This window comes from Caballeronia temeraria (assembly GCF_001544795.2).
Classification (GTDB): Bacteria; Pseudomonadota; Gammaproteobacteria; order Burkholderiales; family Burkholderiaceae; genus Caballeronia; species Caballeronia temeraria.
On the sequence record NZ_FCOI02000002.1, the window covers coordinates 114,607 to 227,646 of the forward strand.

General features: G+C 63.1%; 110 protein-coding genes and 3 tRNA genes (2 of these 113 cut by a window edge). 64 read left to right on the top strand and 49 right to left on the bottom strand.

Annotation, left to right across the window (positions count from 1 at the left end):
• The 11 genes from gshA to AWB76_RS03025 form a co-directional block, all read right to left on the bottom strand.
• Positions 1-134 carry the 5' end (the start) of a glutamate--cysteine ligase gene (gshA, locus tag AWB76_RS02975; protein ID WP_061158645.1) on the bottom strand. Its footprint begins 1,486 nt before the window's first position, so the window shows 134 of its 1,620 coding nt (coding positions 1-134); its start codon is at positions 132-134; its stop codon lies off the left edge, out of view.
• Between the two features lie 227 nt (positions 135-361).
• Complete coding sequence (gene ada / locus AWB76_RS02980; protein ID WP_061158646.1) at positions 362-1,444, bottom strand: bifunctional DNA-binding transcriptional regulator/O6-methylguanine-DNA methyltransferase Ada; 1,083 nt, start codon at positions 1,442-1,444, stop codon at positions 362-364.
• Between the two features lie 321 nt (positions 1,445-1,765).
• Positions 1,766-3,115, bottom strand: a complete 1,350-nt coding sequence (gene hslU, locus AWB76_RS02985) for an ATP-dependent protease ATPase subunit HslU (RefSeq protein ID WP_061158647.1) — start codon at positions 3,113-3,115, stop codon at positions 1,766-1,768.
• A gap of 12 nt (positions 3,116-3,127) precedes the next feature.
• Positions 3,128-3,664 (bottom strand): ATP-dependent protease subunit HslV, encoded by a 537-nt coding sequence (gene hslV, locus AWB76_RS02990; protein WP_061158648.1) that lies wholly within the window; start codon positions 3,662-3,664, stop codon positions 3,128-3,130.
• A gap of 368 nt (positions 3,665-4,032) precedes the next feature.
• The gene (gene dksA / locus AWB76_RS02995; protein ID WP_061122132.1) at positions 4,033-4,449 is read right to left on the bottom strand and encodes an RNA polymerase-binding protein DksA; all 417 of its coding nucleotides are present in this window, start codon (positions 4,447-4,449) and stop codon (positions 4,033-4,035) included.
• A gap of 567 nt (positions 4,450-5,016) precedes the next feature.
• Positions 5,017-6,102, bottom strand: coding sequence for a CobW family GTP-binding protein (locus AWB76_RS03000; protein ID WP_061158649.1), 1,086 nt, complete (start codon positions 6,100-6,102; stop codon positions 5,017-5,019).
• A 110-nt stretch (positions 6,103-6,212) separates the two neighbouring features.
• Complete coding sequence (locus AWB76_RS03005) at positions 6,213-7,412, bottom strand: class I SAM-dependent rRNA methyltransferase (protein WP_061158650.1); 1,200 nt, start codon at positions 7,410-7,412, stop codon at positions 6,213-6,215.
• A gap of 36 nt (positions 7,413-7,448) precedes the next feature.
• Entirely contained in the window at positions 7,449-8,375 is a 927-nt protein-coding gene (xerC, locus tag AWB76_RS03010) for a tyrosine recombinase XerC (RefSeq protein WP_061158651.1), read from the bottom strand.
• 2 nt (positions 8,376-8,377) lie between these two features.
• The gene (locus AWB76_RS03015; protein WP_061158652.1) at positions 8,378-9,097 is read right to left on the bottom strand and encodes a DUF484 family protein; all 720 of its coding nucleotides are present in this window, start codon (positions 9,095-9,097) and stop codon (positions 8,378-8,380) included.
• A gap of 16 nt (positions 9,098-9,113) precedes the next feature.
• A complete protein-coding gene (dapF, locus tag AWB76_RS03020) occupies positions 9,114-9,986 on the bottom strand; it encodes a diaminopimelate epimerase (protein WP_061158653.1) in 873 nt (290 codons plus the stop codon).
• A gap of 63 nt (positions 9,987-10,049) precedes the next feature.
• Positions 10,050-11,018 carry a lipid A biosynthesis lauroyl acyltransferase gene (locus tag AWB76_RS03025; RefSeq protein ID WP_445343863.1) on the bottom strand — a complete coding sequence of 323 codons (969 nt, stop codon included), beginning with the start codon at positions 11,016-11,018 and terminating at the stop codon, positions 10,050-10,052.
• A 196-nt stretch (positions 11,019-11,214) separates the two neighbouring features.
• Here AWB76_RS03025 and metK point away from each other — a divergent pair, with 196 nt between their 5' ends.
• A complete protein-coding gene (gene metK / locus AWB76_RS03030) occupies positions 11,215-12,402 on the top strand; it encodes a methionine adenosyltransferase (RefSeq protein ID WP_061158655.1) in 1,188 nt (395 codons plus the stop codon).
• A gap of 127 nt (positions 12,403-12,529) precedes the next feature.
• Positions 12,530-13,645, top strand: coding sequence for an alkene reductase (locus tag AWB76_RS03035; RefSeq protein WP_061158656.1), 1,116 nt, complete (start codon positions 12,530-12,532; stop codon positions 13,643-13,645).
• A 10-nt stretch (positions 13,646-13,655) separates the two neighbouring features.
• On the opposite strand, the gene AWB76_RS03040 is transcribed toward AWB76_RS03035, so the two are convergent.
• Positions 13,656-13,937, bottom strand: a complete 282-nt coding sequence (locus AWB76_RS03040) for a hypothetical protein (protein WP_061158988.1) — start codon at positions 13,935-13,937, stop codon at positions 13,656-13,658.
• Positions 13,938-14,324: 387 nt separating this feature from the next.
• Here AWB76_RS03040 and AWB76_RS03045 point away from each other — a divergent pair, with 387 nt between their 5' ends.
• A complete protein-coding gene (locus AWB76_RS03045) occupies positions 14,325-15,101 on the top strand; it encodes a phytanoyl-CoA dioxygenase family protein (protein WP_061158657.1) in 777 nt (258 codons plus the stop codon).
• Between the two features lie 2 nt (positions 15,102-15,103).
• Here AWB76_RS03045 and AWB76_RS03050 read toward each other — a convergent pair whose 3' ends face one another.
• Positions 15,104-15,307: a DUF3185 family protein gene (locus tag AWB76_RS03050; RefSeq protein WP_061158658.1), complete on the bottom strand. Its 204-nt coding sequence runs from the start codon at positions 15,305-15,307 to the stop codon at positions 15,104-15,106.
• A 70-nt stretch (positions 15,308-15,377) separates the two neighbouring features.
• Entirely contained in the window at positions 15,378-16,175 is a 798-nt protein-coding gene (locus tag AWB76_RS03055) for a mechanosensitive ion channel family protein (protein WP_061158659.1), read from the bottom strand.
• A gap of 235 nt (positions 16,176-16,410) precedes the next feature.
• Here AWB76_RS03055 and mgrA point away from each other — a divergent pair, with 235 nt between their 5' ends.
• From mgrA to AWB76_RS03115, 12 genes are all read left to right on the top strand, one after another.
• Positions 16,411-17,454, top strand: a complete 1,044-nt coding sequence (gene mgrA / locus AWB76_RS03060; protein ID WP_061158660.1) for an L-glyceraldehyde 3-phosphate reductase — start codon at positions 16,411-16,413, stop codon at positions 17,452-17,454.
• 463 nt (positions 17,455-17,917) lie between these two features.
• Complete coding sequence (locus tag AWB76_RS03065; protein WP_061158661.1) at positions 17,918-18,688, top strand: ferredoxin--NADP reductase; 771 nt, start codon at positions 17,918-17,920, stop codon at positions 18,686-18,688.
• Positions 18,689-19,022: 334 nt separating this feature from the next.
• Positions 19,023-19,895, top strand: a complete 873-nt coding sequence (locus AWB76_RS03070) for a sensor histidine kinase (protein ID WP_061158662.1) — start codon at positions 19,023-19,025, stop codon at positions 19,893-19,895.
• A gap of 11 nt (positions 19,896-19,906) precedes the next feature.
• Positions 19,907-20,560 carry a response regulator transcription factor RqpR gene (gene rqpR / locus AWB76_RS03075; protein WP_061158663.1) on the top strand — a complete coding sequence of 218 codons (654 nt, stop codon included), beginning with the start codon at positions 19,907-19,909 and terminating at the stop codon, positions 20,558-20,560.
• A gap of 156 nt (positions 20,561-20,716) precedes the next feature.
• A complete protein-coding gene (gene bcaP, locus AWB76_RS03080; RefSeq protein ID WP_061158664.1) occupies positions 20,717-22,165 on the top strand; it encodes a branched-chain amino acid transporter BcaP in 1,449 nt (482 codons plus the stop codon).
• A 226-nt stretch (positions 22,166-22,391) separates the two neighbouring features.
• On the top strand, positions 22,392-22,868 hold the full coding sequence (locus AWB76_RS03085; protein WP_061158665.1) for a (2Fe-2S)-binding protein: 477 nt from the start codon (positions 22,392-22,394) through the stop codon (positions 22,866-22,868).
• A gap of 55 nt (positions 22,869-22,923) precedes the next feature.
• Positions 22,924-25,305 (top strand): xanthine dehydrogenase family protein molybdopterin-binding subunit, encoded by a 2,382-nt coding sequence (locus AWB76_RS03090; protein WP_061158666.1) that lies wholly within the window; start codon positions 22,924-22,926, stop codon positions 25,303-25,305.
• Positions 25,306-25,317: 12 nt separating this feature from the next.
• Complete coding sequence (locus AWB76_RS03095) at positions 25,318-26,118, top strand: FAD binding domain-containing protein (RefSeq protein WP_061158667.1); 801 nt, start codon at positions 25,318-25,320, stop codon at positions 26,116-26,118.
• A gap of 6 nt (positions 26,119-26,124) precedes the next feature.
• On the top strand, positions 26,125-27,021 hold the full coding sequence (locus tag AWB76_RS03100; RefSeq protein ID WP_061158668.1) for an AAA family ATPase: 897 nt from the start codon (positions 26,125-26,127) through the stop codon (positions 27,019-27,021).
• Entirely contained in the window at positions 27,000-28,208 is a 1,209-nt protein-coding gene (locus tag AWB76_RS03105) for a vWA domain-containing protein (protein WP_244173201.1), read from the top strand. The genes AWB76_RS03100 and AWB76_RS03105 overlap by 22 nt, the downstream gene beginning before the upstream one ends.
• Positions 28,199-28,750 carry an SRPBCC family protein gene (locus AWB76_RS03110; RefSeq protein WP_061158670.1) on the top strand — a complete coding sequence of 184 codons (552 nt, stop codon included), beginning with the start codon at positions 28,199-28,201 and terminating at the stop codon, positions 28,748-28,750. The genes AWB76_RS03105 and AWB76_RS03110 overlap by 10 nt, the downstream gene beginning before the upstream one ends.
• Positions 28,723-29,742 carry an XdhC family protein gene (locus tag AWB76_RS03115; RefSeq protein ID WP_061158671.1) on the top strand — a complete coding sequence of 340 codons (1,020 nt, stop codon included), beginning with the start codon at positions 28,723-28,725 and terminating at the stop codon, positions 29,740-29,742. The genes AWB76_RS03110 and AWB76_RS03115 overlap by 28 nt, the downstream gene beginning before the upstream one ends.
• Before the next feature lie 48 nt (positions 29,743-29,790).
• Here AWB76_RS03115 and AWB76_RS03120 read toward each other — a convergent pair whose 3' ends face one another.
• The 3 genes from AWB76_RS03120 to AWB76_RS03130 all read right to left on the bottom strand — a co-directional run bounded on the left by AWB76_RS03120 (position 29,791) and on the right by AWB76_RS03130 (position 31,971).
• Entirely contained in the window at positions 29,791-30,516 is a 726-nt protein-coding gene (locus tag AWB76_RS03120) for a PepSY-associated TM helix domain-containing protein (protein ID WP_061158672.1), read from the bottom strand.
• A 176-nt stretch (positions 30,517-30,692) separates the two neighbouring features.
• Entirely contained in the window at positions 30,693-31,724 is a 1,032-nt protein-coding gene (locus AWB76_RS03125; protein WP_061158673.1) for a serine/threonine protein kinase, read from the bottom strand.
• Positions 31,725-31,758: 34 nt separating this feature from the next.
• Entirely contained in the window at positions 31,759-31,971 is a 213-nt protein-coding gene (locus AWB76_RS03130) for a hypothetical protein (RefSeq protein ID WP_014192763.1), read from the bottom strand.
• A 322-nt stretch (positions 31,972-32,293) separates the two neighbouring features.
• Here AWB76_RS03130 and AWB76_RS03135 point away from each other — a divergent pair, with 322 nt between their 5' ends.
• A complete protein-coding gene (locus AWB76_RS03135) occupies positions 32,294-33,541 on the top strand; it encodes an MFS transporter (protein WP_061158674.1) in 1,248 nt (415 codons plus the stop codon).
• 207 nt (positions 33,542-33,748) lie between these two features.
• Positions 33,749-33,934 carry a hypothetical protein gene (locus tag AWB76_RS03140; protein WP_008352305.1) on the top strand — a complete coding sequence of 62 codons (186 nt, stop codon included), beginning with the start codon at positions 33,749-33,751 and terminating at the stop codon, positions 33,932-33,934.
• 36 nt (positions 33,935-33,970) lie between these two features.
• Here the strand turns inward: AWB76_RS03140 and AWB76_RS03145 are convergent, their stop codons facing one another.
• On the bottom strand, positions 33,971-34,675 hold the full coding sequence (locus tag AWB76_RS03145) for a dienelactone hydrolase family protein (RefSeq protein ID WP_061158675.1): 705 nt from the start codon (positions 34,673-34,675) through the stop codon (positions 33,971-33,973).
• A gap of 544 nt (positions 34,676-35,219) precedes the next feature.
• On the opposite strand from AWB76_RS03145, the gene AWB76_RS03150 reads away from it, so the two are divergent.
• Entirely contained in the window at positions 35,220-36,365 is a 1,146-nt protein-coding gene (locus tag AWB76_RS03150) for a branched-chain amino acid ABC transporter substrate-binding protein (protein ID WP_008352302.1), read from the top strand.
• Positions 36,366-36,426: 61 nt separating this feature from the next.
• On the opposite strand, the gene AWB76_RS03155 is transcribed toward AWB76_RS03150, so the two are convergent.
• Positions 36,427-37,650, bottom strand: a complete 1,224-nt coding sequence (locus AWB76_RS03155; RefSeq protein WP_061158989.1) for an MFS transporter — start codon at positions 37,648-37,650, stop codon at positions 36,427-36,429.
• 155 nt (positions 37,651-37,805) lie between these two features.
• Here AWB76_RS03155 and AWB76_RS03160 point away from each other — a divergent pair, with 155 nt between their 5' ends.
• The gene (locus AWB76_RS03160; RefSeq protein ID WP_061158676.1) at positions 37,806-38,477 is read left to right on the top strand and encodes a HugZ family pyridoxamine 5'-phosphate oxidase; all 672 of its coding nucleotides are present in this window, start codon (positions 37,806-37,808) and stop codon (positions 38,475-38,477) included.
• A gap of 347 nt (positions 38,478-38,824) precedes the next feature.
• Positions 38,825-39,127 carry an H-NS histone family protein gene (locus AWB76_RS03165; protein WP_061158677.1) on the top strand — a complete coding sequence of 101 codons (303 nt, stop codon included), beginning with the start codon at positions 38,825-38,827 and terminating at the stop codon, positions 39,125-39,127.
• A gap of 663 nt (positions 39,128-39,790) precedes the next feature.
• On the opposite strand, the gene AWB76_RS03170 is transcribed toward AWB76_RS03165, so the two are convergent.
• The 3 genes from AWB76_RS03170 to AWB76_RS03180 all read right to left on the bottom strand — a co-directional run bounded on the left by AWB76_RS03170 (position 39,791) and on the right by AWB76_RS03180 (position 41,622).
• On the bottom strand, positions 39,791-40,249 hold the full coding sequence (locus AWB76_RS03170) for an Lrp/AsnC family transcriptional regulator (protein ID WP_008352298.1): 459 nt from the start codon (positions 40,247-40,249) through the stop codon (positions 39,791-39,793).
• Between the two features lie 105 nt (positions 40,250-40,354).
• On the bottom strand, positions 40,355-40,981 hold the full coding sequence (locus AWB76_RS03175; protein WP_061158678.1) for a 3'-5' exonuclease family protein: 627 nt from the start codon (positions 40,979-40,981) through the stop codon (positions 40,355-40,357).
• A complete protein-coding gene (locus AWB76_RS03180; RefSeq protein WP_061158679.1) occupies positions 40,978-41,622 on the bottom strand; it encodes an MBL fold metallo-hydrolase in 645 nt (214 codons plus the stop codon). The genes AWB76_RS03175 and AWB76_RS03180 overlap by 4 nt, the downstream gene beginning before the upstream one ends.
• Positions 41,623-42,287: 665 nt before the next feature.
• Between AWB76_RS03180 and AWB76_RS03185 the strand changes: the two genes are divergently transcribed.
• Positions 42,288-42,896, top strand: coding sequence for a septal ring lytic transglycosylase RlpA family protein (locus tag AWB76_RS03185; RefSeq protein WP_061158680.1), 609 nt, complete (start codon positions 42,288-42,290; stop codon positions 42,894-42,896).
• 54 nt (positions 42,897-42,950) lie between these two features.
• Here AWB76_RS03185 and rsmI read toward each other — a convergent pair whose 3' ends face one another.
• The gene (gene rsmI / locus AWB76_RS03190; RefSeq protein ID WP_061158990.1) at positions 42,951-43,841 is read right to left on the bottom strand and encodes a 16S rRNA (cytidine(1402)-2'-O)-methyltransferase; all 891 of its coding nucleotides are present in this window, start codon (positions 43,839-43,841) and stop codon (positions 42,951-42,953) included.
• 41 nt (positions 43,842-43,882) lie between these two features.
• Here rsmI and AWB76_RS03195 point away from each other — a divergent pair, with 41 nt between their 5' ends.
• From AWB76_RS03195 to AWB76_RS03220, 6 genes are all read left to right on the top strand, one after another.
• A complete protein-coding gene (locus tag AWB76_RS03195) occupies positions 43,883-44,275 on the top strand; it encodes a YraN family protein (protein ID WP_082864344.1) in 393 nt (130 codons plus the stop codon).
• 102 nt (positions 44,276-44,377) lie between these two features.
• On the top strand, positions 44,378-44,965 hold the full coding sequence (locus AWB76_RS03200; protein ID WP_061158682.1) for a phosphoheptose isomerase: 588 nt from the start codon (positions 44,378-44,380) through the stop codon (positions 44,963-44,965).
• 23 nt (positions 44,966-44,988) lie between these two features.
• The gene (locus AWB76_RS03205) at positions 44,989-45,786 is read left to right on the top strand and encodes a BON domain-containing protein (protein WP_061158683.1); all 798 of its coding nucleotides are present in this window, start codon (positions 44,989-44,991) and stop codon (positions 45,784-45,786) included.
• Positions 45,783-46,145, top strand: coding sequence for a c-type cytochrome (locus tag AWB76_RS03210; RefSeq protein ID WP_061158684.1), 363 nt, complete (start codon positions 45,783-45,785; stop codon positions 46,143-46,145). Before AWB76_RS03205 ends, AWB76_RS03210 begins: the two co-directional genes overlap by 4 nt.
• A 67-nt stretch (positions 46,146-46,212) precedes the next feature.
• Positions 46,213-46,288: transfer RNA gene (locus tag AWB76_RS03215), tRNA-Ala, on the top strand.
• A 117-nt stretch (positions 46,289-46,405) separates the two neighbouring features.
• Positions 46,406-46,813, top strand: coding sequence for a VOC family protein (locus AWB76_RS03220; RefSeq protein ID WP_061158685.1), 408 nt, complete (start codon positions 46,406-46,408; stop codon positions 46,811-46,813).
• A gap of 3 nt (positions 46,814-46,816) precedes the next feature.
• Here AWB76_RS03220 and AWB76_RS03225 read toward each other — a convergent pair whose 3' ends face one another.
• Together AWB76_RS03225 and sap1 are read right to left on the bottom strand one after the other, a co-directional pair.
• Complete coding sequence (locus AWB76_RS03225; RefSeq protein WP_061158686.1) at positions 46,817-47,368, bottom strand: YaeQ family protein; 552 nt, start codon at positions 47,366-47,368, stop codon at positions 46,817-46,819.
• A 246-nt stretch (positions 47,369-47,614) separates the two neighbouring features.
• The gene (gene sap1 / locus AWB76_RS03230) at positions 47,615-47,959 is read right to left on the bottom strand and encodes a surface attachment protein Sap1 (protein ID WP_061158687.1); all 345 of its coding nucleotides are present in this window, start codon (positions 47,957-47,959) and stop codon (positions 47,615-47,617) included.
• 402 nt (positions 47,960-48,361) lie between these two features.
• On the opposite strand from sap1, the gene AWB76_RS03235 reads away from it, so the two are divergent.
• Together AWB76_RS03235 and AWB76_RS03240 are read left to right on the top strand one after the other, a co-directional pair.
• The gene (locus AWB76_RS03235) at positions 48,362-48,988 is read left to right on the top strand and encodes a LysE family translocator (protein ID WP_061158688.1); all 627 of its coding nucleotides are present in this window, start codon (positions 48,362-48,364) and stop codon (positions 48,986-48,988) included.
• Positions 48,985-49,455, top strand: a complete 471-nt coding sequence (locus tag AWB76_RS03240; protein WP_061158991.1) for an SgcJ/EcaC family oxidoreductase — start codon at positions 48,985-48,987, stop codon at positions 49,453-49,455. The genes AWB76_RS03235 and AWB76_RS03240 overlap by 4 nt, the downstream gene beginning before the upstream one ends.
• A 12-nt stretch (positions 49,456-49,467) precedes the next feature.
• Here AWB76_RS03240 and mnmE read toward each other — a convergent pair whose 3' ends face one another.
• Positions 49,468-50,856 (bottom strand): tRNA uridine-5-carboxymethylaminomethyl(34) synthesis GTPase MnmE, encoded by a 1,389-nt coding sequence (gene mnmE, locus AWB76_RS03245; protein WP_061158689.1) that lies wholly within the window; start codon positions 50,854-50,856, stop codon positions 49,468-49,470.
• A 312-nt stretch (positions 50,857-51,168) separates the two neighbouring features.
• On the opposite strand from mnmE, the gene AWB76_RS03250 reads away from it, so the two are divergent.
• On the top strand, positions 51,169-51,585 hold the full coding sequence (locus AWB76_RS03250; protein WP_061158690.1) for a hypothetical protein: 417 nt from the start codon (positions 51,169-51,171) through the stop codon (positions 51,583-51,585).
• A 233-nt stretch (positions 51,586-51,818) separates the two neighbouring features.
• Here AWB76_RS03250 and yidC read toward each other — a convergent pair whose 3' ends face one another.
• The 4 genes from yidC to rpmH all read right to left on the bottom strand — a co-directional run bounded on the left by yidC (position 51,819) and on the right by rpmH (position 54,545).
• Entirely contained in the window at positions 51,819-53,489 is a 1,671-nt protein-coding gene (gene yidC / locus AWB76_RS03255; RefSeq protein ID WP_061158691.1) for a membrane protein insertase YidC, read from the bottom strand.
• Positions 53,490-53,497: 8 nt separating this feature from the next.
• Complete coding sequence (yidD, locus tag AWB76_RS03260; RefSeq protein WP_061158992.1) at positions 53,498-53,803, bottom strand: membrane protein insertion efficiency factor YidD; 306 nt, start codon at positions 53,801-53,803, stop codon at positions 53,498-53,500.
• A 59-nt stretch (positions 53,804-53,862) separates the two neighbouring features.
• Positions 53,863-54,339 carry a ribonuclease P protein component gene (rnpA, locus tag AWB76_RS03265; RefSeq protein ID WP_061158993.1) on the bottom strand — a complete coding sequence of 159 codons (477 nt, stop codon included), beginning with the start codon at positions 54,337-54,339 and terminating at the stop codon, positions 53,863-53,865.
• Between the two features lie 71 nt (positions 54,340-54,410).
• Complete coding sequence (rpmH, locus tag AWB76_RS38870) at positions 54,411-54,545, bottom strand: 50S ribosomal protein L34 (protein WP_006998755.1); 135 nt, start codon at positions 54,543-54,545, stop codon at positions 54,411-54,413.
• Between the two features lie 406 nt (positions 54,546-54,951).
• On the opposite strand from rpmH, the gene dnaA reads away from it, so the two are divergent.
• The 3 genes from dnaA (at position 54,952) to gyrB (ending at position 60,520) form a co-directional block, all read left to right on the top strand.
• Entirely contained in the window at positions 54,952-56,532 is a 1,581-nt protein-coding gene (gene dnaA, locus AWB76_RS03270; RefSeq protein WP_061158692.1) for a chromosomal replication initiator protein DnaA, read from the top strand.
• A 265-nt stretch (positions 56,533-56,797) separates the two neighbouring features.
• Positions 56,798-57,901 (top strand): DNA polymerase III subunit beta, encoded by a 1,104-nt coding sequence (gene dnaN / locus AWB76_RS03275; protein WP_061158693.1) that lies wholly within the window; start codon positions 56,798-56,800, stop codon positions 57,899-57,901.
• A gap of 135 nt (positions 57,902-58,036) precedes the next feature.
• A complete protein-coding gene (gene gyrB, locus AWB76_RS03280; RefSeq protein WP_061158994.1) occupies positions 58,037-60,520 on the top strand; it encodes a DNA topoisomerase (ATP-hydrolyzing) subunit B in 2,484 nt (827 codons plus the stop codon).
• Between the two features lie 62 nt (positions 60,521-60,582).
• Here the strand turns inward: gyrB and AWB76_RS03285 are convergent, their stop codons facing one another.
• On the bottom strand, positions 60,583-61,455 hold the full coding sequence (locus AWB76_RS03285) for an AraC family transcriptional regulator (protein WP_061158995.1): 873 nt from the start codon (positions 61,453-61,455) through the stop codon (positions 60,583-60,585).
• A gap of 157 nt (positions 61,456-61,612) precedes the next feature.
• Here AWB76_RS03285 and AWB76_RS03290 point away from each other — a divergent pair, with 157 nt between their 5' ends.
• Positions 61,613-61,807 (top strand): hypothetical protein, encoded by a 195-nt coding sequence (locus tag AWB76_RS03290; RefSeq protein ID WP_061158694.1) that lies wholly within the window; start codon positions 61,613-61,615, stop codon positions 61,805-61,807.
• Positions 61,808-61,812: 5 nt separating this feature from the next.
• Positions 61,813-63,195 carry an ATP-dependent RNA helicase DbpA gene (gene dbpA, locus AWB76_RS03295; protein ID WP_061158695.1) on the top strand — a complete coding sequence of 461 codons (1,383 nt, stop codon included), beginning with the start codon at positions 61,813-61,815 and terminating at the stop codon, positions 63,193-63,195.
• A 6-nt stretch (positions 63,196-63,201) separates the two neighbouring features.
• Here dbpA and AWB76_RS03300 read toward each other — a convergent pair whose 3' ends face one another.
• Positions 63,202-64,575, bottom strand: a complete 1,374-nt coding sequence (locus tag AWB76_RS03300; RefSeq protein WP_061158996.1) for an MFS transporter — start codon at positions 64,573-64,575, stop codon at positions 63,202-63,204.
• Positions 64,576-64,772: 197 nt separating this feature from the next.
• On the opposite strand from AWB76_RS03300, the gene AWB76_RS03305 reads away from it, so the two are divergent.
• Positions 64,773-65,159 carry a DUF488 domain-containing protein gene (locus AWB76_RS03305; RefSeq protein ID WP_061158696.1) on the top strand — a complete coding sequence of 129 codons (387 nt, stop codon included), beginning with the start codon at positions 64,773-64,775 and terminating at the stop codon, positions 65,157-65,159.
• 176 nt (positions 65,160-65,335) lie between these two features.
• Positions 65,336-67,132 carry a GmrSD restriction endonuclease domain-containing protein gene (locus AWB76_RS03310; protein ID WP_061158697.1) on the top strand — a complete coding sequence of 599 codons (1,797 nt, stop codon included), beginning with the start codon at positions 65,336-65,338 and terminating at the stop codon, positions 67,130-67,132.
• 181 nt (positions 67,133-67,313) lie between these two features.
• Here the strand turns inward: AWB76_RS03310 and AWB76_RS03315 are convergent.
• Positions 67,314-67,389, bottom strand: a tRNA-Lys gene (locus tag AWB76_RS03315).
• Positions 67,390-67,548: 159 nt separating this feature from the next.
• On the opposite strand from AWB76_RS03315, the gene AWB76_RS03320 reads away from it, so the two are divergent.
• The 3 genes from AWB76_RS03320 to AWB76_RS03330 are packed head-to-tail and all read left to right on the top strand — an operon-like array spanning position 67,549 to position 69,313.
• Complete coding sequence (locus AWB76_RS03320) at positions 67,549-67,956, top strand: PaaI family thioesterase (protein ID WP_061158698.1); 408 nt, start codon at positions 67,549-67,551, stop codon at positions 67,954-67,956.
• A complete protein-coding gene (locus tag AWB76_RS03325) occupies positions 67,957-68,826 on the top strand; it encodes a patatin-like phospholipase family protein (RefSeq protein WP_061158699.1) in 870 nt (289 codons plus the stop codon). It abuts the gene before it with no gap.
• A 10-nt stretch (positions 68,827-68,836) separates the two neighbouring features.
• A complete protein-coding gene (locus AWB76_RS03330; protein WP_061158700.1) occupies positions 68,837-69,313 on the top strand; it encodes an OsmC family protein in 477 nt (158 codons plus the stop codon).
• Between the two features lie 12 nt (positions 69,314-69,325).
• On the opposite strand, the gene AWB76_RS03335 is transcribed toward AWB76_RS03330, so the two are convergent.
• Complete coding sequence (locus AWB76_RS03335) at positions 69,326-70,342, bottom strand: D-2-hydroxyacid dehydrogenase family protein (RefSeq protein ID WP_061158701.1); 1,017 nt, start codon at positions 70,340-70,342, stop codon at positions 69,326-69,328.
• A 486-nt stretch (positions 70,343-70,828) separates the two neighbouring features.
• Here AWB76_RS03335 and AWB76_RS03340 point away from each other — a divergent pair, with 486 nt between their 5' ends.
• Both AWB76_RS03340 and gvmR read left to right on the top strand, forming a co-directional pair.
• On the top strand, positions 70,829-72,700 hold the full coding sequence (locus AWB76_RS03340) for a phosphoenolpyruvate carboxykinase (GTP) (protein ID WP_061158702.1): 1,872 nt from the start codon (positions 70,829-70,831) through the stop codon (positions 72,698-72,700).
• A gap of 339 nt (positions 72,701-73,039) precedes the next feature.
• Entirely contained in the window at positions 73,040-74,119 is a 1,080-nt protein-coding gene (gene gvmR, locus AWB76_RS03345; RefSeq protein ID WP_061158703.1) for a transcriptional regulator GvmR, read from the top strand.
• Between the two features lie 79 nt (positions 74,120-74,198).
• Here gvmR and AWB76_RS03350 read toward each other — a convergent pair whose 3' ends face one another.
• From AWB76_RS03350 to dprA, 3 genes are all read right to left on the bottom strand, one after another.
• Positions 74,199-76,844 (bottom strand): DNA topoisomerase III, encoded by a 2,646-nt coding sequence (locus tag AWB76_RS03350; RefSeq protein WP_061158704.1) that lies wholly within the window; start codon positions 76,842-76,844, stop codon positions 74,199-74,201.
• Positions 76,845-77,014: 170 nt separating this feature from the next.
• On the bottom strand, positions 77,015-77,392 hold the full coding sequence (locus AWB76_RS03355) for a thioredoxin family protein (protein WP_061158705.1): 378 nt from the start codon (positions 77,390-77,392) through the stop codon (positions 77,015-77,017).
• A gap of 74 nt (positions 77,393-77,466) precedes the next feature.
• Positions 77,467-78,672 carry a DNA-processing protein DprA gene (gene dprA / locus AWB76_RS03360; protein WP_061158706.1) on the bottom strand — a complete coding sequence of 402 codons (1,206 nt, stop codon included), beginning with the start codon at positions 78,670-78,672 and terminating at the stop codon, positions 77,467-77,469.
• Positions 78,673-78,873: 201 nt separating this feature from the next.
• Between dprA and def the strand changes: the two genes are divergently transcribed.
• The 9 genes from def to AWB76_RS03405 all read left to right on the top strand — a co-directional run bounded on the left by def (position 78,874) and on the right by AWB76_RS03405 (position 87,561).
• On the top strand, positions 78,874-79,377 hold the full coding sequence (gene def, locus AWB76_RS03365) for a peptide deformylase (RefSeq protein WP_008352192.1): 504 nt from the start codon (positions 78,874-78,876) through the stop codon (positions 79,375-79,377).
• Between the two features lie 3 nt (positions 79,378-79,380).
• On the top strand, positions 79,381-80,349 hold the full coding sequence (gene fmt / locus AWB76_RS03370) for a methionyl-tRNA formyltransferase (protein ID WP_061158707.1): 969 nt from the start codon (positions 79,381-79,383) through the stop codon (positions 80,347-80,349).
• Positions 80,350-80,417: 68 nt separating this feature from the next.
• Positions 80,418-81,065, top strand: coding sequence for a LysE family translocator (locus AWB76_RS03375; RefSeq protein WP_061158708.1), 648 nt, complete (start codon positions 80,418-80,420; stop codon positions 81,063-81,065).
• A gap of 142 nt (positions 81,066-81,207) precedes the next feature.
• Entirely contained in the window at positions 81,208-82,062 is an 855-nt protein-coding gene (gene htpX / locus AWB76_RS03380) for a zinc metalloprotease HtpX (RefSeq protein ID WP_061158709.1), read from the top strand.
• A 152-nt stretch (positions 82,063-82,214) separates the two neighbouring features.
• A complete protein-coding gene (rsmB, locus tag AWB76_RS03385; protein ID WP_061158710.1) occupies positions 82,215-83,633 on the top strand; it encodes a 16S rRNA (cytosine(967)-C(5))-methyltransferase RsmB in 1,419 nt (472 codons plus the stop codon).
• The gene (locus AWB76_RS03390; RefSeq protein WP_061158711.1) at positions 83,630-84,226 is read left to right on the top strand and encodes a DUF4390 domain-containing protein; all 597 of its coding nucleotides are present in this window, start codon (positions 83,630-83,632) and stop codon (positions 84,224-84,226) included. The genes rsmB and AWB76_RS03390 overlap by 4 nt, the downstream gene beginning before the upstream one ends.
• A 22-nt stretch (positions 84,227-84,248) precedes the next feature.
• Positions 84,249-86,678 (top strand): sensor histidine kinase, encoded by a 2,430-nt coding sequence (locus tag AWB76_RS03395; RefSeq protein WP_061158712.1) that lies wholly within the window; start codon positions 84,249-84,251, stop codon positions 86,676-86,678.
• Positions 86,679-87,392 (top strand): response regulator transcription factor EsaR, encoded by a 714-nt coding sequence (esaR, locus tag AWB76_RS03400; protein WP_061158713.1) that lies wholly within the window; start codon positions 86,679-86,681, stop codon positions 87,390-87,392.
• Positions 87,393-87,485: 93 nt separating this feature from the next.
• Positions 87,486-87,561: transfer RNA gene (locus AWB76_RS03405), tRNA-Phe, on the top strand.
• A gap of 115 nt (positions 87,562-87,676) precedes the next feature.
• On the opposite strand, the gene AWB76_RS03410 is transcribed toward AWB76_RS03405, so the two are convergent.
• Positions 87,677-88,696, bottom strand: coding sequence for a hypothetical protein (locus tag AWB76_RS03410; RefSeq protein WP_061158997.1), 1,020 nt, complete (start codon positions 88,694-88,696; stop codon positions 87,677-87,679).
• A gap of 806 nt (positions 88,697-89,502) precedes the next feature.
• Here AWB76_RS03410 and queC point away from each other — a divergent pair.
• From queC to AWB76_RS03435, 5 genes are all read left to right on the top strand, one after another.
• Positions 89,503-90,237, top strand: a complete 735-nt coding sequence (gene queC / locus AWB76_RS03415; RefSeq protein ID WP_061158714.1) for a 7-cyano-7-deazaguanine synthase QueC — start codon at positions 89,503-89,505, stop codon at positions 90,235-90,237.
• A 28-nt stretch (positions 90,238-90,265) separates the two neighbouring features.
• On the top strand, positions 90,266-90,898 hold the full coding sequence (queE, locus tag AWB76_RS03420) for a 7-carboxy-7-deazaguanine synthase (protein WP_061158715.1): 633 nt from the start codon (positions 90,266-90,268) through the stop codon (positions 90,896-90,898).
• Positions 90,899-90,903: 5 nt separating this feature from the next.
• Complete coding sequence (gene queD / locus AWB76_RS03425) at positions 90,904-91,350, top strand: 6-carboxytetrahydropterin synthase QueD (protein ID WP_061158716.1); 447 nt, start codon at positions 90,904-90,906, stop codon at positions 91,348-91,350.
• A 180-nt stretch (positions 91,351-91,530) separates the two neighbouring features.
• Complete coding sequence (locus tag AWB76_RS03430; protein WP_061158717.1) at positions 91,531-92,313, top strand: HpcH/HpaI aldolase family protein; 783 nt, start codon at positions 91,531-91,533, stop codon at positions 92,311-92,313.
• The gene (locus tag AWB76_RS03435; RefSeq protein ID WP_061158718.1) at positions 92,310-92,978 is read left to right on the top strand and encodes a tetratricopeptide repeat protein; all 669 of its coding nucleotides are present in this window, start codon (positions 92,310-92,312) and stop codon (positions 92,976-92,978) included. Before AWB76_RS03430 ends, AWB76_RS03435 begins: the two co-directional genes overlap by 4 nt.
• Positions 92,979-93,047: 69 nt before the next feature.
• Here AWB76_RS03435 and rodA read toward each other — a convergent pair whose 3' ends face one another.
• The 5 genes from rodA to AWB76_RS03460 all read right to left on the bottom strand — a co-directional run bounded on the left by rodA (position 93,048) and on the right by AWB76_RS03460 (position 99,468).
• Positions 93,048-94,196 (bottom strand): rod shape-determining protein RodA, encoded by a 1,149-nt coding sequence (rodA, locus tag AWB76_RS03440; protein ID WP_061158998.1) that lies wholly within the window; start codon positions 94,194-94,196, stop codon positions 93,048-93,050.
• Positions 94,197-94,218: 22 nt separating this feature from the next.
• Entirely contained in the window at positions 94,219-96,501 is a 2,283-nt protein-coding gene (gene mrdA / locus AWB76_RS03445) for a penicillin-binding protein 2 (protein WP_061158719.1), read from the bottom strand.
• Between the two features lie 82 nt (positions 96,502-96,583).
• Positions 96,584-97,096: a rod shape-determining protein MreD gene (gene mreD / locus AWB76_RS03450; RefSeq protein WP_061158720.1), complete on the bottom strand. Its 513-nt coding sequence runs from the start codon at positions 97,094-97,096 to the stop codon at positions 96,584-96,586.
• On the bottom strand, positions 97,093-98,226 hold the full coding sequence (gene mreC, locus AWB76_RS03455; protein ID WP_061158721.1) for a rod shape-determining protein MreC: 1,134 nt from the start codon (positions 98,224-98,226) through the stop codon (positions 97,093-97,095). The genes mreD and mreC overlap by 4 nt, the downstream gene beginning before the upstream one ends.
• Positions 98,227-98,424: 198 nt before the next feature.
• A complete protein-coding gene (locus tag AWB76_RS03460) occupies positions 98,425-99,468 on the bottom strand; it encodes a rod shape-determining protein (protein ID WP_004189550.1) in 1,044 nt (347 codons plus the stop codon).
• 376 nt (positions 99,469-99,844) lie between these two features.
• Here AWB76_RS03460 and gatC point away from each other — a divergent pair, with 376 nt between their 5' ends.
• The 5 genes from gatC to AWB76_RS03485 all read left to right on the top strand — a co-directional run bounded on the left by gatC (position 99,845) and on the right by AWB76_RS03485 (position 104,910).
• Complete coding sequence (gatC, locus tag AWB76_RS03465; protein ID WP_035509719.1) at positions 99,845-100,144, top strand: Asp-tRNA(Asn)/Glu-tRNA(Gln) amidotransferase subunit GatC; 300 nt, start codon at positions 99,845-99,847, stop codon at positions 100,142-100,144.
• A gap of 54 nt (positions 100,145-100,198) precedes the next feature.
• The gene (gene gatA / locus AWB76_RS03470; RefSeq protein WP_061158722.1) at positions 100,199-101,695 is read left to right on the top strand and encodes an Asp-tRNA(Asn)/Glu-tRNA(Gln) amidotransferase subunit GatA; all 1,497 of its coding nucleotides are present in this window, start codon (positions 100,199-100,201) and stop codon (positions 101,693-101,695) included.
• Between the two features lie 2 nt (positions 101,696-101,697).
• Positions 101,698-103,167, top strand: a complete 1,470-nt coding sequence (gene gatB / locus AWB76_RS03475) for an Asp-tRNA(Asn)/Glu-tRNA(Gln) amidotransferase subunit GatB (protein WP_061158723.1) — start codon at positions 101,698-101,700, stop codon at positions 103,165-103,167.
• Between the two features lie 96 nt (positions 103,168-103,263).
• Positions 103,264-104,103 (top strand): PPK2 family polyphosphate kinase, encoded by an 840-nt coding sequence (locus tag AWB76_RS03480; protein ID WP_061158724.1) that lies wholly within the window; start codon positions 103,264-103,266, stop codon positions 104,101-104,103.
• A gap of 21 nt (positions 104,104-104,124) precedes the next feature.
• Positions 104,125-104,910 (top strand): exodeoxyribonuclease III, encoded by a 786-nt coding sequence (locus tag AWB76_RS03485; RefSeq protein ID WP_061158725.1) that lies wholly within the window; start codon positions 104,125-104,127, stop codon positions 104,908-104,910.
• A 1-nt stretch (position 104,911) separates the two neighbouring features.
• Here the strand turns inward: AWB76_RS03485 and AWB76_RS03490 are convergent, their stop codons facing one another.
• The 6 genes from AWB76_RS03490 to argB all read right to left on the bottom strand — a co-directional run bounded on the left by AWB76_RS03490 (position 104,912) and on the right by argB (position 110,828).
• Positions 104,912-105,826 carry a M48 family metallopeptidase gene (locus AWB76_RS03490; RefSeq protein ID WP_061158726.1) on the bottom strand — a complete coding sequence of 305 codons (915 nt, stop codon included), beginning with the start codon at positions 105,824-105,826 and terminating at the stop codon, positions 104,912-104,914.
• Complete coding sequence (locus AWB76_RS03495; protein WP_061158727.1) at positions 105,823-107,109, bottom strand: AmpG family muropeptide MFS transporter; 1,287 nt, start codon at positions 107,107-107,109, stop codon at positions 105,823-105,825. Before AWB76_RS03495 ends, AWB76_RS03490 begins: the two co-directional genes overlap by 4 nt.
• A 45-nt stretch (positions 107,110-107,154) precedes the next feature.
• The gene (gene metW, locus AWB76_RS03500) at positions 107,155-107,763 is read right to left on the bottom strand and encodes a methionine biosynthesis protein MetW (RefSeq protein WP_061158728.1); all 609 of its coding nucleotides are present in this window, start codon (positions 107,761-107,763) and stop codon (positions 107,155-107,157) included.
• The gene (metX, locus tag AWB76_RS03505) at positions 107,760-108,905 is read right to left on the bottom strand and encodes a homoserine O-succinyltransferase MetX (RefSeq protein WP_061158729.1); all 1,146 of its coding nucleotides are present in this window, start codon (positions 108,903-108,905) and stop codon (positions 107,760-107,762) included. Before metX ends, metW begins: the two co-directional genes overlap by 4 nt.
• A 227-nt stretch (positions 108,906-109,132) precedes the next feature.
• On the bottom strand, positions 109,133-109,879 hold the full coding sequence (locus tag AWB76_RS03510) for a pyrimidine 5'-nucleotidase (protein WP_061158730.1): 747 nt from the start codon (positions 109,877-109,879) through the stop codon (positions 109,133-109,135).
• A gap of 49 nt (positions 109,880-109,928) precedes the next feature.
• On the bottom strand, positions 109,929-110,828 hold the full coding sequence (gene argB, locus AWB76_RS03515) for an acetylglutamate kinase (RefSeq protein WP_061158731.1): 900 nt from the start codon (positions 110,826-110,828) through the stop codon (positions 109,929-109,931).
• Positions 110,829-110,891: 63 nt separating this feature from the next.
• Between argB and AWB76_RS03520 the strand changes: the two genes are divergently transcribed.
• From AWB76_RS03520 to AWB76_RS03530, 3 genes are all read left to right on the top strand, one after another.
• Positions 110,892-111,194, top strand: coding sequence for a cysteine-rich CWC family protein (locus tag AWB76_RS03520; protein ID WP_341845279.1), 303 nt, complete (start codon positions 110,892-110,894; stop codon positions 111,192-111,194).
• Between the two features lie 109 nt (positions 111,195-111,303).
• Positions 111,304-112,602 carry an ATP-binding protein gene (locus tag AWB76_RS03525; RefSeq protein ID WP_061158732.1) on the top strand — a complete coding sequence of 433 codons (1,299 nt, stop codon included), beginning with the start codon at positions 111,304-111,306 and terminating at the stop codon, positions 112,600-112,602.
• 45 nt (positions 112,603-112,647) lie between these two features.
• On the top strand, positions 112,648-113,040 hold the 5' portion of the coding sequence (locus AWB76_RS03530) for a response regulator transcription factor (RefSeq protein WP_061158733.1). 150 nt of this gene lie beyond the right edge of the window; only the first 393 of its 543 coding nucleotides appear in the window; it begins with the start codon at positions 112,648-112,650; its stop codon lies beyond the right edge, outside the window.

Consider the following 113,040-nt stretch of genomic DNA (forward strand, 5'->3'; position numbering starts at 1 on the left):
GTCACGCGCAAGCTTTCTTTTTCGATGCCGCGCAAGCCTTGACGCAACGCGCCGGCATGCGGGCCGGACGCGAGCGCGGCAAGCCTGCGCTCGAATGCGCCGGCTTTGGAGTGAGCGGAATTATTGTTTGCCATTGAAGCGTTCTGCGAGGAGCGCGAGCGCATGCGCCCGGTCGTATTTTTAGGGTAGCGGGCACTTTAACATCTCGGTGTAAGGCGTGCTTGAGCCCAGGCCCGGCAAGGGATTGCGGGTTTTTCGGGCGATTCGCGGAACGTGCGGCGGCGCGCTTTGGAGCCGTGTGAAGCGGCTCGCGAGGGGATCGAAGCGCTCGCGCGTCATGCCGACGGCGAGCGCCCGTGCTTCATGCGACCTTGCCGGTCTTGCTGCGCGTGCGCTCGGTGTCGAGCAGCGACTCCTTGCGCGGTATGCCCCAGCGATAACCCGCGATCGCGCCGTCCTTGCCGATCACGCGATGGCACGGAATCGCGAGCGCCACCGGATTCGATGCGCACGCATTCGCCACCGCCCGCACCGCGCGCGGCGAGCCGAGCGATTCGGCGATTTCCGTGTAGCTGCGCGTCTGCCCGTACGGGATGCTGCGCAACGCGTCCCACACGCGCCGCTGAAATGCCGTCGCGCCGATATCGAGCGGCAAGTCGAAGCGCTCGCGCGTGCCTTGCAGATACGCGCGAATCTGCGCGACGAACGGCTCCATCTTCGCGGCATCCTCCATTCGGTCGGCTTGCGCGAAATCGGCGGCGAGTTGATCGATTAGCGTGTGCGCATCGTCGCCGAATGCGATCTTGCAGACGCCCTTGTCGGTTGCCGCGACGAGCACGGCGCCGAGCGGCGTCGCGGCAGTCGTGTAACGCACGGTCAGCCCCGCGCCCTGACGCTTGTACGCGGACGGCGTCATGCCGAGTTCCGCGGGCACGGCTTCGTACATGCGCGAGGGCGAGCCGAAACCGGCGTCGTGCGTGGCGCGCGTGACGTTGCGGCCGCGCTGCAACGCGTCGCGCAGCACGCCCGCGCGCTGCGCAGCCTGATACTGCCGCGGCGAAATGCCGACGATGCGCGAGAACAGCCGCTGCAAATGGAACGGGCTGACGTGTACGGCCTCGCTCAATTGCGCGAGCGTCATGCGTTGCTGCGGATCGGCGTCGAGCACCTTGCACGCGCGTTCGACGATCGCGAGTTCGCGCGGCAGGCTCGTCGGCTGGCAGCGCTTGCATGCGCGATATCCGGCTTGTTCGGCGGCGTCGGTCGTCGGAAAGAATTCGACGTTCTCGCGACGCGGCGCCCGCGACGCGCACGACGGCCGGCAAAACACGCCAGTCGTGCGCACGGCGAAGAAGAAAGCGCCATCGGCGTGCTCGTCGCGATCGACGACGGCTTGCCAGCGGCTTTCATCGGAAGAAAAGAGTGTGTCGGTTGCGGTTTTCATGACGACCTCGGTGGCTCTTGGGTACGTGACCACTGTAGAGCCGTCCAGACGAGGTTACGCGCCGTTTCTTGCGGTGTCATCGGCGGGAGGAATCCGAAAAGTGACGCGCAGATACCACAAAAGGACGCTATAGGGGTTTTTACCGAAATTTCTATTGCGTCGCATCAAGCGGCTGTGTATGATTGGAACTGTCTCCTCCATGTCTCCTCCTGATATGGATTCAACCCGCCCACATAGGCGGGTTTTTTTTCGTCCGTTCCAAACGCAGCGCACACAAAAAACCGGGCCGCAGCCCGGTTTCTCATGACGATTCCGCCGCCGTTACAGCACGTAGCGCGACAAATCTTCGTCCTGTGCCACATCGCCGAGCGCGCGATCCACATACGCCGCGTCGATGCGCACCGGCTGGCCGGCGTGATTGCCCGCCGCGAACGACACTTCTTCCAGCAGCTTTTCGATCACCGTGTACAGCCGCCGCGCACCGATGTTCTCGGTCTTCTCGTTCACCGAATATGCGATTTCCGCGAGACGCCGGATGCCGTCTTCGGCGAAATCGAGCTCGACGTCTTCCGTCGCGAGCAGCGCCTTGTACTGTTTGACGAGACTCGCATCGGTCGAATTCAGGATCGATTCGAAGTCGCCGACCGAGAGCGAATCCAGCTCGACGCGAATCGGAAAACGCCCTTGCAACTCGGGAATCAGATCGCTCGGCTTGGCGAGATGGAACGCGCCGCTCGCGATGAACAGGATGTGATCGGTCTTGATCATCCCGTACTTCGTGTTGATGGTCGTGCCTTCGACGAGCGGCAGCAGATCGCGCTGCACGCCCGCGCGCGACACTTCGGCGCCGCCGGTCTCGCTGCGCGACGCGATCTTGTCGATTTCATCGAGGAACACGATGCCGTTCTGCTCGACGTTCTGCACCGCGCGGCTCTTGACCTCTTCGTCGTTGAGCATCTTGCCGGCTTCTTCGTCGGTGAGCAGCTTGAGCGCTTCCTTGACCTTCACCTTGCGGCGCGTCTTCTTGCCGCCGCCGATATTCGCGAACATCGAACGGATCTGCTCGGTCATGTCCTCCATGCCCGGCGGCCCCATGATGTCCATGCCGACTTGCGGCATTTCCACGTCCAGCTCGATTTCCTTGTCGTCGAGCGCGCCTTCGCGCAGCCGCTTGCGGAAGGTCTGGCGCGTGGCGTTGTCGCCGCCTTCGCTGTTCGACTCGATCGCGTTCGATGCGCCGAATCCGACCGGCCGCGCCGTCGGCAGAAGAATGTCGAGGATGCGGTCTTCGGCGCGATCTTCGGCCTTCGTGCGCACCTTCTTCATCTCGGATTCGCGCGTCTGCTTCACGGAAATCTCGATCAGATCGCGCACGATGCTGTCTACGTCGCGGCCGACGTAACCGACTTCGGTGAACTTGGTCGCTTCGATCTTGATGAACGGCGCGTCCGCGAGCTTGGCCAGCCGCCGCGCGATTTCGGTCTTGCCGACGCCCGTCGGCCCGATCATCAGGATGTTCTTCGGCGTGATTTCCTGGCGCAGCGGCTCGGCGACCTGCTGACGGCGCCAGCGGTTGCGCAGCGCGACGGCAACCGCCTTCTTCGCGCGCCCCTGGCCGATGATGTGCTTGTCGAGTTCGGAGACGATTTCGGAGGGAGTCATGGTGGTCATCGCTAAAGTCCTTTATTCGATCGTCTCGATGACGCGATTGTGATTGGTGTAGATGCACATGTCGCCGGCGATGGTCAGCGCCTTTTCGACGACTTCGCGCGGCGAAAGATCCGTGTTCTCGACGAGCGCCTGCGCCGCCGCCTGCGCGTAAGCGCCGCCCGAGCCGATTGCCGCGATGCCGTGCTCCGGATCGAGCACGTCGCCATTGCCGGTAATGACGAGCGTGGTGTCCTTGTCGGCGGTGATCAGCATGGCTTCGAGGCGTCGCAGCATGCGGTCGGTGCGCCAGTCCTTCGCCAGCTCGACCGCGGCGCGCGTCAGATTGCCCTGATGCTTCTCGAGCTTCGCTTCGAAGCGGTCGAGCAGCGAGAACGCGTCGGCCGTGCCGCCGGCGAAGCCGACCAGCACCTTGCCGCCATAGATGCGGCGCACTTTCTTCGCGCCCCCTTTCATGACGATATTGCCGAGCGTCACCTGACCATCGCCGCCCAGCGCGACCTTGCCGTCGCGGCGCACGGAGACGATGGTCGTGCCGTGAAATTGTTCCATGTGCGTTCCTTGTGAAAACAGAAGGACGCGGGGCGGCCCCGTAATGTGGCCATAGCCGCCGCGCAGTCGAGAATTCGATGGAGTGCACGGCGCGGGGTTCCGTCCGGGCGTTGAGCCTCGGGTGGACGGCGCCGCGCTCGCGCCTGCCGCGATGAAGCTTTTGCGGCGCGCGTCGAGTTCATTTTAGGGCGGCGGTGGATTTATCAAGGCGCGCGACTTCGACGCTCGCCGCTTTTTACCTGCCGCAAAGCAAAAAAGGCACCCCTGCCTGGGTGCCTTTTCCTGATGTGACTGCATGCGCGCAACTTTTGCGGCGGCGTCTTCCCCGTGGCGGGCGGACCCGCGACGATCGCCTGCCGGCAGCAATTTCAGTCGCCGAACAGCTTCTGGCGCAGTTCGCGGCGTTCCTGAGCTTCGAGCGAGAGCGTAGCCGTCGGGCGCGCGAGCAGACGCGGAATGCCGATCGGTTCGCCGGTCTCTTCGCACCAGCCGTAATCGCCGGACTCGATGCGCGCGAGCGACTGCTGCACCTTCTTCAGAAGCTTGCGTTCGCGGTCACGCGTGCGCAGTTCCAGTGCATGTTCTTCCTCGATGGTCGCGCGGTCCGCCGGGTCCGGCACGATCACCGTTTCGCGCAGATTTTCGGTGGTCTGGCCGGCATTCTTCAGAATGTCCGCCTGCAACTGTTCGAGCCGGTTCTTGAAGAAGGCGAGTTGCTCCTCGTTCATGTAGTCCTTCTCGCTCATCTTCAGGATTTCGGCTTCGGTCAAGAGTTTCGTTGTCATCAGCTTGCTTCTTCAATGTAGGGCGATGTCTTCGCACCGCCCGCACTTGCGTTACCCGCATGCAACGTGTGGTGCGCCTGGGGCTGCGCGACGCGTCGATGCGGGGCCGAACTCCTCTGGAAACCGATATTGGATGATGCTCCGGAAGGCCCGGCCGCATTTGCATGGCCCGGCATGTCCGGCCCCGGTGCTTTGACTTGATTTGCCTTCCCCCGGCAAATCGAGGCATCGTCCCGACGGGACATCCCTTCTCCAATGTCCGCTGGCCGAGCGCCTGAAAGACGCGCATTCAGCGAAACTGCCCTTCTCCAGTGGGGCTGTATTGTAACTGAACCGCAATTTCCGGCTAAACCTACGGAAAACCCTGTCGATTCGTGCCGGAATTTCAAAAATATAACGCCTGGACGTGCAAAAAGCGATGACGGTTCGTGGGCGCGACTACATACGCACATCGAAAGTCGAACAAGAAAAACGCCGCACACGAGCCATTCGCGGCGGCGTTCTGCTTCGATGCCTCTTTTTTCGCCCCCGCGGGATTCGCACGATCCAAGCGAGATGCGTGCCGGATTACTTCACGAGGCAGGCGTCGAGTCCGTCGGTGATCAGATCCTTCGGCAGCTCGATGCCGATGAACACCATCTTGCTGTTCTTCTTCTCGATCGGCATCCACTTGCCGGCGAGGTCGCTGCCCATCATCTGGTGCACGCCCTGGAACACGACCTTGCGATCGACGCCCTTCATATAGAGCACGCCCTTGTAGCGCAACAGGCGCTCGCCATAGATCTGCAGAATGCCGCCGAGGAAGTCTTCGAGGCGGTTCGGATCGAACGGCTTGTCGCTGCGATACACGAACGACTTGATCTTGTCGTCGTGGTGCGCGTGATGATGGTGGTCATGCCCGTGCTCGTGATCGTGGCTGTGATCGTGACCGCAGGTCGAATGATCGTGGTCGTCGCCGTGGCCGTGATCATGCGCGTGATCGTGGTCATGATCGTGATCGTCTTCCGCGAGGAAGTCCGGATCGATCTCGAGCTTCGAATTCAGGTTGAAGCCGCGCAGATCGAAGATTTCCTTGATGTCGGCGTCGCCGAAATTCACGACCTTGATCGCCGCGCGCGGGTTCATGTGCATCAGGCGATGCTTCAGCGCTTCGAGATCGTCCGCCGAGACGAGATCGGACTTCGTGACGAACAGGCGATCCGCGAAGCCGACCTGACGCTGCACCACTTCGTGCTGGTCGAGCTGCGCGTTCGCGTGCTTCGCGTCGACGAGCGTGATGATCGCGTCGAGCAGGAATTCGTCGGCGACGGTGTTATCCATGAAGAACGTCTGCGCGACCGGGCCGGGATTCGCGAGGCCGGTGGTTTCGATCACGACGCGGTCGAATTCGAGCGTGCCCGCCTTCTTGCGATTCGCGAGGTCTTCGAGAGCGCGCGCGAGGTCGCCACGGATCGTGCAGCAGATGCAGCCGTTGCTCATCTGGATGATCTGCTCGTTCGTTTCCTGCACGAGAATTTCGTTGTCGATGTTCTCTTCGCCGAACTCGTTCTCGATCACGGCGATCTTCATGCCGTGCTTCTCGTTCAGGATGCGCTTGAGCAGCGTGGTTTTGCCGCTGCCGAGAAAGCCGGTCAGGATGGTTACGGGAATCATGGTGTCGCCTTTTAAGTTCGGGGAACGCGCTGAGTCGAATATTGAAACATATTTGCGGAGCCGACGCTTCGTGCGTCCTTCGCCCGCGATTCGGCCTTAACTGGGGCCGATCACGCGATTTGCAACAGCAGCCCTTTCAGATACTCGCCTTCCGGGAACGCCGTCAGCAGCGGATGATCGACGCCCGCGCCGAGACGCTTCAGGATGCGCGCATCGACGCGCGCGTCGGCGGCGGCGCTCGCGACGATCTTCTGGAACAGGTCCGAATCGATCGCGCCGGAGCACGAATACGTGAAGAGCAGCCCGCCCGGACGCAGCAGCTTGAAGCCGCTCAGGTTGATGTCCTTGTACGCGCGCGCGGCGCGATCGACGGTTTCCTTCGACGGCGCGAACTTCGGCGGATCGAGCACGATCAGGTCGAAGCGCTGGCCTTCGTCGTAGAGACGGCGCAGCGTCTTGAAGGCATCGGCGTCGAGCCATTCGGCCTTTGCCGCGTCGAAGCCGTTCGCCGTCACGTTTTCGCGCGCGAGCGCGAGCGCTTCGCCCGACGAATCCACCGAGACCACGCGCGTCGCGCCGCCTTTCAGCGCGGCCAGCGAAAAGCCGCCCGTGTAGCAGAAGCAGTTGAGCACGTCGCGATCTTGCGCGTTCTGCGCGACGAGCACGCGGTTGTCGCGCTGATCGACATAAAAGCCGGTCTTGTGGCCGTTGCGCACATCGACGTGATAACGCACGCCGCATTCGTTCGTGATGAGCGTCTCGGGCGGCGCGTCGCCGGCGAGCACGCCGGTCGTCTGTTCGAGCCCTTCCTTCTGGCGGATCGACACGTCCGAGCGCTCGTAGACGTTCGGGCACGCGGTCGCCTCGACGAGCGCCTGCACGATGGCCTCTTTCCACGCCTCGACGCCCGTCGCCATGAACTGGCAGACGAGCTGCGCGTGTTTGCCGTCGTCCGCGACGTAGTAATCGACGATAAGGCCCGGCAATCCGTCCGCCTCGCCGAAGACGAGGCGCGTCGCGCCGGTGTCCTTGACCATCGTGCGCCGGTGCGCGACCGCGCGCTGCACGCGGCGCTTGAAGAACGCGTGATCGATGGGCTCGCTTTCGTCGAACGTCCAGACGCGCGCGCGAATCTGCGAACTCGGGCTGTACGACGCGCGCGCGAGAAAGCGGCCGTCCGCCGCACGCACGACGACGGTCGCGCCCGGCGCTGGATTGCCGTCGATGCGCGCGATGGCGTTCGCGTAAATCCACGGATGGCGGCGGACGAGCGATCTGTCCTTCGCCGGTTTGAGCGTGATGGTGTTCATTGCAATCCGGAGGCGGCGCGCGAGGCGCCCGCCGAGTTAATCGCGCTTTTTCGCGCGCGGGTGCGCCGCATCGTAGACGCGGGCGAGATGCTGAAAATCGAGCGACGTGTACACCTGCGTCGCCGTGATGTTCGCGTGGCCGAGCAGTTCCTGCACCGCGCGCAGATCGCCGCTCGATTGCAGCACGTGCGTGGCGAACGAATGCCGCAGCACGTGCGGATGCACGTTCGACGGAATGCCCGCGAGCAGCGCGAGCCGCTTCACGCGTTCGCGCACGACGCCGGGCGACATGCGATTGCCGCGCACCGAAAGAAAGAGCGCGTGCGGATCGAGCTTGACGAATTCGCCGCGCACGTCGATCCACGCGCGCAGCGCTTCGATCGCCTTGCTGCCGACCGGCACCGAGCGCCGCCGATTGCCCTTGCCGAGCACGGTCACTTCCTGTTGCACGAGATCGAGCCAGCCCGCCGAACGATAACCGTCCTGCTCGACGAAGCGCACATCCAGCCCGACGAGTTCCGCGAGCCGCAGCCCCGACGAGTAGAACAGTTCGAGGATCGCGTGATCGCGCAGCGCTTCGGTCGTGTCCGCTTGCGGCGCGTCCATGAGCCTCGCGGCGTCATCGACGGAAAGCGCCTTCGGCAGCGTCTTTTCGCGCTTGGGCGCGCGCACCGCCGCGACGGGATTCGCGGGCATCTCGACGCGCTCGGCGAGCCATCGATAGAACGCGCGCCACGCCGACAGCCGATGCCCGATCGAACGCGACGACAGCCCGCCCGCGTGCGCCCGCACGACCGCGCCGCGAATATCGGCGGACGTGAGCGTTTCGAGCGGACGATCCTTGGCGAGCGCGCGCAACTCGCTCAATTCATGCGTGTAGCCGCGCAGCGTGTGCTCGGAGAGATGCCGCTGATGGTCGAGCATCGCGAGATAGTCGGCGATCACATCGGCGGCGGCGTTCATGTTCAGTGCGGCAGCAGGCGCGACAGCGCGGCGCTCGCGAGCGCGCCGATCTGCGTGAGGAAGTCCGTCGCCATGCCGTCGTGAAAGCGGCGCGGATCGGGCGAGCCCATCACGAGCAGTCCGAAGCTCGGTGCGTCCGGGCCGGCTTGCGGATCGCGCAGCGCGATGAGCGACACGGATTCGATCGTGCGATCGATGTCGGACGGGCCGTCGCTCGGCGCGACCGTCGCCGATGCCGAGTTCGCCGCGCCCAGCCACTGCGCGGCAGCGAAGCCGGTGTTCACGCCGCAGTACGGCGTCGCGAGGCTGCTCGTGAAAATGCGCACTTCCTCGCCGACCTGACGCGCGAAATCGGCCTGCCGATACGCTTCGTCGATATCCCACACGCGCAGCGCGGCGTGGGGCACGTCGAAGACTTCGCACAGCCCTTTGCTGATGGTCGTGGGCAACGCGTACGGATCGCGCTGCGAGATCACGCGCACGGTCCAGCGGTTGAACTTGGACGAGATGCTGTCGTTCTCGTGGCCGTAGCGCAGCAGTTCGGCCAGACGCCGCTCGAGCTGCTTGTTCTTGTCGCGCAGCATTTCCATCTGGCGTTCCTGCAACGACACGGCCGCTTTGCCGTGCGGATTCGAAAGCCGGATGGTGCCGAGCAATTCCGCGTGCTCGACAAAGAAATCGGGGTTGTCGAGCAGATAGTCGGCGACTTCGCGTGGATTCATTGGTGACGTATATGCGTTAAACGATGCGGTCGAGCTCGATCTCGCCTTCGAAAACCGTGGCGGCGGGTCCGGCCATGAAGAGCGCGGCGGCTTCGTTGCTTGCGCCGTCCCAGCGGATCGTGAGCGTGCCGCCGTGCGTTTCGACGCGCACGGGCGAATCGAGCCGGCCGCGACGGATGCCCGCGGCCACCGCCGCGCACGCGCCCGTGCCGCACGCGAGCGTTTCGCCCGCGCCGCGCTCGTAGACGCGCAGTTTCACCGAATGACGATCGACGATCTGCATGAAGCCCGCGTTGACGCGCTTCGGAAAGCGCGCGTGACGCTCGACGACCGGACCTTCGGTCAGGACCGGATACGCCTCGACGTCATCGACGATCTGGACCGCGTGCGGATTGCCCATCGACACAACGGAAATCCAGCGCGTTTCGCCGTTCACGTCGAGCGGCCAGAGCGTGTCGTTGCCTTCCTTGCGGCCTTCGAGCGCCTGCGCGTCGAAGGGAACCTGCGGCGGATCGAATACCGGCGTGCTCATGTCGACGACGACTTCGCCGTTTTCCTGCATCGTCAGCGTGATGATGCCGTTTTGCACCTGCACGCGCACCGTCGATGCGTCCGTCAGACGCCGGTCGCGCACGAACTTCACGAAGCAGCGCGCGCCATTGCCGCAATGCTCGACTTCGCCGCCATCGCAATTGAAGATGCGGTACTTGAAGTCGACGCCGCCGATCGTCGGCTTTTCCACGAGCAGCAACTGATCCGCGCCCACGCCGAAATGGCGGTTCGCAAGCGCGCGCACTTGCTCGCCCGAGAGATCGAGCGCCTGCGTATAGCCGTCGAGCACGACGAAGTCATTGCCCGCGCCTTGCATCTTGGTGAATTTCAGTTTCATGGCCGCTATTGTATGTGAGCCGCGCTGCCGCGTTTCGCGCCGTCCAGGCGTTGATTTCAGGCCTCAATAAAAACCCGGCTCGCCCGGCGGCCGCGTCTTGAAGCGCTTGTGCACCCAATAATATTGCTCCGGCATGTGCGGAATCTGCTCTTCCAGAAACGCGTTCATGCGGCGCGCGTCGGCTTCGTCATCGCCGGTGGGGTAATTGTCCCAAGGCTCGAAAATCTTCAGCCGATAACCCTTGTAGTCCGGCAAGACCTCGCCGATGAACGGCACGACCTGCGCCTTGCCCGTCTTCGCCAGCCGGCCGACTGCGGTCAGCGTGCACGTCGGGATGCCGAAAAACGGCACGAAGGTGGAATTGCGCATGCCGTAATCCATGTCCGCGCCGAGCATCACGGGCTTGCGATCGCGCAGCCAGCGCAGCACGATGCGCGCGCTGTCGGCGCGGCTCGCCATGTCGGCGCCGAAGCGGGCGCGCTGCGCCTTCGCCAGTGCCTCGATCTGCGGATTCGAAAACGGCTGATACAGCGATCCGCATTGCCGGTGCAGCGAGTAGTTCAGGAAGATCGAACCCGCTTCGATGCCGACGAAATGCAGGCCGAGAAAGAGCGTGGGCGGAAGATCGGGATCGGTGAGATCGACGGCGCTGTCGACCTGAATCAGCTTTTCGAGCTTCTTCGCGGAGCCGAACCATTGCACGCTGCGCTCCACGTAGCTGCGGATCGCGTGACGGAAATGCTTCTGCGCGATGTCCTCGCGTTTTTCCTCGGACCACTCGGGAAAGCAGAGCTTCAGGTTCGTATGGACGATGCGCTTGCGGCGGCTCGGGATCTGATAGAGCAGCCAGCCGAGCCCGTCGCCGAAACGCGCAGTGATGCCGTACGGAATGAGCGCCAGGAATTTGAGGAAACCGATGGCGAGCGCCACGCCGATGCGGCCTAGCATGACGAACTCCGGCGAGCGGGCAAAAGCGGCGAACCGGACGAACGGGACGAAAAGGGCGGGACCAAGGAAGCCAAAAGGGTCAATTCTGTGAAATCAGGGGAAGCCGGTATAATAGAACCTTCGCCGAGTTAATGGACAACTTGCGGGGCGAAGCGGGCCGAAGGCTTCCGAAGTTTCAGGAGGCCGCCGGTCCGGAAAAACATCCGCTAAAGCGTCGCCGCTTCAGACTCCAGACGAAGACGGCTACGTGATCATCAACCGTACTCTTGGAGTCTGAAGCGTGTCGAACGACTATCTCTTTACTTCCGAATCCGTTTCCGAAGGCCACCCGGACAAGGTTGCCGACCAAATCTCCGACGCCATCCTCGACGCCATCCTGTCGCAGGACAAATATTCGCGCGTCGCAGCGGAAACGCTCTGCAACACCGGTCTCGTCGTCCTCGCGGGCGAAATCACGACTAACGCCAACGTCGATTACATCCAGGTCGCGCGCGACACCATCAAGCGCATCGGCTATGACAACACCGACTTCGGCATCGACTATCGCGGCTGCGCGGTGCTCGTCGCTTACGACAAGCAATCGCCGGATATCGCGCAAGGCGTCAACAAGGCGCACGACGACAACCTCGATCAAGGCGCGGGCGACCAGGGCCTGATGTTCGGCTACGCGTGCGACGAAACGCCCGAACTGATGCCGCTGCCGATCCACCTGTCGCATCGCCTCGTCGAGCGTCAGGCGGATCTGCGCCGCGACGGCCGTCTGCCCTGGCTGCGTCCGGACGCGAAGTCGCAGGTCACCGTGCGTTACGTCGACGGCCGCGCGCATTCCATCGACACCGTCGTGCTGTCCACGCAACATTCGCCGGACATCGACCTCGCGCAACTGCGCGAAGCGGTGATCGAAGAAGTCATCAAGCCGACGCTGCCGAAGGAACTCATCAAGGGCGACATCAAGTTCCTGGTGAACCCGACGGGCCGTTTCGTCATCGGCGGTCCGCAGGGCGACTGCGGTCTGACGGGCCGCAAGATCATCGTCGATACGTACGGCGGCGCGGCGCCGCACGGCGGCGGCGCGTTCTCGGGCAAGGATCCGTCGAAGGTCGACCGCTCGGCGGCTTACGCGGGCCGTTATGTCGCGAAGAACATCGTCGCGGCGGGTCTCGCTTCGCGCGCGCTGATTCAGGTTTCGTACGCAATCGGCGTCGCGCGTCCGACTTCGGTGATGGTGAACACGTTCGGCACGGGCCGCGTGTCGGATGCCGAAATCACGAAGCTCGTTCAGGAGCACTTCGATCTGCGTCCGAAGGGCATCATCCAGATGCTCGATCTGCTGCGCCCGATCTACGAGAAGACGGCCGCTTACGGTCACTTCGGCCGCGAAGAGCCGGAATTCTCGTGGGAAGCCACGGACAAGGCGCTTGTCCTCGCGGAAGCCGCCGGCACCGAGCCGGTCGCCAGCGTGGCATAACGCCGCCGAGGCATCGAGCAGGACGAAAACCGGCAAGCATCGCGCTTGCCGGTTTTTTTTTGCGCCTCGCGCGGCGCGTTTCTTGCGATGACATCGGGTGGCAAACCCGATCATCCACGGAGCCGCCATGCCGTTCGATACGCTTCTCTCTCCTGTCACCATCGGCGGTCTCGAACTGCCGAATCGCGTCGTGATGGCGCCGCTCACGCGCAATCGCGCATCGCAGCCCGGCGACGTGCCCACCGAAATGAACGCCCGCTATTACGCGCAGCGCGCGGGCGCGGGGCTCATCGTCAGCGAGGCGACGCAGATTTCGCCGCAAGGTCAGGGCTATTTCGCGACGCCGGGCATCTACTCCGATCCGCAGGAAGCCGGTTGGAGAGCGGTCGTGGGCGCGGTTCACGCTCGGCACGGGCGCATCGCGTCGCAGTTGTGGCATGTGGGGCGCGTGTCGCATCGCTCGCTTCAGGAAGGCGGTGCGCCGCCCGTCGCGCCGTCCGCGATCCGCGCGCGCGACACGCAAGTGTTCGTGAAACACGATGACGGCTCTTACGGCATGACCGATGCCGACGACCCGCGCGCGCTCGAAACCGACGAGCTGCCGGGCATCGTGCTGCAATTCGTCGATGCCGCGCATCGCGCGAAACGGGCCGATTTCGACATGATCGAAGTGCACGCGGCCAACGGCTATCTGCTGCATCAGTTCATGGCGACGGGCACCAATCACCGCACCGACGATTACGGCGGCGGCATTGAGAATCGCGTGCGGCTCGTCATCGATGTGCTGGAGGCCGTGGCCGGCGTGATGGGCGCGAATCGCGTGGGCATCCGCATTTCGCCGAACTTCACGGGCTTCGATCTGCAGGACGACGAAGGCGAGGCGTCATCGCTGCATCTGGCGCGCGAGCTGAAGCGCATTGGCATTGCGTATCTGCATCTGGCGGAGGGCGACTGGGCCGGCGGCGCGCCGCTCTCGGAAGGCTATCGGCGCGCGCTGCGCGAGGCCTACGACGGCGCGATCATCGTCTGCGGCGAATACACGGCGGAAGAGGCGAACGCGCGCATCGAACGAGGCGAAGCCGATGCCGTGGCCTTTGGTCGCGCGTTTCTTGCGAATCCGGATCTGGTCGAGCGCTTCAGGACCGCAGCGCCGCTCAACACGCCCGACGAGGCCACGTTCTACGGCGGCGGAGAAAAAGGCTACACGGACTATCCGGCGCTCGACGAGTCCACGCCGGACTGAGTCGAGCGATTCAGCGCGCCGCGAACGCGTACCAGCCGGCGCTGCTCGCCGACACGCGGCGCGGACGGCGGCTCGTCAGTGCGGCGGCCTTCGGCTTGGGCGCCGGCGCGCGCAACTGCACCGGACGGCGCAACAGCGCGCGCAACGATACCCGCCGCGAAGCCGCACGGACACGCAGATTGAAGAAGAAACCGCGGAACCACGACCGGATACCGTCGACAGGATGCACGTTCTTCAGTTGCTCGGCGAGCAATTGCGTGCGGGTGGAGTGATGGCGCAATGCGCGGATCATGCCGCGGCGCGCAGGACGCGCGGCTCGCGAGGCGGCGCGAGTCAATCCGATAGCGATTCGGTGGTTCATGTCGGCGGGAAAAGGTCGATTTGCGTGGAGGCAGACTCGACGATAGTCGTCTCAAAAATGGAGTTCAACGATTCGATTCAAACGCGTTTGCGAAGTTGCACCGAATTGATGCGGCTCAATGTACAGGACGCGTATTACCCGGGTAAGTCCGCGTTTTCCCTGCCGTTTTATGAAGCGGCTGCTTATAAATCCCCGCGGATGCGTTGCCGCACGGGCCTTCCCGCGTCGCCGGATTTACAATCCCCGTATTCGCCCCAATTCCGGATATAGCGTCGACGGCATGAATAAAATCGAAAGCCGTTGGAGGCAAGAACTGAAATGTCTGATCAACACCCGCTGAAATCGAAGAAAGAACAGGTGCACGAGCTGCGTGAAAAGGGCTACGTGATCGTGAAAGGGCTGGTCTCGAAGGAGCGACGCGACGCGATGCGCGAAGTCGCGCGCCAGCAGCTCGCCGAGGCCGCCGCGCCGGTGGAGTTCGAGGCCGATCTGAAATATCCCGGCGCGCCGGATTCGAAAGACGCGCCTGGCGGACATACCGTGCGCCGCCTGCTCGACGCCTATGCGCGGCATCCGCTCTTCGCGGAATTCGCGACATCGCCGGATGTGCGCGGCTGGATGGAGCTGTATTTCGGCGAGACGCCGTTTCTGTCGCGCGCGCATCACAACTGCATGATGACCAAGCATCCGGCGTACGGCAGTCTGACCGGCTGGCATCGCGACGTGCGCTACTGGGCATTCGAACGCGACGACCTCGTGTCCGCGTGGGTTGCGCTCGGCAACGAAACGGTGGAGAACGGCGCGCTGTGGTTCGTGCCGACATCGCACAAACTGCCGTTCACGTCGGATCATTTCGACGACGCGAAATTCTTCCGCTCCGATCTGCCCGAGAACGCCGCGTTGATCCGCACGGCGGTGTCGCCCGCGCTGGAACCGGGCGATGTCGTGTTTTTCCACTGCAACACGCTGCATTCGGCGGGCAAGAACCTCACCGACCAGGTGAAGTTCTCGCTCGTGTTCACGTATCGCGGCGCGAGCAACGCGGCGCTGCCCGGCACGCGTTCGGCATCGAAGCCGGAAGTGCCGCTCGTCTGACGTCAGCGTTTCGACGGAATCGCGAGACCGATCAGCCCCGCGAGCAACGCGACGATCCCGCCCGCGATCAGCCAGATGGTCTTGTTCGTGGGCGAGCCGGTGAAAAAGCGCGCGACGTCGTTGGAAAGCGAATGAAACGACTGGCCGCCGAAGTACAGCAGCACGACGCCGCCGACAAGCAATGCAACGGAAATCGCCCGGGTCATAGGGTGGTCTCGTAGATGGAAAGGCGCGACAGGTTAGCGGCTCCGCGCGAGCGCGTCCACCCGGCTGCGCTCATGCGGCTTGCGCCTGCTCCCGCGTATACGGCTGAATCTTGCGCAGCAGATCGGCCATGACGTGTTGATGATCGCCGCGGCTCGTCCACGCGCCGAGGTTGTATTTGACGCCCGTGTCGGTGTAATCGGTCACTGCGACCCACGGCGCCGACGGGCCGTCCTGCACGATGCGCGCATCTTCGCTCATCAGATTGCGCAGTTCCGCGAGCACGTGCTCGACTTTCAGCCCGTGTTGCGCCTGAAAATTGATGACCACGCGACGGCGATCGTTCGCGCTGTAATTCGTGATGGCGTTCGCCCAGATGAGGCTGTTCGGCACGAACATGACGATGCCGTCGGCTTTCGTGAGGCGCGTCGTGAAGAGTCCGATCTCGTTGACCGTGCCGGCCGTCGTCCCTACGCCTTCGATGTAGTCGCCCACGCGAAACGGCCGCAGCAGCAACAGCATCAGGCCGGCCGCGATATTTTGCAGCGTGCCCTGTAGCGCCAGGCCGATGGCGAGGCCGGCCGCGCCGAGCACCGTCAGGATGCTGGCCGCCGCGATGCCGAACTTGCCGAGCGCCGCGACGATCGCGACCACGCGGATCGCCCACAACGCGAGACTGGCGAGCACGGGCGTGAGCGTGGCGTCGACGTTGGTGCGGGCGAGCGTGCGGCGCAGCGCGTTCGCGACGGCGTTCGAAATCCACCAGCCGATGGCGAGAATCAGGATCGCCAAAAGAATGTCGATGCCGTAGGTCACGGCGATCGCGGTGAAGGAATCGTAGGCGGGGCGCAGTCTATCGATCGAGTCCATTGGTGCAAGTTCTCTAAACGGAAATCTGCTTTTGTCCGGGATCGCGCTGGATCGTTCCCCTTACTATCCGTTCAGCCGATGCCGAATAGCGGGACGACGGCGTGCGCCGTGCGCGCGAAGCCCCGATTGGCTTACCATTGACGCCCTTGGCGGCGCGCGCGGCCGCGCATCACGCGCGTTTGCCCGCCGTTCATCGCAGCACGTTCAATTCGCAATCCGCAGAGGAATTCACGTCATGGCCTATGAAGCAGCGTCCGAGCGTTACACGCAGATGCAATACCGCACGTGCGGCAAAAGCGGGCTGAAGCTGCCCGCGCTATCGCTGGGTTTGTGGCACAACTTCGGCGATACCACGCCGATCTCCACGCAACGCGACATCCTGCGCACCGCGTTCGATCTCGGCATCACCCATTTCGATCTGGCGAACAACTACGGCCCGCCGTACGGCAGCGCTGAAACCAACTTCGGCCGCATCTTCAAGGACGACTTCCGGCCGTACCGCGACGAATTACTGATTTCGTCGAAAGCCGGCTGGGACATGTGGCCGGGGCCGTACGGCCAGGGCGGCGGCTCGCGCAAATACGTGCTCGCGAGCCTCGACCAGAGCCTGAAGCGCATGGGTCTCGATTACGTCGATATTTTCTATTCACATCGTTTCGACGCCGACACGCCGCTCGAAGAGACCGCCGGCGCGCTCGCGACCGCCGTGCATTCGGGCAAGGCGCTGTATGTCGGCATCTCGTCGTATTCGTCGGCGAAAACGCGCGAAATGGCCAGGCTGCTCGCCGAGCACAAGGTGCCGCTGCTCATCCATCAGCCGTCGTACAACATGCTGAACCGATGGATCGAAGAAGATCTGCTCGACACGCTCGACGATGTCGGCGCGGGCAGCATCGCGTTTACGCCGCTCGCGCAAGGTCTGCTGACGAGCAAATATCTCAACGGCGTGCCGCAGGACGCGCGCGTCAACAAACCGGGCGGCGGCTCGCTCAAGCAGGAGCATCTGAGCGATGCCAACATCGCGCACGTGCGCAAGCTCAACGACCTCGCGCAGAAGCGCGGCCAGAGCCTCGCGCAGATGGCGCTCGCGTGGGCGCTGCGCGGCGGGCGCGTGACGTCGGTGCTGATCGGCGCGAGCCGCGCGGAACAGGTCACGGAGAACGTCGGCGCGCTCAAGAATCTCGAGTTCACGAAGGAAGAGCTCGCGGAAATCGATCAGCACGCGCAGGAAGGCGGCATCAACCTGTGGGAAAAACCGTCGACGGATCAGCGCATCTGACACCCGTCCGAGCCCTTCGCCAGAAGGGATTTTCGGGATAAGCGCGGCATCCGTTGCTATCATGCGGGCTCGGTGGCTTGTCGGCGGCCATCGGGCCGCGCAGCCAGCCGTAAGCGCACTTCTCCAGCACGCGCGTTCGCCCACGAGGCGCACGCGCGCGCCTTTGCCGCCGTGTCGACGTTCGGACCGCGAAACGACTATCGGGTTAAAATAGCCGATTGCGCCGGGCTGTCTGGTTTTTTGCGCGAAGTTCACGCGTGGCGCGGCGTGAATCGCTGTCCTCGAATCGCGGGTTTCGGATCAATCGGCGACTTTCACCATTCGATCGTCCTGTTCGGGCAGCACAGCGCCCTTGTTAGCGCGCTTTTTTTCGATGCCAGCCCGGGGTGGCGCAGTCCGCCATTCAGCCGCGAGCGTCAGAGCGTCACCGCTTTCGCACAGTTAGAGCACAGTTCAAGAAGCCATGAGCAACCTTAATTCTCAAACCGTTCTGAGCGTCCATCACTGGACCGACACGCTTTTCAGTTTCACCTGCACCCGCGACAGCTCGTTCCGCTTCGAGAACGGCCAGTTCACGATGGTAGGTCTCGAAGTCGACGGCAAGCCGCTCCTGCGCGCATACAGCCTCGCGAGCGCGAACTACGAAGAGCATCTCGAATTTCTGAGCATCAAGGTTCCGGACGGTCCGCTCACGTCGCGCCTGCAACATCTGAAAGTGGGCGATTCCGTGCTGATCGGCAAGAAGCCGACGGGCACGCTCGTCGCCGACAACCTGCTGCCCGGCAAGACGCTGTGGCTGCTGTCGACGGGCACGGGCCTCGCGCCGTTCATGTCGATCATCAAGGACCCGGACGTCTACGACCGCTACGAGAAGATCGTGCTGACGCACACCTGCCGTTTCGTCGACGAACTCGCGTACAAGGACTTCATCACCGAGCACTTGCCGGCGCATGAGCATATCGGCGAGATCGTGTCGGAGAAGCTCGTGTATTACCCGACCGTCACGCGCGAGGAATTCGCGAACCGCGGCCGCATCACTGACCTGATCGAGACGAAGAAGCTGTTCGCGGATCTTTCGGTCGAGCCGTTCTCGGTCGAAAACGACCGCGTCATGCTTTGCGGCAGCCCGCACATGCTGCGCGACACGCGCGAACTGCTCGACTCGATGGGCTTCCAGGAAGGCAGCAACAATCATCCTGGCCACTACGTCGTGGAAAAGGCGTTCGTCGGCTGATCGATTCAGCGCGGCCTTCGCAAAGACCGGAGCTTCGTGCTCCGGTTTTTTTTCGCCCCGCGAAAAACGTTGCGCTGTTACAAATTGCCCGATGTCAGTAGGTGTTTTTCCTACGCATTATGTGCAGCGAACTTGGCAAACGACATGAAGTTCTTCCGTTCGAGCCTTGTGCGACATGGATTTATCATATTTTTGAGATATGATGTGTTTACTTGAGATGGCGTACGCGACCGCGTAAGTCCGCCACGCATGTTACAGAGTGTAAATTCAGTTACGCCGCTCGTGAGATCGCCCGAGGACGTAGCTCCAGTTGCGCTCAAAGCGAGGATAGTGAATGAACCCGTCGGCCACGATCACGCTCGATGAGAGCCCGATTCGCCGCGCCCCGCTGCGCGGGGTTCCGTCACCGGCGCCGGAATGTTCCGGTGCGTCGTTTGCCTCACCCTATTCCGCGCTGATCGACGCCAAGCTCAAGGGCGACCGTCAGATTCAGCGTCTTGCCGCCCGCGTCCAGGAACTCGCCGCGCTGCTCGCCGTCACGGAAGAGCGCGCGCGCCAGGCGCTCGCGCAGGATTTGCACGACGCGAGCGGCGCGGCGCTCACGGTCGCCAATATCGCCCTCGCGCGCGCCGAACACTGGCTGCCCGCCGATGTCCCCGCCGCGCTCGGCGACGCATTGCATCAGGCGCGCGCGGCGCTCGCCGATGTCTGCGAGACGAGTCACCGGATCGTCGAAGGCTTGCAGACGCCGACTTTCGACGGCAGCTTCGCCGGCACGCTCGCCGACTGGATCGCGGGCTTCGGCGCGCGCACGACCATTCCCGTCGATTTCTCCTGTCCCGCCGATGCGCGGCTGGATCGCATGTCGCACGACATGTCGCTCGCGCTCTTTCGCGTGATGCAGGAAGCGCTCGGCAACGTCGCGCGTCACGCGCACGCCGCGCGCGCGCACGTGTCCGTCACGCTCGACGGACACGGCGTGACCCTGCTCGTGGAAGACGACGGCGTCGGCATCAGCGCGGCGGCGCGCCGCAAGACCGGACGCTTCGGCCTGTCCGGCATGCGCGCGCGCTGCGAGGCGCTCGGCGGCACTCTGCGCGTCGCGGCGGCCAAGCCCGCCGGAACCGGCGTGCGCGCGCGCCTGCCGTGGGCCGCGGCGCGTCCGGGTCTTTTCGCGATCAGCATGCCGCACATGTTCAGCGCCTGAGGCGGCCCGCGATGCTCAGAATTCTTCTCGCCGACGATCACGCCATCGTGCGCCGCGGGGTCGCGCAATTGCTGCTGGAGCGCGGCGTCGCGTCGGAGGTATCGGAGGCCGAAACTGGCATGCAGGCGCTCGCGCTCGCCGCGCGCCGTCCGCCCGATGTCGCGATGCTCGATATCTCGCTCCCCGACGTCAACGGCATCGACGTGCTGAAGCGTCTCAAGCGCGAAAGCCCGCGTCTGCCGGTGCTGATGTTCTCGATGTATCGCGAGGATCAATACGCGGTGCGCGCGCTGAAGGCGGGCGCGTCGGGCTATCTGTCGAAAACGGCGGACCCCGGACTGATGATCGGCGCGATTCAGCAGGTCGCCGCGGGCCGGAAATACGTGAGTCAGGAAATGGCCGAAGCGCTCGCGACTTACGTTTCGCTCGACACGGAGCGTTTGCCGCACGAAAAACTGTCCGACCGCGAATACCAGACGCTGTGCATGCTCGCGTCGGGAAAGCGGCTGACGGATATCGCAATTGCGTTATCGCTTTCGGTGAAAACCGTCAGTGTTTATCGCGCGCGGTTGTTGGAGAAGATGAAGCTCGCCAACAACGCCGAGCTGACTTTCTATGTGATGAGCAACCGTCTGGTCGATATGAATCCGGCGATCGCTGGTTAGTATTTATCTTGTGTGAGATAAAAACGTCGATTCGTCATAAATTGCTGCAAGAGTGCGTTGCATGCCCACATGATGGGCAATCCTTGATTCTCCGATAAAATGGCGGGTTTTCCCGCAGCAGGGGCGCCCGCACGCGCCAGAAGGAGACTCATCGCAATGTCGTTGTTCCGCAAGAAAAACATCGAGCACATGCTGGCCGGCGCGCACAGCACGTCGCTCAAGAAGACGCTCGGCGCTCTCGATCTGACGTTCCTCGGGATCGGCGCCATCATCGGCACGGGCATTTTCGTGCTGACCGGCACCGGCGCCGTGCAGGCCGGCCCGGCGCTCATGATTTCGTTCATCGTCGCGGCGATCGCGTGTTGCTTCGCCGCCCTCGCCTACGCCGAATTCTCGTCGACGATTCCCGTCGCCGGCTCCATCTACACGTACTCGTACGCCACGCTCGGCGAACTGGCCGCGTGGATCATCGGCTGGGATCTGATGCTCGAATACGGGCTCGCGACGTCCGCCGTCTCGGTCGGCTGGTCGGGCTATCTGCAATCGCTGCTGTCCGGCTTCGGCATTTCGTTGCCGGCCGCGCTGTCCGCCGCGCCCGGCGCTTTGCCCGGTCACACCACGTTCTTCAACCTGCCCGCGTTCCTCGTGATGATGGCGATCACGTGGCTGCTTTCGGTCGGCGTGAAGGAATCCACGCGCCTGAACAACATCATGGTCGCGATCAAGGTGACCATCGTGCTGCTCGTGATCGCGGTCGGCGTGTTCCACGTCAAGCCGGCGAACTGGCATCCGTTCATGCCGAACGGCTGGTCCGGCGTCTTCGGCGCGGCGGCGGTGATGTTCTTCGCGTTCATCGGCTTCGATTCGGTGTCGTCGGCGGCGGAAGAAGTGAAGAATCCGAAGCGCGATCTGCCGATCGGCATCATCTCGTCGCTCGCGGTGTGCGCGGTGCTGTACGTGGCGGTCGCGGCGGTCGTGACCGGCATCGTGCCGGCGGCGCAGTTCGCGAACAATCCGCATCCGGTCTCGTTCGCGTTGCAGATGGCCGGTCAGAACTGGGTCGCGGGCTTCATCGATCTGGGCGCGGTGCTCGGCATGCTCACCGTGATCCTCGTGATGAGCTACGGCCAGACGCGCATCATCTACGCGATGTCGCGTGACGGCCTGCTGCCCGCGCGGCTTTCGAAGGTGCATCCGCGCTACTCGACGCCCTTTCTCACGACGTGGATCGTCGGCATTTTCTTCGGCCTCATCGGTGCGCTCGTGCCGCTCAACGTGCTCGCCGAGCTGATCAACATCGGCACGCTCGCTGCGTTCTCGATGGTGTCCATCGCCGTGCTGATCCTGCGCCGCACGCATCCGGACCTGCCGCGCGCGTTCCGCTGCCCGGGCGTGCCCGTCGTGCCGGTTCTGGCGGTGGCGTCGTGCCTGTTCCTGATGATCAATCTTCAGCGGATGACGTGGATTGCGTTCGCGGTGTGGCTCGTGATCGGCCTCGCGATCTACTTCGCGTATTCGCGCCGCCATTCGGTGCTCGGACGCGCGCCGCTCGAAGCGGCATCGGCTGTCAATGTGCAGAAAGAGCGTGAGACCGTGACGCACTGAAGCAACTGTCGTTGCACGCAAAAGCGCCGCCCGATAGGCGGCGCTTTGCTTTTGCAGCCGCGATGCCGTGAATATGGGACGGACGTTCGCGCCGATAGCGAGGCCCGCCGATTTGTGTTTTACTCATTGTCACAAATCACATAACACCAAATCCGGCTGAACGCTCACGGCGGCAGATGGCAGGTGCGTGGCGTGAAGCTGGTTCCATCCCCTAGGAGACAGTGAAATGGCGCTTAGTATCAGCCTGACGGTCAACGGGAAACCCGTGACCGCCACCGTCGAACCGCATGTCCTGCTCGTCCAGTTTCTCCGCGATCAACTCAGACTCACCGGCACGCATATCGGCTGCGACACCGCGCAGTGCGGCGCGTGCACCGTTCATCTCGACGGCCGCGCGATCAAGTCGTGCAACATCCTCGCCGCGCAGGCGGACGGCATGGAAGTGACGACCATCGAAGGCATGGCGAAGGACGGCCAGCTTCATCCGATGCAGGCAGCGTTCAAGGAATGCCACGGCTTGCAGTGCGGCTTCTGCACGCCGGGCATGGTGATGAGTGCGAGCGCGCTCGCCGCGCAATCGCCCGATCTGTCCGAAGAAGACGTGCGCGAGCAGCTCGACGGCAATCTGTGCCGCTGCACGGGCTATCACAACATCGTCAAAGCGGTGCTCGAAGGCGCGCAGGCGATGAAGTCCGGCGCCTGATCCCGCGCCACACTCCCTCCGAATCGATGAATCGCGCCTTGAACAGGAGACCGCGATGAATGCCCCTGAGCAACAGAAATTGATCGGCGCTGGTGTGAAGCGCAAGGAAGACTATCGTTTCCTGACGGGCGCGGGCCAGTACACCGACGACGTCGTCATGCCGCAGCAGAGCTACGGCGTGTTTCTGCGTTCGCCGCACGCGCACGCGAAGATCACGCGCATCGATACCGCGGCGGCGATGAAGTCGCCTGGCGTGATCGGCATTTTCACCGGCAAGGATATGGCGGGCGAGAACGTCGGCGGACTGCCGTGCGGCTGGCTCATCCACAGCACCGACGGCTCGCCGATGCACGAGCCGCCGCATCCCGTCATCGCGCACGACAAGGTGCTGCACGTGGGCGATCAGGTCGCGCTCGTCGTCGCGGAATCGGTGAAGGAGGCGAAGGACGCGCTCGAACTCATCGAAGTCGATTACGCCGAACTGCCCGCGACCGTCGATACGGGGAGCGCTTCCGACGCCGGCCAGCCGCTCGTGCACGACAGCGTGCCGAACAACGTCTGCTACAACTGGGGCCACGGCGACAAGGCCGCGACCGACGCCGCCTTCGCGCAGGCCGCGCACGTGACGACGCTCGATATCGTCAATCAACGTCTCGTGCCGAACGCGATCGAGCCGCGCGCCGTCAACGCGAGCTATTCGAAGCACGACGAGAGTTACACGGTCTATGTCGCGAATCAGAATCCGCACGTCGAGCGGCTGCTGATGGCGGCGTTCGTGCTGTCGCTGCCGGAATCGAAGCTGCGCGTGATCGCGCCCGACGTGGGCGGCGGCTTCGGCTCGAAGATCTTTCTGTATCCGGAAGATGTCGCGCTGACGTGGGCCTCGAAGAAAGTCGGGCGTCCGATCAAATGGACGGCCGAGCGCTCCGAAGCCTTCCTCTCCGACGCGCACGGCCGCGATCATGTGACCAAGGCCGAGCTCGCGCTCGACAAGGACGGCAAGTTCACCGGCATGCGCGTGCATACGACGGCGAACATGGGCGCGTATCTGTCGACGTTCGCATCGTCGATTCCGACCGTGCTCTACGCGACGCTGCTCGCCGGCCAGTACACGACGCCCGCGATCTACGCCGAAGTCAAAGCCGTGTTCACGAACACGGTGCCCGTCGATGCGTACCGCGGCGCGGGCCGTCCGGAAGCGACGTATGTCGTCGAGCGGCTCGTGGAAACGGCGGCGCGCGAGCTGAACATCGATCCGGTCGAGTTGCGCCGGCGCAATTTCATCCGCGAGTTCCCGTATGCGACGCCGGTCGGCCTCACGTACGACATTGGCGATTACGACGCGTGCCTGAATCGCGCGCTGGAACTGGCGGACGTCGCGGGCTTCGCGAAGCGTCGCGAGGAATCGAAGCAGAAGGGCAAGCTGCGCGGCATCGGCTATTCGTGCTACATCGAGGCGTGCGGACTCGCGCCGTCGAATGTGGCGGGGGCGCTCGGCGCGCGCGCGGGTCTCTTCGAAGCGGGCGAAGTGCGCGTGCATCCGACCGGCTCCGTCACCGTCTTCACCGGCTCGCACAGTCACGGGCAGGGACACGAAACGACCTTCGCGCAAGTGGTCGCGGACCGGTTGGGCATCTCGATCGAGAACGTCGAAATCATTCATGGCGATACCGGGCGCATTCCGTTCGGCATGGGCACGTATGGCTCGCGGTCGATTTCGGTCGGCGGCTCCGCGATCATGAAGGCGCTCGATAAAGTCGAAGCGAAGGCGAAGAAAATCGCCGCGCATCTGCTCGAAGCGGCGGTCGAAGACATCGAGTTCAGGAATGGCGTGTTCAGCGTCGCGGGCACGGATCGCACGAAGAGCTTCGCCGATGTGTCGCTCGCCGCGTATGTGCCGCACAACTTCCCGCTCGAAACCCTGGAGCCGGGCCTCAACGAAAACGCGTTCTACGATCCGACCAACTTCACGTATCCGTCGGGCGCGTATGTGTGCGAAGTCGAAGTCGATCAGGACACCGGCGAAACGCGCATCCAGAAGTTCACGGCCGTCGACGATTTCGGCAACGTGATCAATCCGATGATCGTCGAAGGGCAAGTGCATGGCGGGCTGGGGCAGGGCATCGGCCAGGCGATGCTCGAACGCTGCGTGTACGACGACAGCACTGGCCAGCTGCTCTCCGGCTCGTTCATGGATTACGCGATGCCGCACGCGAGCGACCTGCCGAACTTCACGGTGGAGACCGCGAAGGGCACGCCGTGCACGCACAATCCGCTCGGCGTGAAGGGATGCGGCGAGGCGGGCGCGATCGGCTCGCCGCCGGCCGTCATCAACGCGATTCTCGATGCGCTCGCGCCGCTCGGCGTGAAGGACTTGCAGATGCCCGCGACGCCGCATCGCGTGTGGACCGCGATGCACAACGCTCAACGCGCCTGAGGAGACCGGCACATGTACTCATTCGACTATCAAAGGGCCGACGAAGCGAAGGCCGCCGTCGCGGCGCTCACCGCCAACGACGACGCCAAGTTCCTCGCCGGCGGCCAGAGCCTTTTGCCGACGATGCGCCTGCGGCTCGCGCAGCCATCGGCGCTCGTGGACGTGACGCGCATCGCGTCGATGAAAAACGTCACGCTCGATGGAGACAAACTCACCATCGGCGGCGCGGTGTGTCATGCGGCGGTCGCATCGAACGCGGATGTGCAGCGCGCGCTGCCGGGACTCGCGGATCTTGCGGGGCGCATCGGCGACCGGCAGGTGCGCGAGCGTGGAACGATTGGCGGCTCGCTCGCCAACGACGATCCGGCGGCGTGCTATCCGAGCGCCGTGCTCGCGCTGAACGCGACGGTCGTGACGGACAGAAGGCGCATCGCGGCGGACGATTTTTTCATCGACATGTACACGACCGCGCTCGAACCCGATGAACTCATCACCGCCGTCGAGTTTCCGCTGGCCGAGCGCGCGGGCTACGAGAAGTTTCGCAATCCGGCCTCGCACTTTGCGCTCGTCGGCGTGTTCGTCGCGAAGTTCAAGGATGGCGTGCGCGTCGGCGTGACGGGCGCGGCGTCTTCCGTGTTTCGTCCGGCGGAGCTGGAAGCGGCGCTGTCGAAGGACTTTTCGGTGGCATCGGCGCGCGGCGTGACGATTTCGCCCGGCGAACTGAACTCGGACATGCACGCGAGCGCCGAATATCGCGCGCACCTGATTCCGGTGCTCGCGGGCCGCGCCATCGAGCGCGCGATGTCGTTCTGATCCGCGATGCCGGACCAGGTGCCGCAATCCATCGACGAGACGCTCGCGCGCTTGCGCGAGCATCAGTACTTCGCGAACCGCGAGCTCGCGACGGCGCTCTTTCTCGCGTTGAAAATGCAGCGGCCGCTGTTTCTCGAAGGCGAGCCGGGCGTCGGCAAGACGGAACTCGCGAAGGCGGCGGCGGGTTTGTGCGGCACGACCTTGCTGCGCCTGCAATGCTATGAAGGGCTCGATACCGCGAGCGCGTTGTACGAGTGGGATTATCCGCGGCAGATCATGGCGCTGCGGCTCGCGGAAGCATCGGGGGAAACGCCGTCGAACGATTCGCTGTATCGCGGCGAGTTTTTGCTGAAGCGTCCGCTGCTTCAGGCCTTGCTGCCCGATCCGGAGAATCCCGACGCGCGCCGCGTGTTGCTGATCGACGAAATCGATCGCGCCGATGAGCCTTTCGAAGCGTTTCTGCTCGAACTGCTGTCCGATTTTCAGGTGTCGATTCCGGAGTACGGCACGGTGCGCGCCGCGCAGCCGCCGCTCGTCGTGATGACGTCGAACCGCACGCGCGAAGTCCACGATGCGTTGAAGCGCCGCTGTCTTTACCAGTGGATCGGCTATCCGGAGCGCGACGTGGAACTGGCGATCGTCGCGGCCCGCGCGCCGGAAGCGGGGCAGGCGTTGCAAAGACGCGCGGTCGCCTTCGTGCACCAACTGCGCACGCTGGATCTGTTCAAGGCGCCGGGCGTCGCGGAGACCATCGACTGGTGCCGCGCGCTCGCGGCGTTGTCGGTGACCGAACTCGATCCGCAATCGGTGCAGAACACGCTCGGCGTGCTGCTGAAGTATCAGGACGACCTCGCGCGCATGGACGCCGATACGCTCGCGCAATGTCTCTCGTCGTCACCATGACGATCACGATGGAACCGTTCGCGCGCAACGTCGTGCATTTCGTGAGGCTCTTGCGCGGCGCGGGTCTCGGCATGTCGCCGGCGCACGCGGTCGATGCGCTCGATGCGCTGCGCTTCGTCGATCTGGATCGCCGCGACGATGTGCGCGCGACGCTCGCCTGCCTGCTCGTTCACGCGAGCGACGAGCGCGACATCTTCGACGCCGCCTTCGATCTCTTCTGGCGCGATCCGGACTGGGAAGGCAAGCTGCGCGCGCTGCTGCTGCCGAAGGTGAAGAGCGGCATGCCGCCGCCCAAGCGGAACAACCGTCTCGCCGATGCCCTGGCGACGCGCGCGGCGGCATCGAAGACGCAGGCGGCGGAATCGAAGCCGGAAGAAGCGCACGCGCGCATCACGTTCAGCGCGCAGGAGCGGCTGAGTCATCGCGATTTCGACACGCTCACCGCCGACGAATGGCGCACGCTGCGGCATCAGATCCGCGCGCACCGGATGCCGCTCGCGACCGAACCGACGCGCAGGCTGAAGGCGGCATCGCACGGAACGCGCGCCGATCTGAAGGCGAGCGCGCGTCACGCCGTGCGCTCGGGCGGCGACTGGACCGTGTGGAAATATCGCGCGGCGGTCGAGCGCCGGCCGCCGCTCGTTTTGCTGCTCGACATTTCCGGATCGATGAGCGCGTATTCGCGCGCCGTGCTCTACTTCTGCCACGCGCTTTTGCAATCCCGCGAGCGGTTGCAAGTATTCTTGTTCGGCACGCGCCTCACGAACGCGACGCGCGCCTTGCGCGAACGCGATCCCGATGTCGCCATTGCGTCGCTCGGGCAGAACGTGGCGGACTGGGCGGGCGGCACGCGCATCGGCGCGACGCTCGCGGAGTTCAATCGACGCTGGGCGCGGCGCGTGCTGTCCGGCCGGGCGACGGTGCTGCTCGTCACCGACGGTCTGGATCACGAAGCCATCGACGTGCTCGATGCCGAGATGCAAAGGCTCAGGCGGTTCGCGCATCGGCTCGTGTGGCTCAATCCGCTGTTGCGTTTCGCCGATTTCACGCCGCGCGCGCGAGGCGTGCGCGCGATCCTGCCGCACGTCGATGCGATGCTCGCGGCGCACAACCTCGACAGTCTGTGCGCTGTCGGAGCCGAACTGGCCGCGCTGTCACGGCACACGGGAGACACGAAATGGAACTGACCGAAACACACACGTTGCCGGTGCCGCAGGCGCGCGCGTGGGAAGCGCTGAACGACACGTCGATCCTGAAGGTATGCATTCCCGGCTGCGACAGCATCGACGCCGATGGCGAGAACGCCTACCACGTCGCGATGACGGCGGCGGTCGGCCCGGTGAAGGCGCGCTTCAAGGGAAGAATGGAGCTGACGAATATCGACGCCCCGCATACGTATACGATCGTGTTCGAGGGGCAGGGCGGCGCGGCCGGTTTCAGCAAGGGCAGCGCGACCGTGAACCTGGAACCCGGCGACGAAGCCGACACGACGAAGCTCAGCTACAGCGCGAACGCGCAGGTGGGCGGCAAGCTCGCGCAGATCGGCTCGCGGCTCGTCGACGGCGCGGCGCGTAAGATTGCGGGAGAATTCTTCAAGCGATTCAGCGCGCAGTTGCAGGGCGGGCAGGAATCGACGGATGTGGCCGCCAGCGATGAAACAGGCGGCGAAGTGCAGGAAGAGAAGGAAAAGGGAAAGAAATCATGGACAGCGTGGATCTCGAAGTCCTGAAGAACAGCGCGCGATGGCTCGAAGAGGGACATCGCGTGCTGCTCGTGACGGTGGTGAAGACATGGGGCTCGTCGCCGAGACCGGAAGGCGCGATGCTCGCCGTGCGTGGCGATGGCCACGTCGTCGGTTCGGTGTCGGGCGGATGCATCGAGGACGATCTCATCGACCGGGTGCGGCAGCGGGGCATCGAGCAGACGAAGCCGGAAGCCGTGAAATACGGCATCAGCGCGGAAGAGGCGCATCGCTTCGGCTTGCCGTGCGGCGGCACGATCCAGCTCGTGCTGGAGCCGTTGACGATGGCGAGCGGCATCGCGGAACTGTGCGCGGCGGTGGAGAGCGGCAGGCTCGTCGCGCGCACGCTCGACATGGCGAGCGGCCACGTGCGCCTCGAACCGGCGCAGGCGACCGACGGCGTGCTCTTCGACGACGACCGGCTTCTGACGATTCACGGTCCACGCTATCGGATGCTCGTGATCGGCGCGGGGCAGTTGTCGCGGTATCTGTGCAGCATCGCGGTCGGGCTGGACTATCAGGTGACCGTGTGCGATCCGCGCGAGGAGTACACGGAAGAGTGGGACGTGGCGGGCACGACGATCGTGCGCACCATGCCCGACGACACCGTCATGGACATGAAGCTCGACGAGCGCTGTGCGGTCATCGCGCTTACGCACGATCCCAAGCTCGACGATCTCGCGCTGATGGAAGCGCTGAAGACGCCGGCGTTCTATGTCGGCGCGCTCGGTTCGCGGCGCAATAACGCGGCGCGGCGCGAGCGGCTGAAGGAGTTCGATCTCAGCGAGGCCGAGCTTGCGCGGCTGCATGGGCCGGTGGGGATTTATATCGGCAGCAGGACGCCGCCGGAAATCGCGGTGTCGATTCTCGCGGAAGTGACGGCGGCGAAGAACGGTGTGTCGTTGCCGGAGTTGCTGCAGGTGGAAGGCGCGAAAGCGGCGCGCGAGATTGCGGGGAAGGGCGAGGTCTGCGGCGTGTAAACGTGATGCGGGCCGCGTGACGGGCGGCCCGGCTCACAGCTCACGTGCTCAAATCAACCCGCAAACAATCGCCGCAATCAGCGACGCCGCCACGATCACCACGCCCGCCGTGCGCTTCTTGTTCAGCTCCGTCCACAGCAGCACGCCGGTCAGTGACAGCAGAATGATGCTGCCCGCGAACGTATCGATGAGCAGCACCCAACCCACGCTCAGACCGACGCCCTTGTGCAGGTTGGTCATCATCGCGAGGAAGGTGTTTTCGGTGCGCTTCACCGACACGAAGTTGTTGCCGACCCAGTACTCCGCCATCACGCTGCCGCCCGGCGATGCCACCATCACCGACCATTGCTCCGGCTGCATCGTGCTCTTGTCGCCCCAGCCGACCGGATGCGCCGGTTCCTTGCGCGCGCGCCCGAGATTGCCGTCGATCTTCAGTTCCTTCTTCAGCCACACGCCCATGTCGTGCGGCGTCTTGAAGCCTTCGGCGGGCAGCGGCATCTGCATTTGAGATACCTGCGGCTCGCCGGTGGAAATGCGCAGCGGCGGCGCGCGGTGATTCAGCAGAAAACCCGTCGCGCCGAACAGCAAGCCGAGCAACGCGCCCCACAGGCCGACCCAGCCGTGCACCTTGCGCAGCCATTTCAGAAATGTCGAGCGGCGCGAGCGATTCTTGCGGACGAACTGCTCGGCATCGTCGATGAGGCGCCCATGCGGACGATATTGCGTCGAGCCGCTCGTCGACGGCTGCGGATTGAGGGTTTCAGGCGCGTTCACGCGTCTCTCCAGATTCGGGCGTTGGCAGGCAAAGCCGCGCCCCGATCGGCTAGACGCGGGCAGGCGCGCGGCGATCGATGGAACGCGAGCAAATGAGAATTGTTATCATTACACGCGCGAAAACGCTTTTCAACGTTTTGCGTTTGCCTGACAGCCCGCGAATGTCACAAAAAATTTCAAACGGGCCAGAGCGGGCCTTCCTGCATCGCGCCGACTTGCTCGCGCAATTCGAGGATGCGGTCTTCCCAGTAACGCTGCGTGTTGAACCACGGAAAGGCGGCGGGGAACGCGGGATCGTTCCAGCGGCGCGCGAGCCACGCCGAATAGTGAATCAGCCGCAACGTGCGCAGCGCTTCGATCAGATGCAGTTCGCGCGGATCGAATTCGCAGAAATCTTCGTATCCGGCGAGCAGATCGGTGAGCGCGCGCGACGCATCCGCGCGTCCGGCGGGCAGCAGCAGCCACAGATCCTGGATCGCCGGGCCCATGCGGCTATCGTCGAAATCGACGAAATGCGGGCCCGCTTCGGTCCACAGCACGTTGCTCGGATGGCAGTCGCCGTGCAGACGCAGAGGCCGCACGTCGCCCGCGCGCTCGAAGCATTGCGCGACGCCTTCGAGCGCCATCGACACGACGGCTTCCCATGCTTCGCGCACATCGGCGGGCACGAAGCTGTGCGTCAGCAGGAACTCGCGCGGCTCGTAGCCGAAGGTTTCGATATCGAGCGTCGGCCGTTCGCGATACGGCTCGATTCCGCCCACCGCGTGAATGCGCCCGATGAAGCGCCCGAGCCATTCGAGCGTGTCGCTGCGATCGAGATCGGGCGCGCGTCCGCCGCGCCGCTCGAAGATGGAAAAGCGGAAGCCTTCGAATTCATGCAGCGTCGTGCCTTCGAGCACGCGCGCCGGCACGGCCGGAATCTCGCGCGCAACGAGGCTCGCGACGAACGCGTGTTCTTCGAGGATCGCCGCGTTCGACCAGCGTTTCGGCCGATAAAACTTCGCGACGATCGGCGGGCCATCCTCGACGCCCACCTGATAGACGCGGTTTTCGTAGCTGTTGAGCGGCAGCAGGCGGCCATCGGTGCGCGCGCCGGCGGGCATCAGCACGCTGTCGAGCGCATCGAGCACGCGCTCGGGCGTGAGGCCGGAGAAGGGCGGCGCGTCGTCGGCGGGCGCGCCCTGGGAATCGGGATGGATCGAGTTCATCCCGGCATTGTGCCGCAATGCGGCGCGTCGCTTCTCAGTGGACGACCGTATTCGACGGGCGCACGACATCGCCCGTATCGATCAGGTCTTCGAGAAAGAACGGCTCCGTATTGAGCAACTGGGTCACGCCGGGCTCGCCGGCGTACCACGCGACCATGGCCATGTCGCCGAGAATGCGCATGACGATGCCGCGCGCGCCCTGAGGCACGGCAATATGCACGGAGCGGACAATCGAACCGATTTGCATGATGAATCCCCGTTTCAACGCCGGCTGGGAATGAAGCGCCGGTCATATGTTTCACCAAGCACAGGCTTTTCACGGCTCGTGCACCAGACAATCGCCGCGTCTTTGTTGCGGGAAGCGCGACATGCGCGGCTTTCATGAACGATTGTGCTCTAACTTTAGCGCATCGCGGCGCGTCGGCGCGACGCCAATCGCCTCGTTGTGTTGCCGATCGCAGACGGCTAGCAGTTATTACGGGAGATCGTCGCCGAAATGCGTCTGTCGCATTAGGCAAAACCCTGATGAACGGCGTATCGTTGAGGGTTTTTCAGCGGAGACTTCATTCGTGAATGCTAACGCAAACCGGACCGCGGATGCCGCGCCGTATCTCGAACGCGGCTCGCGCGCTTACTGGCGCGCATCGCTTGCGCTGCTGTTCGCCGGTTATGCGACCTTTTCGCTGCTGTATTGCGTGCAGCCGCTGCTGCCCGAGTTCTCGAAAGCGTTCGGCGTCAGTCCGGCGGTCAGCGCGCTCGCGGTTTCGGTGAGCACGGCTGCGCTGGCGATCGCGATTTTCATCGCCGGATTCGTATCGGAAAGCTGGAGCCGACATCGGTTGATGACGCTTTCGCTGCTCGCGTCGTCGGTGCTGACGGTGATCGCCGCCGTGCTGCCGGACTGGCACGCGCTGCTCGTCGTGCGCGCGCTCGAAGGCTTCGCGCTCGGCGGCGTGCCCGCTGTCGCGATGGCCTATCTCGCGGAAGAAGTGCATCCGGAAGGGCTCGGTCTCGCGATGGGGCTGTATGTCGGCGGCACGGCCATCGGCGGCATGGCGGGGCGCGTGATCAGCGGCATTCTCGCGGATCTCTTCGGCTGGCGCGTCGCGATCGGCGGAATCGGGCTGCTGGGTTTGCTCGCCACGTTCGCGTTCCGTTCGCTGCTGCCGCCGTCGCGACGTTTCAAGCCGAGGCGCGGCGTCGGGTTCGCGCATCATCGCAGTTCGCTTGCGGGGCACTTGCGGCATCGCGGCCTGCCGTTTCTGTTTCTCATCGGCTTCGTGCTGATGGGCAGCTTCGTCACGCTGTATAACTATGTCGGTTATCGGCTGCTGGGCGCGCCGTTCAAACTGAATCAGACGCAGATCGGCGCGATCTTCACCGTGTATCTGACGGGCGTGGTCGCGTCGCCGTGGTCCGGCAAGATGGCCGATGTCTTCGGTCGCGGCCGCGTGCTGATCGCGAGTCTCGTGCTGATGATGATCGGCATCGCGCTGACCTTGTCGAATGCGCTGCCGGTGATCATCGGCGGCATCGCGTGCCTGACGTTCGGCTTCTTCGCGGGGCATTCGGTTGCGAGCGGCTGGGTCGGACGGCTCGCCGCGCAGGCGAAAGGGCAGGCCGCCGCGCTTTATCTGCTCGCGTATTACATCGGGTCGAGTCTGATCGGCTCGTACGGCGGCCACTTCTGGACCGCGTTCGGATGGACGGGCGTGGCCGGGCTGATCGGCGCGCTGCTGCTCGTCGGCCTCGCGGGCGCCGCGTATCTGAACCGGCGCGAGCGCGCCATCATCGCCACGAAACCGAAAGCCGGTTGAAATAAGACGAGACTAAGGGTTTTCCGTATCCGCTTAAAAGTCGGTGCGTGCAAGCCCTTGTCGCGCAAGGCTTTCGTACGTCGCCGGGGTTTCCCATCGCACGAAGTTCGCCCGGCATCTTCCCTGGCGCGGCCTATACTCGAAGCGTCGATGCAGCCTTTTCTACGCGCGACGATAAAGCCAGAAGCAGGCGATGGGAGACGCAACATGACGACGTACTTCACGATCGGCGACTTCATTCTGATCATCCCGATGGCGCTGGCTGGCGCGCTGTTCCTCGGGGCCATTCCCTGCGCGACGCATCTCAGGAACAACGTCCTGCGCGTGTTCGGCGCGTTGCTCGGTGTGCTCGCCGCTTTCCTGCTCGTCGAAGGATTGCCTGCGCTGATATAGCAAGCGCGCTGATTGGGCGCGCTTGCCTCAGTCTTTTTACAGATGCGCGCCGAGGAAGGTCAGCGTGCGGCCGTGCGCGAGCGCCGATGCCTTCGCATTGAATGACGCGCGGTCGCCGCAGTTGAAGCCGTGATCGGCCTGCGCGTACACGTACAACTCCGAATCCTTGCGGCCCGCGAACTTCTGGCGCACGGCGTCGACCGCGTCGGCGGGAATGTGCGCGTCGAGCTCGCCGTAGTGGAATTGCATCGGCACCTTGACCTGATCGGCCTTGTCGAGCGCGTTCTGAATGCCGCCGCCGTAGTAGGCGACCGCCACATCCACCGAACCTTCAGCCGCCGCGAGATACGCGAGCCGGCCGCCGAAGCAATAGCCGATCGCCGCAACCTTGCCTGACACTTCGGGCAGCGCGCGCAATGCTTTCGCCGCCGCGCCGACGTCGGCGACCGCGGCATCGAGCTTGGTCTTTTGCAGCAGTTCCATCGCCTTTTCGCGATCCGCGCCTTCGTAACCCAGCTCGACGCGCGGCTGCGTGCGCCAGAAGACATCGGGTGCGAGGGCGATGTAGCCATCGGCGGCGTATTGATCGGCGACGCTGCGGATGTGGCCGTTCACGCCAAAGATCTCCTGCAGAATGATCACGGCGGGTCCGGTGCCCGCCTTGGGCAGCGCGAGATAGCCCTGGAAGCTGCCGCCATCGGCCGGAATGTCGATCCAGCGGGAAGTCGTGGAAACGGTCACGTCGGTACTCCTAGTGTGGGTGAGAACGAGAGGCGTGTGAGTGTGACAGCTTTCCCTTTCAGTCGCCCTGAACGCGCCTGTGGTTGTCTGGCACGTCCTTTGACGCGCGGAAGGTTTTTAGAGGCGCCGATCTAAACGAAAGCTCAAAACAGCCGCTAAAAAACAGGCTAATCATGCCGATGGGCAGAGATTATCGGCGCGCGTCCGGCGGACTTGAACGACAGTCAAACCTTTGCGCGCCAATGTCGCGGAAACCCGCATGTACAGGGCGTCTTCGCGCAAACGCCACCACAAGCGGCGGCGCATCGCAACTGGCCGCTAATTGGTAGTGACACCAGTATCTTAAAAAACTTCCCTAAATTAATTTGACAACCCTACACTTGCGCGCAGTGCGGATGGCGGCCGCCACGAACGGCCTGCCGGAAGGACTTGCCAAGTGCATGACGATGCATCCGGCGTGGTCGTCCACGGGACTGAGCGATCGTGATGAAAGACGGGGCACAGGGCGATTACGTTGTTTTTGGGACCGAAACTGGAGACTTACATGAACACCAAGCTTCACAAACTGTTGCCGATCAGCGCCGCAGCCGTGCTCTTCGCTACGTTGGCAACGTCCGCAGCAGCCGACCAGGTCGTCAAGATCGGTCACGTCGCTCCCCTGACGGGCGGCATTGCTCACCTGGGCAAGGATAACGAAAACGGCGCGCGGCTCGCAGTCGAAGAGATCAACGCGAAGGGTCTGACGATCAACGGTCAGAAGGTCACGCTCGAACTCGACGCGCAGGACGACGCGGCCGACCCGCGTACCGCCACGCAGGTTGCACAGAAGCTCGTCGACGACAAGGTCGTGGGCGTCGTCGGTCACCTGAACTCCGGTACGTCGATCCCGGCTTCGAAGATTTACAGCGACGCGGGCATCGTCCAGATTTCCCCGTCGGCGACGAACCCGACCTACACGCAGCAAGGCTTCAAGACGACGTACCGCGTCGTTGCGACCGATGCGCAGCAAGGTCCGGCGCTCGCCAACTACGCCGCGAAGAACCTGAAGGTGAAGAGCGTCGCCGTGGTCGACGACTCGACCGCTTACGGCCAGGGTCTCGCGAACGAGTTCGAGAAGACCGCCAAGTCGCTCGGCCTGAAGGTCATCTCGCACGACGCGACGAACGACAAGGCTGTCGACTTCCGCGCGATTCTGACGAAGATCAAGGGTGAGAACCCCGACGCCGTGATGTACGGCGGCATGGACGCAACCGGCGGCCCGTTCGCGAAGCAAGCCAAGCAGCTCGGCCTGCGCGCGAAGGTTCTCGCAGGCGACGGCGTCTGTACCGAAAAGCTGTCGGACCTGGCCGGCGACGCGACCGACAACGTCGTGTGCTCGGAAGCGGGCATGGCGCTCGAGAAGATGGACGGCGGCAAGCAGTTCGCGGAGAAGTTCCAGAAGCGCTTCGGCCAGCCGATCCAGATCTACGCGCCGTTCACGTATGACGCGGTGTACATCATCGTCGACGCGATGAAGCGTGCGAACTCGACCGATCCGGCGAAGATCGTCGCCGCAATGCCGAACACGGACTACAAGGGCGTGATCGGCGAGACGACCTTCGACTCGAAGGGCGATCTGAAGCACGGCGTGATCTCGCTGTACAACTACAAGGGCGGCAAGAAGACGCTGCTCGACGTCGTGAAGATGTAAGTTCCTTCGGGCTTTCCGAAGTCCAGAGAAGCGCGCGGTTCCGAAAGGGCCGCGCGCTTTTTCATATCTTCCAGCGCCTGAGAATGCGCGGCCCGATGATCGTGATGATGAAGCAGCACGCGGCAACGACGCACAGGCCGATCGGCAGATTGCTGATCTGCGCGACGCCGCCGATCAGCACCGGCCCGAGCAGCAAACCGAAGTACGCGAGGCCCGCGACCTGCGCGAGCCCTTCCGCGGGCGTGACGCCTTCGACGCGCGCCGCGGCCGCGAACAGCACCGGCATCATGTTCGCGAGACCGAGGCCCATCAGCGTGAAGCCGGTCATCGTGACGATGGCGTTGGGCAGCAGCAGCGCCATCACCATGCCGATGAACGCCAGCCCCGCGCTGCCGAAGACCAGTTGCGGCGCACCGAAGCGCGCGCGCACCGCGTCGCCGCCGAAGCGTCCGGCCGCCATGCCGCCCGAGAACGCGGCGTAGGCGGCGCTCGACACCGACGGCGTGGCCTCGACGACATCGCGCATATAGACGGTGGCCCAGTCGTACATCGCGCCTTCCGCGATCAGCGCGACGAGCGCGAGTCCGCCGAGCGCCCACAGCGCGCCCGAACGCCAGCGATTCGACGACGACGCCTTCGCGTGTTCATCGTGATGCGGCACGTGCGGCAGCACCGCGGGCATCGATACGAGCAGCACGAGCAGGCTCGCGCCTGACGCCAGCGCGAGATGCGCAGCGGGCGCGAGTCCGTGCGCGAGCAACGCGCCACCGACCGCCGCGCCCGCCATGCCGCCGATGCTGAACATGCCGTGCAGCGACGACATGATCGGCTGCCCCAGCGCCTGCTCGACGGCGCTGGCTTCGGCGTTCATCGCGACATCGAGCGTCGCCATGCCGAAGCCGAAAATGGCGAGCACGACGAGCAGCATCCAGTAATAGGGCGTGACGAGAATCAGCGAGCCGCAGAGCATCATCGTGATGCCGCCCGCCATGCATGCGGTGCGCGTGCCGGCGCGCGCGATCCACGATCCGGCGGTGAGCATCGCGAAGATCGAACCGCCCGCGACCGCGAGCAGCGCGAACGAGAGCATGCCGGGGCTGAGCGCGAACTTGTCGCGCACGGTCGGCACGTGCACGCCCCACGACGCGTACATCATGCCCGCGATGAAAAAGACGGCCATCGTCGAATAGCGTGCGCGTACGCGCGTGATGCGCGGAAGACTTCGATGAAGTGCGAGCGTCGGATTGGATTCGCAGGCGGCGGAGGCAGTGGTCGAATCGGACACGAAGAAACCGTTCTTTGAAGTTGCGCGGGATGCGAGGGCGACCGGACATGTTGCCATCGGACGCGAAGGCTTTCGATTCTATCGAACGGCCAGGCGACACGCTCGGACCTGCTGCATTACCATCGGTCGACCATTTACGAACGCACGAGACCCGGATGAATATTTCGTCGCAAGCGCCGCTTCATTTGCTGCATCGCGTCTCCGAAGGCACGCTCGCCACGCATTCGCGCGAGCCGCGCGGCTTTCCGTATCCGACGGCGCTGCCGTTCGCACCGACCGCGCGCCATGTGCCGATGTTGCTCATCAGCCATCTCGCGGAACACACGCGCAATCTTCACGCCGATGCGCGCGCCGGGTTTCTCGTCGCGCATGCGGCGGACGGCGGCGTGCTGGAAGGCCAGCGCCTGACGATGCTCGGCAGCTTCGCGCCCGCGGCGCCGGAAGAGGGCGGCGAACTCGCGCAGCGCTATTTGCGCTATCACCCGGATGCGGCGCGCTATCTCGAACTCGGCGATTTTTCTTTCTGGGTGATGTCGCTGGAACGCATGCGATATATCGGCGGATTCGGCGCAATGGGATGGCTCGGCGGCGACGAACTGGATTCGCTGCCGCCGCTTTCGGCAGAGGACGAGTCAACGCTTTGCAAATATTTCGATGCTTACCCCGGCCGTCCGCAAAATCTCGGATTATTGGGGATAGACCGATACGGCTGCGATTTGCTGCTTGCCGGCATCCGCAATCGTTTTACTTTCGATTACCCGAAACTGACGAACGACGAATTGATGGCGGCGCTGACCGATTGTTTTGAGCGGCACGGCGGCATTTGACGCGGGAAAATCCGTGACGTTGGGTCCCGATTTTTGCCGATGGAGGCCGGAGTTGCCATCGCATGAAACTTTTCCGACTTGCCTTATTGCCTTGCTTTCATCCGATGCGACGTCGGCGCCGATCACTCGCTGAAAGCCTCTCTTTTGGCACGGATCGAGGCCATCGCGAAACTTCTGAGCTTTCGGAAATTGTTACGAAGAAATTTGCTAAAACCTTTATTAAGTGGCGATTCGCACATGCCGCATTAATGGGAACTGTGTTAATCTGCGTGCCAGTCCGAGGCTATACTGATAACTGAAAGCGAGCGCGTCGATTCGCAAGTCAGCAAACCACTAAGGGAATTGCCATGCCTTCATACAAGGAACTCCTCGCCCAACGCGAGTCTCTCGAACGCCAGATTGAAGAAGCGAAGTCGCGTGAATACGCCGAAGTGCTTAATGAGATCAAGCAGAAAATGGCGGATTATGGCATCACGCTTCAGGAACTGGCTGGCGGCCGAAGTGCGAAAGGCGCGAAGGCTGCACGTAGCCGTTCCGGCGTAGCGCCGAAGTATCGTGATCCGGAAAGCGGCAGCACGTGGTCGGGTCGCGGCAAGCCGCCGAAGTGGATCGCTGGGCAAGATCGGGATAATTTTCTGATCGGCAAGTAAGTTTGGGCCGTAAGCATGCATTAAAAAGCCGCGTTTCAGACGCGGCTTTTTATTTGGTGCCACCCATGAAAGCGGGTCGGAGGGGCCGTGCCCGCCAGACACCGTACGTCTAAGTCGATACGTCGCTTATTGACTAATAAATCGCGACGGCGAGCCCAAAAAATTACACGTCGCTTTCGATCATCCATGCTGGCGAAAAAGCGGGATGCCGCCGCCGTGAATGACCGAACGAGCGTCGTGTTCCAATCGCGTGCTTATCGCGACATGAAGCGTCACGATTTTTCATACGTTCACACACGTTTATTGCAGACGCCGTTCTCTCGCGACGGCAACTGAGACGATCGCCTTCATGAAAAACGGCGGTATCGTTTTTCTTCGGTGGATTGCTGTTTAGGGTCTGTCACGGAACACGGTCGGTTGTTGGCACTCAATCGCCAACCTTCAGAATATTGTGCCGGGAAAAGGCCGACGCCTTCCGCATTAACGGATTCCGGCGGGATTCTCGGATTTGTCGCCTTGCCGAAGCCGCTCTTGCGGCTTTTGAATGGCGAAGAACCTGCGTGCTATTTCGCGAACACCGGGATTCACGTCACGCGAATGTCCGGTCTCGCGCCGCAACGCGAGACCGAAACGTGTGATCGATAACGCACTAAACGCCGTTCATTAGAGCGGCAATTGCGTGTCGAATTTGATTTCGCGAAGCACGACGCTCGTTCGCACCTGCGCGACGGCAGGAATCTTAAAAATGCGATCGTGGAGAAACGCGTCGTAAGCCTTGATATCCGGCGCGACGATCTTGAGGATGTAATCGGATTCACCGGTCGTGCTGTAGCACTCGGTCACTTCCGGGCAGGTGGCGATCTCGCGTTCGAACTGCTCGACGCCGCCTTCCGTATGCCGTGTCAAATGGATATGCGCGAGTGCGCAGACATGAAGGCCGAGCTTTTCGCGGTCGAGCAATGCGGTATAGCGCTGAATGACGCCCGATTGCTCCATGTCCTTGATGCGACGCCAGCATGGCGTGCTCGACAAACCGACCTGATCGGAGATTTCCTGAACGGAGCGCCGCGCGTCCAGTTGGAGGAGACGCAAGATTTTTTGTGAGAATGTATCGAGAGTCAACTGCGCCTCCGTTCGGTCGCGATTTGACTCTTATAGTAGAGGCGCCGGAAAAGGAACGCAATGCAAATACGCCTGCACTGAGGGAGTTTCCCTAACTCACTGCCCTCACGGCGCGTTTTTACCTTCGGTATCGCCGTCGGATTCCTTCGATATCTCGGCCAGTTTCGCCTGCGAGGTGCGCAGGTCCGCGAGCATGTTGCAAAAGAGCGCGCCTTGCTCGATCGCGTCGTCCAGCGCGACGTGCGTGTGCGGCAACTCATCGAACCAATGTTTCGGCAGACGCGGTTTGATTGCCTTGCGATAGGGCAGGCCGGTCATGGCGAAGGCGAGCGTCTTGATGTCGAGCGCCGACCACGAGAACGGGCAGCGCTCGGCGAAACGCATCATGTACCAGAACATATAGGTGAAGTCGAAACCCGCCGGGTACGCGACGAACACCGGCTTGCCGGGCAGCGCCTCCACCCATTCGACATAAGCCGGCAGCGCGATCTCCGGCTTTTGCAGATCCTTGCGGCATGCAGCCCACGCCTCGGGCTGGGTTTTCCACCACGCGGCTTGAACCGGATGCGGCGCCGCGCCCTCGAGCGTTTCGAGATTTGCCGAGAAGGTGGCGATGAGCTGCTTGTCGGCGGTGAAGGCCGCGGAGGCGAAGCTCAGCATCGAATGCGGGCCGGGAATCGGGCCGTCCGCTTCGACGTCCGTGCTGACGTAGATTTCGGGAATCGCGTTCACGCGGCTACTCCATCGCGCACGAACGGGTTGGAGCGCCGCTCCTCGCCGAATGTCGATGCTGGACCGTGGCCGGGGACGAACGTGATGTCGTCGCCTAACGGCCAGAGCTTTTCGCGAATCGAGCGGATCAGTTCCGCGTGATTGCCGCGCGGGAAATCGGTGCGGCCGATCGAGCCCGCGAACAGCACATCGCCGACGAAAGCGAGCTTGTGCGCCCGGCTGAAGAACACGACGTGGCCCGGCGTGTGACCGGGGCAGAAATAGACTTCCATCGATTCGTCGCCGAACTGCACAGTGTCGCCGTCGACGAGCCAGCGCTCCGGCGTGAACGCCTCGGCATTGGAGAAACCGAAGCGCTGAGTCTGCGCGGGAAGCTGGTCGATCCAGAACGCATCTTCCCGATGTGGTCCTTCTATTTGTATACCGTAGTGGTCCGCGAGCGCCTTGGCGCCGCCGCAATGATCGAGATGGCCGTGCGTCAGAAGAATCTTGTCGACGGTCACGCCCTGACGCTCGACCTCCGCGATGATGCGCTCGATGTCGCCGCCTGGATCAACAACGGCGGCGCGTTGCGTCGTCTCGCAGATCACGATCGAGCAGTTCTGCTGAAAGGGCGTCACGGGAACGAGAATGACTTTCATATGACTGACGTCGGTACACGCAGGCCTGTAAAAACGTTCATTGTACCGGTGCCGCAACGTACGCGACGGCGGCGCGACGGACGCCCAAAAGGCGCCAAAAACCGGCAATTCTTACGGTCATAGCGAAAATCAATGACGATTCATTAGGTTGGGCGAGTTCAACCCCGGTTTTTTTGTATAATGGCACTACTTGTGCATGGAGCTAACCATGCCGTCAATAGGCGAGTGCGGAAACGCTTGTGCGTTTTTACAATCGCTGTCAGTACGCTGTTGGGGGCCAAAAGCCCTGCAATTGCAACTCAAGCACCTCCAGTAGGTGCACACGTCTTGTCCGGCCAGACGCCGCGCGTCTGTCAGATGGCCCTTGCAGCCGTCACGCCGGATGGGGCCTACGCCGCCGTTCCTGCGCTCATCGAGTTTTTCCAGCGCACGAATGTGATGCCACGTTCGATGGCGGCTTGTGGGGTCTGGTCAGGCTGCCGGGGACAGGTTGCGCCAGACGTGAACAATAACCGGGCGTGTGCGGCACGAGTGCGCCGCATCCGAGCAAAGTTTCGCCGTTCGCTTGACCGAGCGGCGTTGTGCTTTGCGCGGCAAAGCCTCGAGCAGCCTTGCGCGCGCCGACCAGCGCAGCGCGGCCGCTCCTTTATCGTTGATACACGTCTATGAAAGCTCGATTTATTCGACATGTCGGGAGCCTGCTAGCAGTTGGCGTGCTGGCTGGTTGCGCCGCGCCGGGTTCGGGCGATGTCGCATCCAATCCTCAGAGGGCAAACTCTCTCAGCACGGCGGGTGCCCGCTCGCCGGCTCCGCTCGCCTTCGATTCGCACCTCTCCGCCGTCCCGGCGGACAAGCCGGCTCAACCGGCCCAGTCGCTCTCCGACGCCGAGCCGATCACGACCGGTCCGGACGCCAGCAGCTTCGAGCAGAAGGGCAAGGCGTCGTGGTACGGCCGCATGTTCCACGGCCGCAAGACCGCGAGCGGCGAGAAGTTCAACATGAACGCGATGACCGCGGCGCACCGCACGCTGCCGCTCGCATCGTGGGTTCGCGTGACGAACGAGTCCAACCACAAGACGGTGGTCGTGAAGATCAACGACCGCGGTCCTTATGTGCGCGGACGCGTGATCGATCTGTCGTACGCGGCCGCGGCGGTGCTCGGCATGCGCGGCGCCGGCACGCAGAAGGTGAAGATCGAGGGTCTGACGCAGCAGGAAGCGCGTGCGGCGCGCGAAGAGCAGGCTCAGGCGCTCGCCGACGACAGCGTGAACTGATCCGCCTCGCTCTACGCAGAACCAAGACGGGCCGTCTCGCGACGGCCCGTTTTTTCATTCTTTCTCGCTTTCGTCGCGCTTCGAAAGTTTGAGCGCGCGTTCGTACAGCGCGTTGCGCGACGCGCCCGTCAATGTCGCGGCGATGCGCGCCGCACTCTTCACCGACAACTCTTCCAGCAGCGTCGCGAGCAGCGCGTCGTGGGCGTCGTCGGCGTCTTCTGTTTCGTGCGCGCCTTCCACCACCAGCACGAATTCTCCGCGCTGACGATTCGCATCGGCTTCGAGCCACGTTGGCCCTTCGGCCAGGGTGCAGCGATGCAGGCTCTCATGTAATTTCGTCAGCTCACGGGCGATCAGCATTTGCCGCTCGCCGCCCAACGCCTCGCCGAGCGCGCGCGTCGTTTCGACGATGCGATGCGGCGCCTCGTAGAACACGAGCGCCATCGGATGACTGGCGAGCGTGCGCAGTCGCGTGGCGCGCTGCTTCGCCTTCGTGGGCAGAAAGCCGACGAACGAGAAGCCGCTTACCCACGCGCCCGCCGCGCTCAACGCGGTCGTGAGCGCGCTCGCGCCCGGCAGCGGAATGACCGGCAGCCCGGCCTCGCGCACGGCGTCGACGAGACGCGCGCCCGGATCGGAAATGCCCGGCGTGCCGGCGTCGGAAACGCACGCGATGCGCTCGCCGTTGCGCAGATGCTCAATGACGCGTTCGGCGGCGCTGCGCTCGTTGTGCTCGTGCACGGCGATCGACGGCTTCGAGATGCCGTAGCGCGCGAGCAGTTGCGCGGTGTTGCGCGTGTCTTCGGCGGCGATGCGATCCGCGAGCGCGAGCACGTGCAGCGCGCGCACGGTGATGTCGGCGGTGTTGCCGATGGGCGTCGCGACGACATACAGCGCACCCGTCGGATAGTGCTGCCCAGCGGCGAGTTCGGAGATCTGAAGCATGAGCGCGGGCGTCGGAGGAAAGGACGTCATTTTGCCACGCGCTGTTCGCCCGGTTCGTCGACAACTTTTATGGAGGAGCCGTGTCCAAAACGCTCGGCGATGTTTTCGAGTCGCACGCGCTTGAGTTTTTGCGGCGGCGGCGCATGCGCCTCGTCGCGCGCAACGTGACGTGTCGCGGCGGCGAGATCGATCTCGTGATGATCGATGAGCACGGCGCGCTCGTGTTCGTCGAAGTTCGCGCGAGAAGGAACAGGCGTTATGCGAATGCGGCCGCGAGCGTCGATGTACGCAAGCGCGCGCGCCTCGTGCTCGCCGCGCAGCATTTTCTCGCGGCATGGCGCGGCGCGGTGCCCGCGTGCCGCTTCGATGTCGTCGCGTTCGATGCGGGCCGCATCCACTGGCTGCCCGATGCGTTTCGCGCCGACGAAGCCTGAGCGCGGTTCATCGCATGATGCATGCGGTAAACTGCGCAACAACCGACGCGTTGAGCGTTCAAGCCACATACCGCGCACGTCGCGGCCGATGATCGAGAGTCGATGTCAGTCGAACGTATCCAACAGCACTTCCGCGACAGCGCGGCACTCCAACTCGAAGCACTCGACGCGCTGACGGTTCCGATCGCGGCCGCCGTCGATACGCTCTTCGGCGCGCTCGCCAACGGCAACAAGATTCTCGTGTGCGGCAACGGCGGCTCGGCGGCCGACGCGCAACGCTTCGCCGCGCTCCTGATCGGCCGCTTCGAGCGCGAGCGTCCGGGATTGCCGGCCATCGCGCTCACGACCGATACGTCGATACTCACGGCAATCGGCAACGACTATGCGTTCGAGCAGATCTTCTCGAACCAGGTGCGCGCGCTCGGCCAGTCGGGCGATGTGCTGCTCGCGATCAGTACATCGGGCAACTCGGTGAACGTGCTCGCGGCGATTCAGGAAGCGCACGAGCGCGAGATGATCGTGATCGCGCTGTCGGGCAAGGGCGGCGGCGCGATGTCCGACGTGCTCGCCGAAACCGATATTCACATCAGCGTGCCGTCCGATCGAACGGCGCGCATTCAGGAAGTCCATCTGCTGACCATTCATTGTCTGTGCGACGGCATCGATGCGATGCTGCTCGGCGACGACTGAAACTGAAAGGGGGAACGGAGTTGATGAAGAAGACACGCGTCAAGGCGACGCTGGCCCAAGCCACGCTCGTGGTGAGCATGTTGTCGGGAGTCGCATTGACGTTGCAGGGCTGCGCGCTCGCAGTCGTCGGCGCGGCGGCTGGCGGCACGTTGATTGCCACGGATCGCCGCACGCTCGGTGCGCAGACCGAAGACCGCGAGATTCAGGTGAAGGCGCTGTCGCGGATCAACGAGAACGTGCCCGATACGGCGCATGTCAACGTGACGGTGTTCAACCGGCGCGTGCTGCTGACGGGTGAAGTACCCGACGATGCATCAAAGGCGAAGGCCGAAGCGGTCGTGCGCGACATCAACAATGTCGGCAGCATCGTCAACGAACTGTCGGTTCAGGGCGCGAGCTCGATTTCGTCGCGCGCCAACGACTCGTATCTCGAAGGCCGCGTGAAGACTGCGATGGTCGGCGAGAAGGATCTGCGCGCGAACTTCTACAAGGTGGTGTGCGAGCGCAGCGTCATCTATCTGATGGGTCTCGTCACGCCGGACGAAGGCGCGCACGGCGCCGACGTGGCCGCGCGCGTGCCGGGCGTCGAACAGGTCGTGAAGGTGTTCCAGTACATCAAGCCCGAGGAAGCGCAGGCGCTGGAAGCGGCGGCTGCCTCCGGCGCGAGCGCGGCGAGTGCGCCGGCGCCGGCAGAAGCGACGGTCGGCACGATCCCGGATTCGGGCGTGACGTCGCGTCCGCTGGATACGCAGTCGCCTGCGCCCGTGAAGAATTCGGATGTTCATCCGGGCAGTGCCAAACCGGCTTCGACGGTCAAATGAGCATGGTGCGTTCGATTGTCGGCGCGGTGATCATCGCCGCGTCTTTGGGTGTGGCTGCGGCGGAGCAGCCGGGGGCATCGGGTTCATCCGCTTCATCCGCGAATGCGATGGCGATCGCGCGCGGCAATGCATGCATGGGCTGTCACGCGGTGGATCGCAAGCTCGTGGGGCCATCTTTTCAGCAGATCGCCGAGAAATACAAGGGCGATGCGCAGGCGAACGCAAAGCTCGCGACGAAGGTGAAGAACGGCGGCGCGGGCTTGTGGGGCTCAATTCCGATGCCGTCGCACCCGAAGATGAACGATGCGGATATCAAGGCCGTCGTGTCGTGGATTCTGGCGGGGGCGCCGCAGAAGTGAGTGTTGACCGAAGTCGTCTGAGGGCTTGCCTGATGGCGAAATTGCTGTGGTAGAATTTTGTTTCGTTGGGGGGGTAGCTCAGCTGGGAGAGCGTCGCGTTCGCAATGCGAAGGTCGGGAGTTCGATCCTCCTCCTCTCCACCACGAATTCAAAGGGCCTGGCCAAACGCCAGGCCCTTTTTCATTTCCCCTTCCGCCGCCTCCCCACGACCCCGCGCTAAACTAACCATCACATCGAACGAGACCGAGAAAGCGACCGATATGCCGTTCAAGATCCGCGAAATCGATCATGTCGTGATCCGCTGCGCCGATCTCGACAACATGGTGAATTTCTATCGCACCGTGCTCGCTTGTCCGGTCGAAAAAGAACAGCGCGACCTCGGCCTCGTGCAGATGCGCGCGGGCCGTTCGCTGATCGATCTGCTGGCCATCGGCGCGAAGATCGATCGGCCGGAAAGCGGTCAGCCCGGCGCGGGACGCAACATGGATCACCTGTGCGTGCGCGTCGAGCCGTTCGATGCCGGTGCCCTACGCGCGCATCTTGAACATCATGGCGCGCGCATCGGCGACGAGGCGCGTCGATATGGCGCCGAAGGTTTCGGACCGTCGCTCTATTTCTTCGATCCGGAAGGCAACATGATCGAGCTCAAAGGGCCGCCCGACGCCTAAGCTTCACGCCGCGTCGGCCTTCAGCACGTTCCAGCGAATCGCGACAGCGTCGGCCGTCTCGCTTCCCAGCGATACATCGCCGTCCTGCACCATCATTTGCAGACGCATCGTCCGTTCGGCCAGCTTGCCGAGCGCTTCGGCGACGCCATCCGCGAGCGACCAGACCGTCACGTTCTGCAACCGCTCGACCTTGCTCTTCACGCCGTTCCACCAGATGTCCGCAGTCCTGCCCGCATACGCGATCACGATCACATGATCCGAGCGGCCGCTCGCCTTCGAAATGCGCCGCTCGTCCGGCTGGCCGACCTCGATCCACGTCTCGATCTGCCCGGTGAGATCCTTTTGCCAGAGATCGGGCTCGTCGGTATCGGAGAGGCCCTTGCAGAACTCGAGACGCTCATCGGCGAACATGCCGAACGCGGCGACGCGCACCATCATCCGTTCGTCGGTCTCCGACGGATGGCGCGCAATGGTCAGGGAATGATCGCCGTAGTAATGGCGATCCATGTCGGCAATTTGCAGGTCTGCCTTGTAGATCGTGGACTTGAGAGCCATTCAGAATGGGACGCCGGTTCTCCGGCGGCCGAAAAGGATTGTCGAAATGGCGCGATCGATCGCGCACTAAACCGACATTGTGCGGTGTTTCGATGGAAATGTGAAAGACCAAAAGGCACGCGCGATCACATCACATGTGGCCGCGGTGGAATGGACCAATGAATATATTCCGTAGATAAATCCTCGATCCGGCCCGATTCAAAAATCGCGCCGGATTGTCGATTTAGCCGGTAGTGCAGAAACGCCTTATTGATCGATGAATCGATCCGCAGTCCACATGCCTTGCGTATCGCTATTCAAGGCGTTGACGAATTCCACATCATGCCCGACGACGCGAATCACACGAAAATGCGATTCGACCGGCGTCGAAATACATTCGAATCCCTCGAAAAACTGCTGCATCTTCTGATGCTCGCCGGCTTTCGCGTGCTGGTCGGCCGAATCGAACTTGTCCTTGGACAAGCAGCCATACGAATTGGGCCTGAAAGTGAACGTCTGCTGAGGCTGAATAACGCTGTCCTGGGCTTGCGCTGCTGAAACCACTGCGAACAAACCCATCATCGCGAAGAGAGCACCGGCGCGTTGCTTCATGTAATAGCCTCCAAACGAAACCGTTTCGAAATTAGCTATGTATTTAAAAGCGGATGACCGCAAAACTCATGCTAGTTGAGTGAAGCAAGTTTGCAAGCATATGTTGTGTGCGGCTGCAACAAGTCAGAATGTCGCAGGGGTTTTAAATGAATCGCGGAGTGCGCGGATTAACTAAAAATCTCCAAATGACGCGTCAAGATAAATGAAAGCTCGCGCTTTCAGCGACGAAGCCGCGACAATTTGCCTCTGCTCGACGTTTGGTGCGCCGCATTAGGCGAGCGCGAGGCGAAGCCAACAAACCTGCGACAGGGCGCGTCGCCGCGCGTCAAGCTGGCTGAACGGCCTATTGCAAGCGCCGGGCGTTCATGGATAAATCGACCCATCGAACCAAGGAGACCCAGCATGACCCTCGCTCAATGGCTGCCGTTCGCGATTGCGTCGGCGATTCTCGTCGCGATTCCCGGCCCGACCGTGCTGCTCGTCGTGTCCTACGCGCTCGGCCACGGCCGCAAGTACGCGTTTGCGACAACCATCGGCGTTGCGCTCGGCGACCTCACCGCAATGACCGCGTCGATGCTCGGACTCGGCGTGCTGCTGGCGGCATCGGCTGAATTGTTCATGGTGGTGAAGTGGATCGGCGCGGCGTATCTCGTGTACCTCGGCATCAAGCTGTGGCGCGCGCCCGTCGTCGATACGGACGCCGTGCAACCGACCGGCGAACTGCGCACGAGCCGCATCATGGCGCACGCCTACGCCGTCACGACGCTGAACCCGAAAAGCATCATTTTCTTCGTCGCGTTCGTTCCGCAATTCGTCGATCCGCACGCGGCAAGCGTGTCGCAAATCGCGATTCTCGAAGCCACTTTCGTCGGACTGGCGGCCGCCAACGCGTTTGCGTACGCGCTGCTCGCGTCCGGCGCGCGCAAGGCAATTCGCAAGCCGTCCGTTCAACGCGCGGTGAATCGCACGGGCGGCGCGCTGCTCATGAGCGCGGGCATCTTCGCGGCGGCGTGGAAGAAGGCGGCATGAGTCAGCACGACGACTGGACCGCGAGCGCGCGCCGCGTGTATTTCTGCCTGCTCGACGACTGGAACCGGCAGGACGCGCCCGCCTTGGCGGCGCGCTTCGCGGAGCGCGGCAGCCTGGTCGGTTTCGATGGCAGCGCGATCGATGGGCGCGCCTGCATCGAGGCGCATCTTCAGCCGATCTTCGCGCAGCATCCGACGCCACGTTTCGTCGGGAAGGTGCGCGAGGTGAGGCGCATGGCAAACGGGCAGACGCTGCTGCTGCGAGCCGTCGTGGGCATGTGGCCGCGCGGCGCGACGGAACTTGAGCCCAGTCTGAACGCCATTCAGACGATGGTGCTGTCGCTCTGCGACGGCGTGTATCGGATCGAGATGTTCCAGAACACGCCCGCCGCGTTTCACGGTCGTCCCGAGGAAAGCGAGAAGCTCACCGCCGAGTTGCGCGAGCTTGGCAAACCGGCGGGCGCGTAGGTTCGTTCGTGTTCACTTGCCGATGCAAAACCGGCTGAAGATCACGCCCAGCAGGTCATCGGACGTGAATTCGCCCGTGATCGCGTTGAGATTGTCCTGCGCGAGCCGCAGTTCTTCCGCGAAAAGATCGAGCACTTGCGAGTGTTGATCGGCATGTTGAGCGGCGAGCGCGAGATGATCGCGCGCCTCGCGCAGCGCGATCAGATGACGTTCACGCGCGAGATACACGCTCTCCGCGCCGGCTTGCCAGCCGGCGATCTTCAGCAGTTCATCGCGCAGCAACGCGATGCCATCGCCGGTTTTCGCGGAAAGATTCACTTCGCGCGCGCGGCCTTCGGCGTCGCACGCGGCGGCTGGCGTCCCCGCCAGATCCGTCTTGTTCATCACCCGCACGACAGGCACGCCGGCCGGAAAGCGCGCCGCGATCGCCTGATCTTCAGGCGTGACGCCCTCGCGTGCATCGAGCAGATGCAGGACGACATCGGCGCGCTCGATCTCGCCCCATGTACGCTCGATGCCGATGCGCTCCACTTCGTCCTGCGTCTCGCGCAGCCCGGCCGTATCGATGATATGTAGCGGAATGCCTTCGACCTGGATCGTCTGCGCGACCTTGTCGCGAGTCGTTCCGGCGATTGGCGTGACGATCGCGAGTTCCGCGCCCGCGAGCGCATTCAACAGCGATGACTTGCCGACGTTCGGCTGACCCGCAAGCACCACCGACAAGCCCTCGCGCAACAGCGCGCCTTGACGCGCGTCCGCGAGCACCGTGTCCAGCCGCTCGCGGATGCGTGCGAGTTTGCCGCGCGCATCGGCTGCTTCGAGAAAGTCGATTTCTTCCTCGGGAAAATCCAGCGTCGCCTCGACGAGCATGCGCAACGTGATCACGTCCTCCACCAACGCGTGAATTTCGCGGGAGAACGCGCCTTCCAGCGAACGTCCGGCCGAACGCGCGGCGGCTTCCGTGCTCGCTTCGATCAGATCGGCGACGGCTTCCGCCTGCGCGAGATCGAGCTTGTCGTTGAGAAACGCGCGGCGCGTGAATTCGCCCGGCTCGGCGAGCCGCAGCCCGAAATCGCGACCGGCTTCGATCGCGCGCTGCAGGACGAGCTGCAGCACGATCGGACCGCCGTGCCCCTGCAACTCCAGCACGTGTTCGCCGGTGTAGGAGTTCGGCGCGGGGAAATACAGCCCGATGCCGCGGTCGAGCGCTTCGCCGTTGCCGTCGATGAACGGCACGTAGCTGGCGTGACGCGGCGCGAGCGCCTGTCCGCACAGCGCGTGCATCGCCTTGTGCGCGGCGGCTTCACCCGCACGACCGAACGACAGACGCACGACGCCGATTCCGCCGCGCCCGGGCGCGGTGGCGATTGCGACGATCGGATCGGTGTCGTTGGTCAGCATGTCTGTCGGGCGATGGGGTGGGTTTCGGAGTGCGGGCATTGTATCGCGGCGTCTGAATCGGGCCGTTCAGCATCAACTGCAAAAGACCGCTCGCGTTATCTTTTTTGAGATAGAAAAATACATCACGACGAACTTCGAAAGTTTCCGGAATCGCGATGCTCGGAGCCCTCTATGGCGGGTGCAATGGCTAAAATACGTTGCCTTTAAGCAATCAAATTGGTCACTTAATCAAGATAAAGGTGCGCTGCAGTGCGCCAAATATAACTCAAATGGTTGACTGCGAAGCAGCGATTGCCTCGCACAATCCCGCCCATGCCTACACCACAAGAAAAGGCCGATTTCTCCGAGCGGCTCAAATTCTCGATGACCCGCGCGCCTGAAAAGATGCGCGGAGCGACTGATCTCGCATTGCACTTCAACCTGCGCTACCAAGGGGAGTCTGTTTCACCGCAGACGGCGCACAAGTGGCTTACCGCGCGATCAATTCCCACCGTCGACAAGCTGAAGACCCTTGCCGACTGGTTCAAGGTCGATCAGCACTGGCTGCACTACGGGCCGCCGCCGAGCGGCAATCCGCAGGTGACGCCGAAGCCGCTCGCACGCGACGAGCAATATCCCGCGTCCGAGGAGACGCTCGAACTGGCGACGAAAATCGAAGCGCTGTCGCCGCATCATCGGTATTTGCTCGAGGAACTGGTCGAGCAGTTCTATGGGTCGATGAAGCGGTGATCGTCGCAAATCGTCGATTTGAGCAAATGTTGCAATCCGCCTGGATAGAAATATCCGGGTTCGTTGATGGGCGCGTCACCATGATTGGCGGGCCGTCGTGCGAAGCGGCCCCCGATTTTTCAGATGCGTTGGAAAACGGACTCGATCGCTGACGCTCGTTCCGAAGCGCAGCCCTCAAAACAAAAACGCCCGGCCAAAGCCGGGCGTTTCCATATCCAAACCAGCAGCAGCGCTTACGCCGGCTTCTTCTTGCTCTTTCCCATCATGCGCGTGATGTAGTACTGCTGCGCGATCGACAGTACGTTGTTCACCACGTAGTACAGCACGAGACCAGCCGGGAAGAAGAAGAACATGACCGAGAACGCGATCGGCATGAACATCATCATCTTCGCCTGGACGGGGTCCGGCGGCGTCGGGTTGAGCTTGGTCTGCACGAACATCGAGACGGCCATTAGCACCGGCAGGATGAAGTACGGATCTTGTTGCGACAGATCGTGGATCCAGAGAATCCACGGCGCGCCGCGCATTTCCACCGACGACAGCAGCACCCAATACAGCGAGATAAACACCGGAATCTGCACCACGACCGGCAGACAGCCGCCGAACGGATTCACTTTCTCCGTCTTGTACAGCGACATGAGCTCGGCGTTCATCTTCTGCGGATCGCTCTTGAAGCGCTCGCGGATCTGCTGCATGCGCGGCGTGATTTCCTTCATGCGCGCCATCGACTTGTAGCTCGCCGCCGACAGCGGGAAGAACACCGCCTTGATGAGCAGCGTGAGCAGCACGATCGCCCAGCCCCAGTTGCCGACGAACCCGTGGATCTTCTCCAGCAGCCAGAAGAGCGGCTTGGCGATGATCGTCACCATGCCGTAGTCCTTCACCAGCTCCAGACCCGGCGCGATGCCTTCGAGCATGCGCTCTTCTTCCGGGCCGGCGAAAAGACGCGCATCGACGTTCACGGTCTGTCCCGGCGCGATCGTCTGCGCGGGCAGCGTCATGCCGACGCGATACAGATCCGGATCGATCTTCTGCACGTAGATGTCGCGCTTCACGCCCTGCTGCGGAATCCACGCGGACGCGAAGTAGTGCTGCACCATCGCGACCCAGCCGTTATCCGACGACGGCTCGAACGTTGCCTTGTTCTTGTCGATGTCGGAGAAATCGATCTTCTGGAAGTGCTTCTGCTCCGTGTAGACCGCCGGCCCGATGAACGTGTGCGAGAAACGCGGCGTCTCGACCGGCGTGTTGTCGCGCACGAGCTCCATGTAGAGCTTCGGCGTGACCGGCGCGGTGCCGACGTTCTCGATCTTCGTATCGACGTTGATCACATAGCTGCCGCGCGTGAACGTGTAGGTCTTGATGACCTTCACGCCACCCTTCACCGGCGATTCGAACGCGATCTTCAGCGTCTTTTCATCGCCCGTCAGCGACGTCTGGCCGGGAACCGGCGTGAAGATGTCGTTGTGGTTCGGGAAGTCGCCGCCGAGCAGGCCCGTGCGCGCGAGATACGTGTGATTCGCGGTGTGATCGAACAGCGTGATGTAGAGGTTCGGCTGCTTGCCGTCGCCTTCCTTCATCAGCGCGAGCTTCGAAAGCGTGCCGCCGCGCGTGTCGATTTCACCGGAGTACACGTCCGTCGTGAACTTGACGAGCTGCGATTGCGTCGTGGCGGGCGGCGTCGTCGTGCCGGGTGCGGCCGTGCCGGCCGGTGCGTTCGGCAGTTCGGACGGCTGTGCGCCGGATGCGGCCGAGCCCGGTGCCGGGTTGCTGGCGGTCTTCGCCGGTTGCGTCGCGCTCGGGAAGAACATCGACGGGCGCCCGTGGTCGCGCTGCCAGTTGTCGAACAGCAGGACAACTGACACGAAGAAGATGACCCATAGGACGGTGCGTTTGATATCCATGCGTTGTCTCAGTGTCGATCGGAAAGCGCTTCAGCGCCGTTTAGTGTTGAAAGCGTGTCTTGCCCGGGGCTTGTAGCGTCCGCGCTCGATTCTTGTGCGTTGGGAGGCGGCACGAGGTCGACGCCGCCGGCCGAAAAAGGATGGCAGCGGCACAGCCGCTTCACGGCCAGATACGAGCCGTGCGCGGCGCCATGATACTGGATTGCTTCGCGCGCGTAGTCGGAACAGGAAGGATAAAAGCGGCAGCGATTGCCGAGCAGAGGGCTCACAGCAAGCTTGTAGAAACGCAACAACGCGATGAGTGCCGTTTGCATAAGCTTCGCGCCGCGCGCCGGATTCGCCGTGGAAGGCAAAGTCTGGCGCGATCCGCGCTTCATGACCCTGACGGGCCGGATGTTTCGTCGACGGCGGGCGCCTCGGGCGGCGCCGCCACGGTTTCGGCCCTGCGGCGCGCGGCTTCGCGCACGGCACGGTCGAACAATGCTTCCAGCTCGCTGCCGACGAGCGCCCGAAGCGGCGGGGAACTCGCGCTCGGCATCGCCTTGCGGTCGATCTTCGCGTGCAGACGCACGAGAATGTCGAATCCGTCCAGTTGCGCGCGGCGCAACCGGAACGCGTCGCGCGCAAGCCGTTTGATCAGATTGCGCGTGACGGCGCGCGGCGCCTGCTTTTTGCCGATCACCAGCCCGAGCCGCGCTTCCTTTCCGGACGGCTTGCCGTACAGAACGAAATGCGGCGAACGGCGCCAGGGGCGCAAACGAAAAACGGATGAGAACTCATCCGTTTTCAGCAGCCTTGCGGCCTTGGGGAACGCAGCCTGCGCCGGCAACTGAACGATGTCCTGTTTCAAGACTTCTGTGCGGCGCGTGAGCGGCTCGCCGTCGAGTGCAGCATCCAACCGCGAGCGAACACTCGGCAGACTTAGACTGCCAGGCGCTTGCGGCCCTTCGCGCGGCGAGCGTTGATGACCTTGCGGCCGCCAGCGGTCTTCATGCGAACGCGGAAGCCGTGGGTGCGCTTGCGACGGGTAACGGAAGGTTGGTAAGTACGTTTCATGGTGCTCTCACTTGAGTTGATTGACCGCGCGGACTAAGGCTCCAGTGTGGTCACTGCAAGCGCGATGGCCGGAGGTTCAGGAATTCTGTTTTCGCGGAACCCGCTATTTAAACCGTTTTCCTATTGACCGTCAATAGTTTAGCGCGAGCGAACGTGCATTCCGGAAGATTTTCACCGCGTCGGACGTGCTGATTTGACCCTGTGGATAACTCGCGCGACGCCCTCGTTTGGCGTTAGAATCTCGCCTTACTCCCAAATATCCGCCCGCTGCTTCGGCCCGCCGTTCGCCCGCAAACCCTTGCGGCGTAAGCCTCCGGAGCCTGCCTGCTCGGCTGTGCCGGGACTTGTCCGAACGTTCGGCAAGCACGGCCCCGCAGGTGCGGAGCAACCATAACGACCGCATTCGATGAACGATTTCTGGGAACACTGTTCCGCACTGCTCGCGCGGGAACTCACGCCGCAGCAGTACGTCACGTGGATCAAGCCGCTGACCCCGGTCGACTTCGATGCCGGCGCGAACACCCTGCGCATCGCCGCTCCCAATCGCTTCAAGCTCGACTGGGTGAAGAGCCAGTTCTCGGGCCGCATCGCCGATGTCGCCCGCGATTTCTTCAGCGCGCCCATCGACGTGCAATTCGTCCTCGATCCCAAAGCGACCGCCCGCAACGCGATCGGCGGCGGACCGAGCGCCGCGCCCCGGCCGACCGCGAGCGCACCCGTGGCGCCGCGCGCCCCGATGCCGTCGGCGGCTGCGCCTCAGGCGCCTTCCGTCGTCGCGCACGCGAACGCCACCGCGCACATCAACGCGCTCGCCGCGGAAGCCGCGCAGCAGGCGCAAGCCACGCAGGAAGACCAGGCCGATCTCGATCTCCCGAGTCTCGACGCCAACGAAGCCGCCGCGGGCCGTCGCACGTGGCGTCCGGGCAGCGCGCCTTCGCCCGCCAGTGAAAACGATTCCGCCTACGAGCGTTCGAAACTGAACCCGGTCCTGACGTTCGACAACTTCGTCACCGGTAAGGCGAACCAGCTCGCGCGCGCGGCGGCCATCCAGGTCGCGGACAACCCCGGCATTTCGTACAACCCGCTCTTCCTGTATGGCGGCGTGGGCTTGGGCAAGACGCACCTGATTCACGCCATCGGCAATCAGTTGCTGATGGACAAGGCCGGCGCGCGCATCCGCTACATCCACGCGGAGCAATACGTGTCCGATGTGGTGAAGGCGTACCAGCGCAAGGCGTTCGACGACTTCAAGCGCTACTACCACTCGCTCGATCTGCTGCTCATCGACGATATTCAGTTCTTCTCCGGCAAGTCGCGCACGCAGGAAGAATTCTTCTACGCGTTCGAGGCGCTCGTCGCGAACAAGGCGCAGGTCATCATCACGAGCGACACGTATCCGAAGGAAATCTCCGGCATCGACGATCGCCTGATCTCGCGCTTCGACTCCGGTCTCACCGTCGCGATCGAGCCGCCCGAGCTGGAAATGCGCGTCGCGATTCTGATGAGGAAGGCGCAGTCCGAAGGCGTGAGTCTCTCCGAGGACGTCGCGTTTTTCGTCGCGAAGCACTTGCGCTCGAACGTGCGCGAGCTGGAAGGCGCGCTGCGCAAGATCCTCGCGTATTCGAAGTTCCACGGCCGCGACATCACGATCGAGCTGACCAAGGAAGCGCTCAAAGACCTGTTGACGGTGCAGAACCGTCAGATTTCGGTGGAGAACATCCAGAAGACGGTGGCCGATTTCTACAACATCAAGGTCGCCGACATGTATTCGAAAAAGAGGCCGGCTAACATTGCGCGCCCGCGCCAGATCGCGATGTATCTGGCGAAGGAGCTGACGCAGAAGAGCCTGCCCGAGATCGGCGAACTCTTCGGCGGGCGGGATCACACGACCGTCCTGCACGCGGTGCGCAAGATCGCCGCCGAGCGCGGCACCGACGCGCAGTTGAACCACGAACTGCACGTGCTCGAACAGACGCTGAAGGGCTAAGGCTTCGACTGGTGCGCTGCGGAGAACGCACGCGCCATTTATTGCGTTCGACAGGCTGTTTTTTGACGAAAACGTCCCCATTTTTAGGGAGCGGTTCCGTTTTGAGGCACAATATAGGTTTAGCCGTCCGTGGCCTGGACGGCTTTCGAGCGCAGTTTTCGCGAGTGACCGGCGGGGGGCCGGCAACGCGTGTTACGAGGTTGTCCGTTGGGCAAATCTGGTGGCGAAACCGGCGGACAGGCCGTCACATCAACGAAGGAACTCTATGCAACTGGTCAAGACCGAACGAGATAATCTTCTAAGGCCGCTGCAAACCGTAAGCGGCATCGTAGAACGCCGCCATACGTTGCCTATCCTCGCGAATTTGCTCATTACCAAGAACGGCGCGGATGTGTCGTTCCTCTCGACCGACCTCGAACTCCAGATCACGACCCGCGCCGATTTCGGCGTCGGCAGCGACCAGGTCGCCACCACGGTTGCCGCGCGCAAGCTGCTGGACATCCTTCGCGCCATGCCGCCGGGCGAAGTCGTGCTCGATCTGTCCGACAAGCGTCTCACGGTGCGTTCCGGCAAGAGCCGCTTCGCGCTCCAGACGCTCGCCGCCGACGAATTTCCCACCGTCAACCAGGCTACTGACTTCGGCGCGAGCCTGTCGGTTCCGCAGAAGACGTTCCGCCAGTTGCTCGGCATGGTCTATTTCGCGATGGCCCAGCAGGACATCCGTTACTACCTGAACGGCATGCTGCTCGTGGTCGACGGCGACCAGCTGATGGCAGTCGCGACCGACGGCCACCGCCTCGCGTTCTCGTCGATGAAAATCGAAGGTTCGTTCGCGCGTCAGGAAGTCATCATCCCGCGCAAGACGATTCTCGAACTCCAGCGTCTGCTGGAAGACATCGACGATTCGTTGAACATCGACATCGCCGCGACGCAGGTGAAGTTCAGCTTCGGTCAGGTGGAACTGGTGTCGAAGCTCGTCGAGGGCAAGTTCCCCGACTTCCAGCGCGTGATTCCGAAGTCGCACAAGAACACGTTCGAAATCGGCCGTGAAGAATTGCAGCGTTCGCTGCAGCGCGCGGCCATTCTGACGTCCGACAAGTTCAAGGGCGTGCGCTGCCTCGTCGAGCCGGGCCAGCTCAAGATCATGTCGACGAACGCGGACCAGGAAGAAGCGCAGGAAGAACTGGAAATCGCTTATCAGGGCGACACGGTCGATATCGGATTCAACGTCACGTATCTGCTCGACGTGCTCGCGAATCTGAAGGTCGACACGCTGAAAGTCAGCCTCGGCGACGCGAATTCCAGCGCGCTCATCACGATTCCCGAGAACGAGGAATTCAAGTATGTGGTGATGCCGATGCGTATCTGACGCACGCAATACCGAGAACACTCCAAGGGGCGGCGCGCCCCTTTGGCGTTTTTAAGGTGTTTTGAAAAGTTCGAGCAGCAATCGCAGCGTTATCGAAGCAGTGTCGAAGCAGTGACGCAGAACCGGAAGATATCCATGACTGAAAACACAAATTCGCAACCCGACAACAAGCCTGACAACAGCTACGGCGCATCGTCGATCCAGATCCTCGAAGGTCTGGAGGCCGTACGCAAGCGGCCAGGCATGTATATCGGCGATACGTCGGATGGCACCGGTCTGCATCACCTCGTTTTCGAAGTGCTGGACAACTCCATCGACGAAGCGCTCGCGGGCTATTGCGACGACATTCACGTCGTCATCCATGCGGACAATTCCATTTCCGTGACCGACAACGGCCGCGGCGTGCCCACGGGCCTGAAGCGCGACGACAAGCACGATCCAAAGCGCAGCGCCGCCGAAATCGTGATGACGGAGCTGCACGCGGGCGGCAAGTTCGACCAGAACAGCTACAAGGTGTCGGGCGGCCTGCACGGCGTGGGCGTGTCGTGCGTGAACGCGCTCTCGGAGTGGCTGCGCCTCACCGTGCGGCGCGACGGCAAGAAGCACTTCATGGAGTTCGCGCGCGGCGTCGTGCAGAACCGTGAGATCGTCGAGGAAGACGGCGTGCAGTATTCGCCGATGCCGGTCGTCGGCGATACGGAAAATCGCGGCACCGAAGTGCACTTTCTCGCCGATGCAACCATCTTCGGCAATGTCGAATTCCACTACGACATTCTCGCCAAGCGCATGCGCGAACTCTCGTTCCTGAACAACGGCGTGCGCATCCGTTTGACGGATCAGCGCACCGGCAAGGAAGACGATTTCGCGTTCGCGGGCGGCGTAAAGGGCTTCGTCGAGTACATCAACAAAGCGAAGCAGGTGCTGCATCCGACCGTGTTCCACGCTGTCGGCGAGCGCGAGAATGTGACCGTCGAAGTGGCGATGCAGTGGAACGACAGCTTCAACGAAAGCGTGCTCTGCTTCACGAACAACATTCCGCAGCGCGACGGCGGCACGCACCTGACCGGCCTGCGCGCCGCGATGACGCGCGTCATCAACAAGTACATCACGGATAACGACATCGCGAAGAAGGCGAAGGTCGAGACCACCGGCGATGACATGCGTGAGGGTCTGTCGTGCGTGCTGTCGGTGAAGGTGCCGGAGCCAAAGTTCAGCTCGCAGACGAAGGACAAGCTGGTGTCGTCGGAAGTGCGCGCGCCGGTCGAGGAAGTCGTCGCGAAGGCGCTCGAAGATTATCTACAGGAAACGCCGAGCGACGCGAAGATCATCACGGGCAAGATCGTCGATGCGGCGCGGGCGCGTGACGCCGCGCGCAAGGCGCGCGAGATGACGCGTCGCAAGGGCGTGCTCGATGGCATCGGTTTGCCGGGCAAGCTCGCGGATTGCCAGGAGAAGGACCCGGCGAAGTCGGAGATCTATATCGTCGAGGGCGACTCCGCGGGCGGCTCGGCCAAGCAGGGGCGCGACCGCAAGTTCCAGGCAATTTTGCCGCTGCGCGGCAAGGTGCTGAACGTCGAGAAGGCGCGCTTCGACAAGCTGATTTCGTCCGAGCAGATCGTGACGCTGGTGACGGCGCTCGGCTGCGGTATCGGCAAGGACGATTACAACCTCGACAAGCTGCGTTATCACCGCATCATCATCATGACCGATGCTGACGTCGACGGCGCGCACATCCGCACGTTGTTGCTGACGTTCTTCTATCGGCAGATGCCGGAGATCGTCGAGCGCGGGTTTATCTATATCGCGCAGCCGCCGCTGTACAAGATCAAGGCGGGCAAGGACGAGCGGTACATGAAGGACGCGCACGAACTCAATCAGCATATGTTGAGGCTCGCGCTGCAAGGCTCGGAGCTGCTGCCGAGCGAAGGCGCGGATGCCATTTCAGGCGATGCGCTGGGTGAGCTCGCGCGTGCTTATCTGCTGGCTCAGGCTGTCGTGGATCGACTCAGCCGTATTTATGACGCGGCTTCGCTGGAAGCGGTGATGGATGGCGTGGTCATCGATCTGTCGTCGCAGGAAGCAGCGGAAGCATCGGCGAAGCGTCTGGAAGAGCGTCTGCGAGCCGATCCGCTGAAGCCGGAAGTGAGCGTCGAACCGGCATACGATCAGGTGCGCGAGCTGCGTTCGCTGCATATCAAGCGACGTCATCATGGCAACGTGAAGGTCACCGTGTTCGATGAAGACCTCCAGTTGACTGCGGATTACAAGCAGCTCGTCTCGACGGCGGATACGTTCAAGGGCTTGATCGGCGAAGGCGCGTTGATCAAGCGCGGCGAGCGGTCGATGGCCGTGACGGATTTCAAGAGCGCGATGAAGTGGCTGATCGCCGATGCGGAGCGCAACGTATCGAAGCAGCGTTATAAGGGGCTAGGCGAGATGAACCCCGAACAGCTCTGGGAAACGACGATGGATCCGAACGTGCGGCGTTTGTTGCGCGTGCAGATCGAGGATGCGATTGCGGCGGATGGGATTTTTACGACGCTGATGGGCGATGATGTCGAGCCGCGCCGGGCGTTCATCGAGAGTAATGCGCTGCGGGCGGGGAATATTGATGTTTGAGGGGTGAAGATCGCCGGATCAGTCGAACCCGTGTTCGCGTCGAGCGGTTTTTCTTTGTCCGGTCACGCCGACGTTACTTTGCCGCGCCCCAACGGCAACCAAATCTCCGTCACCAGATCCGCCGGCGCGGTCTCCCTCGGATCGTTGACATAAACCTCGAACACCGGCGCCTCTCCCGTCTCTCGCCCGGAGCGCGGCAACCACTCCCCATACAACCACTGATACGCAAAGCAAAGCTGCGCATACGGCCCGACATGCGTAAGCACCGCAAACTCCCCGCCCGCGACCTCGACACGCGAAACCGGCGCCTCAAACCGAACCTCGTCGGGCGAAAACAGCTCGCAGCACGCCATCGACCGAAGCTCGTCTTCGGCCACCGCCGCCGGATCATCGAAATAAATGCCGAGCGAGCGCGCCCGAGGATCGACCAGCCCGCGCACCGCGAGCCAGTGAAACAGCATCTCGAACGCCCGCCCGATGCCCATGTACGACCCGCGATGCTCCATCGCCGCGACCGCAAATCCACGTTGAGTGCGAATATCGACCTGATGCATCGCCGTATCTCCTGATCGAACTTCATCCAAAGGAACGAACATCGAAGCGCCGCCCTCACTGCGAAACTGCCCCGGCGGAATCCGATAACTCGCCTGAAACGCCCGCGAAAACGCCTGCACGCTGCTGTAGCCCGCGTGTTCGGCGATCGAATCGATCGGCACGGCGCCCTGCAACAGCTCGTTCGACGCCCGATGCAGCCGCAAGCGTCGAACGGTCGCCGCCGCCGTCTCGCCGTAAAACGCGTGATAAATCCGATGCCAGTGGTACGGCGACACACACGCCACCTCCGCGAGCCGATTCAGATCGAGCGCATCGTCGAGATGATCGTGGATATACGCGACCACGCGCGCGAGCCGCGTTTCATAAGGCTTTTCGCTCATCGCCAGCTCCGAAAGGAAAGTCGAACCGATTGGCAGGAAAAGTAGCACGACCCGCTTTAGCATTTCTTGCGGACTTGCGCCGACCGCGCCGGCACCAGACACGCGTACACTTTCGCCTTTGGGCGCACGATCGCGCCACGAACCGAGAAATACGAACATGTTCACCTGCCGAAACCAGTCCTGCGGCGCCGATTGGGCGCTGTCGGATGTCGACATCCATAACGAAGGCCAAGGCCTGCTGTTCCGCTGCCCGATGTGCGGCGCGCGCAACTATGTGGCGCGCCACGAGACCAAGGAGGGCGATGTGACCTATGAGCAAGTCCAGGACATCCCGCCCCACGGCAAGCGATAACCCACATGACCACCGACACCTCCTTCAGCAGCCTGCCGATCGCGCCGGCGATGCAGTCGAACCTGCAGCAACTCGGCTATCTGTCGATGACGCCGATCCAGGCCGCGAGCCTGCCGCCGGCGCTCGCGGGCCACGATCTCATCGCGCAGGCGAAAACGGGCAGCGGCAAAACGGCCGCATTCACGCTGCCGCTGCTCGCCAAACTCGACGCAAGCCGGTTCGCGGTGCAGGCGCTCGTTCTCTGTCCGACGCGCGAACTCGCCGATCAGGTCACGCAGGAAATCCGCCGCCTCGCGCGCGCGGAAGAGAACGTGAAAGTGCTGACGCTGTGCGGCGGCACGCCGATGCGTCCGCAAGTCGCGAGTCTTGAGCACGGCGCGCATATCATCGTCGGCACGCCGGGGCGCATCATGGATCACCTGCAGCGCGAAACGCTTTCGCTCGATGCAGTCCGCACGCTCGTCCTCGATGAAGCCGATCGCATGCTCGACATGGGCTTTTTCGACGATATCGCGTCGGTCGCGCGCCAGTGTCCGAAGGATCGCCAGACGCTGCTGTTCTCGGCGACGTATCCGGAAGGCATCGCGAAACTCAGCCAGCAGTTCCTGCGCAATCCGCGCGAGATCAAGCTCACCGAACAGCACAGCAACGCGAAGATCAAGCAGCGCTTCTATCAGGTCGAAGATCACGAGCGCCTGCACGCGGTCGGGTTGCTGCTCGATCACTATCGCCCGGTGAGCACGATCGCGTTCTGCAACACGAAGCAGCAATGCCGCGATCTGCTCGACGTCCTGCGCGCGCAAGGCTTCGAAGCGCTGACGCTGCACGGCGAGCTCGAACAACGCGAGCGCGATCAGGTGCTCGTGCAGTTCGCGAACCGCAGTTGCTCGGTGCTCGTCGCGACCGATGTCGCCGCGCGCGGCCTCGACATCGCGCAACTAGAAGCGGTGATCAACGTCGATGTGACGCCGGACCCGGAAGTGCATGTGCATCGAATCGGCCGCACGGGCCGTGGCGATGAGGAAGGCTGGGCGCTGTCGCTCGCGAGCATGGACGAGATGGGGCGCGTCGGCGCGATCGAAGAGGCGCAGCGCGCGGAAGTGGAATGGCATCCGCTCGACGAACTGACGTCGGCGGAACCTGGTCACCTGAAACCGCCGATGGCGACGCTGCAAATCCTCGGCGGCCGCAAGGACAAGATCCGCCCCGGCGATGTGCTCGGCGCGCTCACCGGCGAAGCGGGCTTCGACAGCAAGCAGATCGGCAAGATCAACGTGATGGACATGGTCACGTATGTGGCCGTCGAGCGGAACGTCGCTGACGACGCGCTGCGCAAGCTGGGCGCGGGCAAGCTCAAGGGCCGCAAGGTGAAAGTGCGGAGAATGTGAGCGGGCTCACGCCTCGCGCGACGGTTCTCCCACGATGCGTTCAGGCGACGGATTGCGCGTCACGAGGCGCAATCCGCTCGCGATACTGCCCGCGCCCGCGAATGCCGCACCGAGCGACAACGCGAGCGCCGGGCCATGCTTTCCGGCGATGCTGAAGCACAACGCGACGAGCGCCGCGCCCGTCGCCTGCCCGATCAGACGCGATGTCGCGATCATGCCGCTCGCGCCGCCGCTGCGTTCACGCGGCGCGCTCGACATGAACGCCTTCAGGTTCGGCGACTGAAAGAAGCCGAAGCCCGCGCCGCAAATCGCCATGCGGATGCAGATCTCCAGCGCATGCGGCTGCGCAGGCAGCATCGCGAGCGACACCATGCCCACGCAGAGAATTGCCAGTCCGATGCCGCCGAGCAGCCCGGGTGACTGACGATCGGACAGCCGTCCCGCAATCGGCGCCATCAACGCGACGAGCGCGGACCACGGCGTCATCAGAAATCCGGTCTCGACCTGGCTGCGGCCCAGCACGCTTTCGAAGAAGAACGGCAGCGACACGAACGCGAGCCCTTGCGCGGCGAACGAGCAGATGGCGGTCATCGTCGAGAGCGCGAACATCGGGCGGCGGAAGAGATCGACGGGCAGCATCGGCGCGGGATGGCCGCGTTCGCGCCGCAAGAGCAGAACGCCCGCGACGAGCGCGACGCCGAACGACGCGAGCACGACACGCGACGGCGCGCGTTGGGCCGCCTCGCCGAGTGCGAAGATCAGCGACGCGAACGTGACGACGTTGAGCAGCGCCGCGAGGCGATCGAAGCCGTGCGCGGCGCGTTTCGTCTGCGGCAGCGACGGCCACGCGATCATCAGCGCGAATACGCCGACCGGCAAGTTGACGGCGAAGAGCCACGGCCACGTGCCGAGCGACAGGACGATGGATGCGACCGTCGGCCCGACCGCGAACGCAATCCCGACGACGAGCGCATTCAACCCGACGCCGCGCCCCAACCGATGCGGCGGAAAGATCGCGCTGATGAGCGCCGCGTTGACGCTCATGATCGCGCTCGCGCCGAGGCCTTGCAGCAAACGCGCGGCGACGAGCGTCGGCAGCGACCACGAGAACGCGCACACCGCCGACGCAATCAGAAACACGATGAGCCCGCCGAGATACACGCGCCGATGGCCGAGGATGCCGCCGAGCGCGGCGAAGGGCAGGAGCGTGGCGACCATCGCGAGCTGATAGGCGTTGATGATCCAGACGGAGGCGGCGGGCGTCGTGTGCAGATCGGCGGCGATCGCGGGCAGCGCGGTGTTGGCGATGGCGGTGTCGAGCGTCGCGAGCGCCACCGAGAGCAGGATCGCGGCCATGCCGCGGCGCTCGAGCGGGGTCATCGGGGCGTCGGGATCGTGAGACAAGTTTTGCGGACGTTCTTCGGTGGGCACGGCGCTGATTCCGGATGTAAGCGGAAGGAGAATAATCCGAAACGATACGGGAAGACGCGCGGTTTCGCTGGACGGCCGCTCGGGAGCTTTCAAAGCGATGTCAGCGGTTATGCTTTTGCGGTCGTGCTTATCGAAGGAGACCAACGATGGCGATACGAATCGTGAGACTGGGGACGCCGCGCGCGGAGAACGAGGGATTGCGCATCGGCACGGTGCGGCGGCCGCCGCGCGGCGTGCCGAAGGCCGAGTTCGCGAAACGCGATTTTTACGATGTGTGGTATCCGGTGCTATCGCCGACGCAGGAACTGGTGACGCAGGCGCTTCACGCGGAGAGCGACAAGGAGTGGCGCGCGTTCGTGAAGAAGTTCAAGGCCGAGATGGCCGAGCCGGATGCGAGCAGGACGCTGGATTTACTGGCGGCGTTGTCGCATAGCGCGAACTTTTCGGTCGGGTGCTATTGCGAGGATGAGGCGCGGTGTCATCGATCGGTGTTGCGGGAGTTGTTGGCGGCGCGAGGGGCGGAGGTGGTTTGAAAGCACGATAGCTAAAAAACCTCGAAGTCTATAATTCGGCTTCACAGTGCGCGCTTCCGGATGAGCGGGCGCGTCAATACTTTCGCTCCGACGTCTGAGTCCCGGTCGTAAAGGACGTCTTGATTGTTCAAGTGATTAGTAGTGCATCCGAGTTAAAAACATAGATTGTTTCAAAAATGTCAACTCAACGTTATTCAGTTACTCCTCATCCGATCGAAACCTTACTTACGTGGGTGAAGTCCGGTGAAATTGCCATTCCGGAAATTCAACGCCCGTTTGTTTGGGAGGCGACTCGTGTCCGAAACCTGCTTGACTCGCTCTATCAGGGATATCCGGTCGGCTACCTCATTGCGTGGAAAAATCCAAATGTAAAGCTCAAGGACGGTTCGACGTCGATGGGCAAGCGGATCTTGATCGACGGTCAGCAGCGTGTCACAGCACTGATGGCTTCGTTGCTCGGTGCGGAGGTTCTGAACGACGACTATGAAACCGTTCAGATTCGCATTGCCTTTAATCCTCAGGAGGAGACGTTCGAAGTATCGAACCCGGCGATTCGCAAGAACAGTGCTTGGTTGCCGGACATAGCGGCGGTCTTCGACGCGCAGACCAGCGTTTTTCAATTGGTCACCGACTACTGCATAGCGAACGATGGATGTACGCAGGACAAGATTTTTAACGTCCTCGAAAAACTGCGTGGCATCGTTCACAATCACGTGGGTGTCATTGAGCTTGCCGAGGATCTCGACATCGAAACGGTCACGGAGATCTTCATTCGAGTCAACTCGGCTGGTGCTTCGCTGTCGCAAGCCGACTTCGCCATGTCGAAGATTGCGGTGAATGAGACGTACGGCGGGAACATGCTTCGCAAAGCGATCGACTATTTCTGCCACTTGGCGGTTGCGCCGGACTTCAGAGCAAAGATCGAGGCATCTGACAAGCGGTTCGTTTCATCCGGGTTTTACGAAAAAATGAAGTGGATCTGCAATGTCAACGATGACATTTACGATCCGACGTACACCGACATGTTGCGCGTTGCATTCACTTCAGAGTTCGGCCGAGGGAAGCTTCAGGACCTCGTTGCTCTTCTGTCCGGGCGAAACTTCGAGACGAAGCAATTTGAAGAGGCTATTGCGGAGCAATCCTTCGGTCAATTGAAAAGCGGAGTGCTTTCGTTCATCAACGAGACGCACTTCAACCGTTTTACGATGATCCTGCGCTCTGCCGGATTCGTCTCTAAATCGCTCATCAGCAGTCAGAATGCAGTGAATTTCGCCTACGTTCTCTATCTTCGGGGGCGCAAGAACGGTATTCCTGCCCCGGAACTTGAGCGGATTGTCCGGCGCTGGTTCGCAATGTCCACGCTTCGGGGGCGCTATAGCGGATCTCCGGAGTCGCAGTTCGACTTCGATATCCGGCAAGTCGAATCGCAAGGCGTCAAGCAATACGTGGACGCAGTAATCGCAAACGAATTGCCGGATAGTTTCTGGACCGGAATGCTGCCGCAGTTCATGACGACGTCTTCGATTAAGAGTCCATATTTTCTATGTTATATGGCTGCGCAGGCGAAGCTTGGCGATAAGGGATTTCTCTCTCGGGATATCACAGTGATGGATCTGTTGCTCAATCAGGCGGACGTGCACCATCTCTATCCCAAGAAGCATCTTGCCAATCAGCAATTCAAGGCAGCCATGTATAACCAGATCGCTAACTACGTCGTAGCACAAAGCGAAATTAACATCGCGATTGGCGCAAAGGATCCGAAAGTCTATTTCGAGGAACTCTTGATGCAATGCACGGGCGGAGACAAAAAGTACGGTGGCATTGACAAACGAGAAGATATCATTTCAAACCTTGAAGCCAACTGCGTTCCGATCTCCATGCTCTATGGAAATATCGACGAATACGACGTCTTTCTGGAGGAGCGTAGAAAGCTAATGGCTCTAAAGATTAAGGCTTGGTTCGAAGTGCTCTGACGGATTCCGAGGCACATCTCGGCAGGTCGTGTTCGATGGCTGAGAGAGCGAGGGCAACTCGGCCCTCCTTTCTCGTCGAACGACCATCGTTCGTCCAGCTGTTGTGGCGAGACGACCAATGCCGATCGGATAGAAAAACAAAAAGCCCGGTCAGCTTTCGCTAACCGGGCTTCGTAATGCTTGGTGGGGCGTGAGTGACTCGAACACTCGACCTACGGATTAAGAGTCCGCTGCTCTACCAACTGAGCTAACGCCCCAACAGAAGCGAAATTATAGCGGGTGTTTTTGCAGGAGCGCAAGGCCCTACGACGAAAATTCTTAACTTTCTGACGAAGTCATTCTTGAAGCGCATCGGCGGGTGCGCGACGCACCGGTATCATGACGCATCTTCATCGACTGCATCGCGAAAAAGAACCATGGACGAAACCGCCATCCGCGCCTTGCTCGACGACATCCTCGCGCCGTGGGTGAAGGAACTGCACCTCGCGCCCGACGCCATCGCCGAAAATGCCGTCACGCTGCGTCTGCCGTATTCGGAGCATCTGCGTCACGCGGGCGGCGTCATCTGCGGTCAGGTCTTCATGGCCGCCGCCGATACCGCGATGGTCGTCGCCGTCTCGCACGTTCTCGGTGGCTTCCAGCCGATGACCACCGTCTCCCTGAACACGACCTTCATGCGTCCGGTAAAAGCCGGCGACGTGCTCATCACCGCGCACATCCAGCGCCGCGGCCGCAATCTCGTCTTCGGCGAAATCGACATGCACGACGAGCACGGCGAACTCGCCGCCCACGCCACCACCACTTACGCGCTCATCAACAAATAAATGTTCGACCAGGTCGTATTCGCCGGCGGCGGCAACCGCTGCTGGTGGCAAGCCGGTTTCTGGGACGTCATCCGCCCGGAACTGAGTCTGAAGCCGCGCGTGATCGCGGGCATATCGGCGGGCGCGGCCACCGCGTGCATGCTCTACACGAACGAGTCGCGCTGGGTGATGGACTACTACGCCCACGCCCTGCGCGACAACACGCGTAACGCCTACTGGGGCAACCTGCTGCGCGGACGATCCGTGTTTCCGCACTACCGCATCTATCGTCAGGCGCTGCTCGACATCTTCGCGGATCGCTTCCACGAACTCGCGAATGCGCCCGAGATCCGCATCGGCGTGTCGCATCTGCCGCGCTGGCTCGGCGCGCGCAGCGCGGTGGCGGCGGGTCTCATCGCGTACAACATCGAAAAATATGTGCGCAAGACGCTGCATCCGACGCTCGGTCAGGCGCTCGGCTTCCATCCGGAATTCGTGCGCGCGCAGGAATGCGCGACGATCGAAGATCTCGCCGATCTCATCCTGCAATCGTCGAGCACGCCGCCGTTCACGCCCATCCTCCGGCGCAACGGCCGTCCGGTCCTCGACGGCGGCATGGTCGACAACGTCCCCGTCTCCGCGCTCGATGCGTCGCCGGGACTCGTCCTCGTGATGGTCACGCGCCCCTATCCGCGCGAGCGCATGTTCGTCGTGCCGCACGGCGAGCAGACGCGCCTCTACATTCAGCCATCGCGCAAGGTGCCGATTTCGAGCTGGGACTATACGAGCCCGGCCCAAATGCAACATGCTTATGACCTGGGCCGCGCGGACGGCGACGATTTTCTGAAACGCCTTCCGCGTCTGATGGAAACCGCTTCGCATCTGGCTTGAGGAGCACACCGTGGCGAAGAAGCACACGTACGAACTGACCGTCGACTGGACGGGCAATCTCGGTTCCGGCACATCCGCCTACGACGCGTATTCGCGCGATCACCTCGTGCGCGTCGGCGCCAAGACGGCGATCGAGGCGTCGAGCGATCCGGCGTTTCGCGGCAACCCCGCGCGTCACAATCCGGAGGAGTTGTTCGTGGCGTCGCTGTCGTCGTGCCACATGCTCTGGTATCTGCACCTGTGCGCGACGAACAAGATCGCCGTGACCGGTTATGTCGATGAAGCCATCGGCACGATGCAGGAGGAATCGAAAGGGGACGGGCGCTTTGTCGACGTGCTCTTGCGCCCGAAAGTGACGGTCGGCGCCGGCAGCGACGCCGGTCTTGCGGCGCGCCTGCACGAAGAGGCGCACCGCTTTTGCTTCATCGCGAACTCGGTGAATTTTCCGGTGCGCTGCGAGCCGACGATCGAAGTTTCATCGCTCTGAGCGTGATGAATCTCAACGGCGGCGCGCGTGGTGGAGCGCTTCCTTGTTGAAGACGCTCGACGTATCGCCCGAATCGAACGCGAGGATGTTCCGGAACGCCGCGCCGAAGTACAGTTCGTAGCTCTCGCGCTCCACATAGCCGATGTGCGGCGTGCAGATCACGTTCTCGAGGCGCAGCAGGCCATAGCCTTGCAGAATCGGCTCGCTCTCGAAGACATCGACCGCAACCATGCCCGGCCGGTTGTGATGCAGCGAGTTGAGCAGCGCATTCTCTTCGAGCAACTCCGCTCGGCTCGTGTTGACGAACAACGCGGTCGGCTTCATGCGCATCAGATCATCCTGCTTGACGATGCCCGTCGTTTCGTCGGTGAGACGCAGATGCAGCGTGAGCACGTCGCTCTGTTCGAACAGCGCTTCGCGGCTTTCGGCCACGTCGAATCCGTCTTCACGCGCCGCGCTCTGCGAGTGCTCGCGGCCGTAGACGAGCACGTTCATGCCGAACGCCTTGCCGTAGCCCGCCACCAGCTTGCCGATCTTGCCGTAGCCCCAGATGCCGAGCGTCTGGCCGCGCAGCACCTGACCCAGCCCGAAATTCGGCGGCAACGCCGATGTCTTCAGTCCCGACTGCTGCCACGCGCCTTGCTTCAGGTTTGCGACGTACTGCGGAATGCGCCGCTGCGCCGACATGATCAGCGCCCACGTCAGCTCGGCGGGCGCAACCGGCGAACCCGTGCCTTCGAGCACCGCGATGCCGCGCTCGGTACACGCGTCGATGTCGATATGCCCGCCGCCCGCGCGCCCGGTCTGGCTGATCATGCGCAGTTTCGGGCATTTATCGAGCAGTTGAGAGCTGATGCGTGTGCGTTCGCGGATCAGCACGAGCGCGTCCACTTCGGAAAGTCGGCTGGCCAGTTGCCCGAGACCGCGCACCGTGTTGTTGAAGACCTTCACCTCATGGTCATCGAGCAAATGGAAGCAATCCAGCTTCCGGACGGCGTCCTGGTAGTCGTCGAGGATGGCGATTTTCATGGGCATTGGCTGGCTTCTGTTAGGCATCAAACGTGCTGCTTTTTTATGGAGAGTGAGAATAGAGCACTTAACTTCGGGTAAATACCGATAAATTGCGCTCTATTCATCGTTATTGCGCTGCATCAACGAGTTCGTACGATGCGGTGTTATGCTTGACTCCCATTTTTCAGGAGCCTCGTGCGACCGCGCCAAAGTCGAGCGTTTCAGCGCAAGTAGCGGAAAACACGGTGATCCGCGGAAGGACAGGCCACTTAGTATCTCTTTTTAACAGTTTGTTCCTTTGCGACGCAAGCCGCGAACCGCTAGGGTTTGCTGTGTAGAGATTTCGTACCCGTGACGCCGCATTGGCTCGCGAACCGCATTTCGTGCGATGAAAGCATGTAGCGCACACGCACGAAAGCGCCCGGCGGTTCGAGTCGCACACGCCTCTCGCATGCAGCGTTGACGGGTGATTGGTTTTCATTGCAGAAGAACGGAGATAACTCGATGAACCAGCCCGCAGTAGTCGAAGACAACAATAAAAACGCCGTCGAAATCGAGGCGCCGGCTTACGTCCGGCACCGACGACTCATCGAATGGGTCCAGCACATTGCGGCCCTGACGAAACCGGATCGTATCGAATGGTGCGACGGGTCGCAGGAAGAATACGACCGGCTCTGCCAGCAGATGGTCGAAGCCGGCACAATGAAGAAGCTCAATCCCGAGAAACGCCCGAATTCCTTCCTCGCGTGCTCGGACCCGTCTGATGTCGCGCGCGTCGAAGATCGCACGTTCATCTGCTCGCAGCGTCCCGAAGACGCCGGCCCCACGAACAACTGGATCGATCCGCAGGAAATGCGCGTGACGCTCGACGGCCTGTTCGACGGCTCCATGCGCGGCCGCACGATGTACGTCGTGCCGTTCTCGATGGGCCCGCTCGGCTCGCCGATCGCGCATATCGGCGTGGAATTGTCGGACAGCCCGTATGTCGTGACGAACATGCGCATCATGACGCGCATGGGCCGCGCCGTGTACGACGTGCTGGGCGCGGACGGCGAGTTCGTGCCGTGCGTGCATTCGGTGGGCGCGCCGCTTGGTCGTGGCCGCAAGGACGTGCCGTGGCCGTGCAACGACACGAAGTACATCGTTCATTTCCCCGAAAAGCGCGAAATCTGGAGCTTCGGCTCGGGCTACGGCGGCAATGCGCTGCTCGGCAAGAAGTGTTTCGCGCTGCGCATCGCGTCGACGATGGGCCGCGACGAAGGCTGGCTCGCCGAGCACATGCTGATTCTCGGCGTGACATCGCCGCAAGGGCGCAAATATCACGTCGCGGCGGCGTTTCCGTCGGCGTGCGGCAAGACCAACTTCGCGATGCTGATTCCGCCGAGCGATCTGAACGGCTGGAAGGTGACGACCATCGGCGACGATATCGCCTGGATCAAGCCGGGCCGCGACGGGCGTCTTTACGCGATCAATCCGGAAGCGGGCTATTTCGGCGTCGCGCCCGGCACGAGCGAAAAGACCAACTTCAACGCGATGGCCACGCTGAAGGAAAACGTGATCTTCACCAACGTCGCGCTGACCGACGACGGCGATGTCTGGTGGGAAGGCATGACCGACACGCCGCCCGCGCATCTGATCGACTGGCAGGGCCGCGACTGGACGCCCGCGATCGCGAAGGAAACGGGCGCGAAGGCCGCGCATCCGAACGCGCGCTTCACGGCGCCGGCGTCGCAGTGTCCGTCGATCGATGCCGACTGGGAGAATCCGGCCGGCGTGCCGATCGACGCGTTCATCTTCGGCGGACGCCGCTCGAACACGGTGCCGCTCGTGACCGAAGCGCGCGACTGGAAGGAAGGCGTCTACATGGCCGCGACGATGGGCTCCGAAACCACCGCCGCCGCCGCGGGCCAGCAGGGCGTCGTGCGCCGCGATCCGTTCGCGATGCTGCCTTTCTGCGGTTACAACATGGCCGATTATTTCGGCCACTGGCTGAAAATGGGCGAGCGCCTCGAAGCGACCGACGCAAAAGCACCGAAGTTCTTCTGCGTGAACTGGTTCCGCAAGGGCGACGACGGCAAGTTCGTGTGGCCGGGCTTCGGCGAGAACATGCGCGTGCTGAACTGGATGATCGGACGCATCGAAGGCACGGCGAAGGGCGAGGAGCACGCGTTCGGTATTTCGCCGCGTTACGAGGACATCGGCTGGGGCGCGCTCGGCTTCTCGCGCGAGCAGTTCGAGCAGGTCATTTCCGTCGACGACACCGCCTGGCGCGACGAACTCGCCCTCCACGACGAGCTTTTCGCGAAACTGAAGCACGGTTTGCCCGACGCATTGCCGGAGGCCAAGGCCAACATGGAAAAGCGTCTGGCCGCCTGAGCGAATCGATCGGCGTGACGATGCGCCGCATTCGTCTCAAAAACTGAATCAATCCCCAAATATCGGACTCGCTGCGGCGGGTCCGATTTCTTTTCGTCTACACCGCTGAAATTGATGCGGCAAGTATTTTCGAAATTTCATCCATCAGAATGAGCTGATTCGAGTGTTGTGAAGTTCGCAACAATCGGTGATCTTTCACCCGCGTAACGCGGCTAACAGTCAGATTTTTTTCGACTTTTTCGCGCTTCCAGGCAACTTCTGCACAAAAGTGCCGGTCCTAGGATAATCCTGAATTGCTTTGCAGCAGAATTCGAGCCGTCTAGCGGCAGGAGTTGTCTTATGGATCATTTGCAGTCGATGAGAGTGTTCGTCCGCGTTGCGGATCTCGGCAGTTTTGCCCGGGCCGCCAGCGCGATGGACATCTCCAACGCGGTAGCTACGCGCCATGTGGCGGACCTGGAAGGCCGCCTCGGCACGCGCCTGCTCAACCGCACGACGCGCAGCCTCTCGCTCACCGAGTCCGGCCAGGTGTATCTGGAGCGGGCGCGGCAGATTCTCGACGAACTGGAAGACGTCGAACAAATGGTGGTGGCGCGCAATCACGAACCGCTCGGTTCGCTCAGGATCGTCGCGCCCGTCGTGTTTGGTCTGCATAATCTCGCGCCCGTGTTGCAGACGTATGCGCAGCGCTATCCGAAAGTCGTGCCGGACGTGACGCTGGTGGATCGTCAGGTCGATCTGGTCGAGGAAGGTTTCGATGTCGGCATCGTGATCGCACGGCAGGTGAAGAGCGCGAGCGTCGTCACGCGGCGCCTGACGACGGGTTGCATGACGGTCTGCGCGACGCCCGCATATCTCGAAACGCACGGCACGCCGACGCGGCCCGAGCATCTGCTCAAGCATCCGTGCCTGAGCCTGCCGTCCGAATACTGGGGCGACGAGCGCGTGTTCACCGGTCCGGAAGGCGAAGTGCGCGTGCGTCCGCAGAACGTGATCATCGCGAACAACACCGAAATGCTGCGGCAGTTCGCGCTGCTCGGCATGGGCATCGCGATTCTGCCGAGCTATCTGATCGGCAACGACACCACGCGCGGCCAGCTCGTGCGCCTGCTCGGCGATTACCAGTTGCCGCAGGTCGAGATCAACGTCGCGTATCCGAGCCGCCGACACTTGCCGGCGAAGGTGCGCACGTTCATCGATCACCTCGTCGAGCACTTCAGCCAGACGCCGAATCATCAGCTCGGCGAGCAATGGATTCGCGATGGCCGCGGCAGGCCGGTCGCGCATCCGCACTACGAGCACGCCGATGAAGCGGCGACGCCCGCGCCGCGCTCACGCCCGATCGATGGCGAACTCGCGCCAAAGCTGTCGAAACCGTCTCGCACGCGGGCGCGCGTGCCGGCAGCATCGCCGTTTTGAAAGGCTCGCGCCCGGCGCAAATAAAAACCCCCGCGAATGGCTTCGCGGGGGTTTTTTCTTCAGCGGGCGAAAAGGGCGATCAGCTCCCTTTTTTCGCCGCGGTTTTCTTCGCTGCGGCCTTTTTCGCAGGCGCTTTCTTCGCCGCGGTTTTCGCGGACGTGGTCTTGGCGGCTACGGCGATATCGCTGTCGCCGCTGTCCTCGCCGCCATCGGTCTGAGCTTCCGCCGCCGCGCCGCGCTTCGCCGCCGTCTTCGATGCAGGCTTGCCTTCCTTCTTCTCGAACTCGAAGCCGATCTTGCCGTCCGGCTGCTTCACGAGGAACGCCTTGAAGTTGCGCCCGGTACGCGACGACTTGAAGTTCGTCAGCAGATCGGTGCGGCCCGCGCCCAGCAGCTTTTCCATCTGCTCGCGTGTGATTTCCTGCTGGAGAATCACCTTGCCCGAGCGGAAGTCGCAGGTCTTCGGATTCGACACCGAGTTTTCGCACACGTAGCTCATGCCGTGCTCGAACACGCGCGACTGGCATTTCGGACAGGCGCCGACGGGCGTCTGCTCGGAGAAATCGGGCGGTTCGCCGTCTTCGCCGCCCGAGTCCTGACCGAAATCGAATTCGAGCTTGTAGTTCTTGATTTCGTCGTCGAGCGCGAGCTTGAGAATCGCCGAGAACGGACGGCCCATCTTGCTGCGGAAACCCGACAGCGGCCCAATGGTTTTCTCGCGCAGCAATTCCTCGACTTCGGGAATCTCGAACTGACGTCCGCCCGGAATCTTCGAAATCGAGAACTCGCACTTCGTGCACGCAAACCGGCGATAGTTTTCCTTCACCTGCGCGCCGCAATTCGGGCACGGCGTTTCGAGCGTCGCGTAATCGCCGGGGATCGTGTCGGAATCGTATTCCTTCGCCCGTTTGACGATGGTCTGCGTCATGCGCGCGATTTCCTGCATGAACGCATCGCGATGCAGGTTGCCGCGCTCCATCTGCGAAAGCTTGTGCTCCCACTGGCCGGTCAGTTCCGGCGCGGTGAGTTCCTCGACGCCCAGACCGCGCAGCAAGGTCATCAACTGGAACGCCTTCGCGGTCGGAATTAGCTCGCGGCCTTCGCGCACCATGTACTTCTCGCCGAGCAGACCTTCGATGATCGCCGCGCGCGTCGCCGGCGTGCCGAGACCCTTCGCGGCCATCGCGTCGCGCAGCTCTTCGTCTTCGACGAGCTTGCCCGCGCCTTCCATCGCCGAGAGAAGGGACGCTTCGTTGTAGCGCGCGGGCGGCTTGGTCACGAGACCATGCGCCTCGACCTTTTCGACATCGACCTTTTCGTTCTTCTGCACGGGCACGAGATTGCCTTCCTCGCCCGCGGCTTCGCGGCCGTAGACCTGCAGCCAGCCCGGCTCGACGAGCACCTTGCCTTCCGTCTTGAAGTGATGCCCGGAGACTTCGGTGATGCGCGTGGTCACGAGATACTCGGCCGCCGGGAAGAACACCGACAGGAAGCGCTTCACGACGAGGTCATACAGCTTCTGCTCGGGCTCGGACAGCGCTTTGGGCGCCTGCAGCGTCGGGATGATGGCGAAGTGATCGCTGATCTTCGAGTTGTCGAAGATGCGCTTGTTCGGCTTCACCCAGCCCTTGTCGAGCACCTGCTTCGCGTACGGCAGATAGTTGTTGCTCTCCTTGAGCATGGTCATCGTGTCTTTGACCGTGTTCAGGTAGTCCTCGGGCAGCGCGCGCGAATCGGTACGCGGGTAGGTCAGGACCTTGTGCTTTTCGTACAGCGCCTGAGCCAGGCCGAGCGTGTTCTTCGCCGAAAAACCGAAGCGGCTGTTGGCTTCGCGCTGCAGGCTCGTCAGGTCGAACAGCAGCGGCGACATTTGCGTCGACGGCTTCGATTCCTCGGTGACGGTGCCGGTCTTGCCGCGGCAGGCCGCGACCACCGTTTCCGCCGCCGCGAGACTCCACAGGCGCGAATCGCGCTGCTCAGGATCGTTTTCGACGCGCTTGAACTTCGGATCGAACCAGCGGCCCTCGTACAGGCCCTTCGCGGCGATGAACTCGGCGCGCACTTCCCAGTAGTCGCGCGGAACGAAGCGGCGGATTTTCTCTTCACGTTCGACGACGATCGACAACGTTGGCGTCTGAACGCGCCCGACGGTCGTCAGGAAGAAGCCGCCGCCCTTGCTGTTGAACGCGGTCATCGCACGCGTGCCGTTGATGCCGACGAGCCAGTCGGCTTCCGAGCGGCAGCGCGCGGCGTCCGCAAGCGGCTGCATGTCGGCGTCGCTGCGCAGGTTCGCGAAGCCTTCGCGGATCGCGGCAGGCGTCATCGACTGCAACCACAGGCGCTGGACCGGCTGCTTCGCCTTCGCGTGCTGCGCGATCAGACGGAAGATCAGCTCGCCCTCGCGCCCCGCGTCGCATGCGTTGATGAGGCGGTCGATATCCTTTCGCTTCAGGAGCTTCGTCAGCACCTTGAGGCGCGACTCGCTCTTGGCGATCGGATTCAGGTCGAAATGCGGCGGAATGACCGGCAGATTGGCGAAACTCCATTTGCCGCGCTTGACGTCGTACTCTTCGGGCGCCGCGATCTCGAGCAGATGGCCGACCGCGGACGAGAGCACGTAATCGTCGCTCTCGTAGTACTCGTCATGCTTGGTGAAGCCGCCCAGCGCACGCGCGATGTCGTTCGCGACGGAGGGCTTCTCAGCGATGATCAGGGCTTTGGACATGACTCAAAAGTTTGGTAACTGGCAGCGGCCCGGTTTGGACTGCTTTAACGACCGCTTTATAGCACACGCTTTGTGCGGCGGGCGTCGAAGCACGAATCGGGGCGTTTCGATAACAGGCTCGCGAAGGGCGTTGCGAGAGGCGCGAAACGTGTGTTTCGCGCGGGTCGCAATCAGGCCGCAGCGAGCGCCGGGCGCAATTTCGGCGCACCGACCATGCCCGGCAGCGCGGTCAGGTCGGTGAGCATCCGGTCGACGATGGACGCCTGCGGCAGCACCGTGCCGAAAAATCGCGTCGTGACCGAGTCCTCGATCAGGATGGTAGGAAAATTTTCGACGTCGAGGTCGTCGAAACGATCGGCGTGATTCTCGATATCGATCCACGCGAAGCAGACGTCCGGATGCGCGTCCGCGAGCTTGTCGAACCCTTCGCGATATTCGCGACAGGTTCCGCACCACTCCGCGCACAGGCAGGCGACGAACAGCGTGCCGGGCACGGCAATGCGCTCCGCGATGCGATCGGCATCGGTATCGAGATTCAACGCGGGCATGACGGGTGCGAAATCCTTTATGGGTAATGGCTGCGGGGACGGCTCATTTTTCGCGAATGTAGCACGACGCGGCCCTACGAGCGCTCGACCGCCGTGTAGCGGCCTCCACCGAGCGCAGCCACGCGGCCCGACAGTTCGAGTTGCAGCAACGCGCCCTGAAGTGCCGCACCGTCCAGATGGGTGCGCGTAGCGAGGATTTCAAGCGTCGCGGGCGCGTGGCCGAGCGCGCCGAGCACGCGTTCGGCGTCTTCGTTCATCGGCACATCCTGCAATTTCGCCGATGCCCACGATGCGCTGACCGGCCGCGGCCTGCCGCGTTTCGCCACCGCCGCGCGCGCGTTCGCCGGAGAAAAGCCGAACTCTTCGAGCACTTCTTCCGGCGTTTCGACCAGTTTCGCGCCCTGCTTGATCAGCCGATGACAACCCTGCGAAAGCGGCGCGTGAATGGACCCGGGCATCGCGAAGACATCGCGCCCCATTTCGTTGGCGAGCCGCGCGGTGATGAGCGAACCGGAGCGCATCGCGGCCTCGACGATCAGCACGCCGCCCGACAAGCCCGCGATCAGCCGGTTCCGCTGCGGAAAGTTGGCGGAACGCGCGGGCGTGCCGAGCGGCCATTCCGAGAGCATCGCGCCGTCGCGGGCGATTTCGTGGGCGAGCGTGTGATGCGCGCCCGGATACACGAGATCGGCGCCCGTGCCGATCACCGAAACTGTGCCCGTGGCGCCCTCCAGCGCGCCGCGATGCGCGGACGCGTCAATGCCGAGCGCAAGCCCTGAAACGACCGCGAGTCCGGCATCCGACAGCGCGCGGGCAAAGCGGCGCGCGTCCTCCAGACCTTGCGGCGTTGCATGCCGGCTGCCGACGATCGCGACTGCGCGCGCCTGCAGCAAATCGAGCCGGCCTTTCGCGTAGAGCAGCGGCGGCGGGTCGGGCATCGTGAGAAGCGCCTGCGGATAGGCGGTGTCGGCGAGCGTCAGAATGTGATTGCCCGGTTCGGACGCCCACGCCAGCGCCGCATCAATATAGTGGTCGAAGCCCACGCCTTCGATATCGCCCGGCGGCGCGAGCACGGCTTCGGCTGTACGCGCGTCGGCGGTGTCGGCGAGCGCCGCGAAGCTCTCAGACAACACCTCGCGCGGGCCGCCGAAAGCGCCGAGCAGCGTGCGCAGCGCGAGCGGCCGCAGCCCTTTCGCGTGCGCGAGCCGCAGCCAGGCGCGCAGTTCGTCGGGATCGAGTGTGGAGGCGGCTTCCTCGGTCGGCAGGTCGGCGGTCGTCATGTTAAGATTTTTGATCCGAATTTGAAAAAGAAAGGTCGCTCAGGCTTGGCCCGAAGCCCGCTGCGACGCCCATTGGCCGCTTGCCGGCGGCGTTGAATCCACTGGATTCACCCGCATATCTTCGGCATGCCGCCCCTTTACCCGCAACCTGGCCGAATGGCCGATTTACACGCGTCGCGGCGCGCGTAGACAATCCGAATCATGGCTCTGCTCAAGATACTCAACTACCCGGACAAGCGGCTCAACAAGGTGGCGAAGCCCGTCGCCGTGGTCGACGACCGCATCCGCAAGCTCGTCGCCGACATGGCCGAAACGATGTACGCCGCGCCCGGCGTCGGCCTCGCCGCGACGCAGGTGGACGTGCATGAGCGCGTGATCGTGATCGACGTGTCCGACGCGCACGACCAGCTGATGGTCTTCATCAACCCGGAACTGGTCTGGACGAGCGAGCAGAAGAAGGAATGGGAAGAGGGCTGTCTCTCGGTGCCGGGCATTTACGATTTCGTCGAGCGTCCCGACAAGGTGCGCGTGAAGGCGCTGAACGAGAAGGGCGAAACCTTCGAACTGGATTGCGACGGCCTGCTCGCCGTGTGCATCCAGCACGAAATGGATCATCTGGCCGGTCACGTTTTCGTGGAATATCTGTCGACGCTGAAGCAGACGCGTATTCGCGGCAAGATGAAAAAGCTGGAAAAGGCGCTGTAACCGATGACTCAATCGCTGCGCGTGGTTTTCGCCGGTACGCCGGAATTCGCTGCGGCCGCGCTCGCGGCCATTCACGCGGCCGGTTTTTCCGTGCCGCTCGTGCTGACGCAGCCCGACCGGCCCGCCGGACGCGGCATGAAGCTGACCGCAAGCCCGGTGAAGCGCTTCGCCGTCGAGCATGGTCTGACAGTGGCGCAGCCCACTTCGCTGCGGCGCGCCGGCAAGTATCCGCAGGAAGCGGCAGAGGCCATCGATCTATTGAAGGCCACGCCGCACGACGTGATGGTCGTCGCCGCTTACGGCCTGATCCTGCCGCAGGAAGTGCTGGATATTCCGCCGCGCGGCGCCATCAACATTCACGCGTCGCTGTTGCCGCGCTGGCGCGGCGCCGCGCCGATCCATCGCGCGATCGAAGCGGGCGACGCCGAAACCGGCATCACGCTGATGCAGATGGACGCCGGCCTCGACACCGGCGCGATGATCCGCGAAGCGCGCACGCCGATTCTCGTCGACGACACCACCGCTACGCTGCACGACCGGCTCGCGCAGATGGGCGCGGAACTGATCGTTGCGGGATTGCGCGATCTCGAACGCGACGGCGCATTGCCGTCCACACCGCAGCCGGACGAAGGCACGACCTACGCCGAAAAGATCGCGAAGCACGAAGCGGCGCTCGACTGGCGTCGTCCGGCGCAGGAACTCGCGCGCCAGATCCGCGCGTTTGATCCGTTCCCCGGCGCGTTCGGCACGCTGGATAACGCCGCGATCAAGATCTGGGCGGCGCAACCCGTCGATGGTTCGGGCGAGCCCGGCACAATCGCCGACGTTTCGTCGGACGGCATCGTCGTGATTTGCGGGAAAGGCGCGCTCAGGCTCACGCAACTGCAAAAACCGGGCGGCAAACGTCTGCCGGCACGGGAATTTCTCGCGGGCGCGCCGCTCGCGAAGGGCCAGCGTTTCACGCTGCAGTGAGGGACGCGAGACCAGACGCGGCGCTAAAATAAACGGCCGTCAACGCGTCCGTCTGTCTGGAGTCTCCGATGCTCGGCATTACCGGTTTCACCTTCTTTCTCATCGCCGTCTTTCTTCTCAACGTCACGCCGGGTCCCGATACGGCTTACATCGTCGGACGCAGTGTCGCGCAGGGGCGCGGGGCGGGCATCGTGTCGGCGTTGGGGATTTCCGCAGGATGCATCGTCCATACGCTCGCGTGCGCATTCGGGTTGACGGCGATTCTGGCGGCATCGGCGACGGCGTTCACCGTTATCAAGATCGCCGGCGCGATTTATCTGATTTATCTCGGCGTGCGCCTCATTTTCGCGAAGCACGACGACGCCGACGCCGCCCGCGCAAAGCAGGCGCAGGAAAAAACCGCACCGAAGCCGCTCGGCCAGCTTTTCGCGCAAGGCTTCGTCACGAACGTGCTGAACCCGAAGGTCGTGCTGTTCTTCGTGTCGTTCTTCCCGCAATTCGTCGCCGCCGACAGCCCGCACAAGACGCTCGCGGTTCTCACGCTCGGCATCGTTTTCATCGCGATGAGCACGGTCTGGAACAGCTTCGTCGCGTGGATCGCGGGCAGCGTCACCGAGCGTTTCGCGGGCAAATCGGGCGTGAAGAAGTGGCTGGATCGCGGCGTCGGCGGCGCGTTTGTCGGCTTGGGCATCAGGCTCGCGACGACGCATCGGTGAATCGCGTCAAATTGCGTCGGCGCGGATTGAATTATTGACGGATGTCCCTATCTAACATTTTGCTTACAATCGTCGTTCCGGTCATGTCGGCCGGGACCACCGCGCACTTCGCGCACCGCATTTAGGGAGAGGAGCTCCGGACATGTTCAACTGGGTCAAAACCGCGATGCTGATGGCTGCGATCACGGCCCTCTTTGTCGTGATTGGCGGCATGATCGGCGGATCGAAGGGCATGATGCTCGCGCTGATCGTCGCGCTCGGCATGAATTTCTTTTCGTACTGGTTCTCGGACAAGATGGTCTTGCGCATGTACAACGCGCAGGAAGTCGACGAGACCACCGCGCCGCAGTTTTATCGCATGGTGCGTGAGCTCGCCACGCGCGCTCAGTTGCCGATGCCGCGCGTCTATCTGATCAACGAAGACGCGCCGAACGCGTTCGCCACGGGCCGCAACCCGGAGCACGCGGCGGTCGCGGCGACCACGGGCATTTTGCGCGTGCTGTCGGAGCGTGAAATGCGCGGCGTGATGGCGCACGAACTGGCGCACGTGAAGCATCGCGACATCCTGATCTCGACGATCTCCGCGACGATGGCCGGCGCGATCTCGGCGCTCGCCAACTTCGCGATGTTCTTCGGCGGACGCGACGACGAAGGCCGCCCGTCGAATCCGATCGCGAGCATTCTGGTCGCGATCCTCGCGCCGATCGCGGGTGCGCTGATCCAGATGGCGATTTCGCGCGCGCGTGAGTTCGAAGCCGATCGCGGCGGCGCGGAAATCTCCGGCGATCCGCAAGCGCTCGCGAGCGCGCTCGAGAAGATCCACGCGTACGCGACCGGCGTGCCGTTCCCGGCGGCGGAAGCGCATCCGGCGACCGCGCAGATGATGATCATGAATCCGCTCTCGGGCGGCGGCATCGCGAATCTGTTCTCGACGCACCCCGCAACGGAAGAGCGCGTCGCGCGGCTGATGGAGATGGCGCGCACCGGCCGCGTCTAAGCCGGCAAGTTCGTGGCGAAGGCCGTTCCGGATGAAACCGGTACGGCCTTTTTCTTGCCCACCCGCCGCCCGCCGGGGCGCGCGATCCCCGCACGTTACAATCCCCGTTCACGCAAGCGCATCGCTCGCTGTCCGACCATTCCCGTTTCTTCATGACCGACAAGCCTTCCCGCCGTCCCGCCGCCGCGCATTTCCGCCTGAGCGCGCTGCACGTCGCGCCCGATTCGCTCGCGTTCGCGCTCGACGGCGCGGCGCAGGCCGTCGGCGCGGTGCGTGCGGGTTCGGCGCTGCCGGCGGCGTTGCAGACGGTCATCGGTTCGGGGAAGCAGGCGACGGCGCGCGGCGCGGTGCAGGACATCGCGTATCGCACGATGCGCCGTCTCGCACTCGCCGATGCCCTCCTGCACAAGCTCGTGAAAAAGGCGCCGCCGCCGCACGTGACGAACGTGCTCGTGTGCGCGTTCGCGCTGCTGACCGACGACGACGCGCACGCCGCTTACGCGCCCTTCACCGTCGTCGATCAGGCGGTGGGCGCGATCGCCGCGCGTCGCGAAATTGCGTTCGCGAAGGGCTTGGTGAACGCCGTGCTGCGCAACTTCCTGCGCGAGCGCGATACGCTCATCGGCGAGGCGCGCAAGGTTCCCGTCGCGCGCTGGAACTATCCGCAATGGTGGATCGATGCCGTGAAGCGCGGCCAGCCCGGCGCGTGGGAGCGCATTCTCGACGCGGGCAACGCGCAAGGTCCGCTCACCCTGCGCGTGAACGCGCGTCACGCGAGCGTCGACGACTATCTCGCGCGCCTCAAAGACGCGCATATCGATGCCGAAGCGGCCGGCCTGCACGCGGTGCGCCTGAAAACGCCGATGCCCGTCGATCGCATTCCGGGTTTCGACGAAGGCGTCGTCTCGGTGCAGGACGCCGGCGCGCAACTCGCCGCGCAACTGCTGAACGTGAAAGACGGCATGCGCGTGCTCGACGCCTGCGCCGCGCCGGGCGGCAAGACCGGCCACATTCTCGAACTGGCGAACGTCGAGCTGATCGCGCTCGAAAGCGACGCGGAACGCTCGGGCCGCATCGGACAGAATCTGCGGCGCCTGAAGCTCAACGCGCAGATCAAAATAGGCGACGCGGGCGATCCCGCCCGATGGTTCGACGGCGCGCCCTTCGACCGCATTCTCGCGGACGTGCCGTGCTCGGCGTCGGGCATCGTGCGGCGTCATCCGGATATCCGCTGGCTGCGGCGCGCGTCGGATATCGATGCGCTCGTCGCCGAGCAAAGGCGCATCGTGAGTGCGCTGTGGCCGCTCGTCGTGAAGGGCGGCGAACTGCTTTACGTGACATGTTCCATCTTTCCCGAGGAGGGCGAAGAGCAGGCCCGCTGGTTTGGAACCGCACATGAAGATGCGGTACGATTGGACGCGCCGGGGCAATTGTTGCCGACAGCGGCGCGCGCAAGCGCGGGCGCGGCGCAAGATTCACCGGACAGTACAAATCTCGCGAACCCGGACCGGGACGCGCAGACTTTCGCGGACCACGACGGATTCTTCTACGCGCGCTTTCAGAAACGGTGACGATCAAACGCTTTTTTCCGCTTCGGCTCGCGGCCGTCATCTGGACTGCGCTGACGCTCTGGCTGACGTTGGCGATCGCCGCTCCGGCGTATGCCGAGACGATCGCCGTGCAGCGCGCGTCGCTGCAAGCGGACAATGCCGGCTGGAGCCTCGACGCGCATTTCGACTTCGACCTGAACAACAGCCTCGAAGATGCCGTCAACCGCAGCGTGCCGCTCTATTTCACGATCGATTTCAATCTTTCACGGCCGCGCTGGTACTGGTTCGATGAAGAGCCGGTCAACGTGTCGCAGAGCATCCGCCTGTCCTATCAGCCGCTCACGAACGAATATCGCGTCTCGACGGGCGGCCTGCAGTTGCGTTTCGCATCGCTGAACGAAGCGCTCGCAGTCATCAGGCACGTGACCTCGTGGCATGTCATCGACCGGAACCAGGTGCATGGCGGAGAAACCTATACCGCATCGGTGCGCATGCAGCTCGACATCGCACTGATGCCCAAGCCGTTCCAGATCGACGCGGTGAACAATCGCGACTGGAACCTTTCCTCGGATTGGAAGCGTTTTACTTTTACGGCGGCAGAACGTGCGAAATAGATTTCGACGCGGCCGCACGGACATGAAGAGTTTCGTCGTCCGCCTGCTGGTCTCCACGGTTGCACTCACGGCGGTTCTGCTGCTTGTGATGCTCGCGCTCGCCAGCGCCAACACCGAGTTCTTCGACCGCTATTACGGCTGGCTCTACGCGGCGAACGTCGCGGTGGCGATCGTTTTCATGCTGATCGTCATCAGCCTGTTCATCATCATCGTGTCGAGGGTGAGGCAAGGGCGCTTCGGCACGCGGCTGCTCGCCAAGCTCGCGTTCATCTTCGCGCTCGTCGGCGTCGTGCCGGGCGCGATCATCTACGTGGTTTCGTATCAGTTTGTGTCGCGCAGCATCGAGTCGTGGTTCGACGTGAATGTCGAAACCGCGCTCACGTCCGGGCTGACGCTCGGGCGCGGCATGCTCGAAACCTCGCTCGCCGATTTCAAGAATCGCGGCCGGCAGATGAGCGATCAGCTCGCGAGCGCCGATCCGTCGAGTCTCACGCTGTCGCTCTTGCGCCTGCGCGATCAGTACGGCGTGCAGGACGCGGTCGTGTTCGAGCGCCAGCGCGATCAGTACAACCGCGAGGATCTGTCGGCGAATGGCAGCTCGCAGCGCGTGTCGGGCTTGCGCACGGTCGCGCAGGCGTCGGGCAATTACTACGCGCTTTTGCCGGCGAACGAGCCGACCAGCGCGATGCTGCGCGAGGCGCAGGACCATCCGTACGGCGCGATAGAAGGCGAAATCGATGGCGATCCGAAGTCGAACGGGCCGAAGGGCGCGCTGCGATTACGGGTGCTCACCAAAATCCCCGATCCGACGACGACCACGGAATTCCAGCACGTCGATCGTTACCTGCAGATCGAGCAGCCCGTGAGTCAGGAACTCGCGCGCAACGCCGACGCCGTGCAGCGCGCGTATCGCGAGTATCAGGAGAAGCGGCTCGGGCGCACGGGGTTGCGCAAGATGTATATCGGCACGCTGACGCTCGCGCTCTTTCTCGCGACCTTCATCGCGATGATGCTTGCGCTCGCGCTCGGCAATCAGCTCGCGCGGCCGCTGTTCCTGCTCGCGCAAGGCACGAAGGAAGTGGCCGAAGGCGACTACACGCCTAAACGGGAGATCAATTCGCGCGATGAACTCGGCTTTCTCACGCAGTCCTTCAACGCCATGACGCGCCAGCTTTCCGAGGCGCGCGCGGCGGTGGAGAACAACCGCATTGCGCTGGAGCACTCGAAGGCGTATCTGGAGAGCATTCTCGCGAACCTGACGGCGGGCGTGTTCGTGTTCGACCGGCAGTTCCGTCTGTCCACCGCGAATCGCGGCGCGGAGCGCATCTTTCGCCAGCCGTTCGCCGCGTTGCTCAATCAGCCGCTCGATCGGATCGATGTCCTCAGCGAGTTCGGCGCGATGGTCAAGAAGGCCTTCGCCGAACGCGATGCCGCCGCGGTCGGCAGCGATCATCCGGTTGGCGATCGCGGTCACTGGCAGCAGCAGGTTGCGGTCACGGTGCCGGGCGAAAGCGAGCCGCTCACGCTGCTCGTGCGCGGCACGCAGTTGCTGAGCGTGACCGAGAGCGACACCGACGACGCGGAAACGACCGGCTACGTCGTCGTGTTCGACGACATCTCGGACGTGATCTCCGCGCAGCGTTCGGTCGCGTGGGGCGAAGTCGCGCGGCGGCTCGCGCACGAGATCAAGAATCCGCTCACGCCTATTCAGCTTTCCGCCGAACGCCTGCAAATGAAGCTCGCCGATAAACTCGCGCCGCCGGATGCGGACGTGCTCAAGCGGGCATCGACGACCATCGTCAATCAGGTGCAGGCGATGAAGCAGATGGTCGACGACTTCCGCGAATACGCGCGCACGCCGCCCGCGGTGCTCGGCAATCTGCAACTGAACGATCTCGTCGCGGAAGTGCTGACGCTGTACGGCGTCGAAGACGGCAAGACGCCGATCAAGATCGACCTCGCGAAGCTGCCAGTAATACGCGGCGATGCGACGCAGATTCGCCAGGTCATCCACAACCTGTTGCAGAACGCGCAGGACGCAGTGGCGGAAGTCGCGGAGCCGCGCGTGCTGCTCGAAACGAGGACAGTAGAATATGGCGAACCCGATGCATCGGGTCATGCGCGTGTCGCGGTTCGCCTGACAGTGTCGGATAACGGTTCGGGCTTTCCGGCGCGTATCCTTTCGCGGGCTTTCGAGCCTTACGTCACGACGAAAGCGAAAGGCACGGGTCTGGGACTTGCGACCGTGAAGAAGATCGTCGACGAGCACGGCGCGCGCATCGACATCCGCAACCGCTCGAAGACCGCGGATGTGATCGAAGGCGCGCAGATATCGATTTTGTTTCTACAACTCGCGGACGAACCCGCGGCGCCCGGCGCGACGCCGCCGGGGTCCGGTGCGGCGGCGAATCAGGGAACGACAAAAGCAACAGTGCAGACAAGGGCAGCGTAAATGGCAACCATCCTGGTGGTAGACGATGAAATGGGGATCCGGGAACTGCTCTCCGAGATCCTGAGCGACGAAGGCCATGTTGTGGACGTGGCGGAGAACGCGCAGCACGCGCGCGACTACCGTCTACAGCAAACGCCCGATCTCGTTTTGCTCGACATCTGGATGCCCGATACCGACGGCGTGACCCTGCTCAAGGAATGGGCCGCGCAGGGCAAGCTCACGATGCCGGTCATCATGATGTCGGGGCACGCGACCATCGACACGGCTGTCGAGGCGACGAAGATCGGCGCGCTCAACTTCCTCGAAAAGCCGATCGCGCTGCAGAAGCTGTTGAAGGCCGTCGAGCAGGGACTCGCGCACGGCACGGCGGCGGCGCCCGCGGCAGCGGCGGCCAAGCCTGCGTCGAGCGTGAGCGCATCGGGCGTGCCGGTCGCGGCGGCGTTGCCGACGGCATCGGCGCTGAATACATCGGCCGATGCAGCGGCGAGCGGCGCGACGCAGGGTCAGACGGGGCAGACTGCATCCATCTCGTTCGATATCCCGTTGCGCGACGCACGCGATGCATTCGAGCGCGCGTACTTCGAGTATCACCTCGCGCGCGAGAACGGCAGCATGACGCGCGTCGCCGAAAAGACGGGACTGGAGCGCACGCATCTGTATCGCAAGCTGAAGCAACTGGGCGTCGATCTCGGGAAGAACAAGAGCGAGATCTGAGCCTGCCTTGAGCCTGCTCGCGAACATTTTTAAAAAATGCGCAAAGGGGCTTGAGGGGCGCGATAGTCTCTGCTATAGTTTCACCTCTTCGTTGGCCCGGTAGCTCAGTTGGTAGAGCAGCGGATTGAAAATCCGCGTGTCGATGGTTCGATTCCGTCCCAGGCCACCAGAATGCAAGAAGCCCGAGAGTGTGATCGCTCTCGGGCTTTTTCATTTTTCGGATGAAAAAAAACGCGCAGCCCGTACCAGCGGACTGCGCGTTTTTTCTTTTCATCTACCGATGCTTACTTCGGGTTTGCCGCGACGAAATTCTTGAATGCGGTGTACGACGCCTTCTGCGTTTTGCCGTCGTTCTTCAGGAGACCGTACGCGCCTTCACCGCCTGCGGGATCGTCGTACAACTGGTACGTCTGGATCGCCTGAATGTTGTACTTCGACGCCACCGCGACGAACTCCGCCATCATCTTGTTGCCGACCAGATAAGACGCGATCTGCTGATCCGAGCCCAGCCACGGACGCACGCCGTATTCGTTGATCCAGATCGGCTTGCCCAATTGCTGAAGGGTCGCGAGTACGTCGTGGCAACCCGTGCCGCCGCACGCGTTCGTGATGTCGCCCATGTCCGAGTACCAGTGCCATGCCGTGATGTCCCAGTTCACGATGGGATGTCCCGTCGTGCCGTCCGGCTGCGTGCCATTGGCGAGCATCTGATCCAGACCGTAGTGCATCCACGTGCCGCCGCCCATGACGATCTTGCCGTTCGCATCGACCGACTTCACGCCGGCGATCATGCCGCGAATCACGCCGCGCGCAATCTGGAACCTGGTGTTGTCGAACTGCTGCGGATAGACGCCGTCCACGTTGCTGTAGATGGTCATCGCGTCCAGTTCGTTCGACACTTCGTAGTACGGGTACTTGTAGGCGGTGGCCGTCCAGGCGCCGAGCTGATAACCGGCGTTATAGGCGTCGGTCTCGCTGTTGAAATCGATGCTCATCAGCATCACCGGATACACCGTCACGCCGCCGGCCGCCATCGTTTTGGCGATGCCTGCCAGCTTGTTCGCGGAGCTCTGGTTGTACACCTCGTTTCGATACAGCTTCACGCCGAGATCCTGCAACTGCGAGAGTTGCAACGCCGGGCTGGAAATGTCGTAGGCGCCGCCTTCGTTGTTGTGGCCGTTCGCGCCATAGAAGATCGAGCTCGTAGCCGGGACCGACGCCGCTGCCGCCGTCTTACGGCTTGCCGCCGCCGCGGTCGACGCGGTGTCGAGCGCGTCGTTCCCGCCGCCTCCGCAGGCCGCCATCAAGAGGCTGGCCGCGACCGCAATGGCGATCAGGCTCGTCTTGGGCGCAAGCCGGGTCCCGGAAGCGCGGATAGCGCGAAATTTGGTCTGAATGTGATTTTTCATTGTTGGCACTACTGATAGAGGTGGTGTGCATCGGCGAAATCGGTGCGGCTTCCGGAGCGCCGCGAAGAAGGGCGGATCGGAGACGAACCTGCGGTCCCGCGTAACCCTGCGGGAGGGTTTTCAGTCGATAAATTCGAACTGCGAAATGATTGCGGTCGTGGTTCGACCGGGGATCGCGGTCGCCACGATCGCGAAAGGCTCGACCCATCCGGCGCGAGGTAAAAACTACTCGTACTTGTAACTGATGGCCGCTGTTTTGTTACATGTATAACGGCGTCGCTTTTGCCGAGTTGAGAAAAATCGACGGATTTGCCGATATATTTCTTCTGACGATGGAAGTAATTACTGATATGGCGTCAGGCAAGCTCCGCCATCGCGTCGAGCTCGGCGAACAGGCGTGCTCCGTGATAAAATTCGCGCCGAATTAAGGACTTGCCTCGTCCTCGGACCCGCAAGTCCTTTTCTTTTCGACGCTCCGAATCGCTCGTGCGACGCGCCGGAAACAACACCCGGCGCTCGTTCATCCGTCCCACATTCCGCTATCGGCGGCATAAAAGGCGTGCGCGTCCGGGCGAAGGCCGCCGGCCTATACTGGACTCGCGGGCAGTCTTGCCCGCGCCGCTCGTCGCGAAGTCCGGTCACTCCGACTGCCTGTGCGGCGTGCGACGCCCATCACATTCACGGAGTACGGAGTTTTCACGGTGACTCGGATAGACGCTAAAGACAGCGCGCTCGTGCTGTTTTCCGGCGGCCAGGACTCGGCCACTTGCCTCGCCTGGGCGCTCGAACGTTACAAGACGGTAGAGACGCTCGGTTTCGACTACGGACAACGCCATCGCGTGGAACTCGAATGCCGCGACGGCTTTCGCGCCGCGATCGTGCGCGAGTTTCCGCAGTGGGCGGAGCGTCTCGGCGAAGATCACATGATCGATCTGTCGGTGCTCGGCGCGATCAGCGATACCGCGATGACCCGCGAAATCGAGATTCAGGCGACCGCGAACGGCTTGCCGAACACCTTCGTGCCGGGCCGCAATCTGCTGTTCATGACGATTGCTGCGGCGGTGGCGTATCGGCGCGGATTGAAGGTGCTGGTCGGCGGCATGTGCGAGACGGACTTCTCCGGCTATCCGGATTGCCGCGACGACACGATGAAAGCGCTGCAGGTCGCGCTCAATCTCGGCATGGAAACGCGCTATGCGCTTGAAACTCCGCTGATGTGGCTCGACAAGGCCGACACGTGGCGGCTCGCAGAAACGCTCGGCGGCGAAGCGCTCGTCGAACTGGTGCGCATCGAGACGCACACGTGTTACGTCGGCGAGCGTGCGGAATTGCACGACTGGGGCTTCGGCTGCGGCCAATGCCCGGCATGCAAACTGCGCAAGCGTGGTTATGAGGCGTATCGCGCGGGCGAGCAGGTCGATACCGCGCCGGTTTGATTATTTTTTTAAGGTTCACAGAGCAGTCATGACGTATTCGGTGAAGGAAATTTTCTACACGTTGCAGGGCGAAGGCGCCAATGCCGGGCGCCCGGCCGTGTTCTGCCGTTTCGCAGGCTGCAATCTGTGGTCGGGACGCGAGGAAGATCGCGCGGACGCCGTCTGCCAGTTTTGCGATACCGATTTCGTCGGCACCGATGGCGAGAACGGCGGCAAGTACAAGACGCCTTCGGAACTCGTCGCGAAGATCGCATCGCTGTGGCCGGAAGGCGAGGCGCACAAGTTTGTCGTGTGCACCGGCGGCGAGCCGATGCTCCAGATTGACCAGCCTTTCGTCGATGCGCTGCATGAAGCCGGCTTCGAAATGGCGATCGAAACGAACGGTTCGCTGCCGGTGCTCGAGAGCATCGACTGGATTTGCGTGAGCCCGAAAGCCGATGCGCCGCTCGTCGTGACGAAGGGCAACGAGCTGAAGGTGGTGGTGCCGCAAGACAACCAGCGTCTCGCGGAATATGAGAAGCTCGACTTCGACTACTTCCTCGTGCAACCGATGGACAACGCATCGCGCGACATCAACACGAAGCTCGCGATCGACTGGTGCAAGCGGCATCCGAAGTGGCGTCTGTCGATGCAGACGCATAAATACTTGAACATCCCCTGAACGCCGTGCAGACGATTACCCGAAAACTCGAATTCGATGCGGGCCACCGCATTCCCGATCACCGCAGCCAGTGCCGCAATCTGCACGGGCATCGCTACGTGCTCGAAATCACGCTGCAAGGCGATCTCGTCGACGTGGAAGGCGCGCCCGACCGCGGCATGGTGATGGACTTCGCCGACGTGAAAGCGCTCGCGATGGAGCATCTCGTCAACAAATGGGATCACGCGTTCATCGTCTATGAAGGCGATGTCAAAGTGCGCGAGTTCCTGCAAACGCTGTCGGATCACAAGACCGTCGTGCTGGATCGCATTCCGACGGTCGAGAACCTGGCGGCCGTCGCGTTCAACATTCTCGCGGATGTGTACGACGCCCATTACGGCATCAATCTGAAGCTCAAGCGCGTGCGTCTCTTCGAAACGCCGAATTGCTGGGCCGACGTCGAGCGCGGCTGATTTTCCGCGTGCGTGCGGCCGGAAGCCCTCCGGCGCGCGCGCTTTTGTCACGGTATGATCGTCCGATGAGTCGCCCATCCTCCGAGGCGGCGAGACACGGAGCGCACGCATGCCGTCCCTTCTTCCGTCCTTTTTGCGGCCGCGCGCGGTCATCCTTCAAACCCTCGAAGGAGCCGCGCGATGAGCACCTTCACCAATCCCCTCAAGCAGCGCTTTTCGGAACCGGGCACGTTGTTCGGTCTGTGGCTGTCGCTCGGCAGCGCCGATGCCGCCGAAGCGCTCGCGCACGCGGGCTTCGACTGGCTGTGCATCGACATGGAGCACTCGCCGAACGATAGCGCCGACGTCGTCGCTCAATTGCGCGCGATCGCCGCCGCGCATCTGCCGAGCGAGCCGATCGTGCGCGTGCCGGCCAACGAAGGCTGGCTCGTCAAGCGCGCGCTCGACGCGGGCGCACGCACGCTGATGTTCCCGAACGTGCAATCGGCGGAAGAGGCGGCGCGCATCGTGAGGCTCACGCAATATCCGACCGAAGCGGCGCTGCACGGCTTGCGCGGTGTCGCGGGCGTAGTGCGCGCGGCGGCTTACGGCATGCGGCGCGATTACATGGCGAGCGCGAATGCGCAGATCGCGACGATCGTGCAGATCGAGTCGGTGGCGGCGCTCGAAGCCGTCGATGAGATCGCCGCGACGCCGGGCGTCGATTGTCTGTTTATCGGCCCGGCGGATCTCGCGGCGAGCCTCGGTCATCTCGGCGACGGCAAGCATCCGGACGTGCAGGCGGCGATCAACAAGATCGTCGATGCGGCGAATCGCGCGGGCATCGCGAGCGGCATCTTCGCGCTCGACGCCGCGAGCGCGAAGCAATACGCGCAGGCGGGCATCAAGCTCGTCGCGATCGGCGCGGATGTGATGTGGCTGTTGAAGGCGACGCGTCAGGCGTTGCAGGAGGCGAGATCATGAAGACCGTCGTCGCTGCGATCATCGCGATGGCGCTCGCCGGGGCGGCCCGCGCGGACAACACGCCGAAGCCGACCGATATCGCGACGCAAAACGCCGTCGCCGATTACAACGCGGGCAATCTCGTCGCGGCGCGCTCGGAGTTCCGGCGCGCGGCGCAGAAGGGCAGCCGCCTCGCCGAATTCAATTACGCGATGATGCTGCTCAACGGCGAGGGCGGACCCGCCGACGTGCCGGAAGGCAAGAAATGGCTGCGCCGCGCCGCCGATGCCAACATGACTCACGCGCAATACGTGTACGGCAAGATGTACGACGACGGGCAGTTCGTCGAGAAAGACCCGGCGGAGGCACATCGCTGGTTTTTGCGCGCGGCGAACCAGGGCCACGTTCAGGCCGAACTCGCGCTTGCGAACCAGTTCCTCGATGGACGCGGCACCGCGCGCGACAACACGCAGGCGTTCACCTGGTACAAGAAAGCGGCGGAAGGCGGCGACATGACGGCGCAATACGTCGCGGGTTCGTTCCATGAACGCGGCGGCGATGGCGTCGAGCGCAATCTGAACGTCGCGCGCGCCTATTACGCGGCGGCGGCCGCTCAGGGCGATCCGGCGGCGAAGCTCAAGTATCTGCAACTGAGCACCGAACTGGAACAGCAAAAGCCGCAGTGACGGCGGGCATCGGCAATAAAAAAGCCGCGGACGAAGCCGCGGCTCATGCATACGTCGATAAGAAACCGGCTAACTCTGCATCAAACGCTTTTGCCGCGCGACGCTCATGATCAGCCCGACCGCGACGCCGAGTGTCGTCAACGCCGTTCCACCGTAACTCATGAACGGCAGCGGCACGCCGACCACGGGCAGAATTCCGCTCACCATGCCGATGTTCACGAACGCATAAGTGAAGAACGCGAGCGTGAGTGAACCGGCCAATAATCGCCCGAAGAAGGTTGCGCCGTTCGCTGCAATGAACAGCCCGCGCGCGATCAGCGCCATATAGAGAAAGAGCAGGACGAGCCCGCCCGCGAGCCCGAACTCCTCGGAGAACACGGCGAAGATGAAGTCGGTGTGCTTTTCGGGGATGAATTCGAGGTGCGCCTGCGTGCCCTTCAGCCAGCCTTTGCCGAACGTGCCGCCCGAGCCGATCGCGATGACCGCCTGAATCGTGTGGAAGCCTTTGCCGAGCGGATCGGACGTCGGGTCGAGCAGCGTGCAGATGCGATGCTTCTGATAGTCGTGCATCATCGGCCAGACGACTTCGGGCTGGCAGATCTTGTCCTGGAACGTCGCGATGCCCGCCACCGCGATGACCGCCGCGACCAGCACCGGCACGATCAGCTTGAAACTCAGTCCCGCGAAATAGATGACGAACATGCCCGCCGCGAACACGAGCACGGCCGTGCCCAGGTCCGGCTGCTTCGCGATCAGGCCCACGGGCAGCAACAGGATGATGAAGCCGACGAGATAGTCCCACCAGCGGATGTTGCTTTCGCGCTTCTGGTAGTACCACGCGAGCATCAGCGGCATCGCGATCTTCATGATTTCCGACGGCTGGATCACCACGCCGACATTGAGCCAGCGTTTCGCGCCCTTGCGCGTGAGGCCGAACGTGGCGACCGCGATCAACAACGCGACGCCGACCGTATAGAGCGGCACGGCGAAGCGCATCAGCATCTGCGGCGGGATGTTGGCGAGCACCCACATCAGCCCGAAGGTCAGCATGATGTTGCGCAACTGGTCTTCGACGCGTCCCGGCATGTCGAGACTGGCGCTGTACAGCGTCACGATTCCGACGCAGAGCAGCAGGAACACGATCAGCGCGAGCGGCTTGTCGAAGCCCGCGAACATGCGCTTGGCGCGGTCCAGCAGCTCGCGCTTGTCGAATTGCATGTGCAGTTGCATGGCGATTCCTTTACTCGTCGATGCCGCCGGACGGCGCGAGAACGCGCACACCGTCGTTTTCATTGCCGCGCACCATGCTGGGCGTCGGCTCGGTCGGGCGCTTTTTCGGCGCGGGCGCGCGGCCGGGCGTGGACGCGGGCAGCGCCGCCGCGGGCGCAGCGGGCGCAGCCGACGCGGCGCGAGGCTTCGAGGCTTTCGGTGCGGAAGCGGGAAGCGAGGGCGCGGACGCCGCCTTCGCGACTTCCGGATTCGACGCCGCCTGCGGCGAAAACGCCGGCGACGAATTCGCCACCGACGCCGGCAGCGCGACGGCGGCAGGCGGTTGCTCGCCGCCGATCATCGGCAGGCCGGCATCGGTCGTGGCGGACGCCGCTGCGGCGACGGCGGCGGCTTCTGCGCCCGGCTTGAGGCGATCGATGAGATAGTAGTCGAGCACCTTGCGCGCGATCGGGCCCGCGGATTCCGCGCCCCAGCCGCCGTTTTCGACGATCAGCGCAAGCGCGATCTTCGGCTGCTCCGCCGGCGCGAACGCGATGAAGAGCGCGTGGTCGCGCAGATGCTCGGCGAGCGCGTGGCCCTTGTAGTTCGCGCCCTGCAGCGAATAAACCTGCGCCGTGCCCGTCTTGCCCGCCGCCAGATACGGCGCGCCCGCGAACACCTTCGCCGCCGTGCCGTTCGTCACGACGCCTTCCATCGCGCGCTTGATGAAATCGACGTCCTTCTGCTGCACGGGAATCTTGTCGCTCGGATCGCGCACGACGGGGCGCGTCGCCTTCGTGATCGGATTTTCGATATCGCGCACGAGGTGCGGCTTCATCACGACGCCGTTGTTCGCGAGCGTCGCGGTGGCGTGCGCGAGTTGCAGGATGGTGAACGAGTTGTAGCCCTGCCCGATGCCGAGGCTGATCGTTTCGCCTTCGTACCACTTCTGCTGCTCGGGCTTGCGATACGCCTTGCGCTTCCATTCCGTCGACGGAAGGATGCCTTTCGCCTCGCCCGCGATATCGATGCCGGTAATCTGGCCGAATCCCCACGGTTTCATGAAGCCGGCCATCGCGTTCACGCCGAGATCGCGCGCGAGCATGTAGAAGTACGTGTCGTTCGACACGACGATCGCGCGGTTCATGTCCACCCAGCCCTGACCCGAGCGCACGTCGTTGCGGAACGTGTGGCCGCCGAACGTGAAGTAGCCGGGATCCTGGAAGCCCCAGCCCGGCGTGCGCTTGTGCAGCGTCAGCGCGGCGAGCGCCATGAACGGCTTGTAGGTCGAGCCCGGCGGATACGTGCCGTGCAGCGGACGATTCAGCAGCGGATGATCCGGCGAGTTGTTCAGCGCGTCCCAGGTTTGCTGGTCGATGCCGTCGACGAACGAATTCGGGTCGAAACTCGGCGCCGAGACGAACGCGAGCACGTCGCCCGTGGACGGCTCGATCGCGACGAGCGCGCCGCGCTTGCCCGCGAACGCCTGCTCCGCGACCTGCTGCAAACCGATATCCAGCGACAACTGCAGATTGTTGCCCGGCGTCGCCTGCGTGCGCGACATCGTGCGCACTGGACGGCCGCCCGCCGTCACTTCCACTTCCTCGAAACCGGTCAGGCCGTGCAGCTCCGTTTCGTAACTCTGCTCGACGCCGATCTTGCCGACGTAGTCCGTGCCCTTGTAGTTGTTGGCGTCGAGACGCGGATCGTAGTGATCCGAGCTTTCGTCGTTGGCGTCGCTCGCGTCGTCGATACGCTCCTGATCGCGCTGCGAAATGCGCCCGATGTAGCCGATCACGTGCGCGGCCGTCGTGCCGAGCGGATATTGGCGGAACAGGCGCGCCCGGACTTCGACGCCCGGAAAGCGGAAACGCTGCGCCGTGAACTTCGCGACTTCCTCGTCGGTGAGACGCGTGCGAATCGGCAGACTTTCGAAATTCTTCGAATCTTCGAGCAGCTTCTTGAAACGGCGGCGGTCGCGCGCGTCGATCGGAATGACCTGCGAGAGTTCGTCGATGGTTTCGTCGAGCGTGCCGTTGATCTTCGAGCGCGTGATTTCGAGCGTGTAGGCCGAATAGTTCTTCGCCAGCACGATGCCGTTGCGGTCGGTGATGATGCCGCGATTCGGCACGATGGGCGCGACCGAAATGCGGTTCTCGTTCGCCTGCAACGAGTATTTGCTGAAATGCCAGACCTGCAGATACAGGAAACGCAGCCCGATCAGCCCGAAGCAGACGAACACGAACAGTCCCGCCGCCGCGACGCGCAGGCGGAACTTCGACAACTGTTGCTCGGTGTTCTTTATTTCGGTCATGCAGCTTTCGCGGTGTGCTCGCGATTCAAGTGTAGTTCGCGCGCGGCGGTTTATTCGGTCACCCGGCGCCGCGCGGCAAGACTCAGATGGGACGCGTATCGTCCGGGTCGGCGGCGCGGCGTTGCGGCATCAGCAAGAAGAAACTCGCGATCGGCCAGAGCAGCGCTTCGACGAATCCGTTAACCAGATAACTCCAGCCGGGGAACGCAGCGCCCGTCATCAGGCGGATGAGGAACGGTACGAGATGCGCGCCCACGAGCAGCGGCGCGACGACGAACATCTGCACGGGCAGCGTCATCCACAGCACGCGGCGATGAATGGTAATCGCGCCGTACGAAAGAAGCGTGTAAGCCAGTGCGTGCTCGCCGAGCAGATTCGCGTTGTGCACGTCCATCAGGATGCCGAGCATGAACGCGATGCCCATGCCGACCTTGCGCGGCTGATGCACGTTCCAGAACAGCAGCACGAGCGCGACGAAATCGGGCACGCCGATCAACCGTCCCCACGGCATCAGGTTCAGCAGAAACGCCGCGGCCAGGCTGAAGGTGATGAAGTACGGATTGACCGGTTGCAGGATGTATTGCGGACGGTTCATCGCGCGGCTCCCGAAGATGCGGGTTTCGGCGCGTGCGCCTTCTTGGACGGTTTCGCCGCCGCGCCCGATGCCGCCTTGGGCGCCGCAGCCTTGGCTGCCGGTGCTTCCGCGGGCTTGGCCGGCGCCGTTGCGGCAGGCGCGGAGCCCGCCGCCGGTGCCGATGCACCCGCCACCGCCGATGCGCCGCTCGCACCCGCTGCCGCCGCCGCTTTCGGCGCGGCCTTCTTCTTGCCCTTGTTTTCCTTCGCTTCCCTGGCGGCCTCGGCCGCTTCGACTTCGATCGGATTCGGGGGCTGATTCAGGTTGTAGTGCAGCACGAGCAACTGACGCGCACCGCGCACCGCCGCGATCGGCACACAGACGACGCGCGCGAACGCCGTGTCCGCCTGCTTGTCGACGCGCAGCACCTTCGCGACCGGCAGTCCCGGCGGATAGATGCCGTCGAGGCCGCTCGTCACGAGATCGTCGCCGGCCTGCACGTCGGCGCTGATCGGCACGAAGCGCAGATCGAGCGTGTCGCCCTTCGGTGTGCCGTAGATCACGCTGCGCAAACCGGTGCGCGCGATCTGCACGGGCACGGCCTGATCTTTGTCGGTGAGCAGCGTGACTTCGGATTGCAACGGAAACACGCGCGTGACCTGACCGATGACGCCGTCTTCGGTGACCACCGGCGCGCCATCCTGAATATTCTGTTGCGAACCCTTGCCGATGACGACCTTCTGCGTGAACGGATCGCGCGTGTCGTACTGGATTTCGGCGGGCGTTTCTTCCGTGGTCGCGCGCGATTGCAGATTGAGCAGCGCGCGCAGATGCGCGTTTTCGATGGCGAGCTGCGCCGCGTCGCCAGCCTTCACGGAAAGTTCGAGATTCTTGTCGGCGAGCTTCTTGTTTTCGCTGCGCAGCGTGGCGCTCGTCACGGCGAGATCCGCCGCGCCCATGAAGATGTCGCGCGGCACGAGTGCTGCGCGCTGCAACGGATAAAGCCCTGCGCCGAGCATCCCGCGAACGATTTCCAGCGTGCTGTATCGAGCATCCGAGACGAGCAGCGCGATGGCGAGCACCACGAAGAAAATCAGGCGCGCGAGCGCGGAAGGGCCTTGCTTGAAAAGTGGCGGCGGACTGTATTCCATGGTCGGCGCCGAGGGCGTGAACGGATGGATCGATGCTGCAGGTTACTTCGCCAGTGGCGAAACCTGCCCTACGCTGTTTCGACAACGGCCCGGACGGATGCCGGGCCGTGCGCGCGTCGCGTTACGCGGGTGCTTGTGGCTTTCGCGTCGAAGACCATTGCGCCCGGGGAAGGAGAGCGAAGGTCTTCGGCTGGACGATCACTCGTAAGAGAAGATGCTGCCGAGCTTGTCCATGCGTTCGAGCGCCATGCCCGAGCCGCGCACCACGCAGGTCAGCGGATCTTCGGCGACGAGCACCGGCAGGCCGGTTTCTTCCGCGAGCAGACGGTCGAGATCGCGCAGCAGCGCGCCGCCGCCCGTCAGCATCATGCCGCGTTCGGCGATATCCGCGCCGAGTTCCGGCGGCGTCTGTTCCAGCGCGATCTTCACCGACGACACGATCTGGTTCAGCGGGTCGGTCAGCGCTTCGAGAATTTCATTGCTCGAAATGGTGAAGCTGCGCGGAATGCCTTCCGACAGGTTGCGGCCCTTGACTTCCATTTCCTTCACTTCGGAGCCGGGGAACGCCGAACCGATTTCCTTCTTGATGGCTTCGGCGGTCTGCTCGCCGATCAGCATGCCGTAGTTGCGACGGATGTAGTTGACGATAGCCTCGTCGAACTTGTCGCCGCCCACGCGCACCGAACCCTTGTACACGATGCCGCCCAGCGAAATGACGCCGACTTCGGTCGTGCCGCCGCCGATGTCGACGACCATGGAGCCCGTTGCTTCCGAGACCGGCAGGCCTGCGCCGATTGCGGCGGCCATCGGTTCTTCGATCAGATAGACCTGCGACGCGCCCGCGCCGTGTGCCGCTTCCTTGATGGCGCGGCGCTCGACCTGCGTGGAACCGCACGGCACGCAGATGATGATGCGCGGCGACGGCGAGAACATGCGGGATTCGTGAGCGGTCTTGATGAACTGCTTGATCATCTGCTCGGTGACGGTGAAGTCGGCGATCACGCCGTCCTTCATCGGGCGGATCGCCTCGATGTTGCCCGGCACCTTGCCGAGCATCTGCTTGGCTTCCTTGCCGACCGCCTGAATCGTCTTCTTGCCGTTGGGGCCGCCTTCCTGGCGAATGGAAACGACCGAAGGCTCGTCGAGGACGATGCCCTTGCCGCGCATGTAGATCAGCGTGTTGGCGGTGCCGAGGTCAATCGCCAGGTCGTTGGAGAAATAGCTGCGCAAAAAACCGAACATTCAAAAATCCTGTCTCGCTGGGTGGCCGTTCGTCGCGAGGAGCGCCGGGGACGGCAGCGGAAAAAATAACGGTTTGCCGGGGCGGCGAACGCTCGCCGGGAAGAGCAAATCCGGGAAGAAATCTACCGCAGAACGGAACGCTGCACGCAAACGTTTCTCACAATTTACTGATTCAGGGAGAAAGCCGCCGACAAGCCGATCCAGAGGTGAGTCGAACGTGTAATGATACCTTATAATTTGTGGGTATCTATAGGAAAAGGATGGCAGTTTTTGCCATCGCCAAACCTGTTTCCGAGGGCTCCTTTCAAGATCGTAACTGGCTGTTGCAGCGAATGTTTTTGAGATTGAGGCCGTCCACGCTTTCTCCGGTGATTCCATGTCTTTGACCCTGACCGACGTAAAACGCATCGCGCACCTCGCGCGGCTCGAATTGCCCGACCACGAAGCCGAGCCCACGCTCGCGCGGCTCAACGATTTTTTCGGTCTCGTCGAGCAGATGCAGGCCGTCGACACGACCGGCATCGAACCGCTCGCGCATCCGATCGAGCAGATCGAGGAAGTCGCGCTGCGTCTGCGTGACGACGCAGTCTCAGAGCGTGTCGAGCGCGAAGAGTTCCAGCGTTCCGCGCCTGCCGTGCAGGACGGACTGTATCTCGTGCCGAAAGTCATCGAGTAAGTAACAAACATTCAGCGTGCGCGTGAATCCGACCGCGCTCATCAGGGAACTGCAATGCATCAAAAAAGCTTGACCGAACTGCGCGCCGCGCTCGACTCGAAGGACGTCTCCGCGGTCGAACTGGCGCAGTCGTATCTGCAGCGCATCGAGGCCGCGAAGGACTTGAACGCGTTCATCGGTATCGACGCGGCGCTCACGCTCGAGCAGGCGAAAGCCGCCGACGCGCTCATCGCCCAGGGCAATGCCGGCGCGCTCACCGGCCTGCCGATCGCGCACAAGGACGTGTTCGTCACGCGCGGCTGGGCGTCCACCGCCGGCTCGCACATGCTCGAAAACTACGCGAGCCCGTTCGATGCCACCGTCGTCGATCGTCTGAAACAGGCCGGCATGGTCACGCTCGGCAAGACCAACATGGACGAGTTCGCAATGGGCTCGTCCAACGAGAATTCGTACTTCGGCGCGGTGAAAAATCCGTGGGATACGAAGTCGGTGCCGGGCGGCTCGTCGGGCGGTTCGGCCGCTGCCGTGGCCGCGCGTCTCGCGCCCGCCGCGACCGGCACGGACACCGGCGGCTCGATCCGCCAGCCCGCGTCGTTCACCGGCATCACCGGCATCAAGCCGACTTACGGCCGCGTTTCGCGTTACGGAATGATCGCGTTCGCGTCGTCGCTGGATCAGGGCGGCCCGATGGCGCAAACCGCGCACGACTGCGCGCTGCTCCTCAACGCGATGGGCGGTTTCGACGAGCGCGATTCCACGAGCCTGCAACGCGAGAACGAAGACTACGCGCGCTATCTCGGCAAGACGTGGAATGGCAGCGACGACGCGAGCAAGCCGCTCAAGGGCCTGCGCATCGGCATGCCGAAGGAGTATTTCGGCGCGGGGCTGGCCGACGACGTGCGCGCGTCCATCGACGCGGCGTTGAAGCAGTATGAAGCGCTCGGCGCGACGCTCGTCGAAGTCACGCTGCCGAAGACCGAGCTTTCGATTCCCGTGTACTACATCATCGCGCCGGCGGAGGCTTCGTCGAATCTGTCGCGCTTCGATGGCGTGCGCTACGGGCATCGCGCGGCTGAGTACCGCGATCTGCTCGACATGTACAAGAAGTCGCGCGCGGAAGGCTTCGGGCCGGAAGTGAAGCGGCGGATTCTCGTCGGCACGTACGTGCTGTCGCACGGCTACTACGACGCGTACTACCTGCAGGCGCAGAAGATTCGCCGCATCATCGCGCGCGATTTCCAGGAAGCGTTCAAGCAGTGCGACGTGATCATGGGCCCGGTGGCGCCGTCGGTCGCGTGGAATCTCGGCGAGAAGGCCGACGATCCCGTACAGATGTATCTCGCCGATATCTACACGCTGTCCGTGAGCCTCGCGGGCCTGCCCGGCATGAGCGTGCCGTGCGGCTTCGGCGCGGGCGCGAATGCGAATCGGCCGGTCGGTCTGCAGATCATCGGCAACTATTTCAACGAAGCCCGGATGCTCCAGGTCGCCGACGCGTATCAGCGCGTGACCGACTGGCACCGCAAGGCACCATCGGCATCGGGAGTGTGAACATGCAGTGGGAAGTCGTCATCGGTCTGGAAACGCACGCGCAGCTTTCCACCGTCTCCAAGATTTTCTCGGGCGCACCCACGCAGTTCGGCGCGAGCCCGAATTCGCAGGCGAGTCCAGTCGATCTCGCGCTGCCTGGCGTGCTGCCCGTGATGAACCGCGGCGCCGTCGAGCGTGCGATCCGCTTCGGCCTCTCGATTGGCGCGCATATCGCGCCGCGCAGCATCTTCGCGCGCAAGAACTACTTCTATCCGGATCTGCCGAAGGGCTATCAGATCAGCCAGTACGAGATTCCAGTCGTGCAGGGCGGCACCATCACGATTCAGGTTCCGGCCAACGAGAAGGCGGGCAAGGAAGCCTACTCGAAGACCATCAACCTGACGCGCGCGCACCTCGAAGAGGACGCGGGCAAGTCGCTGCACGAAGACTTCGCGGGCATGACCGGCATCGACCTGAACCGCGCGGGCACGCCGCTGCTCGAAATCGTCACGGAGCCGGAAATGCGCAGCGCGGCGGAAGCGGTCGCGTATGCGAAGGCGCTGCATGGTCTCGTCGTGTGGCTCGGCATCTGCGACGGCAACATGCAGGAAGGCTCGTTCCGCTGCGACGCGAACGTGTCGGTGCGCCCGGTCGGCCAGGAGGAATTCGGCACGCGCGCCGAGATCAAGAACCTGAATTCGTTCCGCTTTCTCGAAGAGGCGATTCAATACGAAGTGCGTCGCCAGATCGAGCTGATCGAAGACGGCGGCACGGTGGTTCAGGAAACGCGTCTTTACGATCCGGACAAGCGCGAAACGCGCTCGATGCGCAGCAAGGAAGATGCGCACGATTACCGCTATTTCCCGGACCCGGACTTGATGCCGCTCGTCATCGACGCATCGTGGATCGATCGCGTGAAGGGCGAATTACCCGAGCTGCCGGCGGACATGCAGAAGCGTTTCGTCGATACGTACGGTCTGACGCCGTATGACGCGGGCGTGCTCACATCGTCGAAGGCGATGGCGTCGTACTTCGAAGCGCTCGTGCAGAAGGCTGGCGCGGCACAGGCGAAGATCGCCGCGAACTGGATGATGGGCGACGTCTCCGCGCAACTGAACCGCGAATCGCTCGATATCGGCGAATCACCGGTGTCGGCCGCGCAGCTCGCGCTGATCATCCAGCGCATCGCCGACGGCACCATCTCCAACAAGATCGCGAAGGACATTTTCCAGACGATCTGGGAAGAGAAGGCCACGGACGAAGCCGCCGCGGATCGCATCATCGACGCGAAGGGACTGAAGCAGATTTCCGATACCGGCGCGCTCGAAGCGATCATCGACGAGGTGCTCGCGGCGAACCAGAAGTCGGTCGAGGAATTCCGCGCGGGCAAGGAGAAGGCGTTCAACGCGCTGATCGGCCAGGCGATGAAATCGACCAAGGGCAAGGCGAATCCGCAGCAGGTCAACGAGCTGCTGAAGAAAAAACTGTCCTGAAACAGTCAGAACTGACTAGCGGGCTGCTCAACGGGCTGCTGCCGATTAAACTTGGCAGCAGCCCGTTTTTCATTGGCGAACCCGAGAGCACGAGACATGGCAAAGAAACCCGAACTCGACGATTTCCGCGTGCCGTTCTTCGACGCCGGCAAGAAGCTGAAACCGTTCGACCTGAGCGCGGTCGACCCGTCCGCGAAGCCGTTTTCCAGCGGCACCAAGGACATCGACCGCGAGCGTCTCGCGGCGATCGGCGTGCAGCTCGACGATCTTCAGGAGAAACTCCACGCGCAGCGTCGCCGGCGCGTGCTGCTCGTGCTGCAAGGCATGGACACGAGCGGCAAGGACGGCACCGTGCGCGCGGTGTTTCACGACGTCGATCCGCTCGGGCTGCGCATCGTGCCGTTTCGCGCGCCGTCCGAGCGCGAGGCCGCGCACGATTTCCTGTGGCGCGTGCACGCGCAAGCGCCGATGGCCGGCGAATTCGCGATCTTCAATCGCAGCCACTATGAAGACGTGCTCGTGCCGCGCGTGCTGAAATCGATCGATGCCGACGAGTGCGAGCGGCGCTATCGCCATATCCGCGAGTTCGAATCGCTGCTCGCGGATAGCGGCACGACCATCGTCAAATGCTTCCTGCATATTTCGAAGGACGAGCAGCGCGAGCGGCTGCAGGCGCGTATCGACGATCCGACGAAACACTGGAAGTTCGACGTCTCCGATCTCGACGCGCGCAAGGGGTGGGACGACTATCAGGCGGCGTACGCGGACGCGCTCGCCGCGACCTCGACGGATTACGCGCCGTGGTACATCATTCCGGGCAATTCGAAGACGCATCGCAACGTGATGGTCGCCGAGCTGCTCTTGCGCACGTTGCAGGACATGAAGCTCGAATTCCCGCCGGCCAAGGAATCGCTCAAGGGCGTGAAGGTCGAATAATCAAGATCAAAAAGGAAGAACATGTTTCGCGTGATCACCGCCAATCTGAACGGCATCCGTTCGGCCGCCAAGAAAGGTTTCTTCGACTGGTTCGGCGAGCAGCAATCCGACGTCGTGTGCGTGCAGGAAATCAAATGCTCGCAGGACGACCTGACGCCTGAATTCCTCGCGCCGCACGGCTTTCAGGGCTACTTTCAGCACGCGGTCAAGAAGGGCTACAGCGGCGCGGGACTGTACACGCGCCATGAGCCGGATGACGTGATCATCGGCTTCGGCTCGGAAGAGTTCGATCCGGAAGGGCGCTATGTGGAAGCGCGTTTCGGCAAGTTGTCGGTGGTGTCTGTGTACGTGCCGTCGGGGTCGAGCGGCGACGAGCGTCAGCAGGCGAAATATCGCTTCATGGACGAGTTCATGCCGCATCTCGACGCGCTTTCGAAAGAGCGCGAAGTCATTCTGTGCGGCGACGTGAACATCGTCCACAAGGAAATCGACATCAAGAACTGGAAGAGCAACCAGAAGAACTCCGGATGCCTGCCCGAAGAGCGCGCGTGGCTCACGACGCTTTTCGACGATGTCGGTTATGTCGACGTATTCCGCACGCTCGACCAGCGCGCGGAACAGTACACGTGGTGGAGCAATCGCGGCCAGGCGTACGCGAAGAACGTCGGGTGGCGGATCGACTATCAGATCGCGACGAAGGAAATCGCCGCGACCGCGAAGAAGACGTCGATTTTCCGGGACATCAAGTTCAGCGATCATGCGCCGCTGACGATCGATTACGACTGGAAGATCGCGAAGAAAAAGTGAGCTAGCGCCCGCTCTTCTTGAATCGCCCCATCCCCGCGTAATTCGGCAACTGATCGATGGTCTTGCCGAGCGCCTTCGCATACAGCGGCATCATGTCCGGCATGCGCTTGAGCAGATCCTGCCTGCGATCCGGCCCGTACGGATGCAGCCAGATGAAGCCGTCGTCCGCGCGGCGCGTGCCCGAGTCGATCTTGTTCCACAACGTGACGGCCGCGCGCGGATCGTAGCCCGCGCGCGAGGCGATCTCGCTGCCGATCACATCGGCTTCGGTTTCGTCGGCGGGGGAATAGCGCATTGTCATCAACTCGTCGCCGATATCCGGCTGTTGCGACGCGTAATTCGAAAAGCCGAAAAGCTGCGGCATGCCGTTCGACGAGAGCTGCGCCGCCTGCTGCCGCCCGAGCCGCTCACGCGCATGCTCGCGCAGCGCGTGCGCGATCTCGTGGCCGAGCATCATGCCGATTTCGTTGTCGTTCAGACGCAGCTTGTCGATGAGCCCGCTATACACGACGATCTTCCCGCCCGGCAGGCACACGATGCGCTCGTCGGGCGACTTGATGACGTTGATTTCCCACTTCCAGCTCTTCGCGCGATCGTTCCACTTGAGCGCGAACGGAATCTCGTGATTCGCAATCTCGCGCACGCGTTTCACGAGCGGATTGTTATCGGGAAGCAGCGTCTTGTTGCGCTCGGCATCGTGGATGACCTGCGCGTACTCTTCGGCGGACTGCGCTTCGAGCGTCGCGGGCGCGATCAGGTTGCGAAACAGCGCCGTATTGCCGAAGCGAATCTGGTTGTTCGGCGCGGAGTACGGCGGCGGCGTCTTCTGTTCGTCCTGGGCATGCGCCGACAAAGGCGCGAGGGACGCCCATGTCAATGCGCAAGCCAAGGCGCGAAGCGTGAAGGAAACCGTCATCGTTGAGCTCTCCAGGGCGCGATCTTGGGCAACAGTAACATGCCCGGAATGGACAACGCGACGCAGATCATGAAGTACGAAAACCAGCCCGTTTCATTCACGATATAGCCGCTGCCCGCGGCGGCGAAGGTGCGCGGCACGGCCGCGAGGCTCGTGAAGAGGGCGAATTGCGTCGCGGTGTAGCGCGGGTCCGTCGTGCTCGCGATATACGCGGTGAACGTGGCGAGCGTGAGACCCGTCGCGAAGGTTTCGAAGCCGTACAGCACGCCGAGCGCGACCGGCGACGGCCCGATTTTCGCGAGCCACGCAAAGCCGAGCGTCGCGATGATTTGCAGAAAGCCGAAGATCCACAGCCCGCGCGCAATGCCGATCTTCACCAGCGCGATCCCGCCGAGCAAGCCGCCCGCGATGCTCGCCCAGAACGCGACCGCCTTCGCGATCACGCCGATCTGCGCAAGCGAAAAGCCGACGTCGATGAAGAACTTCGTCGCGAGCGCGGTCGCCATCGTATCGCCGAGCTTGTACAGGAAGATGAAGCCCAGCACGAGCAGCGCGGCGCGCCAGCCGTCGCGCGTGACGAATTCATGAAACGGCTCGACGATCGCCTCGCGCAGACTCTTCGGCGGCGCGCCGTGAATCTCCGGCTCTCTGACGACGAGCGTCATGATGAGACCCGGCAACATGAACGCGGCGGTGATCAGAAACACGGTTTTCCACGGCAGAACGGTCGCGAGTATCAGCGACAGCGAACCGGGCACGAGACCCGCGACCTTGTACGCGTTGACGTGCACCGCGTTGCCGAGCCCTTGTTCTGTGTCGGCGAGCAGCTCACGGCGATAGGCATCGATGACGATATCCTGGCTCGCGCTAAAGAATGCGACGAGCGCGGCGAGCGCCGCCACGGCCCACAGGTTCTGCTCGGGCGAGAAGAAGCCGAAAGAGCCGATGGCGATCATCACGAGCACTTGCGTGACGAACATCCAGCCGCGCCGCCGGCCCGGACTCCAGCCGGGAAAGCGCGGGATGAAGCGGTCCATCAGCGGCGACCAGACAAATTTCCACGTGTACGGCAATCCGATCAGCGCGAAAAGGCCGATCTCCTTGACGTTGATGTGCGCGGTCGTGAGCCACGCCTGCAACAGGCTGTACAGCGTGAACAGCGGCAATCCCGACGTGAAACCGAGAAAGACGCAAATGAGGATGCGCTTGTTGAGAAACGCGCGCCATCCGGGATGATCTTCGTGAGCAGTTAAAGCGGGCGCCTCGTGTGGCGTATCGGGCATGTCGTAGTACGGGCAGTTGTCGATGCGTGAGCCCGCCGGTCGATGTTACCGGCGCTTCACGCGATAGACCGCAAGACTACCACGCCAGTTCGCGCCCCAACGGATGGTTTGCCCTTCGTGCAGCACCACGCGATCCTGAATTTCGATGCCCACTTCCGGTGCGAGCGCCTCGAAGTCCTTGATGGTGAGCACACGCACGTTCGGCGTGTTGTGCCATTGATAGGGCAGCGATTTCGATACCGGCATGCGCCCCTGAATGACCGACAGCCGATGCTGCCAGTAACCGAAATTCGGAAACGACACGATGCATTCACGCCCGACGCGCACCGTCTCGCGCAGGATCGCGGCAGTCTGGTGAATCGTCTGGAGCGTCTGCGAGAGGATCGCGAAGTCGAAGCTGTCGTCTTCGAAGAGACGCAGACCGTCTTCGAGATTCTGCTGGATCACGTTCACGCCTCTTTGCGCGCATGCGAGCACGCCGGCGTCGTTGATTTCGATGCCGTAGCCTTTCACTTCCAGCTCTTCGCCGAGCAGCGAGAGCAGCGAGCCGTCGCCGCAACCGAGATCGAGCACGGTCGAGCGCGGTTCGACCCAGCGGGCGATCGCCCGAAAATCCGAGCGCAGCGCAAGCGAATCGAGAGTGTGCTGGTTCATGCGCCGATCTCCGTGGCAATGCGTTCGTAGTAGGCGCGCATGAGATTGTGATAGCGCGCGTCGTCGAGCAGAAAGGCGTCGTGGCCGTGCGGCGCGTCGATTTCCGCGTAGCTCACCGTGCGCTTGTTGTCGAGCAGCGCCTTCACGATCTCGCGCGAGCGCGCCGGCGCAAAACGCCAGTCGGTCGAGAAACTGGTGATCAGATATTTCGCCGATGTATTGGCGAGCGCCGTCCTGAGATCGCCGTCGAAGGCTTTCGCGGGATCGAAATAATCGAGCGCGCGCGTGATGAGCAGGTACGTGTTCGCATCGAAGTATTCGGCGAACTTGTCGGCCTGATAGCGCAAGTACGACTCCACTTCGAACTCGACGTCGAAATTGAAGTTGTACGCGTCGAGCGCGCCTTCGGCACGGCGCAGCGCGCGGCCGAATTTCTCGGCCATGTCGTCGTCCGACAGATACGTGATGTGGCCGATCATGCGCGCCACGCGCAAACCGCGGCGCGGCTTCACGCCGTGCGCGTAGTAATCGCCGCCGTGGAAGTCGGGGTCCGAAAGAATGGCGGAGCGCGCCGTTTCGTTGAACGCGATGTTCTGCGCGGACAGCTTCGGCGTCGATGCCACGACGATGCAATGCGCGAGCCGCTCCGGATACATCATGCTCCACGCGAGCGCCTGCATGCCGCCGAGGCTGCCGCCCATCACGGCCGCGAAGCGCTCGATGCCGAAGCGGTCCGCGAGACGCGCCTGCGCGTTCACCCAGTCTTCCACCGTGACGACGGGAAAGCTCGCGCCGTACGGTTTGCCGGTCGCGGCGTCGATGCTCATCGGTCCGGTCGAGCCGAAACACGAGCCGAGATTGTTCACGCCGATGACGAAGAAGCGGTTCGTGTCGAGCGGCTTGCCGGGCCCGACCATGTTGTCCCACCAGCCGACGTTCTTCGGGTTATCGGCGTGAATGCCGGCGACGTGATGCGACGCGTTCAGCGCGTGGCACACGAGCACGGCGTTCGAGCGCGCGGCGTTCAGTTCGCCATAGGTCTCGACGACGAGTTCGTAGTCGCCGAGCGACGAGCCGTTCTGCATCTTGAGCGGCTCGGTGAAGCGCAGTGTTTGGGGAGTGACGATGCCGATCGATTCCATTCATTCCGCCTTTGACCAAGCGGCTAAACGGTGTCGGCGATGCGCTGCCAGGGAATTCGAGCGCGGCTGACGACCTCTTTAGCCGCATTTATAGTGAACGCCCGTGAATGATCACAGAGGTTCGCGCGCCCGCAATCGAGTCAGCAAATCGGCGCGTCGTTGATGTTCGAGAAATCTCGTTAGCGGTGAAGTATAGCGGAAAACGTCATAACGCCGCCAAACAGACGCTAAAGCGCGCCGCCGCGCATGCCGAGCGTCAGCGCGCGCAGCGAACGCACCGTGCGGTCCACGTAATGCGGCCGGCCGGAGCCGGGTTTGCGCGCCGACAGACCGCCGCTCGACGTTTTCGCGACCGGCAGATGCCCGACGATCCACACCGTGCGAATCCCGAGCCGCCGATAGGACTTCAGATGCCCGTGCGTGTCCTCGACGAGAATCGCGTCTTCGAGGCGCACGTGCGCGCGGCGCATCGCGTGACGGAGCATCGGCGCATCGGGCTTGGCGCGCCAGTGGTTGCCCGCGCGCATGTCTTCGATCGCGATCACGCGCTCGAACAGCTTCGCGATGCCCAGTTCCGCGAGCACCGTGCGCGCGTAGAGCGTCGGCGCATTGGTGAGCACGATCTTGCGCCCGGGCAGCGCGCGCAGCATGCGCGTGAGGCCGCGCTCGGCGCGCAGCATCGACGGCAGATCGGGGAAAGTGTGCACTTCGCGCAGGAAGTCGGCGGGATCGATGCCGTGATGCCGCACGAGCCCGAGCAGCGTCGCGCCGTAACGCACCGTGTAGCCGACGCGCAGCCGGTTGGCCTCGTCGACGTCGACGTTCAGCCGGTCCATGATGTACTGCGTCATCCCGCGATTGATCGCCGGGAAAACCGCATGCGACGCGTGGTGCAGCGTGTTGTCGAGATCGAAGAGCCAGACGGGGCCGCGCGTCTTGACGCGGCGTCGGCGGGAGGTGCGTTGCGCTGTCATCGTGAAAACGCCCGCGCGAAGGCGGGCGTCTTTAGCAAGGGAAGAAGGCTCAATGCGAGCGGATCATCGTGCCGAACGGCTGCTCGGTGAGGATTTCGAGCAGCACCGAATGCTCGATGCGGCCATCGATGATGTGCACCGAGCGCACGCCGCTCTTCGCGGCATCCAGCGCGGACGAAATCTTCGGCAGCATGCCGCCGGAGATGGTGCCGTCGGCGAACAGGGAGTCGATCTCGCGCGCGGAAAGATCCGTGAGCAGATTGCCTTCCTTGTCCATCACGCCGGGGATGTTCGTCATCATGACGAGCTTCTCCGCGTTCAGCACGACGGCGAGCTTGCCCGCGACGAGATCCGCGTTGATGTTGTACGAGAGTCCGTCTTCGCCGAAACCGATGGGCGAAATGACCGGAATGAACGCGTCGTCCTGCAGCGCCTTCACGACCGCCGGATTGATCGCCTCGACTTCGCCGACCTGGCCGATATCGATGAACTGGCCCGGATTGTCGCGGTCCGGCATCTGCAGCTTGCGCGCGTGGATGAGGCCGCCGTCCTTGCCGGTCAGACCGACCGCCTGGCCGCCGAAATGATTGATCAGCGTGACGATGTCCTGCTGCACCTCGCCGCCGAGCACCCATTCGACGACTTCCATCGTCTCTTCGTCGGTAACGCGCATGCCCTGAATGAAGGTGCCCTGCTTGCCGATCTTCTTCAGCGCCTGGTCGATCTGCGGGCCGCCGCCGTGCACGATGACCGGATTGATGCCGACGAGCTTCAGCAGAATGACGTCGCGCGCGAAGCCCTGCTTCAGGCGTTCTTCGGTCATGGCATTGCCGCCGTATTTGATCACGACCGTCTTGCCGTGATACTGACGGATATAGGGCAGCGCCTCGGCCAGAATTTCGGCCTTCAGGGTCGGGGCGATTTGCGTGAGGTCGGGTAGCTCGGACATGGCGGCAAATGAGGCGAGGAGCGTTTAAACACGCCGAATTGTACAGGACCGACGCATCGCAGCATGACGAATTGCCGCGGCGGCGCCACGTTTTCCGGCGCGGCGGCCGGCATGCGATCATCGTTCGGGCGGATTGATGACAAGATGATGAACGGACCCTTCGAAACGAACGAGCGGGAAGCGCCGGGCGGGCAGATTTGCGAACGCTGCGGCGCGCCGTTTCGCTGCGGCATGCTCGCGGGCGATGCCGCCTGCTGGTGCGCGAAGCTGCCCGCGCTGCCTGCCGACCGACTGCGGCCCGGCATGCGCTGTCTGTGTCCCGCGTGTCTCGCCGCGGAAACCGGACGCGCCGCCAGCGCGGAATAGCCGCCCGTGCGCCGAGGTGCGACAAATCGCGCCAGTCGCGGCTGCAAGCCCGACGCAAGCGGGATAATGCCGCATGAAGCGTAATTTCGCGGTCAGGCACTCCAACCAGATGCATCGCATAACCAACAACGGACGGGTCAACCTCGGTCACCTCTTCTGGCTTCGCTCGCTCGCGATCATCGGCCAGCTGACGACCATCGCCGTCGTGCAGATCTTCCTCGGCGCGAAGCTTCCGCTGCCCGCGATGCTGCTCGTCATCGCGCTGGAAATGGCCTTCAACGGCCTCACGTGGTTGCGCGTTGCGCGGGCGCGGCCGGAGACCAATCTCGAACTGTTCGGGCAAATGCTGGTCGACCTGGGCGCGCTCTCGGCGCTGCTCTTCCTTTCCGGCGGCGCGACCAATCCGTTCGTGACGCTCTATCTGCCGTCGCTCGCCATCGCCGCCGCCGTCCTGCCGTGGGCGATGATGACCTGCCTCGCGCTCTTCGCCGTCGCGTGCTACGCGCTTCTCAGCTACAACTACGTGCCGCTCAACATCGCGAATCCGGCCAATCTGTTCGACTATTTCCGCACCGGCCTGTGGGTCAACTTCATGGTGAGCGTCGGGCTGATCGGCTGGTTCGTCGCGCGCATGTCGCGGGCGCTGCGCGTGCGTGACGCCGCGCTCGCCGACGCCCAGCAACGTCATCTGCGCGATGAACGCGCCGTCGCGCTCGGCGTGCAGGCGGCGACCGTCGCGCATGAGATGGGCACGCCGCTTTCGACCATCGCGATGCTCTCCGAGGAATTGCGCGACTCCGCCGCGCACGACAGGAACCTCGCGCCCTACGCGGCGGATTTCGAACTGCTCGAGCAGCAGATGGCGCTGTGCACCTCCGCGCTCGCGCGCCTGCGCAGCCGCGCGACGGGGCCGTCGAGCCGCCAGCCGCTCGACGAATGGCTCTCGAGTTTCATCGATCAATGGCGACTGCGGCATCCGCAGGTGAAATTCGCGCAGATCGACCGCACGCCCGTGGATGCGTCCATCGACGACGCGGTCGGCGTCGGACAAATTCTCACGATTCTGCTCGACAACGCCGCGCGCGCGAGCAGCGAGTCGGTGACGTTGCAGGCGTCGGCGGAGAGCGTCGACGAACAGGATTACGTGCGCTTCGACGTATGCGATCGCGGGCCGGGCATTCCGGCCGCGCTGCGCGGCACGCTGGGCGCGGTGCCGGTCGACAGCACGCAGGGCGGGCACGGCGTCGGGCTGTATCTGGCGTTCGCGGCGGCGGCGCGGCTTTCCGGTTCGATCGAGCTGATCGACGGCAAGCCGCGCGGCACCTGCGCGGTGTTGCGCCTGCCGAACCGCGGTGTGGCTGCGGCGCCGGCGCAAACGGCAAGAACTGAACAAAGCGGCGCGGCCTGAACTCGAAGTCAGGCCCACGCGAGCGGCATTACGGAGAAAAAACTCATGAGCGATACCAACTTTCTGATCATCGACGACGATGAAGTCTTCGCCGGCATACTCGCCCGGGGTCTGACGCGGCGCGGCTACACGACGCATCAGGCGCACGACGCCGACGAAGCGCTGAAGCTCGCCAACCAGCACAAGTTCGGCCAGATCACGGTCGATCTGCACCTGGGCAACGATTCCGGCCTGCGGCTCGTCTCGCCGCTGCGCGACTTGCAGCCGGACGCGCGCATTCTGGTGCTGACGGGCTACGCGAGCATCGCGACGGCCGTGCAGGCGGTGAAGGACGGCGCGGACAACTATCTCGCGAAGCCGGCGAACGTCGAGACGATTCTCTCCGCGCTGCATGAGCAGGCGAGCGAGCAGACGGCCGAGGAAGCGATCGAGAACCCG

Excerpts from the sequence above, each read along its gene's own strand:
- def (WP_008352192.1), top strand. The coding sequence starts at position 78,874 with ATGGCTCTGCTCAAGATACTCAACTACCCGGACAAGCGGCTCAACAAG.
- AWB76_RS03250 (WP_061158690.1), top strand. The coding sequence starts at position 51,169 with ATGCCTACACCACAAGAAAAGGCCGATTTCTCCGAGCGGCTCAAATTC.
- AWB76_RS03375 (WP_061158708.1), top strand. The coding sequence starts at position 80,418 with ATGCTCGGCATTACCGGTTTCACCTTCTTTCTCATCGCCGTCTTTCTT.
- xerC (WP_061158651.1), bottom strand. The coding sequence starts at position 8,375 with ATGAACGCCGCCGCCGATGTGATCGCCGACTATCTCGCGATGCTCGAC.
- AWB76_RS03310 (WP_061158697.1), top strand. The coding sequence starts at position 65,336 with ATGTCAACTCAACGTTATTCAGTTACTCCTCATCCGATCGAAACCTTA.
- mgrA (WP_061158660.1), top strand. The coding sequence starts at position 16,411 with ATGGCCTATGAAGCAGCGTCCGAGCGTTACACGCAGATGCAATACCGC.
- AWB76_RS03520 (WP_341845279.1), top strand. The coding sequence starts at position 110,892 with ATGACGAATTGCCGCGGCGGCGCCACGTTTTCCGGCGCGGCGGCCGGC.
- AWB76_RS03340 (WP_061158702.1), top strand. The coding sequence starts at position 70,829 with ATGAACCAGCCCGCAGTAGTCGAAGACAACAATAAAAACGCCGTCGAA.
- AWB76_RS03410 (WP_061158997.1), bottom strand. The coding sequence starts at position 88,696 with ATGGCGGCCTGCGGAGGCGGCGGGAACGACGCGCTCGACACCGCGTCG.
- dbpA (WP_061158695.1), top strand. The coding sequence starts at position 61,813 with ATGACCACCGACACCTCCTTCAGCAGCCTGCCGATCGCGCCGGCGATG.
- AWB76_RS03435 (WP_061158718.1), top strand. The coding sequence starts at position 92,310 with ATGAAGACCGTCGTCGCTGCGATCATCGCGATGGCGCTCGCCGGGGCG.
- AWB76_RS03095 (WP_061158667.1), top strand. The coding sequence starts at position 25,318 with ATGTACTCATTCGACTATCAAAGGGCCGACGAAGCGAAGGCCGCCGTC.
- AWB76_RS03220 (WP_061158685.1), top strand. The coding sequence starts at position 46,406 with ATGCCGTTCAAGATCCGCGAAATCGATCATGTCGTGATCCGCTGCGCC.
- dksA (WP_061122132.1), bottom strand. The coding sequence starts at position 4,449 with ATGACAACGAAACTCTTGACCGAAGCCGAAATCCTGAAGATGAGCGAG.
- AWB76_RS03165 (WP_061158677.1), top strand. The coding sequence starts at position 38,825 with ATGCCTTCATACAAGGAACTCCTCGCCCAACGCGAGTCTCTCGAACGC.
- AWB76_RS03040 (WP_061158988.1), bottom strand. The coding sequence starts at position 13,937 with ATGATCCGCGCATTGCGCCATCACTCCACCCGCACGCAATTGCTCGCC.
- AWB76_RS03495 (WP_061158727.1), bottom strand. The coding sequence starts at position 107,109 with ATGCCCGATACGCCACACGAGGCGCCCGCTTTAACTGCTCACGAAGAT.
- AWB76_RS03200 (WP_061158682.1), top strand. The coding sequence starts at position 44,378 with ATGTCAGTCGAACGTATCCAACAGCACTTCCGCGACAGCGCGGCACTC.
- rsmI (WP_061158990.1), bottom strand. The coding sequence starts at position 43,841 with ATGCTTCAGATCTCCGAACTCGCCGCTGGGCAGCACTATCCGACGGGT.
- rqpR (WP_061158663.1), top strand. The coding sequence starts at position 19,907 with ATGCTCAGAATTCTTCTCGCCGACGATCACGCCATCGTGCGCCGCGGG.
- AWB76_RS03485 (WP_061158725.1), top strand. The coding sequence starts at position 104,125 with ATGTTTCGCGTGATCACCGCCAATCTGAACGGCATCCGTTCGGCCGCC.
- gvmR (WP_061158703.1), top strand. The coding sequence starts at position 73,040 with ATGGATCATTTGCAGTCGATGAGAGTGTTCGTCCGCGTTGCGGATCTC.
- AWB76_RS03240 (WP_061158991.1), top strand. The coding sequence starts at position 48,985 with ATGAGTCAGCACGACGACTGGACCGCGAGCGCGCGCCGCGTGTATTTC.
- esaR (WP_061158713.1), top strand. The coding sequence starts at position 86,679 with ATGGCAACCATCCTGGTGGTAGACGATGAAATGGGGATCCGGGAACTG.
- AWB76_RS03185 (WP_061158680.1), top strand. The coding sequence starts at position 42,288 with ATGAAAGCTCGATTTATTCGACATGTCGGGAGCCTGCTAGCAGTTGGC.
- AWB76_RS03290 (WP_061158694.1), top strand. The coding sequence starts at position 61,613 with ATGTTCACCTGCCGAAACCAGTCCTGCGGCGCCGATTGGGCGCTGTCG.
- mnmE (WP_061158689.1), bottom strand. The coding sequence starts at position 50,856 with ATGCTGACCAACGACACCGATCCGATCGTCGCAATCGCCACCGCGCCC.
- htpX (WP_061158709.1), top strand. The coding sequence starts at position 81,208 with ATGTTCAACTGGGTCAAAACCGCGATGCTGATGGCTGCGATCACGGCC.
- AWB76_RS03225 (WP_061158686.1), bottom strand. The coding sequence starts at position 47,368 with ATGGCTCTCAAGTCCACGATCTACAAGGCAGACCTGCAAATTGCCGAC.
- AWB76_RS03510 (WP_061158730.1), bottom strand. The coding sequence starts at position 109,879 with ATGACAGCGCAACGCACCTCCCGCCGACGCCGCGTCAAGACGCGCGGC.
- AWB76_RS03205 (WP_061158683.1), top strand. The coding sequence starts at position 44,989 with ATGAAGAAGACACGCGTCAAGGCGACGCTGGCCCAAGCCACGCTCGTG.
- AWB76_RS03430 (WP_061158717.1), top strand. The coding sequence starts at position 91,531 with ATGAGCACCTTCACCAATCCCCTCAAGCAGCGCTTTTCGGAACCGGGC.
- fmt (WP_061158707.1), top strand. The coding sequence starts at position 79,381 with ATGACTCAATCGCTGCGCGTGGTTTTCGCCGGTACGCCGGAATTCGCT.
- AWB76_RS03305 (WP_061158696.1), top strand. The coding sequence starts at position 64,773 with ATGGCGATACGAATCGTGAGACTGGGGACGCCGCGCGCGGAGAACGAG.
- AWB76_RS03235 (WP_061158688.1), top strand. The coding sequence starts at position 48,362 with ATGACCCTCGCTCAATGGCTGCCGTTCGCGATTGCGTCGGCGATTCTC.
- AWB76_RS03490 (WP_061158726.1), bottom strand. The coding sequence starts at position 105,826 with ATGACGGTTTCCTTCACGCTTCGCGCCTTGGCTTGCGCATTGACATGG.
- queE (WP_061158715.1), top strand. The coding sequence starts at position 90,266 with ATGACGTATTCGGTGAAGGAAATTTTCTACACGTTGCAGGGCGAAGGC.
- hslU (WP_061158647.1), bottom strand. The coding sequence starts at position 3,115 with ATGACCACCATGACTCCCTCCGAAATCGTCTCCGAACTCGACAAGCAC.
- AWB76_RS03125 (WP_061158673.1), bottom strand. The coding sequence starts at position 31,724 with ATGAACTCGATCCATCCCGATTCCCAGGGCGCGCCCGCCGACGACGCG.
- gyrB (WP_061158994.1), top strand. The coding sequence starts at position 58,037 with ATGACTGAAAACACAAATTCGCAACCCGACAACAAGCCTGACAACAGC.
- AWB76_RS03180 (WP_061158679.1), bottom strand. The coding sequence starts at position 41,622 with ATGAAAGTCATTCTCGTTCCCGTGACGCCCTTTCAGCAGAACTGCTCG.
- AWB76_RS03090 (WP_061158666.1), top strand. The coding sequence starts at position 22,924 with ATGAATGCCCCTGAGCAACAGAAATTGATCGGCGCTGGTGTGAAGCGC.
- AWB76_RS03050 (WP_061158658.1), bottom strand. The coding sequence starts at position 15,307 with ATGACCCGGGCGATTTCCGTTGCATTGCTTGTCGGCGGCGTCGTGCTG.
- AWB76_RS03015 (WP_061158652.1), bottom strand. The coding sequence starts at position 9,097 with ATGAATCCACGCGAAGTCGCCGACTATCTGCTCGACAACCCCGATTTC.
- AWB76_RS03130 (WP_014192763.1), bottom strand. The coding sequence starts at position 31,971 with ATGCAAATCGGTTCGATTGTCCGCTCCGTGCATATTGCCGTGCCTCAG.
- AWB76_RS03460 (WP_004189550.1), bottom strand. The coding sequence starts at position 99,468 with ATGTTCGGTTTTTTGCGCAGCTATTTCTCCAACGACCTGGCGATTGAC.
- AWB76_RS03320 (WP_061158698.1), top strand. The coding sequence starts at position 67,549 with ATGGACGAAACCGCCATCCGCGCCTTGCTCGACGACATCCTCGCGCCG.
- AWB76_RS03355 (WP_061158705.1), bottom strand. The coding sequence starts at position 77,392 with ATGCCCGCGTTGAATCTCGATACCGATGCCGATCGCATCGCGGAGCGC.
- dprA (WP_061158706.1), bottom strand. The coding sequence starts at position 78,672 with ATGACGACCGCCGACCTGCCGACCGAGGAAGCCGCCTCCACACTCGAT.
- dapF (WP_061158653.1), bottom strand. The coding sequence starts at position 9,986 with ATGAAACTGAAATTCACCAAGATGCAAGGCGCGGGCAATGACTTCGTC.
- AWB76_RS03150 (WP_008352302.1), top strand. The coding sequence starts at position 35,220 with ATGAACACCAAGCTTCACAAACTGTTGCCGATCAGCGCCGCAGCCGTG.
- mrdA (WP_061158719.1), bottom strand. The coding sequence starts at position 96,501 with ATGACCGAAATAAAGAACACCGAGCAACAGTTGTCGAAGTTCCGCCTG.
- AWB76_RS03070 (WP_061158662.1), top strand. The coding sequence starts at position 19,023 with ATGAACCCGTCGGCCACGATCACGCTCGATGAGAGCCCGATTCGCCGC.
- argB (WP_061158731.1), bottom strand. The coding sequence starts at position 110,828 with ATGTCCGAGCTACCCGACCTCACGCAAATCGCCCCGACCCTGAAGGCC.
- AWB76_RS03210 (WP_061158684.1), top strand. The coding sequence starts at position 45,783 with ATGAGCATGGTGCGTTCGATTGTCGGCGCGGTGATCATCGCCGCGTCT.
- AWB76_RS03300 (WP_061158996.1), bottom strand. The coding sequence starts at position 64,575 with ATGACCCCGCTCGAGCGCCGCGGCATGGCCGCGATCCTGCTCTCGGTG.
- AWB76_RS03085 (WP_061158665.1), top strand. The coding sequence starts at position 22,392 with ATGGCGCTTAGTATCAGCCTGACGGTCAACGGGAAACCCGTGACCGCC.
- AWB76_RS03160 (WP_061158676.1), top strand. The coding sequence starts at position 37,806 with ATGAATATTTCGTCGCAAGCGCCGCTTCATTTGCTGCATCGCGTCTCC.
- metW (WP_061158728.1), bottom strand. The coding sequence starts at position 107,763 with ATGAACCAGCACACTCTCGATTCGCTTGCGCTGCGCTCGGATTTTCGG.
- AWB76_RS03005 (WP_061158650.1), bottom strand. The coding sequence starts at position 7,412 with ATGAACACCATCACGCTCAAACCGGCGAAGGACAGATCGCTCGTCCGC.
- AWB76_RS03000 (WP_061158649.1), bottom strand. The coding sequence starts at position 6,102 with ATGATTCCCGTAACCATCCTGACCGGCTTTCTCGGCAGCGGCAAAACC.
- AWB76_RS03065 (WP_061158661.1), top strand. The coding sequence starts at position 17,918 with ATGAGCAACCTTAATTCTCAAACCGTTCTGAGCGTCCATCACTGGACC.
- AWB76_RS03335 (WP_061158701.1), bottom strand. The coding sequence starts at position 70,342 with ATGAAAATCGCCATCCTCGACGACTACCAGGACGCCGTCCGGAAGCTG.
- mreC (WP_061158721.1), bottom strand. The coding sequence starts at position 98,226 with ATGGAATACAGTCCGCCGCCACTTTTCAAGCAAGGCCCTTCCGCGCTC.
- mreD (WP_061158720.1), bottom strand. The coding sequence starts at position 97,096 with ATGAACCGTCCGCAATACATCCTGCAACCGGTCAATCCGTACTTCATC.
- rodA (WP_061158998.1), bottom strand. The coding sequence starts at position 94,196 with ATGCAATTCGACAAGCGCGAGCTGCTGGACCGCGCCAAGCGCATGTTC.
- yidC (WP_061158691.1), bottom strand. The coding sequence starts at position 53,489 with ATGGATATCAAACGCACCGTCCTATGGGTCATCTTCTTCGTGTCAGTT.
- AWB76_RS03100 (WP_061158668.1), top strand. The coding sequence starts at position 26,125 with ATGCCGGACCAGGTGCCGCAATCCATCGACGAGACGCTCGCGCGCTTG.
- dnaN (WP_061158693.1), top strand. The coding sequence starts at position 56,798 with ATGCAACTGGTCAAGACCGAACGAGATAATCTTCTAAGGCCGCTGCAA.
- bcaP (WP_061158664.1), top strand. The coding sequence starts at position 20,717 with ATGTCGTTGTTCCGCAAGAAAAACATCGAGCACATGCTGGCCGGCGCG.
- AWB76_RS03045 (WP_061158657.1), top strand. The coding sequence starts at position 14,325 with ATGTCTGATCAACACCCGCTGAAATCGAAGAAAGAACAGGTGCACGAG.
- AWB76_RS03105 (WP_244173201.1), top strand. The coding sequence starts at position 27,000 with ATGTCTCTCGTCGTCACCATGACGATCACGATGGAACCGTTCGCGCGC.
- gatB (WP_061158723.1), top strand. The coding sequence starts at position 101,698 with ATGCAGTGGGAAGTCGTCATCGGTCTGGAAACGCACGCGCAGCTTTCC.
- ada (WP_061158646.1), bottom strand. The coding sequence starts at position 1,444 with ATGAAAACCGCAACCGACACACTCTTTTCTTCCGATGAAAGCCGCTGG.
- metX (WP_061158729.1), bottom strand. The coding sequence starts at position 108,905 with ATGGAATCGATCGGCATCGTCACTCCCCAAACACTGCGCTTCACCGAG.
- gatC (WP_035509719.1), top strand. The coding sequence starts at position 99,845 with ATGTCTTTGACCCTGACCGACGTAAAACGCATCGCGCACCTCGCGCGG.
- AWB76_RS03285 (WP_061158995.1), bottom strand. The coding sequence starts at position 61,455 with ATGAGCGAAAAGCCTTATGAAACGCGGCTCGCGCGCGTGGTCGCGTAT.
- AWB76_RS03525 (WP_061158732.1), top strand. The coding sequence starts at position 111,304 with ATGCATCGCATAACCAACAACGGACGGGTCAACCTCGGTCACCTCTTC.
- AWB76_RS03055 (WP_061158659.1), bottom strand. The coding sequence starts at position 16,175 with ATGGACTCGATCGATAGACTGCGCCCCGCCTACGATTCCTTCACCGCG.
- AWB76_RS03480 (WP_061158724.1), top strand. The coding sequence starts at position 103,264 with ATGGCAAAGAAACCCGAACTCGACGATTTCCGCGTGCCGTTCTTCGAC.
- AWB76_RS03140 (WP_008352305.1), top strand. The coding sequence starts at position 33,749 with ATGACGACGTACTTCACGATCGGCGACTTCATTCTGATCATCCCGATG.
- sap1 (WP_061158687.1), bottom strand. The coding sequence starts at position 47,959 with ATGAAGCAACGCGCCGGTGCTCTCTTCGCGATGATGGGTTTGTTCGCA.
- AWB76_RS03035 (WP_061158656.1), top strand. The coding sequence starts at position 12,530 with ATGCCGTTCGATACGCTTCTCTCTCCTGTCACCATCGGCGGTCTCGAA.
- gatA (WP_061158722.1), top strand. The coding sequence starts at position 100,199 with ATGCATCAAAAAAGCTTGACCGAACTGCGCGCCGCGCTCGACTCGAAG.
- dnaA (WP_061158692.1), top strand. The coding sequence starts at position 54,952 with ATGAACGATTTCTGGGAACACTGTTCCGCACTGCTCGCGCGGGAACTC.
- AWB76_RS03325 (WP_061158699.1), top strand. The coding sequence starts at position 67,957 with ATGTTCGACCAGGTCGTATTCGCCGGCGGCGGCAACCGCTGCTGGTGG.
- yidD (WP_061158992.1), bottom strand. The coding sequence starts at position 53,803 with ATGCAAACGGCACTCATCGCGTTGTTGCGTTTCTACAAGCTTGCTGTG.
- hslV (WP_061158648.1), bottom strand. The coding sequence starts at position 3,664 with ATGGAACAATTTCACGGCACGACCATCGTCTCCGTGCGCCGCGACGGC.
- AWB76_RS03115 (WP_061158671.1), top strand. The coding sequence starts at position 28,723 with ATGGACAGCGTGGATCTCGAAGTCCTGAAGAACAGCGCGCGATGGCTC.
- AWB76_RS03350 (WP_061158704.1), bottom strand. The coding sequence starts at position 76,844 with ATGTCCAAAGCCCTGATCATCGCTGAGAAGCCCTCCGTCGCGAACGAC.
- rsmB (WP_061158710.1), top strand. The coding sequence starts at position 82,215 with ATGACCGACAAGCCTTCCCGCCGTCCCGCCGCCGCGCATTTCCGCCTG.
- AWB76_RS03395 (WP_061158712.1), top strand. The coding sequence starts at position 84,249 with ATGAAGAGTTTCGTCGTCCGCCTGCTGGTCTCCACGGTTGCACTCACG.
- AWB76_RS03110 (WP_061158670.1), top strand. The coding sequence starts at position 28,199 with ATGGAACTGACCGAAACACACACGTTGCCGGTGCCGCAGGCGCGCGCG.
- rpmH (WP_006998755.1), bottom strand. The coding sequence starts at position 54,545 with ATGAAACGTACTTACCAACCTTCCGTTACCCGTCGCAAGCGCACCCAC.